At 73.9% G+C, this 113,137-nt stretch carries 105 protein-coding genes, 1 pseudogene and 1 riboswitch (1 of these 107 only partly in view); of the genes and pseudogenes, 32 read left to right on the plus strand and 74 right to left on the minus strand.

Annotated elements, in window-relative coordinates:
- Nucleotides 1-303: 303 nt before the first annotated feature.
- Nucleotides 304-1,593 (minus strand): tyrosine--tRNA ligase, encoded by a 1,290-nt coding sequence (gene tyrS, locus GA0070609_RS17185; protein WP_088997794.1) that lies wholly within the window; start codon nt 1,591-1,593, stop codon nt 304-306.
- A 78-nt stretch (nt 1,594-1,671) separates the two neighbouring features.
- Here tyrS and GA0070609_RS17190 point away from each other — a divergent pair, with 78 nt between their 5' ends.
- The gene (locus tag GA0070609_RS17190; RefSeq protein ID WP_088994711.1) at nt 1,672-2,079 is read left to right on the plus strand and encodes a PaaI family thioesterase; all 408 of its coding nucleotides are present in this window, start codon (nt 1,672-1,674) and stop codon (nt 2,077-2,079) included.
- A 129-nt stretch (nt 2,080-2,208) separates the two neighbouring features.
- Here the strand turns inward: GA0070609_RS17190 and GA0070609_RS17195 are convergent, their stop codons facing one another.
- From GA0070609_RS17195 to GA0070609_RS17205, 3 genes are all read right to left on the minus strand, one after another.
- The gene (locus tag GA0070609_RS17195) at nt 2,209-3,537 is read right to left on the minus strand and encodes a hemolysin family protein (protein WP_088994712.1); all 1,329 of its coding nucleotides are present in this window, start codon (nt 3,535-3,537) and stop codon (nt 2,209-2,211) included.
- A 126-nt stretch (nt 3,538-3,663) separates the two neighbouring features.
- Nucleotides 3,664-4,308 (minus strand): hypothetical protein, encoded by a 645-nt coding sequence (locus GA0070609_RS17200; RefSeq protein ID WP_088994713.1) that lies wholly within the window; start codon nt 4,306-4,308, stop codon nt 3,664-3,666.
- A 172-nt stretch (nt 4,309-4,480) separates the two neighbouring features.
- Nucleotides 4,481-4,960, minus strand: coding sequence for a GNAT family N-acetyltransferase (locus GA0070609_RS17205; RefSeq protein ID WP_088994714.1), 480 nt, complete (start codon nt 4,958-4,960; stop codon nt 4,481-4,483).
- A 139-nt stretch (nt 4,961-5,099) separates the two neighbouring features.
- On the opposite strand from GA0070609_RS17205, the gene ppdK reads away from it, so the two are divergent.
- On the plus strand, nt 5,100-7,760 hold the full coding sequence (gene ppdK, locus GA0070609_RS17210) for a pyruvate, phosphate dikinase (RefSeq protein WP_088997795.1): 2,661 nt from the start codon (nt 5,100-5,102) through the stop codon (nt 7,758-7,760).
- 12 nt (nt 7,761-7,772) lie between these two features.
- Nucleotides 7,773-8,225, plus strand: a complete 453-nt coding sequence (locus GA0070609_RS17215; RefSeq protein WP_088994715.1) for a hypothetical protein — start codon at nt 7,773-7,775, stop codon at nt 8,223-8,225.
- A gap of 251 nt (nt 8,226-8,476) precedes the next feature.
- Here the strand turns inward: GA0070609_RS17215 and GA0070609_RS17220 are convergent, their stop codons facing one another.
- The gene (locus GA0070609_RS17220) at nt 8,477-9,283 is read right to left on the minus strand and encodes a class I SAM-dependent methyltransferase (RefSeq protein WP_331716875.1); all 807 of its coding nucleotides are present in this window, start codon (nt 9,281-9,283) and stop codon (nt 8,477-8,479) included.
- A gap of 137 nt (nt 9,284-9,420) precedes the next feature.
- Here GA0070609_RS17220 and GA0070609_RS17225 point away from each other — a divergent pair.
- Nucleotides 9,421-9,813, plus strand: a pseudogene (locus GA0070609_RS17225) (nucleotidyltransferase family protein); the annotation flags it as partial.
- Between the two features lie 215 nt (nt 9,814-10,028).
- Here GA0070609_RS17225 and GA0070609_RS17230 read toward each other — a convergent pair.
- Entirely contained in the window at nt 10,029-11,279 is a 1,251-nt protein-coding gene (locus GA0070609_RS17230) for an MFS transporter (RefSeq protein WP_197700164.1), read from the minus strand.
- A 72-nt stretch (nt 11,280-11,351) separates the two neighbouring features.
- On the opposite strand from GA0070609_RS17230, the gene GA0070609_RS17235 reads away from it, so the two are divergent.
- Both GA0070609_RS17235 and GA0070609_RS17240 read left to right on the plus strand, forming a co-directional pair.
- Entirely contained in the window at nt 11,352-12,194 is an 843-nt protein-coding gene (locus tag GA0070609_RS17235; RefSeq protein ID WP_088994716.1) for a LysR family transcriptional regulator, read from the plus strand.
- A gap of 80 nt (nt 12,195-12,274) precedes the next feature.
- On the plus strand, nt 12,275-12,583 hold the full coding sequence (locus tag GA0070609_RS17240; protein WP_088994717.1) for a hypothetical protein: 309 nt from the start codon (nt 12,275-12,277) through the stop codon (nt 12,581-12,583).
- A gap of 21 nt (nt 12,584-12,604) precedes the next feature.
- On the opposite strand, the gene GA0070609_RS17245 is transcribed toward GA0070609_RS17240, so the two are convergent.
- Nucleotides 12,605-12,964, minus strand: a complete 360-nt coding sequence (locus GA0070609_RS17245; protein ID WP_088994718.1) for a hypothetical protein — start codon at nt 12,962-12,964, stop codon at nt 12,605-12,607.
- A 49-nt stretch (nt 12,965-13,013) separates the two neighbouring features.
- Nucleotides 13,014-13,490 carry a cyclic nucleotide-binding domain-containing protein gene (locus GA0070609_RS17250; protein ID WP_088994719.1) on the minus strand — a complete coding sequence of 159 codons (477 nt, stop codon included), beginning with the start codon at nt 13,488-13,490 and terminating at the stop codon, nt 13,014-13,016.
- Nucleotides 13,491-13,682: 192 nt separating this feature from the next.
- On the opposite strand from GA0070609_RS17250, the gene GA0070609_RS17255 reads away from it, so the two are divergent.
- Complete coding sequence (locus GA0070609_RS17255; RefSeq protein ID WP_231928321.1) at nt 13,683-16,331, plus strand: cation-translocating P-type ATPase; 2,649 nt, start codon at nt 13,683-13,685, stop codon at nt 16,329-16,331.
- Nucleotides 16,332-16,352: 21 nt separating this feature from the next.
- Here the strand turns inward: GA0070609_RS17255 and GA0070609_RS17260 are convergent, their stop codons facing one another.
- On the minus strand, nt 16,353-16,985 hold the full coding sequence (locus tag GA0070609_RS17260) for an acyltransferase (protein WP_088994721.1): 633 nt from the start codon (nt 16,983-16,985) through the stop codon (nt 16,353-16,355).
- Between the two features lie 274 nt (nt 16,986-17,259).
- Here GA0070609_RS17260 and GA0070609_RS17265 point away from each other — a divergent pair, with 274 nt between their 5' ends.
- The 7 genes from GA0070609_RS17265 to GA0070609_RS17295 all read left to right on the plus strand — a co-directional run bounded on the left by GA0070609_RS17265 (nt 17,260) and on the right by GA0070609_RS17295 (nt 24,666).
- A complete protein-coding gene (locus GA0070609_RS17265; protein WP_088994722.1) occupies nt 17,260-18,333 on the plus strand; it encodes a Gfo/Idh/MocA family protein in 1,074 nt (357 codons plus the stop codon).
- Nucleotides 18,334-18,394: 61 nt separating this feature from the next.
- Complete coding sequence (locus GA0070609_RS17270) at nt 18,395-19,360, plus strand: NAD-dependent epimerase/dehydratase family protein (RefSeq protein ID WP_172899354.1); 966 nt, start codon at nt 18,395-18,397, stop codon at nt 19,358-19,360.
- Between the two features lie 56 nt (nt 19,361-19,416).
- A complete protein-coding gene (locus GA0070609_RS17275; RefSeq protein WP_231928322.1) occupies nt 19,417-20,553 on the plus strand; it encodes a DegT/DnrJ/EryC1/StrS family aminotransferase in 1,137 nt (378 codons plus the stop codon).
- Nucleotides 20,553-21,287 carry an acetyltransferase gene (locus GA0070609_RS17280; protein ID WP_088994724.1) on the plus strand — a complete coding sequence of 245 codons (735 nt, stop codon included), beginning with the start codon at nt 20,553-20,555 and terminating at the stop codon, nt 21,285-21,287. The genes GA0070609_RS17275 and GA0070609_RS17280 overlap by 1 nt, the downstream gene beginning before the upstream one ends.
- A gap of 1 nt (nt 21,288) precedes the next feature.
- Nucleotides 21,289-22,407, plus strand: coding sequence for a DegT/DnrJ/EryC1/StrS family aminotransferase (locus GA0070609_RS17285; protein ID WP_088994725.1), 1,119 nt, complete (start codon nt 21,289-21,291; stop codon nt 22,405-22,407).
- Nucleotides 22,408-22,414: 7 nt separating this feature from the next.
- Nucleotides 22,415-23,653: an MFS transporter gene (locus GA0070609_RS17290; protein ID WP_088994726.1), complete on the plus strand. Its 1,239-nt coding sequence runs from the start codon at nt 22,415-22,417 to the stop codon at nt 23,651-23,653.
- Nucleotides 23,650-24,666 carry a TolB family protein gene (locus GA0070609_RS17295; RefSeq protein ID WP_088994727.1) on the plus strand — a complete coding sequence of 339 codons (1,017 nt, stop codon included), beginning with the start codon at nt 23,650-23,652 and terminating at the stop codon, nt 24,664-24,666. Before GA0070609_RS17290 ends, GA0070609_RS17295 begins: the two co-directional genes overlap by 4 nt.
- A gap of 92 nt (nt 24,667-24,758) precedes the next feature.
- Here GA0070609_RS17295 and GA0070609_RS17300 read toward each other — a convergent pair whose 3' ends face one another.
- From GA0070609_RS17300 to GA0070609_RS17330, 7 genes are all read right to left on the minus strand, one after another.
- The gene (locus GA0070609_RS17300) at nt 24,759-25,556 is read right to left on the minus strand and encodes a glycosyltransferase (protein ID WP_157748229.1); all 798 of its coding nucleotides are present in this window, start codon (nt 25,554-25,556) and stop codon (nt 24,759-24,761) included.
- 340 nt (nt 25,557-25,896) lie between these two features.
- A complete protein-coding gene (locus GA0070609_RS17305; RefSeq protein WP_157748230.1) occupies nt 25,897-26,727 on the minus strand; it encodes an ABC transporter permease in 831 nt (276 codons plus the stop codon).
- Complete coding sequence (locus tag GA0070609_RS17310) at nt 26,724-27,710, minus strand: ABC transporter ATP-binding protein (protein ID WP_157748231.1); 987 nt, start codon at nt 27,708-27,710, stop codon at nt 26,724-26,726. The genes GA0070609_RS17305 and GA0070609_RS17310 overlap by 4 nt, the downstream gene beginning before the upstream one ends.
- Before the next feature lie 32 nt (nt 27,711-27,742).
- A complete protein-coding gene (locus GA0070609_RS17315) occupies nt 27,743-28,798 on the minus strand; it encodes a glycosyltransferase (RefSeq protein WP_157748232.1) in 1,056 nt (351 codons plus the stop codon).
- A 199-nt stretch (nt 28,799-28,997) separates the two neighbouring features.
- Nucleotides 28,998-32,663: a DUF4082 domain-containing protein gene (locus GA0070609_RS17320; protein WP_088994732.1), complete on the minus strand. Its 3,666-nt coding sequence runs from the start codon at nt 32,661-32,663 to the stop codon at nt 28,998-29,000.
- 304 nt (nt 32,664-32,967) lie between these two features.
- Nucleotides 32,968-34,350, minus strand: coding sequence for an O-antigen ligase family protein (locus GA0070609_RS17325; RefSeq protein ID WP_088994733.1), 1,383 nt, complete (start codon nt 34,348-34,350; stop codon nt 32,968-32,970).
- Nucleotides 34,347-35,264, minus strand: coding sequence for a hypothetical protein (locus tag GA0070609_RS17330; protein ID WP_157748233.1), 918 nt, complete (start codon nt 35,262-35,264; stop codon nt 34,347-34,349). The genes GA0070609_RS17325 and GA0070609_RS17330 overlap by 4 nt, the downstream gene beginning before the upstream one ends.
- A 568-nt stretch (nt 35,265-35,832) precedes the next feature.
- Here GA0070609_RS17330 and GA0070609_RS17335 point away from each other — a divergent pair.
- On the plus strand, nt 35,833-37,128 hold the full coding sequence (locus GA0070609_RS17335; protein WP_088994735.1) for a glycosyltransferase family 4 protein: 1,296 nt from the start codon (nt 35,833-35,835) through the stop codon (nt 37,126-37,128).
- The gene (locus GA0070609_RS17340; RefSeq protein WP_088994736.1) at nt 37,125-38,057 is read left to right on the plus strand and encodes a glycosyltransferase; all 933 of its coding nucleotides are present in this window, start codon (nt 37,125-37,127) and stop codon (nt 38,055-38,057) included. Before GA0070609_RS17335 ends, GA0070609_RS17340 begins: the two co-directional genes overlap by 4 nt.
- On the opposite strand, the gene GA0070609_RS17345 is transcribed toward GA0070609_RS17340, so the two are convergent.
- On the minus strand, nt 38,041-38,997 hold the full coding sequence (locus tag GA0070609_RS17345; protein ID WP_088994737.1) for a glycosyltransferase family 2 protein: 957 nt from the start codon (nt 38,995-38,997) through the stop codon (nt 38,041-38,043). The two genes, GA0070609_RS17340 and GA0070609_RS17345, sit on opposite strands and share 17 nt — an antisense overlap.
- A 273-nt stretch (nt 38,998-39,270) precedes the next feature.
- Between GA0070609_RS17345 and GA0070609_RS17350 the strand changes: the two genes are divergently transcribed.
- From GA0070609_RS17350 to GA0070609_RS17365, 4 genes are read left to right on the plus strand one after another with little or no spacing between them, the layout of a single operon-like run.
- Nucleotides 39,271-40,137 (plus strand): hypothetical protein, encoded by an 867-nt coding sequence (locus GA0070609_RS17350; protein ID WP_172899355.1) that lies wholly within the window; start codon nt 39,271-39,273, stop codon nt 40,135-40,137.
- 44 nt (nt 40,138-40,181) lie between these two features.
- A complete protein-coding gene (locus tag GA0070609_RS17355; protein WP_088994738.1) occupies nt 40,182-41,801 on the plus strand; it encodes an acyl-CoA ligase (AMP-forming), exosortase A system-associated in 1,620 nt (539 codons plus the stop codon).
- Nucleotides 41,798-43,021, plus strand: a complete 1,224-nt coding sequence (locus GA0070609_RS17360; RefSeq protein WP_088994739.1) for a pyridoxal-dependent decarboxylase, exosortase A system-associated — start codon at nt 41,798-41,800, stop codon at nt 43,019-43,021. The genes GA0070609_RS17355 and GA0070609_RS17360 overlap by 4 nt, the downstream gene beginning before the upstream one ends.
- A gap of 14 nt (nt 43,022-43,035) precedes the next feature.
- The gene (locus GA0070609_RS17365; RefSeq protein ID WP_088994740.1) at nt 43,036-43,299 is read left to right on the plus strand and encodes an acyl carrier protein; all 264 of its coding nucleotides are present in this window, start codon (nt 43,036-43,038) and stop codon (nt 43,297-43,299) included.
- 15 nt (nt 43,300-43,314) lie between these two features.
- Here the strand turns inward: GA0070609_RS17365 and GA0070609_RS17370 are convergent, their stop codons facing one another.
- Nucleotides 43,315-44,322 carry a hypothetical protein gene (locus GA0070609_RS17370; RefSeq protein WP_088994741.1) on the minus strand — a complete coding sequence of 336 codons (1,008 nt, stop codon included), beginning with the start codon at nt 44,320-44,322 and terminating at the stop codon, nt 43,315-43,317.
- 690 nt (nt 44,323-45,012) lie between these two features.
- Between GA0070609_RS17370 and GA0070609_RS17375 the strand changes: the two genes are divergently transcribed.
- Nucleotides 45,013-45,552 (plus strand): class I SAM-dependent methyltransferase, encoded by a 540-nt coding sequence (locus GA0070609_RS17375; RefSeq protein WP_231928888.1) that lies wholly within the window; start codon nt 45,013-45,015, stop codon nt 45,550-45,552.
- A gap of 120 nt (nt 45,553-45,672) precedes the next feature.
- Here GA0070609_RS17375 and GA0070609_RS17380 read toward each other — a convergent pair whose 3' ends face one another.
- Nucleotides 45,673-46,338 (minus strand): polysaccharide deacetylase family protein, encoded by a 666-nt coding sequence (locus tag GA0070609_RS17380; RefSeq protein WP_088994742.1) that lies wholly within the window; start codon nt 46,336-46,338, stop codon nt 45,673-45,675.
- 104 nt (nt 46,339-46,442) lie between these two features.
- Nucleotides 46,443-47,945, minus strand: coding sequence for a sugar transferase (locus GA0070609_RS17385; protein WP_088994743.1), 1,503 nt, complete (start codon nt 47,943-47,945; stop codon nt 46,443-46,445).
- Between the two features lie 482 nt (nt 47,946-48,427).
- On the opposite strand from GA0070609_RS17385, the gene GA0070609_RS17390 reads away from it, so the two are divergent.
- Nucleotides 48,428-49,324, plus strand: a complete 897-nt coding sequence (locus GA0070609_RS17390; protein ID WP_088994744.1) for a universal stress protein — start codon at nt 48,428-48,430, stop codon at nt 49,322-49,324.
- Nucleotides 49,325-49,452: 128 nt separating this feature from the next.
- Nucleotides 49,453-50,298 carry a universal stress protein gene (locus tag GA0070609_RS17395; protein WP_088994745.1) on the plus strand — a complete coding sequence of 282 codons (846 nt, stop codon included), beginning with the start codon at nt 49,453-49,455 and terminating at the stop codon, nt 50,296-50,298.
- Between the two features lie 68 nt (nt 50,299-50,366).
- Here GA0070609_RS17395 and GA0070609_RS17400 read toward each other — a convergent pair whose 3' ends face one another.
- Nucleotides 50,367-50,987 carry an FMN reductase gene (locus tag GA0070609_RS17400; protein ID WP_088994746.1) on the minus strand — a complete coding sequence of 207 codons (621 nt, stop codon included), beginning with the start codon at nt 50,985-50,987 and terminating at the stop codon, nt 50,367-50,369.
- A complete protein-coding gene (locus GA0070609_RS17405) occupies nt 50,984-52,123 on the minus strand; it encodes an LLM class flavin-dependent oxidoreductase (protein ID WP_088994747.1) in 1,140 nt (379 codons plus the stop codon). The genes GA0070609_RS17400 and GA0070609_RS17405 overlap by 4 nt, the downstream gene beginning before the upstream one ends.
- 202 nt (nt 52,124-52,325) lie before the next feature.
- On the opposite strand from GA0070609_RS17405, the gene GA0070609_RS17410 reads away from it, so the two are divergent.
- The gene (locus tag GA0070609_RS17410; RefSeq protein ID WP_197700165.1) at nt 52,326-52,727 is read left to right on the plus strand and encodes a DUF3224 domain-containing protein; all 402 of its coding nucleotides are present in this window, start codon (nt 52,326-52,328) and stop codon (nt 52,725-52,727) included.
- A 39-nt stretch (nt 52,728-52,766) separates the two neighbouring features.
- On the opposite strand, the gene GA0070609_RS17415 is transcribed toward GA0070609_RS17410, so the two are convergent.
- The 3 genes from GA0070609_RS17415 to GA0070609_RS17425 form a co-directional block, all read right to left on the minus strand.
- A complete protein-coding gene (locus GA0070609_RS17415; RefSeq protein ID WP_088994749.1) occupies nt 52,767-53,042 on the minus strand; it encodes a MoaD/ThiS family protein in 276 nt (91 codons plus the stop codon).
- Nucleotide 53,043: 1 nt separating this feature from the next.
- A complete protein-coding gene (locus tag GA0070609_RS17420) occupies nt 53,044-54,129 on the minus strand; it encodes a WD40/YVTN/BNR-like repeat-containing protein (protein ID WP_088994750.1) in 1,086 nt (361 codons plus the stop codon).
- Between the two features lie 100 nt (nt 54,130-54,229).
- A complete protein-coding gene (locus GA0070609_RS17425; RefSeq protein WP_231928889.1) occupies nt 54,230-54,814 on the minus strand; it encodes a DNA-3-methyladenine glycosylase in 585 nt (194 codons plus the stop codon).
- A gap of 221 nt (nt 54,815-55,035) precedes the next feature.
- Between GA0070609_RS17425 and GA0070609_RS17430 the strand changes: the two genes are divergently transcribed.
- Together GA0070609_RS17430 and GA0070609_RS17435 are read left to right on the plus strand one after the other, a co-directional pair.
- On the plus strand, nt 55,036-55,455 hold the full coding sequence (locus GA0070609_RS17430; RefSeq protein ID WP_088994751.1) for a DNA-binding protein: 420 nt from the start codon (nt 55,036-55,038) through the stop codon (nt 55,453-55,455).
- A 191-nt stretch (nt 55,456-55,646) separates the two neighbouring features.
- A complete protein-coding gene (locus tag GA0070609_RS17435; protein ID WP_088994752.1) occupies nt 55,647-56,000 on the plus strand; it encodes an MmcQ/YjbR family DNA-binding protein in 354 nt (117 codons plus the stop codon).
- A gap of 109 nt (nt 56,001-56,109) precedes the next feature.
- Here GA0070609_RS17435 and argH read toward each other — a convergent pair whose 3' ends face one another.
- Genes argH through argC form a run of 8 tightly spaced genes read right to left on the minus strand, consistent with a single transcriptional unit; the run spans nt 56,110 to nt 64,777 of the window.
- Nucleotides 56,110-57,573, minus strand: coding sequence for an argininosuccinate lyase (gene argH / locus GA0070609_RS17440; RefSeq protein ID WP_088994753.1), 1,464 nt, complete (start codon nt 57,571-57,573; stop codon nt 56,110-56,112).
- A gap of 14 nt (nt 57,574-57,587) precedes the next feature.
- On the minus strand, nt 57,588-58,793 hold the full coding sequence (locus GA0070609_RS17445) for an argininosuccinate synthase (protein WP_088994754.1): 1,206 nt from the start codon (nt 58,791-58,793) through the stop codon (nt 57,588-57,590).
- Nucleotides 58,790-59,305: an arginine repressor gene (locus GA0070609_RS17450; RefSeq protein ID WP_088994755.1), complete on the minus strand. Its 516-nt coding sequence runs from the start codon at nt 59,303-59,305 to the stop codon at nt 58,790-58,792. Before GA0070609_RS17450 ends, GA0070609_RS17445 begins: the two co-directional genes overlap by 4 nt.
- A complete protein-coding gene (argF, locus tag GA0070609_RS17455) occupies nt 59,302-60,282 on the minus strand; it encodes an ornithine carbamoyltransferase (protein ID WP_088994756.1) in 981 nt (326 codons plus the stop codon). The genes GA0070609_RS17450 and argF overlap by 4 nt, the downstream gene beginning before the upstream one ends.
- Nucleotides 60,279-61,604 (minus strand): acetylornithine transaminase, encoded by a 1,326-nt coding sequence (locus tag GA0070609_RS17460; RefSeq protein WP_088994757.1) that lies wholly within the window; start codon nt 61,602-61,604, stop codon nt 60,279-60,281. Before GA0070609_RS17460 ends, argF begins: the two co-directional genes overlap by 4 nt.
- Nucleotides 61,601-62,551: an acetylglutamate kinase gene (argB, locus tag GA0070609_RS17465; RefSeq protein ID WP_088994758.1), complete on the minus strand. Its 951-nt coding sequence runs from the start codon at nt 62,549-62,551 to the stop codon at nt 61,601-61,603. The genes GA0070609_RS17460 and argB overlap by 4 nt, the downstream gene beginning before the upstream one ends.
- Nucleotides 62,548-63,720, minus strand: a complete 1,173-nt coding sequence (gene argJ, locus GA0070609_RS17470; RefSeq protein WP_088994759.1) for a bifunctional glutamate N-acetyltransferase/amino-acid acetyltransferase ArgJ — start codon at nt 63,718-63,720, stop codon at nt 62,548-62,550. Before argJ ends, argB begins: the two co-directional genes overlap by 4 nt.
- Nucleotides 63,721-63,775: 55 nt before the next feature.
- Nucleotides 63,776-64,777 (minus strand): N-acetyl-gamma-glutamyl-phosphate reductase, encoded by a 1,002-nt coding sequence (gene argC, locus GA0070609_RS17475; protein ID WP_088994760.1) that lies wholly within the window; start codon nt 64,775-64,777, stop codon nt 63,776-63,778.
- A 268-nt stretch (nt 64,778-65,045) separates the two neighbouring features.
- Here argC and GA0070609_RS17480 point away from each other — a divergent pair, with 268 nt between their 5' ends.
- Nucleotides 65,046-66,848, plus strand: coding sequence for a DivIVA domain-containing protein (locus GA0070609_RS17480; RefSeq protein ID WP_088994761.1), 1,803 nt, complete (start codon nt 65,046-65,048; stop codon nt 66,846-66,848).
- Nucleotides 66,849-66,875: 27 nt separating this feature from the next.
- Here the strand turns inward: GA0070609_RS17480 and GA0070609_RS17485 are convergent, their stop codons facing one another.
- The 3 genes from GA0070609_RS17485 to GA0070609_RS17495 are packed head-to-tail and all read right to left on the minus strand — an operon-like array spanning nt 66,876 to nt 69,903.
- Nucleotides 66,876-67,901, minus strand: a complete 1,026-nt coding sequence (locus GA0070609_RS17485) for an NAD-dependent epimerase/dehydratase family protein (RefSeq protein ID WP_088994762.1) — start codon at nt 67,899-67,901, stop codon at nt 66,876-66,878.
- An 8-nt stretch (nt 67,902-67,909) separates the two neighbouring features.
- On the minus strand, nt 67,910-68,701 hold the full coding sequence (locus GA0070609_RS17490; protein ID WP_231928323.1) for a glycosyltransferase family 2 protein: 792 nt from the start codon (nt 68,699-68,701) through the stop codon (nt 67,910-67,912).
- Nucleotides 68,698-69,903, minus strand: a complete 1,206-nt coding sequence (locus tag GA0070609_RS17495; protein WP_088994763.1) for a nucleotide sugar dehydrogenase — start codon at nt 69,901-69,903, stop codon at nt 68,698-68,700. The genes GA0070609_RS17490 and GA0070609_RS17495 overlap by 4 nt, the downstream gene beginning before the upstream one ends.
- A 232-nt stretch (nt 69,904-70,135) precedes the next feature.
- Here GA0070609_RS17495 and GA0070609_RS17500 point away from each other — a divergent pair, with 232 nt between their 5' ends.
- Entirely contained in the window at nt 70,136-72,022 is a 1,887-nt protein-coding gene (locus tag GA0070609_RS17500) for an AfsR/SARP family transcriptional regulator (RefSeq protein WP_172899356.1), read from the plus strand.
- Between the two features lie 77 nt (nt 72,023-72,099).
- On the opposite strand, the gene GA0070609_RS17505 is transcribed toward GA0070609_RS17500, so the two are convergent.
- From GA0070609_RS17505 to GA0070609_RS17515, 3 genes are read right to left on the minus strand one after another with little or no spacing between them, the layout of a single operon-like run.
- Nucleotides 72,100-73,944 carry an ABC transporter ATP-binding protein gene (locus GA0070609_RS17505; protein WP_088994765.1) on the minus strand — a complete coding sequence of 615 codons (1,845 nt, stop codon included), beginning with the start codon at nt 73,942-73,944 and terminating at the stop codon, nt 72,100-72,102.
- Nucleotides 73,941-74,480 (minus strand): TlpA family protein disulfide reductase, encoded by a 540-nt coding sequence (locus GA0070609_RS17510; RefSeq protein WP_088994766.1) that lies wholly within the window; start codon nt 74,478-74,480, stop codon nt 73,941-73,943. Before GA0070609_RS17510 ends, GA0070609_RS17505 begins: the two co-directional genes overlap by 4 nt.
- A gap of 41 nt (nt 74,481-74,521) precedes the next feature.
- Nucleotides 74,522-75,094 carry a MauE/DoxX family redox-associated membrane protein gene (locus GA0070609_RS17515; protein WP_088994767.1) on the minus strand — a complete coding sequence of 191 codons (573 nt, stop codon included), beginning with the start codon at nt 75,092-75,094 and terminating at the stop codon, nt 74,522-74,524.
- A gap of 158 nt (nt 75,095-75,252) precedes the next feature.
- On the opposite strand from GA0070609_RS17515, the gene GA0070609_RS17520 reads away from it, so the two are divergent.
- Nucleotides 75,253-75,468, plus strand: a complete 216-nt coding sequence (locus GA0070609_RS17520; protein WP_088994768.1) for a hypothetical protein — start codon at nt 75,253-75,255, stop codon at nt 75,466-75,468.
- A gap of 34 nt (nt 75,469-75,502) precedes the next feature.
- Here the strand turns inward: GA0070609_RS17520 and GA0070609_RS17525 are convergent, their stop codons facing one another.
- The 18 genes from GA0070609_RS17525 to rpe all read right to left on the minus strand — a co-directional run bounded on the left by GA0070609_RS17525 (nt 75,503) and on the right by rpe (nt 91,866).
- Nucleotides 75,503-75,985, minus strand: a complete 483-nt coding sequence (locus tag GA0070609_RS17525; protein WP_231928324.1) for a S26 family signal peptidase — start codon at nt 75,983-75,985, stop codon at nt 75,503-75,505.
- 4 nt (nt 75,986-75,989) lie between these two features.
- Nucleotides 75,990-78,536 (minus strand): phenylalanine--tRNA ligase subunit beta, encoded by a 2,547-nt coding sequence (pheT, locus tag GA0070609_RS17530; RefSeq protein ID WP_088994769.1) that lies wholly within the window; start codon nt 78,534-78,536, stop codon nt 75,990-75,992.
- A 40-nt stretch (nt 78,537-78,576) separates the two neighbouring features.
- Complete coding sequence (gene pheS / locus GA0070609_RS17535; RefSeq protein WP_088994770.1) at nt 78,577-79,662, minus strand: phenylalanine--tRNA ligase subunit alpha; 1,086 nt, start codon at nt 79,660-79,662, stop codon at nt 78,577-78,579.
- 167 nt (nt 79,663-79,829) lie between these two features.
- The gene (locus tag GA0070609_RS17540) at nt 79,830-80,693 is read right to left on the minus strand and encodes a TrmH family RNA methyltransferase (protein WP_231928325.1); all 864 of its coding nucleotides are present in this window, start codon (nt 80,691-80,693) and stop codon (nt 79,830-79,832) included.
- Between the two features lie 54 nt (nt 80,694-80,747).
- Nucleotides 80,748-81,140: a 50S ribosomal protein L20 gene (gene rplT / locus GA0070609_RS17545; protein ID WP_088994772.1), complete on the minus strand. Its 393-nt coding sequence runs from the start codon at nt 81,138-81,140 to the stop codon at nt 80,748-80,750.
- Between the two features lie 31 nt (nt 81,141-81,171).
- The gene (gene rpmI, locus GA0070609_RS17550) at nt 81,172-81,366 is read right to left on the minus strand and encodes a 50S ribosomal protein L35 (RefSeq protein WP_088994773.1); all 195 of its coding nucleotides are present in this window, start codon (nt 81,364-81,366) and stop codon (nt 81,172-81,174) included.
- A 20-nt stretch (nt 81,367-81,386) separates the two neighbouring features.
- Nucleotides 81,387-81,998: a translation initiation factor IF-3 gene (gene infC, locus GA0070609_RS17555; protein WP_088994774.1), complete on the minus strand. Its 612-nt coding sequence runs from the start codon at nt 81,996-81,998 to the stop codon at nt 81,387-81,389.
- A gap of 436 nt (nt 81,999-82,434) precedes the next feature.
- The gene (locus tag GA0070609_RS17560; RefSeq protein ID WP_172899357.1) at nt 82,435-82,908 is read right to left on the minus strand and encodes a PH domain-containing protein; all 474 of its coding nucleotides are present in this window, start codon (nt 82,906-82,908) and stop codon (nt 82,435-82,437) included.
- A gap of 272 nt (nt 82,909-83,180) precedes the next feature.
- Nucleotides 83,181-84,113: a DMT family transporter gene (locus GA0070609_RS17565; RefSeq protein ID WP_088997803.1), complete on the minus strand. Its 933-nt coding sequence runs from the start codon at nt 84,111-84,113 to the stop codon at nt 83,181-83,183.
- A 245-nt stretch (nt 84,114-84,358) separates the two neighbouring features.
- Nucleotides 84,359-85,204, minus strand: coding sequence for an ATP phosphoribosyltransferase (gene hisG / locus GA0070609_RS17570; protein ID WP_088994775.1), 846 nt, complete (start codon nt 85,202-85,204; stop codon nt 84,359-84,361).
- A 46-nt stretch (nt 85,205-85,250) separates the two neighbouring features.
- Complete coding sequence (locus GA0070609_RS17575; RefSeq protein WP_088994776.1) at nt 85,251-85,514, minus strand: phosphoribosyl-ATP diphosphatase; 264 nt, start codon at nt 85,512-85,514, stop codon at nt 85,251-85,253.
- An 82-nt stretch (nt 85,515-85,596) separates the two neighbouring features.
- Nucleotides 85,597-86,097 carry a 6,7-dimethyl-8-ribityllumazine synthase gene (gene ribH / locus GA0070609_RS17580; RefSeq protein ID WP_088994777.1) on the minus strand — a complete coding sequence of 167 codons (501 nt, stop codon included), beginning with the start codon at nt 86,095-86,097 and terminating at the stop codon, nt 85,597-85,599.
- Nucleotides 86,098-86,099: 2 nt separating this feature from the next.
- The gene (locus tag GA0070609_RS17585; RefSeq protein ID WP_088994778.1) at nt 86,100-87,368 is read right to left on the minus strand and encodes a bifunctional 3,4-dihydroxy-2-butanone-4-phosphate synthase/GTP cyclohydrolase II; all 1,269 of its coding nucleotides are present in this window, start codon (nt 87,366-87,368) and stop codon (nt 86,100-86,102) included.
- Nucleotides 87,365-88,063 (minus strand): nicotinamide riboside transporter PnuC, encoded by a 699-nt coding sequence (gene pnuC, locus GA0070609_RS17590; RefSeq protein WP_088994779.1) that lies wholly within the window; start codon nt 88,061-88,063, stop codon nt 87,365-87,367. The genes GA0070609_RS17585 and pnuC overlap by 4 nt, the downstream gene beginning before the upstream one ends.
- Nucleotides 88,063-88,749, minus strand: a complete 687-nt coding sequence (locus GA0070609_RS17595) for a riboflavin synthase (RefSeq protein ID WP_088994780.1) — start codon at nt 88,747-88,749, stop codon at nt 88,063-88,065. The genes pnuC and GA0070609_RS17595 overlap by 1 nt, the downstream gene beginning before the upstream one ends.
- 1 nt (nt 88,750) lies before the next feature.
- On the minus strand, nt 88,751-89,812 hold the full coding sequence (gene ribD, locus GA0070609_RS17600; protein ID WP_088994781.1) for a bifunctional diaminohydroxyphosphoribosylaminopyrimidine deaminase/5-amino-6-(5-phosphoribosylamino)uracil reductase RibD: 1,062 nt from the start codon (nt 89,810-89,812) through the stop codon (nt 88,751-88,753).
- Between the two features lie 167 nt (nt 89,813-89,979).
- Nucleotides 89,980-90,150, minus strand: a riboswitch (FMN riboswitch).
- Nucleotides 90,151-90,206: 56 nt separating this feature from the next.
- Nucleotides 90,207-91,292 (minus strand): GGDEF domain-containing response regulator, encoded by a 1,086-nt coding sequence (locus tag GA0070609_RS17605; RefSeq protein ID WP_172899358.1) that lies wholly within the window; start codon nt 91,290-91,292, stop codon nt 90,207-90,209.
- Nucleotides 91,186-91,866 (minus strand): ribulose-phosphate 3-epimerase, encoded by a 681-nt coding sequence (rpe, locus tag GA0070609_RS17610; protein ID WP_088994783.1) that lies wholly within the window; start codon nt 91,864-91,866, stop codon nt 91,186-91,188. The genes GA0070609_RS17605 and rpe overlap by 107 nt, the downstream gene beginning before the upstream one ends.
- 249 nt (nt 91,867-92,115) lie before the next feature.
- Here rpe and GA0070609_RS17615 point away from each other — a divergent pair, with 249 nt between their 5' ends.
- The gene (locus GA0070609_RS17615; protein ID WP_088994784.1) at nt 92,116-93,003 is read left to right on the plus strand and encodes a septum formation family protein; all 888 of its coding nucleotides are present in this window, start codon (nt 92,116-92,118) and stop codon (nt 93,001-93,003) included.
- 212 nt (nt 93,004-93,215) lie between these two features.
- Nucleotides 93,216-94,106 carry a septum formation family protein gene (locus GA0070609_RS17620; RefSeq protein WP_088994785.1) on the plus strand — a complete coding sequence of 297 codons (891 nt, stop codon included), beginning with the start codon at nt 93,216-93,218 and terminating at the stop codon, nt 94,104-94,106.
- 88 nt (nt 94,107-94,194) lie between these two features.
- On the opposite strand, the gene GA0070609_RS17625 is transcribed toward GA0070609_RS17620, so the two are convergent.
- The 6 genes from GA0070609_RS17625 to GA0070609_RS17650 form a co-directional block, all read right to left on the minus strand.
- Nucleotides 94,195-95,052, minus strand: coding sequence for a helix-turn-helix domain-containing protein (locus GA0070609_RS17625; RefSeq protein WP_157748234.1), 858 nt, complete (start codon nt 95,050-95,052; stop codon nt 94,195-94,197).
- Nucleotides 95,053-95,176: 124 nt separating this feature from the next.
- Nucleotides 95,177-96,688 carry an RsmB/NOP family class I SAM-dependent RNA methyltransferase gene (locus GA0070609_RS17630; RefSeq protein WP_088994787.1) on the minus strand — a complete coding sequence of 504 codons (1,512 nt, stop codon included), beginning with the start codon at nt 96,686-96,688 and terminating at the stop codon, nt 95,177-95,179.
- Nucleotides 96,685-97,611 (minus strand): methionyl-tRNA formyltransferase, encoded by a 927-nt coding sequence (gene fmt / locus GA0070609_RS17635; RefSeq protein ID WP_088994788.1) that lies wholly within the window; start codon nt 97,609-97,611, stop codon nt 96,685-96,687. The genes GA0070609_RS17630 and fmt overlap by 4 nt, the downstream gene beginning before the upstream one ends.
- Nucleotides 97,612-97,618: 7 nt before the next feature.
- On the minus strand, nt 97,619-98,185 hold the full coding sequence (gene def, locus GA0070609_RS17640) for a peptide deformylase (protein WP_088994789.1): 567 nt from the start codon (nt 98,183-98,185) through the stop codon (nt 97,619-97,621).
- Between the two features lie 45 nt (nt 98,186-98,230).
- The gene (locus GA0070609_RS17645) at nt 98,231-99,502 is read right to left on the minus strand and encodes a cytochrome P450 (protein WP_088994790.1); all 1,272 of its coding nucleotides are present in this window, start codon (nt 99,500-99,502) and stop codon (nt 98,231-98,233) included.
- 28 nt (nt 99,503-99,530) lie between these two features.
- Nucleotides 99,531-100,385, minus strand: a complete 855-nt coding sequence (locus GA0070609_RS17650; RefSeq protein ID WP_197700166.1) for a LysR family transcriptional regulator — start codon at nt 100,383-100,385, stop codon at nt 99,531-99,533.
- A 78-nt stretch (nt 100,386-100,463) separates the two neighbouring features.
- Between GA0070609_RS17650 and GA0070609_RS17655 the strand changes: the two genes are divergently transcribed.
- Nucleotides 100,464-101,186: a CTP synthase C-terminal region-related (seleno)protein gene (locus GA0070609_RS17655; protein ID WP_197700167.1), complete on the plus strand. Its 723-nt coding sequence runs from the start codon at nt 100,464-100,466 to the stop codon at nt 101,184-101,186.
- Between the two features lie 115 nt (nt 101,187-101,301).
- On the opposite strand, the gene GA0070609_RS17660 is transcribed toward GA0070609_RS17655, so the two are convergent.
- From GA0070609_RS17660 to carB, 11 genes are all read right to left on the minus strand, one after another.
- Entirely contained in the window at nt 101,302-102,285 is a 984-nt protein-coding gene (locus tag GA0070609_RS17660) for an AAA family ATPase (RefSeq protein ID WP_088994792.1), read from the minus strand.
- Nucleotides 102,286-102,551: 266 nt separating this feature from the next.
- Nucleotides 102,552-104,648, minus strand: coding sequence for a primosomal protein N' (locus GA0070609_RS17665; RefSeq protein ID WP_088994793.1), 2,097 nt, complete (start codon nt 104,646-104,648; stop codon nt 102,552-102,554).
- A 59-nt stretch (nt 104,649-104,707) separates the two neighbouring features.
- Entirely contained in the window at nt 104,708-105,901 is a 1,194-nt protein-coding gene (gene metK / locus GA0070609_RS17670) for a methionine adenosyltransferase (protein WP_088994794.1), read from the minus strand.
- A 90-nt stretch (nt 105,902-105,991) separates the two neighbouring features.
- Nucleotides 105,992-107,200: a bifunctional phosphopantothenoylcysteine decarboxylase/phosphopantothenate--cysteine ligase CoaBC gene (gene coaBC, locus GA0070609_RS17675; protein WP_088994795.1), complete on the minus strand. Its 1,209-nt coding sequence runs from the start codon at nt 107,198-107,200 to the stop codon at nt 105,992-105,994.
- Between the two features lie 14 nt (nt 107,201-107,214).
- On the minus strand, nt 107,215-107,481 hold the full coding sequence (rpoZ, locus tag GA0070609_RS17680; RefSeq protein WP_013285517.1) for a DNA-directed RNA polymerase subunit omega: 267 nt from the start codon (nt 107,479-107,481) through the stop codon (nt 107,215-107,217).
- 38 nt (nt 107,482-107,519) lie between these two features.
- Nucleotides 107,520-108,062: a nucleoside/nucleotide kinase family protein gene (locus GA0070609_RS17685; protein ID WP_088994796.1), complete on the minus strand. Its 543-nt coding sequence runs from the start codon at nt 108,060-108,062 to the stop codon at nt 107,520-107,522.
- Between the two features lie 25 nt (nt 108,063-108,087).
- A complete protein-coding gene (gene mihF, locus GA0070609_RS17690; RefSeq protein WP_088994797.1) occupies nt 108,088-108,405 on the minus strand; it encodes an integration host factor, actinobacterial type in 318 nt (105 codons plus the stop codon).
- Nucleotides 108,406-108,583: 178 nt separating this feature from the next.
- On the minus strand, nt 108,584-109,420 hold the full coding sequence (pyrF, locus tag GA0070609_RS17695) for an orotidine-5'-phosphate decarboxylase (protein ID WP_088994798.1): 837 nt from the start codon (nt 109,418-109,420) through the stop codon (nt 108,584-108,586).
- A gap of 76 nt (nt 109,421-109,496) precedes the next feature.
- Nucleotides 109,497-110,771, minus strand: a complete 1,275-nt coding sequence (locus GA0070609_RS17700) for an adenosylmethionine--8-amino-7-oxononanoate transaminase (RefSeq protein WP_088994799.1) — start codon at nt 110,769-110,771, stop codon at nt 109,497-109,499.
- A gap of 139 nt (nt 110,772-110,910) precedes the next feature.
- Nucleotides 110,911-111,954, minus strand: a complete 1,044-nt coding sequence (locus tag GA0070609_RS17705) for a quinone-dependent dihydroorotate dehydrogenase (RefSeq protein ID WP_088994800.1) — start codon at nt 111,952-111,954, stop codon at nt 110,911-110,913.
- Nucleotides 111,951-113,137, minus strand: partial view of a carbamoyl-phosphate synthase large subunit gene (carB, locus tag GA0070609_RS17710; RefSeq protein ID WP_088994801.1) — the end only. It continues 2,194 nt past the right edge of the window; only the last 1,187 of its 3,381 coding nucleotides appear in the window; its start codon lies beyond the right edge, outside the window; the stop codon is at nt 111,951-111,953. The genes GA0070609_RS17705 and carB overlap by 4 nt, the downstream gene beginning before the upstream one ends.

Raw genomic sequence — 113,137 nt, forward strand, 5'->3', positions numbered from 1 at the left:
TTCGTGGAATTCAGCAGGCCGGCCGCCGCGGTTTCCCGCAAGCTCGCCCGGTGCCCTGCCGGTCGTCAACCATACCCGGTCGGTTCCGCCTCACCAAATCCGCCCCTCGGCGAATCCGGGGCACCACCCGGACCAGGCTCCGACGAGGTCAACCCGTCGAACCCTGAGGTTGTTCCCGCGCTCCGGCCTCTAGGACTTTCGCCCTTTTCGTCCGTTCCGCGCTGGCAGAGAGAAAGTTACGCGCCCGGCGGATTGATCGTCAAATCCACCGGGCGCGTCCCGCGTCACACCGTCGACGTACGGCTATCTCTCCACCTCGACACCGGCGAAGGACCGCTTGCCGCGGCGCAGCACCAGGTACCGGCCGTGCAGCAGGTCCTCCGGAGAGACCCGCGCGTCGACGTCGGTCACCCGGTTGTTGTTCACGTAGGCGCCGCCCTCCGCGATCACCCGTCGCGCCTCCTTGTGGCTCGGCACCAGCCCGGACTCACGCAGCAGCGCGGCCACGTCGGGCAGTTCGCCGCCGACGTGGACCAGGCCCGCCTCGGTCAGCGCGGCCCGCAGCGTCGCCGGGGTGAGGTCGGTCAGCGAGCCCCGGCCGAAGAGCGCTTGGCTGGCGGCGACCGCCTGGGCCATCTCCCGCTCGCCGTGCACCAGCGCGGTGAGTTCCTCGGCGAGCGCCCGCTGGGCCAGCCGCGCCGCCGGGCGCTCCGCGGTCTCCTTCTCCAGCGCCTCCAGCTCCTCGCGGGAGCGGAAGCTGAAGAAGCGCAGGTAGCGGTTCACGTCCCGGTCCTCGACGTTGACCCAGAACTGGTAGAAGGCGTACGGGCTGGTCATCTCGGGGTCGAGCCAGACCGCGCCACCCTCGGTCTTGCCGAACTTCGTCCCGTCCGACCTGGTGACCAGCGGGGTGGTGAACGCCTGAACCGGCCCGGCGCCCCGCCGGCGGACGTAGTCGACCCCGGCGGTGATGTTGCCCCACTGGTCGGAGCCGCCGAACTGGAGTTGGCAGCCGTGCCGGCGGTGCAGCTCGAAGAAGTCGTTCGCCTGCAGCAGCTGGTAGCTGAACTCGGTGAAGCTGATGCCGCTCTCCAGCCGAGCCTTGACCACCTCCCGGGCGAGCATCTTGTTGACCGGGAAGTGCTTGCCGACGTCGCGGAGGAACTCGACCACCGACATCTCGCCGGTCCAGTCCAGGTTGTTGACCAGTTGCGCGGCGTTCTCCCCGGTGTACGAGACGAACGGGGCGAGCTGGTCGCGGATCCGGGCCACCCAGCCGGCGACCACCTCCGGCGGGTTGAGCGTGCGCTCCGCGCTCTCCTTCGGATCACCGATCTGCCCGGTCGCCCCGCCCACCAGCAGCAGCGGGCGGTGCCCGGCGAGCTGGAGCCGGCGGGCCGTGGCGACCTGCACGAGGTGGCCGACGTGCAGGCTGGGCGCGGTCGGGTCGAAGCCCACATAGAAGGCCGCCCTGGGGCCGTCGAGCAGCGCGCGCAGCTCGTCGATGCCGGTGGAGTCCTGGATCAGGCCACGCCACAGCAGGTCTTCGGTGAGGGAGTCCCGCCCGGGCGGCGGAAGGCTGATGTCGGTCACGGTCACCGATTCTCCCCCATCCGAGGCGGTGACCCGTACCGGGTTTGCCGAGCCGACGCCGGATACGCTGGCGATTCCATGATCGAGGAGGGCTGCGTGGAGACGACGGAGATGGCGGGCGGCTTCGTGGCCCTGCTCGGCCTGAAGTTCGACGAGGTGAGCGGCGACCGGGTCGTCATCCGCTGGCAGGTCCGCCCGGACCTGCACCAGCCGTACGGCATCCAGCACGGCGGGGTGTACTGCGCGGTGGTGGAGACGGCGGCCAGCGTGGGCGGCGCCCTCTGGTTGGGCGACCGCGGCCAGGTCGTCGGCGTGTCCAACCAGACCGACTTCCTGCGCGCGGTCCGCGACGGGGAGCTGACCGCGGTCGGCACCCCGGTGCACCGGGGCCGCAGCCAGCAGCTCTGGCAGGTGGAGATCACCGACGCGGACGCCCGGCTGGTGGCCCGCGGCCAGGTCCGGCTGCAGAACCTCACCCCCGCCTGACCGTCCCCCACACCAGCACAGGCGGGATGGACGCGGGGCCGCGCGGCGCGGGATGTCCGGCTCCGGCGGCGATCCCGGGGGCGTTGATCCGGACGCGGGCGGGTCGGGTGCGGGGTGCGGGCAGCGGTGTCAGTTGCCTGCCCGGTCCAGCATCGGCTCGGCGTCCGGATCCGGGGCGTCATCGCTGGGTGCGGACCGGCACAGCCGCACCTCGGCGATCGCGCGGTGCGCGATCCGGGTGACCACCAGGTCCCAGCCGTCGACGGTGACGCTCTCGCCGGCCACCGTGGGGATGTGGCCGAGGCAGGCGAGCACCAGCCCGGCGACAGTGGTGTAGTCGCCCTCGGGGCGGCCGGGCAGTTCGACGCCGAGGTCCGGCAGGTCGTGCACCGGGAAGGTGCCGGGCAGCAGCAGCGCACCGTCCGGCTCGGTGCGCACCGCGCCCAGGTCCCGGTCGGTCTCGTCGTAGATCTCGCCGACGATCTCCTCGAGGATGTCCTCCAGGGTGACGATCCCGTCGACGGCGCCCCGCTCGTCCACCACCAGGGCGATGTGCTGACGTTCCGCCTTGAACTGGCGCAGCGCGTCGACCACCGGCAGCGAGTCCGGTAGCAGCATCGGCGGTCGGACGCAGTCGTCGATCGGCCGGTCGTCCGGCACGCCGACCAGGTCGCGCAGGTGGATCACGCCGACCGCGTCGTCGAGGCCGCCGTGGCGTACCACGGGCGCGCGGGAGTGCCCGGACGCGGCGAGCACCAGCCGGGCGGCCTCGGCGGTGGTCCCGCTGTCCAGCGTGAAGACCTGCAGCCGGGGCACCAGCACCGCCCGCAGCTGCCGGTCGGCGATCTCGACCGCGCCGGCGATGATGGTCTGTTGCTCCTTGGTGAAGCCGTGGTTGCCGGCGACGATGTCGCGCAGCTCGTCGGGGCTGATCTCGTCGCGTTTCGGCTGCGGGTTGAGCCCGACCAGGCGGACAACCAGGTCGCTGGTGGCGCCGAGCGCCCAGACGGCCGGCCGGGTGAGGGTGGCGAGCAGGTCCAGCGGGCGGGCGACGAGCAGCGCCCAGCGCTCGGGCACCTGCATGGCGATCCGCTTCGGGGCCAGTTCGCCGAAGACCAGGGTGACGAACGTCAGCACCAGGGTGACCGCCACGATCGCGACCGGCTCGGCGGTGCCGCCGAGCGCGCCCAGCAGCGGTACCAGCGGCCGGGCCAGGGAGACCGCGGCGGCGGCCGAGGCCAGGAACCCGGCGAGCGTGATGCCGATCTGGATGGTGGCCAGGAAGCGGTTCGGGTCGGTGGCGAGGCGGGCCAGCACGCGGCCGGCCCGGCTGGTGCGTTCCAGCCGCTGGACCTGGCTGTCCCGCAACGAGACCAGCGCCATCTCGCTGCCAGCGAACAGGGCGTTCAGGACGATCAGGACACCGACCAGGGCCAGTTGGCTCCCGTAGCTCTGCACGCCCGGTTCTCCCTCGCACGGACCGCGCCGACCGGCGCCGCCGGGCGGAGGCCCCGCCGGCGTACGCGCATCTGTGCCCCGCGGACCGGGCGGTGAATCCTGCTTCCGCCGTCCGGGTGACCCGCGCTACGCCCGCCCGCCGACCGATGGGGCCGGCAGGTCCAGCACGTACGCGTCGCCCTCCGGGCGGAAGCCGAGCCGGTGGTAGTAGGGGGCGACCATGCCGGGCGGGCTGACCACCCGGCGGAAGCCCCGGTCGGTGAAGAGCCGGCTGCGCCGGTAGACGAACTCGCCCGGGGTGAAGTCGCGGAACCGCTGGGTCACGTAGTCGAGGTCGATCTGGGCCACGCCGCCGGGCTCGGCGTGCGAGAGCACCACCCCGACCACCTCGTCGGCGCGGACCACCAGGAACGCCGAACGCTCGGCGGCGGTGCCGGGCGGCCAGCGGAAGCCGGGGTTGAACCGGGCGATGTCGGCGCCGTGCACCCGCAGGGTGTGGGCGAGGAACTGGTCGTCGACGCCGACCTCGACCACCTGGTAGGTCGCCTCGTCGTGCCGGGTGGCCAGCATCTTCCGCAGGTACCAGATGTTGATCACGGCCAGCACCACGTTCAGCCCGACCATGGGCCAGACCGCCAGGGCGGCGTTGTAGCCGATCAGCACCAGGCAGCCGACCAGGTTGAGGGCGCGCAGTCGCAGGATGCGCGCCTGCAACAGCGACCAGACCAGCAGCGCGGAGCCGGCCCAGCCGATCAGATCCAGCCAGTTCACCCGGCGAGGGTAGTTCCCGCGCCGATCGACGCCGCCGCCGGGGAGCACCGGCGACCCGGGGTGGGGCCGGCCCAGCCCAGCGTGGGGGTCGGCCAGCCCAACCCAGGGCGGGGTCAGGCCGCCCAGGGTGGGGCCACGCCCGGGCGGGGCGGGGTCGGTGGGGCCGGCCGGCTCAGCCGGCGAGCTCCAGCACGTACTCCTCGACGTCGTGGCCGCGGCCGGCGGCGTAGCCGCGGTCCTCGCCGCAGATGACGAAGCCGCACTTGCGCAGCACCGCGAGCGAGGCGACGTTGTCCTTGGCGGCGCGGGCGTGCAGCGGGCGCTGGGGCACCTCGCGCAGCAGCGCGGCCAGGGCGCGGGTGGCGTAGCCGAGGCCCCAGTGTCGCCGGTCGATCCAGTAGCTGACCTCGGTGCGCTCGCCGACGGGGAAGGCGTGCACATGCCCGACCACCTGGCCGTCGACGGTCACCGTGCGGGTCACGATCGCCGGATCGGTGCGCACCCGCTTCCAGTGGGCGGCGAAGCCCTCCCGGTCGGCCGGGTCGTCGGCGGTGAAGGCGGCCATCCGGATCGCCTCCGGATCCAGCTGGTGCCGGTAGAACTCCGGCAGGTCGTCGTCGTGCACGGGGCGCAGCTGCAGGTCGGCGGTCACGCGCCCGAGGATAGGGCGGGGCTGTGACATCCGGGACCTCCGGCCCGTCAGGTACCCCGTTCGGCCCTGTCCCGGCCGTCGCCGGCATTGCTACCAACGAATGGGACGACGTTCCCGCGGCGGCGGAGTGGAGGCCGGCATGTCGACTTACGTCTACGACTTCATCGAGGGCGACCGGAGCCGGGCCGACCTGCTCGGCGGCAAGGGCGCCAACCTGGCGGAGATGACCCGGCTCGGGCTGCCGGTGCCGCCCGGGTTCACCGTCAGCACCGAGGCGTGCCGGGCGTACCTGGCCGACGGGCGGCCGCCGGCCGGCCTGTTCGACGAGGTGAACGGCCACCTGCGGGAGATCGAGATCCGGCTCGGCCGGCGCTTCGGCGACCCGCACGACCCGCTGCTGCTGGCCGTCCGCTCGGGCGGGCGGTACTCCATGCCCGGCATGATGGAGACGATCCTGGACATCGGGCTCAACGACGCCACGGTGGCCGGGCTGGCCGCGCAGAGCGGCGACGAGCGCTTCGCCTGGGACTCCTACCGGCGGTTGATCCAGATGTTCGGCCGGACCGTGTACGGCGTACCGGCCGACGAGTTCGAGCGGGAGCTGGCCGCCCTGCGCGCCACGACCGGGCCGGCCGGGCCGGACGCCGAACAGCTGCGCGGGCTGGTCGGGACGTACAAGAAGGTGTTCGCCGCGCAGGTCGGGCACGACTTCCCGCAGGCCCCGCACGAGCAGCTCTACCTGGCGATCCGCGCGGTGTTCGAGTCCTGGAACGCCGAGCGGGCGGTGCTCTACCGGCGCCGGGAGCACATCCCGGACGACCTCGGCACCGCTGTCAACGTGATGGCGATGGTCTTCGGCAACCTCGGCCCGGACTCCGGCACCGGGGTCGCGTTCACCCGTGACCCGGCCACCGGCGCCCCCGGCGTGTACGGCGACTACCTGCCCGACGCCCAGGGTGAGGACGTGGTGGCCGGCATCCGCAACACGGTCGGCCTGGCCGAGCTGGAGCGGATCGACCCGGCCAGCTTCCGGCAGCTGACCGAGATCATGGCGACGTTGGAGCGGCACTACCGGGACCTGTGCGACGTCGAGTTCACCATCGAGCGCGGCAAGCTGTGGATGTTGCAGACGCGGGTCGGCAAGCGCACCCCCGCGGCGGCGTTCGTGATCGCCGCCCAGCTGGTCGACGAGGGCCTGATCGGCCTCGACGAGGCGCTGCACCGGGTGACCGCCGGGCAGCTGGCGCAGCTGATGTTCCCCGCCTTCGACCTCGCCGCCGCGCCCGAGCCGCTCGCCACCGCGGTGGGCGCCTCGCCGGGCGCGGCCGTGGGCCGGGTGGTGTTCGACTCGGCCGCCGCGGCCGCCGCCACCGAACCGGTCATCCTGGTGCGCCGGGAGACCAATCCGGACGACCTGCCCGGCATGATCGCCGCACGCGGGGTGCTGACCTCGCGGGGCGGCAAGACCTCGCACGCCGCCGTGGTGGCCCGGGGCATGGGCCGTACCTGCGTCTGCGGCGCCGAGGCGCTGCGGATCGACCCCGAGCGCGGCGAGTTCACCGTCGGCGACCGGGTGGTCCGCGCCGGGGAGCTGATCTCGATCGACGGCACCACCGGCCGGGTCTTCCCGGGCGAGGTGCCGGTGCAGCCCTCCCCCGTGGCCCGCTACCTCGCCGGCGAGCTGAAGCCGGAGGCAGACCGGCTGGTCGCCGCGGTGCACCGGCTGCTCTCGCACGCCGACGCGGTGCGCCGGCTCGGCGTCCGGGCCAACGCGGACACCCCGGCCGACGCCGAGCGGGCCCGCCGGTTCGGGGCGTCCGGGATCGGGCTGTGCCGCACCGAGCACATGTTCCTCGGTGACCGCCGGGAGCTGGTGGAACGGCTGATCCTGGCCGACGACCCGGACCGGCTGGCCGAGGCGCTGGCCGCGCTGCTGCCCCTGCAGCGGGCCGACATCGAGGGGATCCTCGCCGCGATGGACGGGCTGCCGGTGACGATCCGGCTGATCGACCCTCCGCTGCACGAGTTCCTGCCCCCGCTGGCCGAGCTGACCGCCCGGGTGGCCCGGGCGGAGGCGCTCGGCGAGGACCCGGGACGCGACGGCCTCCTGCTGACCGCGGTACGCCGGATGCACGAGGCCAACCCGATGCTCGGGCTGCGCGGCGTACGGCTGGGGCTGGTGGTGCCCGGCCTCTTCGGGATGCAGGTGCGGGCGATCGCCGAGGCGACGGCGCAGCGGGTCGCCGCCGGCGGCGACCCGCGGCCGGAGATCATGGTGCCGCTGGTCGCCGACGTGCGGGAGCTGGCCGCGGTGCGGGCCGAGGTGGAGGCCGTGCTGGCCACCGTGCCGGGGGCGCCGCCGATCCCGGTGGGCACCATGGTGGAGACGCCGCGGGCCGCGCTGACCGCCGGCGACATCGCCGCCGAGGCCCACTTCTTCTCCTTCGGCACCAACGACCTGACCCAGACCACCTGGGCGTTCTCCCGGGACGACGTGGAGGGCTCGTTCTTCAGCGGCTACCTGGAGCGGGGCATCTTCGCGGTCTCACCGTTCGAGACGATCGACGCGACCGGGGTGGGCCGGCTGATCCGGCTGGCCGTGGCCGAGGGCCGGGCCACCCGCCCGGAGCTGACCGTGGGTGTCTGCGGGGAGCACGGCGGCGACCCGGACTCGGTGGCCTTCTTCGCCGACGCCGGCCTGGACTACGTCTCCTGCTCGCCGTACCGGGTGCCGGTCGCCCGGCTGGCCGCCGGCCGGGCCGCGGTGCGGCTGACCGGTCCCGGATCCGACTCCCGCTAGGAGGTACCCGCGATGACCGCGATCTTCAACCCCACCGGACCCGCCCCGCTGGTCCCGCCGGTCCGGCCGGTGCCCGACCAGGCCGGGCAGCCGGCAGTACGCGGGCCGGTCGGCCCGGTGCTGGAGCTGCCCGGCACGCCCGGCGCCGCGCTGGTGCCGGTGACCCACCAGGGCCGCCCGGTCGGCGCGTTCGTCCTGTCCGGTGGGCGGGTGCGCTACCGGCCGGTGCTGGACCCGGACCGGTTGCTCACCGCCAGCGCCGGCGTGATCGCCGCCGGCCTGCTCGCCGCCGGGGTGGTCGCGGTCGGCCGGCGGCGCCCGCCGGCGATCGGCGCGGTGACCATGGGCCCGGGTGGCTGGGTGAGCCTGAAGGGCCTGTCCGCGCCTGGCCCGCGCGCCGCCCGGCCGCCGCGCCCCTGGTGGGCCCGGCTGCTGCGGGCGCACCGGCTGGTCGTCCAGCGCTGACCTGGTCGAGGTCGGCGGTTCGCCGGCCCCGACCCGCACCGGCCCCGGCGACTGGCGGGGCCCCGCCGTCCCGGACCGGACGCGCCGCCCACCCCCCGGTGGCGCTCCGGCCCGGGACGGCCCGTCTCCCGGCCCGGTCTGCCCGGACGCCATTCGAGGCGTTCTCGGCCGGCCCGGAGGCGGCCCATGTACCCGGACAGCGGCTACCTCCGGATTCCTGTCGGCAGGACAGCGCCCTCGTGACCGACGTGTTACCGCTCGCGCGCCAGCGCGCGAGATGCGAGATGGACGGTGATGTCGGCGGCGATCTCGACTGTCTTCGGCAGGACCCGTCTGATCCGGCTGAACACCCGCTCTTGCTGCGCGGCCGGCAGTTCGAGGTAGGCCGAGATGGTCGCGAGATGGCCGACGTAGTCGTCAGCGCTCACCGTCAGGCGGCGCTCGATCACGGACTGCTGAACGTCGACGAACCATTCGGACCGTTGGAGCTCCGTACCCGGCCATTGCATGTCGTGTTCCGGAGGCGTCCCGTCGGGCGACGGGATCTCGTCGCTTTCCAAGTACGGTGTCCGGGCCACCCGAACCGCTTCCCGCACAGCCGGGTCGGCCAGCTGGATCGGCCCACCGAACGAGGCGAACACGCCGCCCGGCTTCAATAACGCGGCCATGCGCGACCACCGCCGCTCCGCGCTAGTCCAATGCAGCGCCGCTGCCGCATAAACCAGGTCGTAGCGTTCGCCCGGTCGTATGTCCTCGAACGAGGCTTGCACGGCTTTGACGTTTGCTGGCACGTGCTTACGCAGCTCGGCGAGCATGGCCCCGTCCGGCTCGGTCGCGGTGACCGCGATCCCCTGTCGAGCGAACAGACGAGTTGCTTTGCCTGTCCCAGAGCCGATCTCGAGGGCAGCCCGAACCGGCCTGCCCGCATACGTCATCACCAGGTCGACAAGTTCCACGGGATATCCCGGCCGGAACCGTTCATATGCTTCCGCCACCCGTCCGAAGCTCATGGCGCGACCAGACATGCCGAACATCCTGGCACTGCCTACGCCGGCCATGCGGAATGAGCAGATGTCCGCGGTGGACCCTCGGTCCACGCCTCGCAGGCGGTGCGTATGTCCGCTGGTCTAGGGTCGCTGGGGTGGTCATGAGCGCGCAGGACGTTGTGGGCGTGATCGAGTCAGACCCGGTAGCGATGAGAGTCCTTCGGGCCACGGCCGACCTTGGATTACCGGACTGGTGGATCGGTGCCGGCTTCGTTCGCAACCGCGTCTGGGACGCGATCAGCGACCTCCCGGTCTCGCCGGAGCGCGACGTGGATGTCGCCTACTTCGACCCGGAGAAGCTGGACCCGAGCGAGGAGGCACGCGTCGAAGCCCGAGCCATGGCGTCCCTACCCGGGGTGCCGTGGGAGATTCGTAATCAGGCACGGATGCATCTGCACAATGGCGATGAGCCCTACACGTCCACCTCGGACGCGATTTCGCGCTGGCCCGAAACGGCACCGTGCGTCGCGGTTACTCTGCGGGGTGACTCTGTTCGCCTGGTGTCCTGCCATGGGCTGGCTGACCTTGTGGGAATGGTCGTCCGCCCCTCGCCGCTTTCGCCAGCGCAGCGGGCCGCGCGACGGTACAGCGCCGCGTGGAGGTCAAGGGATGGCTCGACCGATGGGCCGGACTGCGGTTGGCACTCTAACGCTCACCCCAAGCGAAGGAAGCCCAGCCCCGAGAGGACGTCCTCGTCCCGGTCATGGCCGCGCCGATCGCGAGCACTCGAGCCCGACGTTGGATCAAGTAGGCGGACTCAGCCGCGCTCCCCGCCTTCGCTGGGCGTCGGCCCGATGTGGCTCAAGGTCCGGTGCCCCGGCACGAGTGGGGTCGCTGAGCGGAGACCGCGGTCGGGCGAGCGATGGGAGAGCAGGCGTCCGATCAGCGCGGCGGCGATGGCGGCCAGCCCGGCCGCCGCGAAGCCGCCCGCTGGCACGGAGACGTCGATCGCCACCCCGACGATCGGGGATCCGAACGCGAAACCCGCGCTCTGCGCCGAGGATTGCAGACCTGTCGCCTCACCCCGCACACCGGCCGGCGCCAGCCGGCTGACCGCGTCGGCCACCGCGGAGAGGGTCGGCGCGGTGAGAAGCCCGGTGCCGACAACGGCCACGCACAACCAGGGCCAGTCGTGGGCAAGCCCGACGGGAGTCGTCACGAGCCCGAGCAGGCCGAGCAGCAGCCATGTGGGCAGCGGCCGGGGCAGCGCGCCATAGATCAGCCCGCCGGCGACCGAGGCCATGCCGAACACGGCTACGACCACGGCGGCCCAGGAGACCTGGCCTGCTTCCTCGAGCATGGCGACGATGGCGAGGTCGACGCCGCTGAGCAGCATCGTGGCACCGAACGCCATCGTCAGTACGGCGATCATGCCGGCACCCAGCCACTCCCGGCGCGGGGGCCGTCCGGCCGCGCCGGGATCCGCCTCGCCCTCGGCGCACAGCGGCGGGTTGAGCAGGGCAATCCCGGCTCCGCCAGCCACGATCACGGCACCGACCCCCCACACGACGGCACTGGGGGAAAGCTTCGCCGCACACAGAATCACCACCGCCGGGCCCACGATGTACGACAGTTCGCCCTGCACCGCTTCTAGCGCGAAGGCGGCCCGGCGCTGTCCCGCCGTCGTCATCGCGGCAATCGCCTGCCTGGTCACCTGCTGAACCGGCACCATCAGCAGACCAAACGCGAAGGCGGCGCCCAGCAGGATCCCGTACGGCAGGATCGGCACGCTCAGCCAGAACACGACCTGCGGTACGACAGTTGCCAGCAGCACGGTCCGCAGGCCCCGCCGGTCGATCACGCGGCCAAGCAGCGGCCCGCCCAGCGCCACGCCGGCGGTCAGAGCTGCCGCGACGCCGCCCGCTGCCGCGTAGCTCATGTCCAGGCCCAGCACGACGTACAACGTCAGCGCCATCACGTCAGCCGTGATCGCGGCACGGGCGAGCAGCGAGACGCCGAGCAGCGGCGCCATCCCTGGCACGGCGAGCACCTGCCGGTATCTGATCACCTGCGGGACGCTAGGTCACCCGTCAGCTCATAGGAAGTGGTTAACTCGTTGGACCTGACATAATGAATACTTATGGCACGGGATCTTGAGACCGCGTTGCTGCGGTCGTTCGTCACCGCCGTGCGGGCGGGCAGCATCAGCCGCGCCGCGACCACGCTCGGGCACACCCAACCCGCGCTCAGCCAGCAGTTACGCAAGCTCGAGAGCACCGTCGGCCGTCCGCTGCTCTACCGGTCGCCCTCCGGCGTCTCGCCGACCCGGGCGGGTGAGCAGCTTCTGCCGTACGCCGAACGCATTCTCTCGCTCTCGACTCAAGCACTCACCGAAGCCGGACGCGCGCTCACCGGCCACTGCGGCATCGGGTTGCTCGAAGACCTCGCCGCGTCCCAGCTTCCGCAGGCCCTCGCCGACCTCGCCCGGCTGCACCCCGGCGCGACGCTGGAGGTCCTCAGCGTCTCCAGAGCCGCGATGCGCGAGGCCTACGACGCGGGCCGGGTCGACCTCGTGCTCGACGAGGTGCCGGACGTTCCCGGGCCGCCGCGCTGGACGGTACGCCGCCCGCTGGTCTGGGCGATCGGCCAGGGCGTGGACGTGGCTGCCGACCCGCTGCCGGTGGTGCTGTTCTCGAACCCGTGCTCCTGGCGCACGTCCGTGCTGGAAACGCTGGACCGTGCCGATCGGCGCTGGCGGGTGGCGTTCGAGAGCAACAGCCTGGTCGGTGTGCTCGCCGCGCTGCGGGCCGGGCTCGGCGTCGCCGCGCTCATGCCCGCGAACCTCGAACCGGTCATGGCCTGCCACGACGCGGACGCCCTGCCCACCCTGCCGGACGTCGAACTCGGTCTCGCACGACACCCACGGACCGACGGTGACCCCCTGATCGATGCCGTCGAGACCGCGCTACGGCGCACGATCTGAATTCCGCGGAAGGACGTCCCGGAGGATGCCGTCGCGATAGACGGCGTACCGGGCGGCCATGGCGGGCGGACAATGGCCGGATGACGAGGCTGGTACGTGGCGGAAGCCGGAACGGTGTACGTGGGACGCGGGCGGTCGGCGCAACGGCGACCGGGGCGTCGGCCGTCGGCGCGCGGGCCGGAGGGGCGGCGTCCATCGGCGCGCTGGCGATCGGTGCGCTGGCCACCGGGGCAGGTGCCGTGGCGGTGCTGGCCATCGGGCGGCTCGCGATCCGCCGGGCGGTCATCCGGGAACTGCGCATCGGGCGGCTGGAGGTCGACGAGCTGGTCGTCCGGCACCGGGTCGACGTCCCAAGCGACGAGCAGGGACGACCGCCCGCTTTCGGGTGATCTCAGGCCGCACGCCCGCGACTACCGCAGCCAGCGCAGTGCGGCGTCGGCGGTGTCCTCGGGGCTGCTGTTGAAGGCGATGGCCGCGCCGGGAGCGTGCTGGCGGACCAGGTTGACCACCTTCTCGAAGAACTCGAGCAACGGCTCGTGCTTGCGGATGCCGCCGCCGACCACGACGCAGGCGTAGTCCTGCCGGGTCAGCGCTTCGACGATCACGGCCTCGGCATCTTCGTCGGGCACGACCAGGCATAGGTCGGCGTCGATGCCGTGCTCGCCGAAACGGGCCTGACCGCGCGCTATCGCCGCCACCACCGGTTCAGGGTCCCAGCCCGGGATCCGGACGGGATCGAGACCGACCACCAGCACCCGCCCCACTGCCATGCATCCTCCTGCTTCCGGTCGAACGGTGGCCCAGCACCCGACGCGCGGGTCAGCCGGCGGTCGGCTCCGGCGTCGGGTAGCCGTACAGCTCCATCAGCCGGCCCCGGGCGGCGTGCAGGCGGTCCACCACTACGCTCATCAACCGGGTGGTGAGCTGCCGGCCGAGCGCGTCGTCGGACTCCATCAGCCGGCGCAGGCCGGCGGCGTTGAACTCCACCGCGGTGCTGCGCCGCACCGCCACCGCGCCGAACTGCCAGCGGTACGGCGGGAAGAGCCAGGACCAGCCGAGCACCCCGCCCGGCCCGATCACCTCGATCTCCACGTCGCCCCGGCCGGGCACCGCGAAGTCGAGCGCCACCTGCCCGTCGCGGACCAACCAGCACCGCTGCGCCGGCTGGCCGGCGCGGAACAGCCGGTGCCCGGGGTGCCAGACCACGGGGCGGGCGTACCCGGCCAGCCGGGGCAGCCAGGGCTCGGGGAGCCCGGCGAGGAAGGGGTGCGCGCGGAGCACGTCGAGAGTGGTCATCGCGTACGCCTCTCTGGTGGGTGTGCCAGACCGGCCGGTCGCCCCATTCGACCGCATCCGGGGCGGCCGGCGGCAGGGCCGTTGGTCCCGCCGCGCGCGGGCGCAACGCCCCTGCCGGCGCCGCGCCGCCGGCGCGATGGTGGAGGCGGAGCGGTGTGCCGGCGGGGCACGCCCACAGCGGCGGAGGGCGATGTGACGACCGGGGTGGACGTGGACGTGGCAGTGGACACCCCGGTCGAGCCGGCCGGCGGGCTCAGCTCGGCGCAGGCGGCCGAGCGGCTGCGCGCGGACGGGCCGAACGCGGCGGCGCCACCGCCCCGCCGGCACCTCGCGAGCCGGATCCTGCACCAGCTCACCGACCCGCTGGTGGCCCTGCTGCTGGCCGCCGCGGTGGTCACCACCGTGCTGCGCGACTATCCGGACACCGCGGTGATCGTGCTGGTCGTGCTGGTCAACACCGCGATCGGGGTGGTCCAGGAGGTCCGCGCCGACCGGGCCATCGCCGCGCTCGACCAGCTCGCCGCGCCCACCGCCCGGGTGTTGCGCGACGGCCGGGACGTGGTGCTGCCCGCCGCCGAGCTGGTCCGCGGCGACGTGGTGCGGGTGGAGGCGGGCGACGTGGTCCCCGCCGATCTGCGGTTGACCGAGGCCAGCCGGCTGCACCTGGACGAGTCGGCGCTGACCGGCGAGTCGGTGCCGGTCGGCCGGGACGCCGGCGAGGAGGCCAGCGCCGGCACGGTGGTCACCACCGGCCGAGCCACCGGCACCGTGGTGCGCACCGGGCCGGCCAGCGCGCTGGGCCGGATCAGCGCCCTGGTGGCGGCCACCCGGCCGGCCGCGACGCCGTTGCAGCGCCGGCTGGCCGCGCTGGGCCGCGTCCTCGGCCTGGCCGCGGTGCTGCTCTCCGGTCTGGTCTTCGTCATCGGCGTGGTCGGCGGGCGGCCGGTGGTCGACATGGCGGTGACCGCGGTCAGCCTGGTGGTGGCGGCGGTGCCCGAGTCGCTGCCGGCGGTGGTCACCCTCGCCCTCGCCCTGGGCGCCCGCCGGATGGCCGGTGCCCGGGCCATCCCGCGCCGGCTGCACGCCGTGGAGACGCTCGGCTCGGTCACGGTGATCGCCTCCGACAAGACCGGGACGCTCACCGAGGGGCGGATGGCGGTGCAGCACGCGGTCACCACCGACGGCTCCCGGTACGCGGTCACCGGCCGCGGCTACGCCCCGCACGGCGCGGTGCACCACCGGGGCGAGCCGGTGGCCGTGCCGGAGGAACTGCGCCGGCTGGCCCGGGCCGGGCTGCTCTGCAACGACGCGACGCTGGCGCCGCCGACCGAGGAGCGGCCGGAGTGGACCGCCGTCGGCGACCCGCTGGAGGCGGCGCTGGTCGCCTTCGCCGCCCGGTGCGGCCTCGATCCGTCGGCCACCCGGTCGGCCTGGCCACGGGTCGCCGAGCACCCGTTCGACCAGGAGCTGCGCCGGATGACCACGGTGCACCGCTCCTGCGACGGCCGGTACCTGGTGGTGTGCAAGGGCGCGCCGGAGAACGTGCTGACCACGTCCCTGCTGGACGCCACCGCCGAGGAGATCGCCGAGCTGACCGGCACCGCGCACCGGCTGGCCGCCGAGGGGCTGCGGGTGCTGGCGGTCGCGTCCGCCCTGCTGGGGGCGCCGCCGGCCGACCCGGCCCGGCCGACCGGGCTGCGGCCGGTGGGGCTGGTCGCCGTCGGCGACCCGCTGCGGGCCGGCGCGGCGGACATCGCCGGCAGCTTCGACACCGCCGGCGTCCGGCTGGTGCTGGTCACCGGGGACCACCCGGCGACCGCCGCGGCGATCGGCGGGCAGCTCGGGCTGTGGCGGGAGGGCGACCCGCTGGTCCGCGGCGACGACGAGGACCCGGCCCGCGCGCATCCGGAGACCCGGGTGTACGCCCGCACCCAGCCCGAGCAGAAACTCGACATCATCGCCGGGTTGCAGTCCCGGGGGCACGTGGTGGCGATGACCGGCGACGGCGTCAACGACGCCCCGGCGCTGCGCCGCGCCGACATCGGGGTGGCCATGGGCGGCGGCACCGAGGTGGCCCGGCAGGCGGCCGACCTGGTGCTGGTCGACGACGACCTGTCCACCGTGGCCGCCGCCATCGGCGAGGGCCGGCGGATCTACGACAACATCCGCCGGTTCCTGCGCTACGCCCTCTCCGGCGGGGTGGCCGAGATCGCGGTGATGCTGCTGGGCCCGCTGTTCGGGCTGGCCGTACCGCTGCTGCCGGCGCAGATCCTCTGGGTGAACCTGCTCACCCACGGGGTGCCGGGGGTGGCACTCGGCGCGGAGCCGGCGGAGCCGGGCACGCTGCGGCGGACCCCACGCTCCCCGCAGGAGTCGGTGCTCGGCGCCGGGCTCGGCCGGGACGTGCTGGTCACCGGGGCGCTGATCGCGGCCGTGGTGCTCGGCGCCGGGGTGCTCGCCCGGCACTGGGACCGGCCCTGGCAGTCGGTGGTCTTCGTGGTCCTCGGCCTGGCCCAGCTCGGGGTGGCGCTGGCGGTCCGCGCGCCCCGCCCGCGTGGCGCCCGGCGCGGCAACCGCGCCCTGCCGGTCGCGGTGGCGGTGTCGGCGCTGCTCCAGGTGGCCGGGGTGCTGCTGCCGCCGCTGCGCGACCTGCTCGGCACCGCGCCGCTCGGCGCGCCGGAGCTGCTCGCCTGCGCCGCGGTGAGCGTGCTGCCCGGGCTGGTGCTGTGGCTGGCCCGCCGGCCGTGGGCCGCGGCGCCCGGCGCGCCGGGCGGCGGTGACCCGGTCCTCGACGGTGACCCGGTGGTCGAGGGCGAACCCGTGCCGGCCCGGTCGCGCTGATCGGCGGCCGGCCGGTGGGGTTCACCCGGCCGGAGGCGGCAGCTCGGTCAGCCGGCCCGCCTGCTCGTGGTACTCGGTTGCGGTGCGGGGGCAGACGTACCGGCCGTCGCCCTTGGCGGCCAGCGGTTCGCCCGCCCGCCCCACCCAGCCCACCCGGCGGGCCGGGACGCCGACCATCAGCGCGAAGTCGGGCACGTCCCGGGTGACCACGGCGCCGGCCGCGATCAGTGCCCACCGGCCGATCGCGACCGGCGCCACGCAGACGGCGCGGGCGCCGATCGCGGCGCCCTCGCCGACCACCACCCCGACCGCTGTCCAGTCCGCGCCGCCCTTGAGCCGCCCCTCCGGGGTCACCGCGCGCGGGTACTCGTCGTTGGTGAGCACCGCCGCCGGCCCGACGAAAACGCCGTCGGCCAGCTCCGCCGGCTCGTACACCAGGGCGTGGTTCTGCAGCTTGACGTTGTCGCCGAGCCGGACGCCCGGCCCCACGTACGCGCCCCGACCGATCACGCAGTCGCGGCCGACCGAGGCGTCCTCGCGGATCTGGGCGAGATGCCAGACCCGGGTGCCGGAACGGATGGTGGCCCGTTCGTCCACGTCGGCCGTCGCGGCGATCCGCACCCCGTCGGGCTGCGCCCCGTGGGCATCCGTCATGTCCGCTTCCTTCCGCCGCGGTGATCCTATGCGGGCTGGGAACGGTAGACGCTCGGCGACAAAGCCGATGTCAGCAAGCCGACGCACGATCGGGAACGAACCGTCCGAGGACGGCGGACAACCCGAACGGACCTGTTGACCCCGGCGGCACCGCCGGATTTCCGGCAGCGCTATGGCGTACCCGGCGACGGTGTGGCTAGCTTGCCGAACGGACGTCGCCCACGATTCCCCCTCCGCGAACGCGCCCTGTCCTGCCTAGCGAAACGGATGCTTCGTGAATTCATCGCACCCTGCCGTCGACGACCCGATCGGCGTGGCCGTCGTCGGCGCCGGCTACTGGGGGCCGAACCTCGTCCGCAACTTCCAGGCATCCACCGAGTTCCGGCTGCGCTGGCTCTGCGACCTCGACGTCAGCCGGGCGGAGCGGGTGCTCGGCGGCTACTCGACCGTCCGGGCCACCGACGACCTCGCCGCGGTGCTCGCCGACGACTCGGTACGGGCGGTCGCCATCGCCACCCCGGCCGGCACCCACCTGGAGGTGGCGACGGCGGCGCTGCGCGCCGGCAAGCACGTGCTCGTGGAGAAGCCGCTGGCCGCGAGTTTCGCGCAGGGGCAGACGCTGGTGGCGGAGGCGGAACGGCGTGGGCTGTCGCTGATGTGCGACCACACCTACTGCTACACGCCGGCGGTGCTGCGCATCCGCGATCTGCTGCGCTCCGGTGACCTGGGCGAACTGCAGTACCTCGACTCGGTGCGGATCAACCTCGGGCTGGTGCAGCGCGACATCGACGTGATGTGGGACCTCGCCCCGCACGATCTGTCGATCCTGGACTTCATCCTGCCGGCCGGCGTGGCCCCGGTGGCGGTGGCCGCGCACGGCGCAGACCGGATCGGGGCGGGCCGCGCCTGCGTGGCGTACCTGACGCTGCACCTGAACACCGGGGCGATCGCCCACATCCACGTCAACTGGCTCTCCCCGGTGAAGATCCGGACCACCATCATCGGCGGCTCGAAGCGCACCCTGGTCTGGGACGACCTCAACCCCGGCCAGCGACTGTCCATCTTCGACCGAGGCGTCGACGTGGCCTCGGCGGAGGAACTCGGCGACGAACAGCGCCGGGACATGCTGGTGTCGTACCGCTCCGGGGACATGGTCGCGCCGGCGCTGACCGAACGGGAGGCGCTGCGCACCATGGTCGAGGAGTACGCCCGCTCGATCCGCAGCGGCACGCCGGCCCTGACCGACGGGCGGGCCGGACTGCGGGTGATCGCCATCCTGGAGGCCGCCTCGCGCAGCCTCGCCGACGGCGGAAGATTGGTCAACCTCACCGAGTGGACCGACGCGTGAACCAGCGCGGCGGGTCACTCGCGCTGCCCCGGCGGGGCACGGACGGAAGCGGAGTGTCGGCATGAGTGCCGTGGAGATCACCGGGGCGCGCGCCCTGGTCACCGGTGGAGCGGGCACCATCGGCTCGCATGTCGTCGATCAGTTGGTCGCCGGGGGCGCGGCCGAGGTGGTGGTGCTGGACAACTTCGTCCGGGGCCGGCGGGCGAACCTGGCCCGCGCCCTGCCGCACGGCAGCGTCCGCCTAATCGAGGGGGACATCCGCGACGCCGCGCTGGTGCACGAGCTGGCCCGCGACAAGGACCTGGTCTTCCACCTCGCCGCCATCCGCATCACGCAGTGCGCGGAGGAACCCCGGCTCGCCAACGAGGTGCTGGTCGACGGCACCTTCAACGTGCTGGAGGCGGCGGCGGCCGCGAAGGTGCGCAAGGTGGTCCTCTCCTCGTCCGCCTCGGTGTACGGGCTCGCCGACGAGTTCCCGACCACCGAGCGGCACCACCCCTGGCACAACGACACGTTCTACGGCGCCGCCAAGGCGTTCAACGAGGGCATGCTGCGCAGCTTCCACAGCATGTACGGCCTGGACTACGTCGCCCTGCGGTACTTCAACGTCTACGGGCCGAGGATGGACATCCACGGGCTCTACACCGAGGTGCTGATCCGCTGGATGGAGCGGATCGAGGCCGGTACTCCCCCGCTGATCCTCGGCGACGGCCGGCAGACGATGGACTTCGTGCACGTCGCGGACATCGCCCGGGCCAACATCCTGGCCGCCCGCGCGGACGTGACCGACGAGGTGTTCAACATCGCCAGCGGCACCGAGACCAGCCTGGTCGAGCTGGCCCGGGCGCTCAGCGAGGTGATGAAGTCCGACCTGCCGCCGGAGCACGGCCCGGCCCGCGCGGTCAACGGGGTCACCCGCCGGCTCGCCGACACCACCGCCGCCGAGCGGCGGCTGGGCTTCCGCGCCGAGATCGGCCTGCACGAGGGGCTCCAGGGGCTGGTCGACTGGTGGCGGGCCGAGAAGTGAGCGCGCGGAGTGAGCCGGGCCCGCGAGCCCCGCAGTCGCGAACGGACGCCGGCCCGGTGAGCGGACCGCGCATTCCGGTGATGATCCCGCGGCTCGGCGAGGAGGAGGCGCAGGCCGCCGCCGAGGCGGTCCGCTCGGGCTGGGTGGCCCAGGGACCGCGGGTGGCCCGGTTCGAGCGGGAGTTCGCCGGGCGGGTGGGCGCCGGCCACGGGGTCGCGGTCAGTTCCTGCACCACGGCGCTGCACCTGGCGCTGGTGCTGCTGGAGGTCGGCCCGGGCGACGAGGTGATCGTGCCGTCGTTCTCCTTCATCGCCACGGCCAACGCGGTGCGCTACGTCCGGGCGACGCCGGTCTTCGCCGACGTGGACCTCGCCACCGGGAACCTGACCGTGGCGACGATCGACGCCGTACGCACGCCGCGGACGCGGGCGGTGATCGCGGTCCACCAGGGCGGCGTGCCGTTCGACGTCGTCGCGCTGCGGGAGGCGGCCGCCCGCTGGGGGCTAAAACTGGTGGAGGACGCTGCCTGCGCCGCCGGCGCCACGGCGTACGGGCGGCCGGTCGGCGCCGGCGCCACCGTCGCGGCCTGGTCGTTCCACCCGAGGAAGCTGTTGACCACCGGCGAGGGCGGGATGGTCACGGTGGACGATCCGGAGTGGGCCGCCCGGCTGCGCCGGCTGCGCGAGCACGGGATGAACGTCTCCGCCGCCGACCGGCACGCCAGCGCGCAACCGGTGCTGGAGGCGTACCTGGAGACCGCCTTCAACTACCGGATGACCGACATCCAGGCGGCGATCGGGCTGGTCCAGCTCGGCCGGCTCACCGAGCTGGTGGCGCAGCGGCGCACGCTGGCCGCGCGCTACCACGAGCTGCTCGCCGACATCGACGGCCTGGTGCCGGTCCGCGACCCGGCCTACGGCGAGACGAACTACCAGTCGTTCTGGGTGCTCATCGACCCGGCGTACGGCGTGGGCCGCGACGAGGTCCTCGCCGAGCTGGCCACGGCCGGCGTGTCGGCCCGGCGCGGCATCATGGCCGCCCACCTGGAGCCGGCGTACGCCGACGTGACGCCGGCGCCGCTGCCGGTGACCGAGCGGCTGACCCGCGACTCGCTGATCCTGCCGTTGCACCACGCGCTGACCGAGGCCGACCAGGACCACGTGGTCGGCGTGCTGCGCAAGCTGGCCGGCTGATGCGTGACCTGGTCATCGTCGGCGCGGGCGGGTTCGCCCGGGAGACCGCCGCGGCGGTGAGTGCCGTCAACGACGCCCGCCCGACCTGGCGGCTGCGCGGCTTCCTGGACGACGACCCCGCGCTGCACGGCACCGTCCGCGCCGGAGCGCCGATCCTCGGCGGCACCGACCGGCTGGCCGACCTGCCGGAGGCGGCGGTCGTGGTCTGCGTCGGCAGCCCGCGCGACTACCGGGCGCGGCAGCGGATCGTCCGGCGGCTCGGCCTGCCGGCGGGGCGCTACGCCACGATCGTGCACCCGAGCGCCGAGGTCGGCGCCGGCAGCGTCCTCGGCCCCGGCACGGTGCTGCTGGCCGGTGTGGTGCTCACCGCGGACGTCACCGTCGGCGCCCACGTCGCGGTCATGCCGCACGCCGTGCTGACCCACGACGACCGGGTGCACGACCACGTGACCATCGCCTCCGGGGTCCGCCTGGGCGGCGGCGCGGTGCTGCGCCTCGGCGCGTACGTCGGCGCCGGCGCCCTGCTGCGTGAGGGCGTCACGGTCGGCGAGTGGTCGCTGGTCGGGATGGGTTCCGTGCTGCTGCGTGACGTGCCGCCCGGCGAGGTCTGGGCCGGCAATCCGGCCCGCCGGCTGCGCCCCGTCCAAGCGCCGGCGGAGCCGGACGCCGAGGGTGTGCCGACGCCGGCGGCGTCGATCGAGGAACTGGCCGTGCCGAGGGTTGTGGGGAGCTGACATGCCGGGAATTCCGCTCGTCGATCTCGCCGCCGCGCATGCGGAGGTGGCGGAGGAGGTGGAGGCCGGCTTCAAGCGGGTCATCGCCGACACCGCCTTCATCGGCGGCGCCGAGGTCGCCGCGTTCGAGCAGGAGTACGCCGCGTTCAGCGGCGTGCCGCACTGCGTCGGGGTGGCCAACGGCACCGACGCGCTCGAACTGGCGCTGCGCGCCGTCGGGGTCGGGCCCGGCGCCGAGGTGATCCTGCCGACGAACACCTTCATCGCCACCGCCGAGGCGGTCGCCCGCGCCGGTGCCCGACCGGTGCTGGTCGACTGCGACCCGGAGACGTACCTGATCGACGTCGAGGCGGCGCTGGCCGCGGTCACCCCGGCCACCCGGGCGGTCGTCCCGGTGCACCTCTACGGCCAGCTGGCGCCGGTGGAGCGGCTGCGGGAGGGCCTGGCCGGCCGCGACGTCGCCGTGGTCGAGGACGCCGCGCAGTGCCAGGGCGCCACCCGGCACGGGCGCGGGGCCGGCGCCGACGGGATCGCCGCGACCAGCTTCTACCCGGGCAAGAACCTGGGGGCGTACGGCGACGCGGGCGCGGTGGTGACCGCCGATGCCGAACTCGCCCGCACGGTCCGCACGCTCGGCAGCCACGGCGGCCTGACCAAGTACGCGCACGACATCGTCGGGGTGAACAGCCGGCTGGACGGGCTCCAGGCGGTGGTGCTCCGCGCCAAGCTCGCCCGGCTGGCGGCCTGGAACGAGGCGCGGCGGGCCGCCGCCGCCCGGTACGACGCGCTGCTGGCGGGCGTGGACGTGACCCGCCCGGTGACCCTGCCGGGCAACGAGCACGTCTGGCACATCTACTGCGTCCGGATCCCCGGCGACGGAACCCCGGCCCGGCGGGACCGGGTGCTGGCGCGGCTCAACGCGGCCGGCGTCGGTGCGGGCATCCACTACCCGGTGCCGGTGCACCGCACGCCCGCGTTCGCCGACCTCGGGCACCCGGTGGGGGCGTTCCCGCGGGCCGAGCGGATCGCGTCCGAGCTGCTCTCGCTGCCGATCTATCCGCAGCTCACGGCGGACCAGCAGGAGGCCGTGGTGGCGGCCCTCATCTCAGCCCTGCACTGACCACACGGTGTACGTCTCGATCCGGGACCGCCCGGCCGGCACCCGCGACGGAGGGGCCGGCCGGCAGTACCGGCGGGTGGCGACGACGGTGGTGCTCCTCGGCGTCGTCAGTCTCCTCACCGATGTCTCCTCCGAGATGGTCAGCGCGGTTCTCCCGCTGTACCTGACCGCGGAGCTGGGCCTCGGGCTCATCGCTTTCGGCTTCGTCGACGGCATCTATCAGGGCGTCAGCGCCTTCGTCCGGATCCTCGGCGGACTGGCCGGCGACCGGGGACGTCGGCCCAAGTGGGTCGCGGTGATCGGCTACGGCGTCTCCGCGGTGAGCCGCGTCCTGATGCTCGCCGCCACTGGGATCGCCACCGTCACCGCCGTCGTGACGGCCGACCGGCTCGGCAAGGGACTGCGGACCGCGCCACGGGACGCGCTGATCGCCGACGCGTCGGAACCCGCCGACCTGGGACGGTCCTTCGGCGTGCACCGCGCCCTCGACACGCTTGGCGCGGCGATCGGGCCGATCGCGGCGTTCGCTCTGCTGGCAGCGCTCCCCCGGGCGTACGACGCCGTCTTCGTGGTCTCCTTCGCCGTGGCGCTGGTCGGTCTCGCCGTCCTCGTGCTCTTCGTACCCGACCGACGGGTCGGCGCCGGCCAGGCCCGCCCGCCCGTACGGGAGGTACTGCGCGCCGCGACCGGGCCGCGGCTGCGCCGAACCCTGCTCGCCGCCGGCCTGCTCGGGGTGCTGACCGTCGGCGACGGCTTCCTGTACCTGTCGCTGCAGCACCGCGACGATTTCGCGGCACTGCTGTTCCCGCTGCTCTACGTCGGCACGAACGTCGCGTACCTGGCGCTGGCCGTGCCGCTGGGCCGGCTCGCCGACCGCGTCGGCCGTGCCCGCACGCTGGTGGCCGGGCACGGCGCGCTGCTCCTCGCGTACCTCTGCGCGGCGGGCTCGTCCGGCGGACCGCTGTGGACGGTTCTCACCCTGGTCCTGCTCGGCGCCTTCTACGCCGCGTCGGACGGGGTGCTCGCCGCGCTGGTGAGCCGGCTGGTCCCCGCCCCGGTGACGGGCACGGGGATCGCGGCCGCACAGACCGTCGTGGTGCTGGCCCGGTTCGCGTCGTCGGTGGCCTTCGGCGCACTGTGGGTCGCCGCGGGCCGGCAGCCGGCGCTGCTGGGTTTCGCGGTCGCGCTCGCCGTCGCGATCCCGGCCGCTGGCTGGTTGCTGCGTGGTGTGGAGGAGGAACGATGACCGGCCTTCGGCTGCGGATCGGCGTCTTCGCCGGCGTCGTGTTGCTGGCCTTCGCCGGCGTGTTCGTCTACCTGCGGCAGGTCACGCCCAACGGGGCGGACGCGACCCCGGCCGCCGGAGTGCCGGTCCGGGCCGACGTCGCGCCGGTGGTCGCCGGCCCGCACGTGGTCTTCCGCAACTCCGCGCCAGGCGACGGGTACGGCCGGGTGGCGGTGGTGCCGCTGGAGGCAGCTGGTGGTCCCCGCGCGGTCACGCCGGCCTCCTGCGACCGGGTCTACGCCACCCGCGGCAGCGCTGTGTGCCTGGTGGCGCTGCGCGGCCTGGCCACGACGTACCAGGTGAAGATTCTCGGGCCGCAGTGGACGGCGGTCTCCGAGCGGCCGGTGCCGGGCCTGCCCAGCCGGGCGAGGATGTCGGCGGACGGCGCGTTGACGTCCACCACGACGTTCGTCTACGGCGACTCGTACGCCAGCCCCGGGCAGTTCTCCACCCGCACGCTCGTCGGCCCGACCGGAGGTGGTGATCCAGTCGACATCGAGCAGTTCGAACTGCGAGTCGAGGGCAGGACGGTCACCGCGGCCGACAAGAACGTCTGGGGTGTGACGTTCGCCGACGACGACCGCTTCTACGCCACGGCGGCCTCAGGCGGGAGGACCTGGCTGGTCGAGGGATCACTGTCCGGGCGGCGCCTGACCGCGGTGCGGGCGGACGTCGAATGCCCCTCGCTCTCGCCCGACGGCACCCGCATCGCCTTCAAGAAGCATGGCGACCTGCCGGCGGGCAGATGGCGACTCACCGTCCTGGACCTGGCCAGCGGGCGGGAGACGCCGCTCGCGGAAGCCCGCAGCGTCGACGACCAGGCGGAGTGGCTCGACGACGACACCGTCCTGTACGGACTGCCGCGCAACACGGACGGCTCGGCGTCGAACGACGTGTGGTCCGTTCCCGCCGACGGCACCGGCGAACCCCGGGTCCTGATTCCCGACGCCTGGTCCCCCGCCGTCGTCCGGTAGCCGGCGGGCGGAAGATCGCTCATCCGCGCCGGGTACCCGGCGCGGCGGTACCAGACGGCGTGGACCGACGGTTGGGGCGCGGGCGGAACGGGTCAGCCCACTCCCCGGAGCAGCGGTGTGTAGAAGGCCAGCAGCTCGGCCCGGAGCGCGTCGACGGAGTACCGCGCGAGGATCCGCTCCGAGGCCGCCAAACCGGACTTCCGGAACGTCTCCGGGTCGTCGTCGTGCGCCGCGCAGGCGGCCTCGACGGCGCGGGCGAACGCGAGCAGGTCACCGTCGGGGACGGGCGCGCACTCCGGCGGCTCGAAGTACTCCCGGCCACCGAGGCCCGGATATCCGACGACGAAGCAACCGCTCGCCATGGCCTCGGCGGGCGGCAGCCCGAAACCCTCCCGGTGGCTGAAGCTCAAGAAGATCGCACTGCCCCGCATGATCGCCGCGGTCTCCGACTCGGACCGGCCCACGATCGGCGCCTCCTGCCACCGCTCGAACAGACCGCGGGCGCGCAGCATGTGCCGGAGCTGCTCCCGCTCCTCGCGCCGGCGATGGGTCAGGTGGGCGATCCGACGCGCCGGCGGCTCGGTGGACGGGTGGAAGAGCGCCGGGTCGATGACCGGTCGGGCGATGCCGACCGGCAGATCCGGGAACGTGTACCGCAGTAGGGCCGCGTTGTCCTGCGACACCGCCAGCAGGCCAACCAGGCCCGGCAGGCCGGCGTACGGTGCGCCGGCCCGGGTCGTCTCGAACGGCACGTGATCGAACGTGATGTACGCCCCCTGGTTGAAGATGACCACTCGCGCCCCGTCCGGCACGGCGCCGAGCCCGGGGCCGTAGCACTCCGGGATCACCAGCAGGTCCTCCGGGGTGAGGATCACCTCCGCGGCGCTCATGACCCGCGTGTCGTTGACGAACCAGGAGCACCGGTGCCCCGGTCTGGGATGGACCACGGCGGCGGAGATCCCCACCGCGTTGAGGTTGTCCACGTGCCGGTACAGATTGCGGATCCCACCGAAGATGCCCGTCGTGACCGGCGCGAGGTAGTACACCGTCGGCCGGCCGGTTGACCGGCGACTGACGGTGAAGCGCGGGAGCTGGCGCCATCTCAGGTCCGCCGCTCGGCCGTACCGCCGGGCGGCCCCCCGCGCCAACCCGGTTGCCCACCGGATCATCGGACCCGACCACCGGGGCCGGGGCTTGGCACAGTCATCGTGGTTCCTTCGGACGACGCGGTCAGATACTGAGGATCCCCAGCCGGCGGGCCAGCCGGAGGGCGCGGTCGAAGACGAACAGTCCCGCGGCGAAGGACACGACCGCGAAGGCCGCCAGGACACCGACGGAGACGCCGACCGACAGTCCGTCCGGGGGGACGTCCTCGATGAGAAGCTGCCGGACGGCGCTGATCACGTACGTGTGCGGGATCAGGTAGCTGGCCCAGCGGATCCCTTCCGGCAGGACGTTGATCGGGAACAGCGCGCCGCCGAGCACCGCGGTAGCCAGGCTGAACAGCATGACCACCGGCTCGCCACGTTTGAACAGCACGATGAACGCGGCCGCGAACGTGCCGAGCGCGTTGCAGGCGATGATCCCCAGGAAGAGCACCAGCAGGGCCCCCGGCACGCCCGAGCCCTGGATGGGAGCACCCAGTAGCCAACCGGCTGCGACCATGAAGCAGGCCAGCAGGGCTCCCGTACAGCTCCGCCACACGTTCATCGCCACCGGGATCAGCGCCCACGGCACCGGTTCGACCAGGTAGGTCTCCAGCGTGCCGCGCTCCATGGCGAAGTTCAGCCGGCTGGTGAGAGCGAGGAGGGCGTCCTGAAGCCCGGCGACCACGGCCGTGCCGACGACCATCACGACGAACATCTCGCCGGAAATGGCCAGGAAGCTGCCCTGAAAGTAGTAGAGCAGCACCGGGAAGACGGCCGCGATGTAGCGCATGATGCTGGTGGCGGGGAACATGCGTTCCTCGACGAGGTCGATGCGGACGTACGCCTCTACGGTGTTGAGGACCTTGCGGCCGAACGAGCGCTTCCCGACGACCGACGGGTAGGCGAGGCTCATCGGACGGCTCCCTCGGGGTCGGCGCCTCGCGCATACACCTGCGCGATCAGGTCGCGCAGCGGCATGGGGATCTCCCGGAGGTGCCGGATGCTGCTCGTGAGTGGACCCAACCCGGTGAGAAGGGCGCCGACGCCGCCCGGCCCTGTCGGCTGGCAGCGGACAGTGCCGCCGTCGACGCGGGCCTCGACGCCTTGGACGTGAAGGCCGTCGGCGATCGCCAGGGCGTCCTGGTGTGTCGCCATCACCAGCTCCAGCTCCGGCCTCTCCCATTCCCGACGCAACCGGTCCAGGTCACCGGAGTATCTGACCTTGCCACCGTCGAGGAGCAGTGCCTGCGACTGCAGTGCCTCGATCTCCTCAAGGCGGTGCGAGGAGATCAGCACGGCGAGCCGCTCCTGCTTGGCCAAATCCATGATCAGTGTCAGCAGCCCGTACGCCGCGATCGGGTCGACCGGCCCAGTCGGCTCGTCGAGGATCAGCGCCCGTGGGCCGGGCAGCAACGCCCGGGCCAGGCGCAACCGGGCCCGCATCCCCGCCGACATTCCCGCCACCACAGTGTCGGCCTGCGGCATCAGGTTGACCGTCTCGAGCACGTGCTCGATGCGCTTCGTCAGCCCCTTGCGCGACATTCCCTGCAGCCGACCGTGGAGTTGGAGATTCTCCCGTGACGTCGCCCTCATGAGCAGGCTGCGGTCCTCCGCCGGCATCCAGCCGACCGCCTGTCGAACCTGCTCGGAGTCGCGTTCGACGTCGAGCCCGAGCACGCTGCCGCGCCCCTCCGTGGCCGTCGTCAGACCCACGATGATCCGGAACATGGTGGTCTTCCCGGCGCCGTTCGGTCCCACCACGGCGCAGATCTCGCCGGCGCGGACGACGAGGTCGACGCCGTCGAGCGCGCGAACCGTCTCGCGCAGGTGCGACCGGGCGAAGACGCGCATCCACCGCGGCGTCGGCTCGTAGAGCTTGGTCAGCCCGGAGAGCACGATGATGTCGTCCGGGTCCCGTTCCGTGTCGATCACAGCCACCCCAGAGCGCCGTCGATGCCGGACCGCCGGAACCGTCGCCAGCGGAGATGGTCGATACCGCGGTCGCGCAGCTCCGCCAGCCGGCGCGGCAGCAGCGGGCCCTTGCCCCGGTCGGCGCGGGCCACCTGCGCGTCGTAGGAACGCCGCAGCCGGCTGCCGCGCGAGGGCGGCCAGATCTGCTCCGCCAGTTCCACGAGACGGGCCAGCACCTCGGCCTCCTCGTCGCTCGGACGACCGCGCCGGTACGCCCGGCAGGCCACGACCAGCGCCTCCCGTGCCACCCCGCGATCGGCCGCCTCTCGCAGCGCCGCCGCGTCCGGCAGGTGCGCGCCGTCCTCCTCGAAGAGGATGTCGAACGCCCGCTTGCGCTCGGTGAGGTCGCGCAGCGCCCCCGGGTACCGCTCCATGTGCATGTTCGCGCCGTGCACCCGGTAGTAGGCCAGGTCCACCCCGTTGACCCGCCCGATCGCGGCGCGGTTGGCGGTCCGCAGCCAGAGGAGGAAGTCGGCGGCGTGCGGCAGCCGGGCGTCGTAGCCGACGAGGTCCCGCATCGTCGTGGCGCGCATCACCACCTCGGGGGTGGAGATCGGGTTGCTCGCCCGCAGACACAGCAGCCGCAGCCACTCCTCGCCCGACCAGACGGACCAGGAGCGGGGGGTGGTACGCGCCGGCGGCGGCTCCGTGGAGAACGACCGGGTGAACCCGTAGACCAGGCCCACGTCCGGTTGGGCGTCGAGCAGCGCGGTCGCGTTGGCCAGGCTGCGCGGAGCGAGCAGGTCGTCGGCGGAGAGCAGCACGACGTACTCGCCGTGCACAGCGGCCAGGCCCTCGTTGTACGTCGCGATGTGTCCCCGGTTGACCTCGTGCACCATCACCCGTACCCGGGCATCCTCGTCGGCCAACCGACGAGCGACCGCCGCGCTGTCGTCGGGCGACGCGTCGTCGATGATCAGGACGTCCACGTCCACGCCCTCCTGACCCAGGATGCTCCGCACGCAGGCCGGCAGGAAGTGCCCGTACCGGTAGCAGGGAACGACGACCGACACCCTCGGCCTGGAACCCGACGGCTTCGACGACACCCGCCTCATCGCGGCTCACCCGGGGTGGTCGTTCTCACCACACTGCCTCCCTCTCCACCGCCCGACGCGCGCGGTCGCACCGGACAGCTCCCCACGGCCCGCGCAGGGCCATCGCCCGCCAGGCAGGCGCTCCGTCCACAGCGGCGGTCATCGGTAACCGCCGATCCTAGTTTTCTGGCAGGAACACGACGTCCACCCAATAGTTGTGGTTGGACGACGTTGACGGGAACGCGGTCGAGCCGTACCGATAGACGGCACCACCCGTCGGTACCTGCAGTGGCCCCTGGTTCCTGCCACCGGCGAACCCGTTCACTGTCACCGAGTAGCGTCCGACGTCCGTGTGATAGGAGACGGTGTACGTCTGGCCCGGCGTGATCGTCACCGGCTCGGCAAACAGCATCGTCTGCCACCCGCTGCCGCTTTCCGCGACAAACGGGCCACTGGCCATCGGCTGGCCGTCCGGCGACCACAGCGTCGCGGTGTGCGCACCGCTGTTCTGGCTGCCCTTGTAGAACCGGACCCCGGCCACCCGCCCGGGTACGTCGCTCGAGAACCGCACGCCCAGCTCGATCGACGAATTGTCCGGGTCGGCCAGCACATCCGGCGTGTCGGCGTTCTCGAAGAGTGTCACCGATCCAGCGGGCGGTACCGGTTGGGTGGGCGGACCAGGTGGTGGCTCATCGGTCAGGAACAGCGGGTCGACCCAGTAGTTCGCGCTGTTGTAGCTGTTGGTCGGAAACCCGTCGGAGCCGTACCGGTAGAGGCCGTTGCTGCCTGCCGGTGCCACGAGGGCCAGATCCGGGCTCGTGTGTGCCGACGAGAAGAAGCCGGTGTCGTACGCGTACCGGCCGGTGGCCGTGAAGTAGGTCGCCACGTACGTGACGCCGGCCGTCACGGTCGCCGGACTGTCGAAGTAGATGCTCTTCCACCCGGTGCCGCTACTCGTCGAGCGGCCCTCGCCCAGCGGTGTTCCCGTCTCGGAGTAGAGGCGCACGGTGTGCTCCCCCTCGTTGCCGGGGCCCTGGTAGTACCGCACGCCCACGATCTTTCCGCTGACCTGCGGGACGATCTTGACGCCGAGCGTCAGGGCTTCCGAGTCCGCCGAGGCGGCGACCGCCGGCGTGGCGTCGACCGGGAACAACGTCGACAGCTGGTCGTACGCGGTCGTCGTGAACGTCCACGTGGTGGCCTCGTCCATCGCCCGTCCGCCGGTGTCGCGGGCGAACACCCGGGCGGTGTAGGTCTGCGCAGTGGCCAACGGGGACGTCGGCGTGAATCTCGCGGTCCGGCCGGCCGCGTCGTATGAGACCTGTCCGGCGACCGGGCCGTTCGCGGCGTCGGTCAGCGAGAACTCGATCGAGGCCGGGTCGATGTCCTTCGAGAAGTTGACGGTCGGCCGCTCCACGAGGTCGACGTGGGACTGCCCTGGTGTGGGCGACACCGACAGGGTGACCGGTAGGGCGGAGTCGCCGTCGTAGAAGAGCACGTCCACGTAGTAGTTGGCGTCGCTGTACGAGGTGACCGGGAAGCCTGGCCCGGACCGGTAGACACCATTACCCCCCGACCCGTACGACCGGGGCGCCACCAGCGGCACCGCCCGGTGGTCACCCGCGGAGAAGTAGGTCGGGTCGGCCGCGTAGTGCCCGCTTGGCGCGTAGTAGGACGCGACGTAGGTGACGTCGCCCTCGACCTGCACCGGTCTTGAGAACACGAGCGTCTGCCAGCCCGTCGCGGTCTCGTTCGAGAACGTGCCCGAGGCGAGGCGCTCTCCGTCGGCGGTCCACAACGTGCCGGTGTGCGTGCCGGTGTTGCCCGTGCCCTTGTAGAAGCGGATTCCGGTGATCGTGCCGTCGCTCTGCGGGACCACCTTGACGCCCAGTTCGACGCCCGCCGTGTCGCTCACCGCCGGGTTGGCGGGCACCCGGGTGCCGAAGAGCGTGCTGGGGCCGGTGAGTTTGAGCGTGACCGACGCCGGCACCTGCTGGACGTTGTTGCTGTCGTCGACCGCCCGGGCCTTGACGACCTGGGTGCCGACGCCGTTGCTGTGGAAGCGGTAACTCCACGAGGTCGTACCGGTGGCCGGATGCCAGGTCTCCCCACCGTCGGTCGACACCTCGACGCCGGCGACGCGCCCACCGGTGTCGGTGGCCGTGCCGCTCACGGTCACCTCGGACCCGTTGGCCACGGAGGTCGCCGGAGCCGGTGCGGTGATGGCCACGCTCGGCGCGGTCAGGTCGGTCGATGCCGTCGCCGGCGCCAGGCCGCTCATCAGCGTGGCCGGCTGCACACCCATGTCGGCGAAGAGGTTGACGGTCGCCTGCTGCATACGCGGGTCCGCCGGTTCCTGGGGGCCGTCGTGCTCGGAATCCAGGCCCCACGCCCACTGGATGGTGCCGGCGCCGAACACCAGCGCCCCGCTCGCCGCGCGGTAGAGGGTCAGGTGGTGCGTGGTGGTGCCGGGCGAGGTCGTGCTGCCGAAGTCGCGAAGGTATTCGGGAGCCGGCCCGGTCGTGGTGGACAGGCGGATCAGGCCCGCTGGCCGGAAGCCGTTGTCGAGGTCCTCGTCCGACTCGTAGCCCACCGTGTGCGGCGCCAGGGTGGCGATCTGTCCGGCCGCCAGGGTGGCGACCGTCGTGTTTCGCCAGAAGCGGTTGCGGCCCTGCTCGGCCGGCACCTGGATGGCCAGGTCCGTGTTGTTCGACATGTACATCGTGCCGGTGAGCCCGTTCTCCGGCCTTCCCCCGTCCGACGGCGGGCTGAACCGGGGATCCCGCCAGGTGCCGGTCCACTCGGACGAGGGGTCGATCTTGCTGTTCGCCCAGGTCTCCTTGTAGCAGACGAGGGTGCGGTACGGGGTTCCGGAGCCGTCGACACTGGACTCCCACCGGGTTTTCCAGTAGACCTCGTTGCCGCTGAAGAAGGCCAGGTGCACTCCGGCATCGCGGGCGGCCTCGACGTTCGCCCGCTCGGCGCCTGACCAGTACTCGTCGTGGCCCACGGAGAGGAAGACCTTGTGGTTCCGCAGCAGGTTGCCACGGCGGTCGGCGTCAACGTCCGTGGTGTAGCTGACGTCGTAGCCGTTCCGCTCGAGGAAGCGGATCATCGCGTACTCGTTGCTGAACAGGTAGTCGCGCCCGCTCTCCAGGCCCCGCGTGGCGAACGGCCGGTTGTAGCTCAGTTTGAAGGCCCGACCGTTGGGACCGCCCCAGTAGAAGCTCGAGCCGCCGTACGTGTTGTACGCCTGCCACGTGGCGTCCGAGGTCTTGAAGATGATGTCGGAGTGGCGCGCGTCGTCGCGGACGACGAACGGGATGTGGCTCGTACCGGCGGTGCCGTCCGTGCGCACCGGCTTGGCCACGTAAACGCCGGAGACCGCGTCGGCCGGAACCGCCCAGGACGCCGACACCGCCCAGACGCCACAGTCGTAGATCTCCGTGGCGGCGTTCGTCACGCAGTCCGGCTGGTGCTGTGGCAGGGCGGCGGACGGGTAGATCGTCTTGACCTTCCGCGCTCCCCTGCCGCCGTAGTAGCCGAGCCGGTAGATGTCGACGCGGTAGCTGGTGGCCGGCGTGGAGATCTTGAATGAGATGGTCTGCCCGGCGTTGACGCTCATGTCGGTGGCGAAGCCCTGGATCTGCCAGTCGCCCGCCCCGTACATGTCGTCCCACTCGGTCGGCAGGTTGCCGATCTCACTGTTCTCGCAGACGATCGGGTTCGCCGAGCAGGCGTCCTCGGCCGCCATGGCTGGCCGGCCCACCACCGTGCCCACCAGGACAAGGCCCGCGAGTGCCGCCGCCGCCTTGGCCTTCCGTACCCGGCGTCGGAGGGCCACCGAGTCGCCCGGCCACGATGCCACCGCCCTCGCTACGCGCCGCGCGCTGCCCACACGACCCTTGCGATCGCCACCCACAGCGTGTCCCCTCCTGACGTAGCAGCGAAGCGGAGCGCCCCAGCGACCCAAGGTGACCGTAGTTCCTCCTGGGAGCCCCAACAATTGCTCATCGTGTCGTCCCGGCCTCCGGGTCGGACGGGTCGGACGACACGTTCTGACCCCCGTCCTGGCCGCATGGATGACCGACCTCATCCGGTCGGCCGCGTTGGTTGCCGGAGGTGAGACACACCGGCTGACCGCGGAGTCAGTCAGCCAGCCACCGCACGGTGGAGGTGCGGATCCTCCGTTGTGGATGGGTCAGACGCCAGGCGGCACCGGAGAGGCCACATGTCAGCGCGAGGGTGAAGGAGAACGTGGTGAACGACAGCGAGTCGAACGTGCCGGACACCAGCATCGACGTGACCTGGGCCGCGATGAGTGCGGCGCACAGGTCACGCTCCTCGGGACGTCGGGCCCGCCGCATCCCGATCGACGCCAGCGTGATGCCCGTGATGTGCAGGCCGGCGAACGCCGCTACGCCCACGATCCCCCCGGTGACCAGCGTGCCGAGCCACTGGTTGTCGAGGATCAGGTAGAGATCGGGAATCAGCGTGCCCGGCCCGCGGCCGAGCCAGGGACGCTGGGCGAACCAGTACGCCACATACTCGTAGTCCTGGGTGCGGCCCTGGATGCTCGGATCATCCGCCGCCGACGCGAACAGCGACCCCAGCGTGCCGAGCAGACCCGGTTTCACCAGCATGAGCCCAGCGACGGTGGCGACGCCGAAGACCAGGATGTGGTAGCGCGTGCGCCAGCTCCAGGCGAGCACGAACACCACCGCGATCGTCACGGCGAGCGCCAGCACGCCGGTCCGCGACACGGTCAGAGGGATGACCGAGGTGATGAGCAGCGCGAGAACCGCACTGGTGATGCGACCGCCCCGCGACGGCGCAAACCGTGCGAAGTGGATAGCGAAGGGCACGGCGAGCGCCATGACGGTGCTGAACTCGATGTAGTGCGCGGTCGTGCTCGCTACGCGGAACAGACCGCCGTCGCCCCGGGCCGCGAAGTCCGCCGCCTCGCCGTGGAAGCCTAGGCCCGGCAGCACCATGTACCGGGTGATGTCGAACGCCGTCACCGACTGGACCAACCCGACCACGGCGGCGAACCCGGCGGACCAGACAAGCACCTTCAGAACGCCTGCGAAGCGCTGCCAGTTCGGCACCCCGTCGGCGGCGATGAGGACCACGCCAAGGAACTCGATCATGACAATCATGGCGAAGTCCTGCCCGTTCGCCTCCACCTGCGGCAGCCCTCGGATCGTCCCGGCTAGATACGACAGCACGAAGGAGAGCAGGTAGGCGAACGCCGCCCAGCGCATCGGCTGGGCCCCAGACATCACCAGCCGCGGGTGCAGGCGGGTCAACGACCACCAGCAGATGAGCGCGAACGCCACCAGGAGGGCAGGTCGCCCGGCGAACGTCAACTCCGGCACGATGAGGGTGGCCGGCAGGCAGTACAGCAGGGCCACCATGAAGCTGAGCAGCGCTGCCGCGTCGATGTGCGCCCGCCGCCGCCGGCTGGCGTACGTGCGGACCTCCAGCAACGACGGTTCAAGGTCCGCCGGGTGCAGAAGGGTGGCGCTCACCGCCCACCGTTTCGACCCTCATGGCCCGACCGCTGGCTGCGGGCCGGCGGCAGGATCACCGTCCTGTCCGCCGACGTCGTGGCCGGCGGCGTACGCGGCGCGGTGTACTCGACGCCGTGGGGGTGCCGGACCGGCTTCGGCTCGACGGAGACCCGCCGCTCGGCACCCACGCCGGGCTGCTCCCGCGGCCGGTACGCGCCGGACGGCTCCGGTCCGAGGTGGGCTCGCCGGACCGCCTCGATGTCGGGAACGGGGACAGCCGACGGCGAGACGTCGACCAGACGCTGGCCCGGTTCCCGGTTCGCGGTGTCGGGCCGGAGTGCCTCGTCCGCCTCGTCGACATCCGCCTGGCCGCGGCGCCGCTGCCGACGTCGCAGCAGCACGTCGACCGCTATCGTGCCGGCCGCGGTGATCAGCAGACCCAGTCCGACGATCACGACCAGCACCCGCTTGACCTTCGAGGTGACGGCCTCGACGTCGGCGCCGTCGGTCAACGTGAGCGTCGTGATGGTGTCCTGCGGCAGTACGCCGAAGCCCTTCTGCTGCTCCGCGACCTCGGCCGCGAGCAACTTGATGACCTGCTGGACCGTCGCCGTGGCCTGCTCCGGCGAGTTGCCGACCGCCTCCACGTAGAGGATCGGCGTCCGGGGCGTCACCTGCACGGTGATGCTGTCCGAGAAGCCGGCGTCGGCCAGGCCCTTCAACGTCCTCTGGTCGAGCACCTTCAGAATCGCCGCATTGCCGAGTGCCTCCAGGCCGAGATCCGCCCACGGGTTCTTCGGCCGTTCCTCCGTCCGCTGTTTCGGGTCGGCCGGCTCGGCCGGCCCGGGCGCGGGGATCAACACGAGATTGCCGGTGGCCCGGTAGTCGGGCTTGATCGACTGGCCGACGAGGGCCGCGGTGAGTACTGACACCAGCAGAATCGGAAGCGCGATGTACCACCGCCGGAACAAGAGGCGGGTCAGGTCCCAGAGGTCCATTTTGATCCTTTGGCGTCAGTTGGCCAACAAGTCAGCGCACAGCTGACGAGGCGGACCCGAAGGCCGTTCGCGCAAGTATCCGATCGCCGCTCAAGTATTGGCAAGGCACCTCGACGCCCGCCGGCCGGCCACCGGTGAGCCATCTACGCCGGACGTCTGATCGGTCGGCGCAGCCGGTCTTTTCGGCGACAAAGTCGGTCCACCCGTCGTGGATGGACATCTGGCGCGCCACCGAAACTCTCCACTCGTCCGGCGGGTGCATCGGCCATCGGAACTGTTCGCCGCACTTTCGCCAATTCCGGGTTGCGTTCATGCCAGGGCCACGAACGCAAGGACCGGTCAGCTACGTCCACATCGGGGATCCATGCCGATCATCCGCCGGAACGGCGATACGAGAGCGCCCTTGCGGCCAGTTGTCCGAAGACCTTTCCATCCGGAATCGTTCTCGGAAATGCACGGGAGGCATGCCGCACGGCCCGACGCCGAGGTCGAAGAAGGTGACATGAGAAGTTCCCGCCCGCACATCGCCATCCTTGTCGCCAACCTTCCTGCCGAGCGTGACCGGCGGGTGATTCGGGAATCCCTCGCCTTGGAGGCCAACGGATACGACGTCACGATCATCGCGCCGCGGGGAGACCGGAACCTGAAGATCCTGCCCGGGAGCCGTGGCGCCCGGCTACGCCCGTATCCGGTGTTCGTCTACGGGTCCGGGGTGCTCTCCTTCGCGGTGGAGTTCGCCTGGTCGTTCCTGTGTATCGCGGTACGACTGATCGGCGAGATCCTGCGCGGCAGGGCGCACGCCGTGCAGGTCTGCAACCCACCCGACGTCTACTGGCCGCTCGCACTCCTCGTGCGGGCCCTCGGGCGCCCGTGGGTGTTCGACCACCACGATCTCTGCCCCGAGATCTACGCGACACGGTCCGGTGGCTCCCCCAACCGCCTGGTGTTCCGACTGCTCACGATGATGGAGTGGCTCACCCTCCGGAGCGCGAGCGCGGTCTTCGCCACCAACGAGTCGTTCCGCGAGATCGCGGTACGCCGTGGCGTCCCGCCGGAGAAGGTGACGGTGGTACGCAACGGGCCGGCCGCTGGCGAGATTCGTCCGTCCGACCCGACGCCGACCAGCGGCGAGCACCGGATCGTCTACCTCGGGGTGCTCGGTCCGCAGGACAACGTGGAGGGCGCGGTTCTCGCCGCCGACGAGCTGACCCGGCGGCGCTCGCGGCGGGACTGGCGGCTGTTGATCGCCGGTGACGGTGAGAGCATGCCGGTGCTGCGGAAACTGGTCGCCGATCTCGGCCTGGGGGATGTCGTCGAGTTCACCGGCTGGCTCGAGAGCCGCGCAGTGGACGAGCTGCTGCGGACAGCCACCGTGGCGATCCAGCCCGACGAGCCCACCAGGATGAACGAGCTGTCGACGATGGCCAAGACCGTGGAGTACCTCGCGCGCGGTGTCCCGGTGGTCGCCGTGGACCTGATCGAGACCCGGCGCTCGGCGGGGGACGCCGCGGTCTACGTGTCCCACGGGACCCCGGAGGAGTTCGCGGACGCGATCGGGGATCTGCTCGACGACGCACCGCGCCGCGCCCGGATGGCCGAGATCGGCCGCAGCCGCTTCGCGGACCAGCTCGCCTGGGAGCACCAGACCGTGGCGTACATCGACGTTTGGCACCGCCTGTTGGCAGGTCACCCGCGCCCCACCACCGACGAGTCGCGGATCGGGCAGCCGCCGGCCGTCACCGGCGGGTCCCCGTCCCGGGTGGCGCCAGGGACAAGTGTGCCGGAGCCCCGCCGGTGACCAGCGTCGTCATCGCCGCGTACAACGAGGAGGCGGTGATCGGCCGCTGCCTCGACGCGCTGCTCGCCGACGCCCCGCCCGACCCGCTCGACATCACCGTCGTGGCCAACGGCTGCACCGACGCCACCGCGGCCGTGGCGCGCGAGCGCGCCGGCGTACGGGTGCTCGACCTACCCGGGGCGGGAAAGGCGGCCGCCCTCAACGCCGGCGACGCGACGGCCGTGGGCTTCCCCCGCGTCTACCTGGACGCTGACGTGGTCCTCTCCCCCGGCGCCCTGCGGGCGTTCGGCGCGGCGCTCGACCGCCCCGTCGACGGCCGCGGCGGCGATCCACCGCTCGCGGTGGTGCCGGGACGTTCGCTCGACCTGACCGGCCGTCCGACACCCGTCCGCGCCTACTACGCGATCAACTCCAGGCTTCCCGCCTTCCGGCACAGCCTCTTCGGCCGGGGCGCCATCGCCTTGTCCGCGGCGGGCCGGGCCCGCTTCGACACCTTCCCGGCGATGACGGCCGACGATCTCTTCCTCGACGGGCTGTTCGCTCCGTACGAGAAGCGGGAGCTCGACGGCGTACTCGCGCGCCTCGCCACCCCACGTCGCACCGGTGACCTGGTCCGACGCCTGGTACGGGTGCGGGCCGGCAACGCCGAGCTGCGGGCCGCGGCGGCGCGGGGCGCGGTGGCCACCGTGGCCGTGCGCCGCACGGCCCGCTCGTCCTGGTTACGCGATGTCGTGTTGCCGCGTCCCTGGCTGGCTCCCGCCGCCGCCTGCTACGTCGGAATCACGCTCGTGGCGGCGTTGCGGGCGCGGCGGGAACTGCGGGCCGGCGGTGGTGGTTGGGGGCGCGACGGGTCGAGCCGGGAGCCGGCCCTGGCGGACGCGGAGAGCGATGGTCAGCCGCCGTCGGGCCTGGTCAAGCACTCACGTTGATCGCACCGGCGGCGGACGGATGCACGCTCGCGGGGCCGGGCGCCTCGCGCAGCCTGCGTCCGCTGACCAGGGACTTCACCGCCAAGCGGCTGCAGCGGTTGCCGACCAGGGCGCGGCTGACCTCCCGCAACAGGACGAGCGCCCAGTAAACGACAGCGCTGGGCAGACGGTGCCGCCGCCGGTAGAGGCGGACTCGGTTGAGCGTGAGCAGCGCCCACAGGCGGGGCGACGTGGCCGAGTCGCCCTCGAGGTGACGGGCCTCGGCGCGCGGCGCGAGGATCATGGCGAAGCCCCGGTCACGGGCGCGCAATGCGAACTCCGTCTCCTCGGAGTAGAGGAAGAACGACTCGTCCCACCGGCCGCACGCCGCCCAGCAGGCCCGGTCGATGAGCATGATGGACCCTTCGGCCCAGTCGACCGTGGTTTCCCGGGCGTACCACCGCCGGTCGGTGATCACCTCGCCCAGCCGGCCGATCCGGCCGACCCGGTCGGCACCCAGCACCGCGTCGCCGAGGGCCCGCAGGATCGTCGGCTCCCTGCGCAGGCTGGGGCTGAAGTCACCGTTGGCGCGCACGATCCGGGGCACGGTGATGCCCGCGTTCCGCCGCCGCAGCACCGCGAGCAGCTCCGGCACGCAGTTCGGCGCCAGGCGGACGTCGGGGTTCAGCACCAGCACGGCGTCGTGCGGCCCGGCCACGGCGACCGCTGCGTTGATGCCGGCGGCGTAACCACCGTTGCGTCCGGTCTCGACGATCCGCGCCCAGGGCGCCTCCCGTCGCAGCACCTCGACGGTGTCGTCGGACGACGCGTTGTCCGCGACCGTGAGGTGCCAGTGCAACCCGACCAGGCCGGGCGCCAGTGACGCGATGAGATCCGGCAGGAGCCGCGCGCTGTTGTACGTGACCACCACGACCGCGATCGTTTCCGGGCTACCGCGCACCTTCTGCTCCTGAGTCGCCAGCGTCAATCCGACCGGACCGACCCGGTGTCCATTCTGCGGGCGGACGCCGCCGTGCGGAACCGTCCCGCCACGACGCTGTGCCGTCGGTCGACGGCAATCAGCCGCCGCGTCGGATGCTCTCGGCGGAACTGTTCGCTGCCACGTCGAACGGGCGGCCCGGTCGGCCCGAACGTCCGCCTGTGATCCGTTCTGGTGCCTGATACGTTGCCCAGCAACGGTTTTCGCGCGTGAGATGGGGAGACAGCAGCCGCGATGGCAGTCCGGGTCGCCCCGATCATGAAATCTGATCTGCGCCGCGTGGCGGAGTTCCTCCACGCCCACTTGAACAGCCGGGTGTCCGTTGCCGCGTGGGAGCGATCAGTCGACGTGCGGTGGACCGTCGACGCCCCCAATCACGGATTCATGCTGGTCGACACCGAACGCGACGACGCCCTTGCCGGCGTTTACCTCGCCTTCTATTCCGAACGGATGCTCGACGGTCGGCTTGAACGGTTCTGCAATCTCGGCGCGTGGTGCGTCCTGCCCGATCACCGCATGCACGGCGTGCGACTGTTGAAGGCGCTCCTCGATCAGCCTGATCTGCACTTCACCGACCTGTCGCCGAGCGGCAACGTGATTCCGATCAACACCCGGCTGAAGTTCCGGTTCCTGGACACCACGACCGCGCTCATGCCCAATCTGCCCTGGCCGTCCCGGCCGGGCAGATATCGGGTCAGCACCGACCCCCGGGTCGTCGAGAGCACCCTTACCGGCCGGGAGTTGCAGCTGTACCGGGACCACGCCGACACGGCCGCCGCACGTCACCTCGTGCTGCTCAGCGGCGACGAGTGGTGTTACGTGGTCTTCCGTCGGGATCGCCGCAGAGGGCTCCCGCTGTTCGCGTCGATCCTGCACGTGAGTGATCCCGAGCTGTTCCGTCGGATGGCCCGGCCGCTGGCCCGGCACCTCCTGCTGCGCCACCGGATTCCGGTGAGCCTCCTGGAGACACGGGTGACCGGCCACCGGCCATGGCCATCGGTGCTCCTGCGCTCCCCGCGCCGGAAGATGTTCCGAAGCGCGCGGTTGCGGCCGGACCAGATCGACTACCTGTACAGCGAGCTCGTGTGCGTGGCCTGGTGAGCACCGGACGACCGGACACCGGGCCGGTGGGAGGAGCAGCAGGAATGCGCAGGCACGTACACGACCTGATAGCGGAGATGGCGCACCGGCAGGGCGACGCACCGGCGGTGACGGTCCGGGACACGACTCTGACCTACGCGCAGCTGTGGCGGGAGGTCACGGCCGTGGCCGCTGGCCTGCGCCGTCTCGGTGTGCGCCGCGGCGATCGGGTGGCCGTCCACCTCGACAAGCGGACCGAGACCGTGGCCGCGCTGTTCGGCGCGTCGGCGGCCGGGGGCGTGTTCGTGCCGGTCAATCCGCTCCTGCGGGCTCGCCAGGTGGCCTACATCGTGGCCGACTGCGACGTCCGCGTGCTGGTCACCACGAGTGAGCTGCTGCCCCTGCTCCGCGATGACCTCGACGAGTGCAAGTCGCTCGCGCACGTCGTCGTCGTCGGCGCGGCACCCGTCGTCGCCAGCGGCACCCACTACGCGGTCAGTCGCTGGGCTGACGTGATGACCGGCGACGACGGGGACCCGGCGGCCACCGGGGTCGACATCGACATGGCGGCCATCCTCTACACCTCGGGCAGCACCGGGAAACCCAAGGGCGTCGTGCTGTCGCACCGCAACCTCGTCGCGGGCGCCGAGAGTGTCAGCCACTACCTGGGCAACACGTCCGACGACGTCATCGCCGCGGTGCTACCGCTGAGCTTCGACGCGGGCTTCAGCCAGCTCACCACCGGCTTCTCGGCGGGCGCGCACGTCGTGCTGGTGAATTACCTGACGCCGAACGACGTCGTCAAGGCGTGCGCGAAGCACGGTGTGACCGGGCTGACCTGCGTGCCACCACTGTGGATCCAATTGGTCGACAAGGCGTGGCCACCGGCGGCGGCCCGGACGATCCGCTATGTCGCCAACACCGGGGGCCGGATGCCGACGACGACATTGGAGAAGCTGCGGCGGCTGTTCCCGGACGCCCGGCCCTACCTGATGTACGGACTCACCGAGGCGTTCCGGTCGACCTACCTCGACCCGGCCGAGGCCGACCGCCGGCCCGACTCGATCGGCAAGGCCATCCCCAACGCGGAGATCCTCGTGGTGCGGCCGGACGGATCCGAGTGCGACCCGGGTGAGCCCGGCGAGTTGGTGCACCGCGGTCCGCTCGTCGCGCTGGGCTACTGGAACGATCCCGAACGGACCGCCGAGCGCTTCCGGCCGGCCCCAGGCCGCCCCGCCGGGCTCTGCACCCCCGAGATCGCGGTCTGGTCGGGTGACATCGTGGTCCGCGACGAGGACGGCTTCCTGTACTTCGTCGGCCGCCAGGACGACATGATCAAGACCTCCGGGTACCGGGTGAGCCCGACGGAGGTCGAAGAGGTCGTGTACGACACGGGTCTGGTCCGGGACGCGGTGGCGGTCGGGGTGGACGACCCCCGCCTCGGCCAACGCATCGTCCTGGTCGTGAGCCCCGCCGGCAGCGCCGACCTGGACCCGGCCGGGCTGCTCGCCGACGTGCGCCGGCGCCTGCCGCTCTACATGGTGCCGAAGGAGGTCGTCGTGCGCGCGGAGATCCCCCGCTCACCGAACGGCAAGTTCGATCGCAACCTGCTGCGCCGGGAGTTGGCCCCGGCACCACCGGGTCTGCCCGCCGATCCCGCCGCGCGTTCCGGGGAGTCGTCGTGACCAGCCCGACGATCGCTGCGTTCGGTCGGACGTCGAGCCGCCTCACCGTCGGCGGCGTCCCGGTGGACCGTCTCGCGGAGCGGGTGGGCGGAACGCCGTTCTTCGCCTACGACCGGCGGTTGCTGACCGAACGGGTCGCGCTCGTCCGCTCGACGCTGCCGGCGGGGGTCGAACTCGGGTACGCCGTCAAGGCCAACCCCATGCCGGCGGTTGTCCAGCACCTGAGCGGGCTGGTCGACGCGCTCGACGTGGCCTCGGCCCTGGAGATGCGTACCGCGCTCGACACACCGCTGCCAGCCGACCGGATCAGTTTCGCCGGGCCGGGTAAGACTGCCGCCGAGCTCACCCAGGCGGTCGCGGCCGGCGTGACGATCGAGCTGGAGTCGGAGACCGAAGCGGCCCGGCTGGTCGCCGTCGGGGACCGGCTCGGCATCCGGCCTCAGGTCGCTGTCCGGGTCAATCCCGACTTCTCGATCAAGGGATCCGGCATGCGGATGGGCGGCGGCCCCCAGCAGTTCGGCGTCGACGCCGAGCGGGTGCCGGCGCTCCTCAAGGAACTCGCCCACGTCGACGTGGACGTCCTGGGCTTCCACATCTTCGCGGGATCGCAGAACCTGCGGGCCGACATCCTCTGCGCGGCACAACGCAACACGGTCGACCTCGCGCTGCGGCTGGCCGCGTACGCCCCGGCGCCCGTCCGCTACCTCAACATCGGCGGCGGCTTCGGGATCCCCTACTTCGAGCGGGACGTACCGCTGGATCTGGCTCCGATCGGCGAAAACCTGGCCGCGTTGCTCACCGACTCGGTCCGACCGAACCTGCCCGATGCCCGGGTGGTCGTCGAGCTGGGCCGCTTCCTCGTCGGCGAGTGCGGCGTGTACGTGACCCGCGTCGTGGACCGGAAGGAGTCCCGTGGCAGGGTCTTCCTCGTGGTCGACGGCGGCCTGCACCACCAGCTCGCCGCGTCCGGCAACTTCGGTCAGGTCATCCGCCGCAACTACCCGATCGCCATCGGGAACCGGATCGACGAGGAGCCCACCGAGACGGCAACCGTCGTGGGCTGCCTGTGCACCCCGCTCGACCTGCTCGGCGACAACGTGTCACTGCCGGCCGCGGAAGTCGACGACCTCGTCGTCGTCTTCCAGGCCGGCGCCTACGGGCTCACCGCGAGCCCCACCGCCTTCCTGAGCCACCCGGTGCCCGCCGAGGTCCTGGTCTGACGAGAGGAACCGCCATGGAGCTGACCAACAATTCCCTGGTCGACGACGTCAGGTCGGTCGTCGTCACCACGCTCGGTGTCGAGGACCGCGCCGAGTCCCTCGTGCCGTCGACGCCGCTGCTGGACAGCCTGCCCGAGCTGGACTCGCTGGCCGTGGTGGAGTTGATCGCCGCGCTGCAGGAGCGGTTCGGCATCGAGTTCGACGACGAGGACGTCACCGCCGAGGTTTTCGAGACGCTGGGCAGCCTCGCGGCGCTCGTCGAGAGCAAGCTGCGGTGAGCCGTCCGGGCCTGATCAACCTGTGTTGCAGGGCAGCTGTCGCACCGTTCGGATCGGCTGGTAGTCCGGCCCGACGGTGACGACGGTCGCGTCCCACGCGGTCACCAGGGAGCAGTCCACGTCGATCGGGCCGTACTCCCACGACCGGTCCACGACGCGCAGGTTACGGACGGACCCCGGCATGGCGAGCCGGAACGGGTAACCGCCGCCCTTGACCAGGACGCCGTCGACGTCCACCGACGTGTTGCCCTGGCCGGCCGGATAGAAGAACGGAGCGGTGCCGCCGCAGGATGACCTCTGCACCAGTTCCAGCGTGACGGTGCGGACCACCAGCGGCGGCCCGTCGTACCCCTGGATGCCGTCGCCGTGCCAGTCCCCGCAGACATCGGGAGAGACGACCCTGGCGAAGCTGCTCTCGATGGTGACGCGGCCGCAGTTCAAGCTCTTGCCGGCGACGCGGAAGCCCTCCGGGCGACCGTCGATCTTGACCCGGCGGGCGGTGTAACCGCCGGCCTGGATGGCGGGCAGGTCCTCGTTACGGGTCAGCCGCCCCGGGGCGCGGGTCAGGGTGACGTTCTCCACCACCAGGCCGTTGCCGCACGACGACGTGGAGTCGTTGATGATGCTGCCGCCCTGCAACTCCACCCGCTGCACCTTGACGTTCCTGGCGGCGACGATGAGATCCGCGTTGACGAGCCGGATGTCCTTCACGACGGCCCCGGCGCGGGTGATCTTCAGATCCGTGGTGCGCGTCTCCTTCGGACGCCAGCCCGCCGGGACGCCGGTGGTGGCGGGGCTCGGCCACACCACGTCCGTCCCTCCGCCCGGCTGGCCGCCGGGGCCGGCGGACGGGGTGGCGGGGGTCCGCGCGGATGTGCTGGGGCTCGCAGAACCGCTGGGCCGGGCGGAGGCGCCGGAACCGGACGGGGCAGCACCGGGCTGCTCGGCGACGACCGGCGTGTCGCCGGCCCCCGCGGCCGGTGCGGCGCCGTCGTCGCGCAGGAACAGCACCGACCCGGTCACCGCCAGCAGGAGAGCGCCTCCGGCTACCAGGAGGCGCTTTCCGCTGATTCTGATCTGCCTACGAGTCTGGGACATCGAGCGGAAACCAATCTGGTCGACGGGTACGCGGACGGGTGCCGCACGGTAGGTCCAACGAGGATTCCTGCCGGCCGGCGTGCCCGTGCCCCGGGTTCCGGGCGGCGCCGTCGGTACGCCCCAAGCTTGGATGACGACGCTCAGCGTACGGACCGGGAGCACCAGGTTCATGGCCGAAGACGCGGTTCTCGACATACGACCGATCCCGGTGGTCGGACCGACGTCCGACCGGCGACCGGACCGCGTCACCCGCTGGTCCGTACAGGGGCCCCCGACAACCGTTCGACCCGACCGACACCGACGTTCGGGGCGCCAGAAACGGTTGGTCATCGGCCCCGGTCCACGCCCTGCGGCCGGTAACCTCCCGCCATGCGCGGAAACCCCTCACCGCAGCGGCCCCCGGACCCGGCCGCGGCCACCGGCCCGTCCGACGACGCGGCGGCTTCCACCGATCGCCCACCCGGCGACCACCTGCCGGCCCGGTCCACCAATGGGCTGCGCCGGGTGTCCGCCGGGGTCCGCAACCGCCTCGTGGACGGCGAACAGTCCTGGGGCGCCCGACGGCGCCGCGCTCGGGCGGCCTGGCTGTCCGACACCTTCCCGGACCTCCCGAGCATGTCCGTCATCGACCTGGGCGGTCGCGTGGAGACCTGGACCAGAGCGCTGGTTCGCCCCGCGCACGTGCACGTGGTCAATCTGGAAGGCCCGACCTCCGACGTGCCGGACTGGGCCGAGGTGGACCACGGGGATGCGTGCCACCTCCCCGCCCACATCGCGGCCCGCCGCTACGATCTCGTCTTCTCCAACTCCGTGCTGGAGCATGTCGGCGGGCACGAACGTCGGCTCCGCTTCGCCGAGTTCGTGCACACTCTCGCCGATCGGCACTGGGTGCAGACCCCGTACCGTTACTTCCCGATCGAGCCGCACTGGCTGGCGCCAGGCATGCAGTTCCTGCCCCTGCGGGCCCGGGTCGCGCTGGCCCGTCGGTGGCCACTGCAGCACACCGTCGCCAGCCGCCGCGAGGACGCGGTGGCTGAGGTGTTGTGGACGGAGCTGCTGGACTACACCCAGATGCGGCACTTGTTTCCGGCCTCGCGCATCAGGACGGAGCGCTTGGCGGGGCTACCCAAGTCACTGATCGCCATCGCGGTCTGACGGTCCCTGCCGTCGGGGCGCTCGGTGGCCACCGTGGTGAGGCCGCCCGGCGACCGGGGGCGCGGTCGACGCCACGACCTGAGTCGACGTGCCGGCGCGATGGGTCGTGCCGACCCGGCCCTAACGCCAGCGCTTGACCAGCCCGGCCGCGCTGGCGCGGGCCCGGCCGAGCAGCCCCTGCCCGAAGACGATGTCGCGCAGGCTCTCGGGCGTGTCCTCGGCCCGGACGCTGTAGCGCGGTTGCAGCCACGCGCCGGCGCGGGCCGGCCGCCGGTCGCTGGTGAACACCCGGTCGTAGCCGGCCGCCCGCAGCCGGGACAGCACGGTCCGGTCGTACCGGCCGAGGGGGCAGGCGGCCTGGTCGACCGGCTCACCGGTGAGCTCGGCGAGCCGGTCCCGGGCGGTGTGGAACTCCTCGGTCGCCTGCCGCGGGGTGAGACCGCGCCACGGCCGGTGCCACATGCCGTGGCTGCCCACCGGCATCCCGTACCGCCGCAGTTCCTGGACGCCGTCGGCACCCACGCTGCCCGGCTCGCCCAGCCGCCCGGCGATGAGGAAGAAGGTGGCGCTCGCCTGCCGTTCGAGCAGGGCGGGCAGCCCCACCTCCAGGTCCGAGGCGTTGCCGTCGTCGAAGCTGAGTCGCACCCGCGGCCACGAGACGACCTCGTCGAGGATCGCGTGGAACCGGTCGACGGTCACCCAGTAGCGGTCCTCCCCCGGCTCCAGCTCCCGGCGCGGCGTACCGATCCCGTGGAACAGGATGTTGATCACGCGGTGGTCGGTCATGGCGCTCCTGTGCCGGGTACGACGGGGATCGAGGATCATTCAACCGGCCTCGCTGACCGGGGGCAGTCGGCCGACCGTCCGCATTCCGGCCGCCGCCTGACCGGTCAGTACGCGCCGGAGCTGCGGATGACGGCGCTCAGCGTGCGGACCAGGATCGCCAGGTCCATCGTCAACGACCAGTTTTCCACGTAGGACAGGTCCAGCCGGATGGACTCCTCCCAGGACAGGTCGGACCGGCCGGACACCTGCCACAGCCCGGTCAGGCCGGGCTTGACCACCAGCCGCCGCCGCATGTCCGGCGGGTAGTTGGCCACCTCCCGGGGCAGCGGCGGCCGCGGCCCGACCAGCGACATGTCCCCGCGGACCACGTTGACCAGCTGCGGCAGTTCGTCCAGTGACAGCCTGCGCAGCCAACGCCCGACCGGGGTCACCCGCGGGTCGTCGCGCATCTTGAACAGCTCGCCGTCGGTCTCGTTGCGGTGCAACAGGTCCGCCAGCCGATCCTCGGCGTCCAGGTACATCGTCCGGAACTTGTAGATGACGAACAGGCGGCCGTTGCGGCCCACCCGCTCCTGACGGAAGATCGCCGGTCCACCGGCGTCCGGGCTCAACCGGATCAACAGGGCGATCGCGATCAGCAGCGGCGCGGCGAGCACCAGCAACAGCAGCGCCGAGACCCGGTCGGTGACCGCCTTGACGAACCGCGGGCCACCCTTGAGCCGCGGGTGCTCGACGTGCAGCATCGGCAGTCCGTCGACCGGACGGATGGTGGTGCGGTCCCCGGTCACGTCGACCAGGCTGCTGGCCACGATGAGGGCGACCTCGTCGCGTTCCAGCTGCCAGCCCAGCCGGCGCAGGGCGGCTCCGGCCATCTCGGGGCAGGACAGCACCACGACGGTGTCCGCTCCGGACCGGGCGACGGCGGTCGCCACGTCCTCGAACGTGCCGAGCACCGGCAGCAGCGGGCCGGCCGCCCGCGGCGGCAGCGGATCGGCGACTCCGTACGGCAGGCAGGCGCCGACCACCCCCAGCCCGTGGTAGCGCTCGCGGCGCAGCCGCCTGGCCATCTCGGCGACCGCGGCCTCGTGCCCGACCAGGATCACCCGGTGCAGCCGTTCGCCCCGCGCCCACGAGCGGTGCAGGCGCTGCCGGAGGAGGTACCGCATCGCGACTCCGGCGACGGTGGTCAACGGCATCGCGACCAGCACGTAGCCGCGGGCGAGCCGGAAATCGAACGCGAGCGAAACGACGGCCAGCGTGGCAATCAGCGCGAGACCGGAGCGGAACACCCGTGCGTACTCATCATTCCCGACGAATAGATAACGTGTTTCGTACGCTCGGTTGAGGGTCAGGACGAGTATCCATGCGAATGGCAGAGTAATGGTGAGCCAGAGATGGCCGCGGTTAACCGGCTCGGCCGTTTCCTGGCCGAACCGACCGACCATGGCCGCCGCCGCCGAAAGCAGTCCCACCGCCAGGTCGACCAGACACAGAGTGGCGACGTAACGGGACTGCCAGCCACCGCGACCCGATCGGACCGGAGCCGGCGAGATCGGCGCCAGGGCGGCGGCGGAGTCGACGACCGGGGCAACCTCCACCGAGTTCACGCAGCCTCCATCGCTCGTCGACCAGCCGTCCGCCGTGCGTCCCTCGTCGGCTTGAAATGGTGCGGTACGCGCAATGAAGCGCAGCCGGAAATGGTCGGTCCGGGAAGCGCCTGTGCGATACCGGCCAACCTGAGGATGGGTGATCCGGGCGCACTTCGCCAGAACAGTTTCGCTTTTACCGGCGCAAAGTCCAGTTGCCGACAACAGAAACCGTGCGGATCGTTGCGTGGGGCACCGACCCGGCTGGCGGCAATGGTCCGTCCAGGTGTCGGAGATCACCCGTCGGGGCGCGACCGGGCCGCACTTGGATGGCCGGAAAGGATGGCGGCACGGCCGCCGGATGTCGGCGCCTGATCGCTTGGCCGACCCCGGATCGACCGGCTGCCGAACTCGCCGGGACCAACGGCCCGGTGGACGGGACCACCGGCACTGACCCGGCGCCGCGGGTACGGGCAGACTGGAGCCGAACGAAGGAGGACGGCATGACCATCGAATCCGGTGCCCCCGTCGTGGTGGGTGTGGACGGTTCCGCCGCCGCACTGGACGCGGTGCGGGTGGCCGCGCGGGAGGCGGAGTACCGGCAGCGTCCGCTGCGGATCGTGCACGCGTTCATCTGGCCGCTGATGAACACCCCGCTGGGACCGGTGCCGGGTGGACCGGCCGACGGCGGGCTGCGTAACCAGGCCGAGCGCTACGTCGACGAGGCGATGGCCGAGGCCGCCAAGGTCGCCCCGGAGGTACGGGTCACCGGCGCCGTGGTCGACGGCGCGGCCACCCCGGTGCTGCTGGACGAGTCCCGCGACGCCGCCCTGGTGGTGCTCGGGCACCGCGGGCTCGGCGGTTTCGCCGGTCTGCTGATCGGGTCGGTCACCGTGCAGGTCTCCGCCCGGGCGCAGAGCCCGGTGCTGGTGGTCCGGGGCGAGCCGCGGGCCGACGGCCCGGTGGTGGTGGGTGTGGACGGTTCCGACCTGTCCACCGAGGCGGTCGGGTTCGCGTTCGAGGAGGCGTCCCGGCGGGGTGCCCCGCTGGTCGCGGTGCACGCCTGGCTCTACCCGACGCCGGTCGGTCCGGGTGAGATCCTGCCGCTGGTCTACGACGTCGAGGCGTTCGGCGACGAGGAGGAGCGCGTGCTGGCCGAGTCGCTGGCCGGCTGGTCCGAGCGCTACCCGGACGTGCCGGTGCAGCGCCGGCTGGTGCGGGGTTCACCGGCCCGGGCGCTGGTCGAGGAGTCGAAGACCGCGCAACTGGTGGTCGTCGGGGCGTACGGCCGGGGTGCGCTGACCGGGTTGCTGCTCGGTTCGGTCAGCCACGCGGTGTTGCACCACGCGCACTCGCCGCTGGCGATCGTGCGGCGGCGACGTACCGCCGACGGGTCCTGATCCCCCGCACGTCCGCACCGGCCGGTCCCCGGCCGGCGCGGCGGCGCGCCCGGCGGTGGGTACGGGGAAACCTCGGCCGGCCGCGGGCCGCGCCCGGACAATGACCTGATCGAGGACCTGGAGGGCAGATGAACCGTCCTGTCGTGGTGGGAGTGGACGGCTCCCCGTCGAGCCTGGTCGCGGCGGAGCACGCCGCGCAGGCGGCGGTGGGCCGGGACCGGCCGCTGCACCTGGTGCACGGCTACCTGCACCCGCTCGGATACGGCGTGCCGCTCAACCCGTACGACGTGGGCATCCCGGCGCCGACCGAGGAGGCGCAGAAGATGTTGACGCAGACCGCTACCGATCTGGTCGGGCGCTGGCCGGGGCTGACCGTCGAGGCACGCCAGGTCGCCGGCGGACCGGGGGCCACACTGATCGAGGAGTCGAAGCGGGCGGAACTGGTGGTGGTGGGCAGCCGCGGCCACGGCGGTTTCGCCGGGCTGCTGCTCGGCTCGGTCGGCAGCCAGGTCGCCGCGCACGCGCACTGCCCGGTGCTGGTGGTCCGGCCCGCTGAGCAGCCGGTGCCGACCACCGGGCCGGTGCTGGTCGGGGTGGACGGATCCGAGTCGGCGGAGCTGGCCGTCGGGTACGCCGCCGACGAGGCGGCCCGCCGGCAGGCGGGCCTGGTGCTGGTGCACATCGCGCCGGACGGGGACCCCACCGCGCCGCCGGAGCTGGGTGACCTGCTGGCCACCGCCGCCGCGGCGGTACGCGGCAGCCATCCCGGAGTGGCCGTCGAGGAACGCGTGCTGCGCGCGGCCGGCCCTGGGCAGGCCCTGGTCGACGCGAGCCGGGACGCCGCCCTGGTGGTGGTCGGCTCGCGGGGCCGCGGCGGGTTCACCGGGATGCTGCTCGGGTCGGTCAGCCAGGCCGTGGTGCAGCACGCGCACTGCCCGGTGCTGGTCGCCCACCCCTACGGCCACGCCCGCTGACCCAGGCACGGGACCCCCGGGGCCACGCCGCCCCTGACGGCGTGGGCTCGGGGGTCCGTGGTCGTCGGTCAGCCGTCGGCGCGGCCGAGCAGGTCCTCGAAGCTGGTGGTGAGGGCGAACGGGTCGGCCGGGCCGGTGGAGACCGGCCGCCGGTGGATCTGCTCGGCCAGTTCGGCGGCGGCCCGGTCGATCCGGCGCCGCAGCGCCCCGTCGGCCGTGCCACCGGACCAGTCCTCCGGCGCGGCGAAGACCGCCGTCGGCACCACCACCGCGTGCAGGTACGCGAACAGCGGCCGGAGCGCGTGCTCCAGGGCGAGCGAGTGCCGGGCCGTGCCACCGGTCGCGGCGACCAGCACCGGCCGGTCGGCCAGGGCCTCGGCGTCGACCAGGTCGAAGAACGACTTGAACAGCCCGTTGTACGACGCGTTGAAGATCGGCGTGACCGCGATGATGCCGTCGGCGCCGGTGACCGTGTCCAGCGTCGCCCGCAGCGACTCCGACGGGAAGCCGGTGAGCAGGTGGTTCACCACGTCGTGGGCGTGCTCGCGCAGGTCGACCGGGTGCACGTCGACCAGCTCGCCCCGCCCGGCCAGCCCGTCGCGGGTGGCCGCGGCGAGCTGGTCGGCGAGGAGCCGGGTCGACGACGGCTGGCTGAGGCCGGCCGAGACGACGGCGAGGGTGCGGCTCATCGGGCGGCCCCGGGCGCCTTGCCGGTGACGTCGTCGACGGCGTGCACGGTGCTGTCCTTGGCGCCGCCCGCCGCGGCGACCAGCGAGGCGTGCGTGGGCGCCTCGGGCACGTGCGCCGGGCGCAGCGTGTCGAACTCCTTGCGCAGCACCGGGACCACCTCCTCGCCGAGGAGGTCGAGCTGCTCCAGCACCGTCTTCAGCGGCAGGCCGGCGTGGTCGATCAGGAACAGCTGCCGCTGGTAGTCCCCGACGTAGTCGCGGAAGCCGAGGGTCCGGTCGATGACCTGCTGCGGGCTGCCCACGGTCAGCGGGGTCTGCGCGGTGAACTCCTCCAGCGACGGGCCGTGCCCGTAGACCGGCGCGTTGTCGAAGTACGGCCGGAACTCGCGGACCGCGTCCTGGGAGTTGCGGCGCATGAACACCTGCCCGCCGAGCCCGACGATGGCCTGGTCGGCGGAGCCGTGGCCGTAGTGCTCGAAGCGCTGCCGGTAGAGCCCGACCATCCGCTGGGTGTGCTCCTTGGGCCAGAAGATGTGGTTGGCGAAGAAGCCGTCCCCGTAGTAGGCGGCCTGCTCGGCGATCTCCGGGCTGCGGATCGAGCCGTGCCAGACGAACGGCGGCACCCCGTCGAGCGGGCGCGGCGTCGCGGTGAACGACTGCAACGGGGTGCGGAACCGACCCTTCCAGTCCACCACGTCCTCGCGCCAGAGCCGGCGCAGCAGGTCGTAGTTCTCGATCGCGAGCGGGATGCCGTTGCGGATGTCCTGCCCGAACCACGGGTAGACCGGGCCCGTGTTGCCCCGACCCATCATCAGGTCCACCCGGCCGTCGGCCAGGTGCTGCAGCATCGCGTAGTCCTCGGCGATCTTCACCGGGTCGTTGGTGGTGATCAGGGTGGTGGCGGTGGAAAGCAGCAGCCGGGACGTCCGAGCCGCGATGTAGCCCATCATGGTGGTGGGCGACGAGGGCACGAACGGCGGGTTGTGGTGCTCGCCGGTGGCGAAGACGTCGAGGCCGACCTCCTCGGCCTTGAGCGCGATGGTCACCATCGCCTTGATCCGCTCATGCTCGGTCGGCTCGCGACCGTTGGTCGGGTCGACCGTGACGTCGCCGACGGTGAAGACTCCGAACTGCATGACCAGCTCCTCGCGTTGTCCGCCGGGGCCGGCGCGGCACCCGGACGCACCCCACAACATATTTGACGAGTCAACTATTCCGCTGGCGGTGGCGCCGACGGTGTCGGGCGTCACGCCGACATCCCATGCGGAGCACGACCGGCAGCAGCCACCGCCAGGTACCTGACGGAAGATGTCAGCCTTTCCGGGCACGATGACCCGCATGAGCGAACGCGCCACGGGCGGCTTCACGCTGGACAGCTGGGACGAGGAACCGTACGACGAGGGCGGCGGCGGCACGCTCGCCGAGGCCCGGATCACCAAGTCGTTCACCGGCGACCTGGTCGGCACGAGCGTCACTCGGATACTGATGTGCCGCACGCCGGTCGAGTCCTCCGCCGCGTACGTGGGGTTTGAGCGGTTCACCGGCACTCTGGCCGGGCGCCGGGGCAGCTTCGTGCTGCACCACACCGCGGGCAGCGACACCGAAACCGGGTCGCGGCTGTCCTGGACGGTGGTGCCCGACTCGGCCACCGACGAGCTGCGCGGCCTGCGCGGCGGCGGGCAGATCGTGGTCGGCCCGGACGGCGGCCACACCTACCAGCTGGACTACCGGCTCGACTGACACCCACCGGTCCGGAGCGGTGGCTGACCGCCCCGGCGGTCAGCCACCGGCGACCGAGGGCAGCACCTGCACCTCGGCCGCCTCGGGCACCGGGGCGTCCAGCCCGCCGAGGTGCCGGCAGTCCTCCCCGTCGACGTAGACGTTGACGTAGCGGCGCAGCTCGCCCCGCTCGTCGCGGATCCGCCGGGCCAACCGGGGCCAGGAGCCGGCCAGGTCGTCGAGAACGGCCCGCAGGGTGCCCGAGGCGGCCACGGTCAGCCGGCTCGCGCCCCCGGCCTCGCCGCGCAGCGGGCCGGGCACCAGCACGGTGACCACGTCACACCTCCGCGGCCCGGACGCAGAGCACGTCGGGCAGGTGCGCGGCCACCCGGGACCAGGAGTCGCCCTCGTCGCGGCTGGCGTAGACCTCGCCGGAGCGGGTGCCGAAGTAGACGCCGCCGGGGGTGGCGTCGTCGGCGCACATGGCGTCGCGCAGCACCGCCGGGTAGAACGGCCCCTCCGGCAGGCCGGTGCTCGCCGGCTGCCAGGTGGCGCCGGCGTCGGACGAGCGGAAGACCCGGCAGCGCCGGTCGACCGGGAAGCGCTCGCTGTCGGCGGCGAGCGGGAAGGTGAAGACCGAGTCGGGGCGGCCCGGCAGGCTCACGATCGGGAAGCCGAAGTCGCTGGGCAGGCCGTCGGCGATCGACGACCAGGTGCGCCCGTCGTCGTCGGAGCGGTAGACGCCGTGGTGGTTCTGCGCGTAGAGCCGGTCGGGGCTGCCGGTGTCCCGGGCGACCTTGTGCACGCACTGCCCGAACTCGGGCCACTCGTCGGGCAGGAAATAGGCCCGGATGCCCGTGTTGCCCGGCGCCCAGCTGGCACCGCCGTCGGTCGACCGGTAGACACCGCCGGTGGACATCGCTACCAGGAGCCGGTCGGCGTCGGCGGGATGCGGCAGCACGGTGTGCACCGCCTGGCCGCCGAAGCCCGCGCCCCACTGCTCCCGGTGCGGGTGCTCCCAGAGCGCGCGGACCAGCTGGTAGGTGATCCCGCCGTCGTCGGAGCGGAACAGCGCGGACGGCTCGGTGCCGGCCCAGACGACGTCGGGCTGGTCGGCGCCGGCCGGGGTGAGCTGCCAGACCCGGCCCAGGGTGGCTCCGGTGTCGGCCGGGAAGGCCACCGGTGCCTCGTCCGGCTCCAGCCAGGAGGCACCGAAGTCGTCGCTGGTGGCGACGCTGGGGCCGAAGTGCGAGCTGGTGGTGCCGGCCAGCAGCCGGGGCGTGGCCCGCCGGGTGTCGATGGCGACCGCGTAGACGCCGGTCATCGGAAAGTGCGGGCCGCTCACCTCCCAGCTGCGCCGGTCGTCCGTGCTGGTGGCGAGGAACAGCCCCTTCGCCGTCCCGATCGCGAGCAGTGTGGCCATCGCCCCTGTCCTCCGTCTCTCGGCGAGCGTGTGCGGCGTGATTATCACCACACCCACCGACAGAATTGCCAGAGCGCGCCGCGGCCGGGCTTCGCGGAGTTCAGCGGCGGGTGCGCGGCACGTGCCGGCGGTAGGCGCTCACGGTCGGGTCGCCGGCGATCCAGAACCGCCACGGCACGTCGTGCGCGCCGGTGACTCCGACCCGGGGCCCCGCGGCCACCGCGTCGGCCGACACCGGAGCGTCGCCCGGGCGCAGCCGGACCGGCCCGTCGCCGAGCAGGTGGGTGCCGTAGGCCGAGCGGTCGATACCGAGCGCCGCGCAGAGCCGGGCCGGCCCCCGGGCCAGGTCGACGTCCCGGCGTACGGCGGGGCGCCGGGCCCGGGCCACCGCCAGCCCGTCGACCACCTCGCCGGCGCGCAGCAGCACGGCGGCCGCCTCTCCCGCCGGCCCGGTGACCACGTTCACGCACCAGTGCATGCCGTAGGTGAAGTAGACGTAGGCGTGCCCGGCCGGGCCGAACATGACCGCGTTGCGCGGGGTTCGCCCGCGATGGGCGTGCGAGGCGGGATCGCCGGCGGTCCCCGCGTACGCCTCGACCTCGGTGATCCGAACGGTCACCCCGCCGGCGGTCAGTCGACAGCCGAGCAGCCCGCGGGCCGCCGGCAGCACCGGGCCGGCGAGCAGGTCGGCGAGGTCGGCGAGCCCGGCCGGCTCGGCCCGGCCGGCCGGCTCGGCGAGGTCCGCCGGCCGTCGGTCGGAGTGCGCCACCACGGGTCCGACCCTATCCGGCCGTCCCGCCGGCCGCCGGGGCCGCTGCCTGGCCCCGGCTCGCCCTGGGACGCTGTCCACCCCGGCGGTTTAAATAAGATGTTGAAAACGTATCGTTGATGTGATGGGGTCGGGGCATGACCGAGGATCTCTTCACCGCACCCGACGCCGGCCGCGCCCGCGCGGAGCGCACCTACGCCGCTCTGCACCGGATCGCCGAGCGGCACGCCGACACCGAGGCTCGCCGCCGGCGGCACACCAACCCGTACCTGCCGGACCCGTACGAGGCGATCGCGCTGGTGACCACGTTGGCGGCCGGCGGCGCCGAGCCGGAGCCCGGCGAGGAGCCGGTCGACGACGACGACCTCACCGCGGCGCTCACCCTGCTCCCGCACCTGCGCGCCGAGGTCGACGCGCTGGAGGCCGGTCTGCTGACCCTGGCCCGCGGCCGTGGCCTGACCTGGCAGGCGATCGCCTACGGCCTCGGCCTCGGCAGCGCCCAGGCGGCGAAACAACGCTTCGAACGCCTCTCCGCCCGCACCGCCCCGGCCGACTGATCGATCGTCTGTCGCACAGCAGGGGCCGGCGGTGCTTCCGGCCCTGCTGGGCAGCATCCGATCGGCGGGGGCAGCCGGGTGACCCGCCAGCTGCGGACCGGGTGGCGGCTGTCGCCGGCGGGTACGGCGGTGCGCCGGTGGTTCGGGGAGACTGGGGCAGACTGTGCCGGGGTCGATCGGCGGGAGGGGCGATGGAGCGGGCGGAGATGCTGGCGTACTGCCTGGCGAAGCCGGGTGCCTGGCTGGACCAGCCGTGGGAGGGCGACGAGGTGGTCAAGGTCGGCAGCCGGATCTTCGCGTTCCTCGGCTCGCCGGCCAACCCGCCGACGATCGGGGTGAAGTGCGGCCCGAGCCGGGAGGTGGCCGACGAGTGGCTGCACCGGCACCCCGACGACGCCCGGGTGATGCCCTACATCGGCCGGTCCGGCTGGAACACGCTGCGGCTGGACGGCCGGATCGACGACGAGGAGCTGATCGAGGCGGTCGACGCGTCGTACGACGCGGTGGTGGCCAAGCTCCCGAAGCGGGAGCGGCCGACGGCCTGACCCGGGTCGGCGCCGTGCCGGGCCACGCCGAGCCGGGCCTTGCCGCCCACGTCGGAGGAACTGCCACCCGGCGAGTCAGCACCGAGGCGGCAGTTCCCCCGACGTGGAGTCAGCGAGGGACGACGCTCTCGGCGGCCCACTCCCGCCAGCCGGCCAGCTTGTCCGCGGCGGCGGCGAGCTGGTCGGCGACCGGCCCGGGGCCGGTGGAGCCGGGCGTGGTCCGGGCCGCGAGCGCGGAGCGGACCGAGAGCACGTCGCGCACCGACGGGTCGAGGTGCTCGCTCACCGCGGCCAGGTCGGCGTCGGAGACCTCGTCGAGCGCGCAGTCCCGGGCCACGCAGAGCGCCACCAGCCTGCCGGTGATCTCGTGCGCGTCGCGGAACGGCACGCCCCGGCGCACCAGCCAGTCGGCCACCTCGGTGGCCAGCGAGAAGCCGACCGGCGCGGAGGCGACCAGCCGGTCCACCCGGACCGTCATCGTGGCGATCATGCCGGCGAGCGCCGGGAGCAGCAGTTCGAGGGTGTCGACCGCGTCGAAGGCCGGCTCCTTGTCCTCCTGCATGTCCCGGTCGTAGGTCATCGGCAGGCCCTTGAGCATGGTGAGCACGCTCATCAGCCCGCCGACCAGCCGGCCGGACTTGCCCCGGGCCAGCTCGGCGATGTCCGCGTTCTTCTTCTGCGGCATGATCGACGAGCCGGTGGCAAAGGCGTCGTCCAGCTCGACCCAGCCGAACTCCTGCGAGGTCCAGAGCACCACCTCCTCGCCGAGGCGGGACAGGTGCACCCCGATCATCGCGGTGACGAAGAGGAACTCGGCGACGAAGTCCCGGTCGGCCACGGCGTCCATCGAGTTGGCGAAGGACGTGCGGAACCCCAGCTCCTTGGCGACGGCGACCGGGTCCAGCGGCAGGCCCGAGCCGGCCAGCGCACCCGCGCCGAGCGGGCTGACCGCCGTGCGGTGGTCCCAGTCGCGCAGCCGTTGCAGATCCCGCAGCAGCGGCTGGACGTGCGCGAGCAGCCAGTGCCCGAAGGTGACCGGCTGGGCGTGCTGCAGGTGGGTCATGCCGGGGGCGGCGGTGTCGGTGTGCCGCTCGGCCTGCTCGACCAGCGCCTCGGCCAGTTCGACCAGCCGGGCGGCCACGCCCCGGGCGTGGTCACGCAGGTAGAGCCGCAGGTCGGTGGCGACCTGGTCGTTGCGGGACCGGCCGGCGCGCAGCTTGCCGCCGAGGCTGCCGAGCCGCTCCAGCAGGCCGCGCTCCAGCGCGGTGTGCACGTCCTCGTCGTCGACCGTGGGGCGGAACTCCCCGGAGGCGCAGGCCGCCTCCAGGTCGTCCAGGGCGGCCAGGATCCGGCCCAGTTCCTCCGGGTCGAGCAGGCCGGCGCCGGCCAGGACCCGGGCGTGCGCCCGGGAGCCGGCGATGTCGTACGGCGCCAGCCGCCAGTCGAACTGCACGCTCACCGACAGCCGGGCCAGGGCCTCGCTGGGGCCACCGGCGAACCGGCCGCCCCAGAGGCTGGTGCGGTTGGTGGCGGCACTGTTCTCGGTCAGGCTCTTGTCGTCCACCCCACCCATTGTGGTGCTCACGATCAGGCGCCACCCAGCCGGGCGTCCCGGGCCGCCGCCATCTTGCTCGGCAGGCCCCACAGCTGCACGAAGCCCTTGGCCAGGGACTGGTCGAAGGTGTCGCCGGTGTCGTAGGTGGCCAGGCCGAAGTCGTAGAGGCTGGCCTCGGAGCGCCGGCCGGTCACGGTGGCCCGGCCGCCGTGCAGGGTCAGCCGCACCTCGCCGGAGACGTGCTGCTGGGCGTCGTCGATGAACGCGTCCAGCGACCGCTTCAGCGGCGAGAACCACAGGCCGTCGTAGACCAGCTCGCCCCAGCGCTGGTCCACGCCGCGCTTGAACCGGGCCAGGTCGCGCTCGACGGTGACCGCCTCCAACTCCTGGTGGGCGGTGATCAGCGCGATGGCGCCCGGCGCCTCGTACACCTCGCGGCTCTTGATGCCGACCAGCCGGTCCTCGACCATGTCGAGCCGGCCGACGCCCTGGGCGCCGGCGCGCCGGTTGAGCTCCAGGATCGCCTGGTACGGGGTCACCGTCTCGCCGTCCACGGCGACCGGCACGCCGGCGTCGAAGGTGATCACGACCTGGTCGGGGTCGCGCTCCTGGGCCGGGTCCGAGGTGTACGAGTAGAGGTCCTCGATGGGGCCGTTCCAGATGTCCTCGAGGAAGCCGGTCTCCACCGCGCGGCCCCACAGGTTCTGGTCGATCGAGTACGGCGACTTCGCCGACACGTCGATCGGCAGGCCCTTCTCCTCGGCGAAGGCGATCGCCTTGTCCCGGGTCCAGGCGAAGTCCCGGGCCGGCGCGATGATCTTCAGGTCGGGCGCGAGCGCGCTCAGACCGACCTCGAAGCGGACCTGGTCGTTGCCCTTGCCGGTGCAGCCGTGCGACACGATCGTGCCGCCGTACTTCTTCGCGGCCGTGACCAGGTGCTTGACGATCAGCGGCCGGGACAGCGCGGAGACCAGCGGGTAGCGGTCCATGTAGAGGGCGTTGGCCCGGATCGCCGGCAGGCAGTACTCGGCGGCGAACTCGTCGCGCGCGTCGACCACCTCGGACTCCACGGCGCCGCAGTCCAGCGCGCGCTGCCGGATGACGTCGAGGTCCTCGCCGCCCTGCCCGACGTCGACCGCCACCGCGATCACCTCGGCGCCGGTCTGCTCGGCCAGGTACGGAATGGCGACGGAGGTGTCCAGCCCTCCGGAGTACGCCAGGACGACCCGCTCGGTCATGGTGTGGTGCTCCCTTCAACGTTCTCTTCCCGGCGGGCCCAGCCGGCGAGCTTCTCGCCGAGCGCGGCCCCGCCGACGGCCTCGCGGGCCACGACGAGGATGGTGTCGTCGCCGGCGATGGTGCCGACGACCTCGGGCAGGCCCGCTCGGTCCAACGCGCTGGCCAGGTAGTGCGCCGCGCCCGGCGGGGTGCGCAGCACGGCGATGTTGCCGCTGGAGTCGACCCCGTTGAGCAGCTCGCGCAGCAGCCGCACCAGCCGGGCCGGAGCGGCCTCGGCCTCGCGCAGCGGCCGCTGGCCGTCCTCGGGGATCAGGTAGACGGCCCGTCCGTCGCCGCCGCGGACCGTGACCGCCCCCAGTTCCTTCAGGTCCCGGGAGAGGGTGGCCTGGGTGACCTGGATGCCGTCGCCGGCGAGCAGGTCGGCCAGTTCGGTCTGCGAGTGGATCGCCTTGTCGCGGATCAACTCGACGATGCGGGCGTGCCGGGCGGCGCGGGTCAGCGGGGCGGTCATCGGTTCTCCCTGGTCGCGGTGGCGCCCGGCGCCGCCGCGTCGGGTGCCGCGGTCGCGGCCTCGAGGAGGAACGTGAGCAGCGCCTTCTGGGCGTGCAGCCGATTCTCCGCCTGGTCGAAGACAGCGCTGCACGGGCCGTCGAGCACCTCGTCGGTGATCTCCTCGCCCCGGTGCGCGGGCAGGCAGTGCAGCACGATCGCGTCCGGCGCGGCCTGGCCGAGCAGGTCGGCGTTGACCTGGTACGGCCGGAACGGCGTGATCCGGTCCAGCCCGTCGTCCTCTTGGCCCATCGAGGTCCAGGTGTCGGTGGCCACCACGTCGGCGCCCTTGACCGCCTCGGCCGGGTCGGTCAGCACGTTCACCGAACCGCCGGTGCCGGCGGCGATCTCGGCGGCCCGGCCCACCACCGCGGGGTCGGGGGCGAAGCCGGCCGGGCCGGCCACCCGTACGTGCATCCCGGCGGTCGCCCCGGCCAGCAGGTACGAGTGGGCCATGTTGTTGGCCCCGTCGCCCAGGTACGCCAGGGTGCGCCCGGCGGTGCCGCCGCACCGCTCCCGGACGGTGAGCAGGTCGGCCAGGAGCTGGCAGGGGTGGAAGCCGTCGGTGAGCGCGTTGACCACCGGCACGCTCGCCCCGGCGGCCACCTCGGCGATCCGGTCGTCGCCGTGGGTGCGCAGCACGATCGCCGCGACGTAGCGGGACAGCACCCGCCCGGCGTCGGCCAGGGTCTCGCCCCGGCCGAAGTGGGTGACCTGGGTGTCCACCACCAGCGGGTGGCCGCCCAGCTCGGCGATGCCGGCGTCGAACGAGATCCGGGTGCGCAGGCTCTGCTTGTCGAAGAGCACCGCCACCGACCGTGGCCCGGCCAGCGGCCGGTGGGCGAACCGGTCCGCCTTCATCCGCGCGGCCAGGTCCAGCACCGCCGACTGCTCGGCGGGGGTCAGGTCGTCGTCGCGCAGGAAGTGCCGGGGGCTCATGGGGTCGTCTCCGGGGTGGTCGGGGTGGGTGCGGCGGTCGGGCCGCCGGCCGTCGGAGCGATCGCCGTCGGGGCGCCCGCGCTGGCGACGGGAGCGGCCGGGGCGGTCGCCGTCGGAGGAGCGGGAGCGGTCGGGGCGGTCGCGCCGGCGGCGGCGGGCGTCGTGGCGGCCAGGGCGGCGGGCAGCGCGGCCAGGAACGCGTCGACCTGGGCGGCGGTGAGGATCAGCGGCGGGGCGAGCCGGACCACGCCGGGTTGCACCGGGTTGACCAGGAAGCCGGTCTCCCGCAGCGCCTCGGCCAGCACCGCCGAGACCGGGGCGGTGAGCACCACGCCGAGCAGCAGGCCGGCGCCGCGCACCTCGCCCACCAGCGGGTGGCCGAGCGCCTCGATGCCCCGACGCAGCCGCTCGCCGACCCGCTTGACGTGGTCGAGCAGCCCGTCGCCGGCGATCGTGCTCACCACCGCGAGCGCGGCCGCGCAGCTGACCGGGTTGCCGCCGAAGGTGGTGCCGTGCGAGCCGGGGCGGAGCAGCTCGGCGGCCCGCCCGAAGGCCAGGCAGGCGCCCAGCGGCAGCCCGCCGCCGAGCCCCTTGGCCAGGGTGACCACGTCGGGGTCGACGCCCTCGGCCTGGTGGGCGAACCAGTGCCCGGTGCGCCCGATGCCGGTCTGCACCTCGTCGAGGACCAGCAGCGCGCCGTGCCGGGCGGTGATCCGCCGGGCGGCGGCCAGGTAGCCGGCCGGGGGGACGACCACGCCGTTCTCGCCCTGGATCGGCTCCAGGATCACCATCGCGGTGGCGTCGGTGACGGCCGCCTCCAGCGCGGCGACGTCGCCGTAGTCGACGTGGGTGACCTCGCCGGGCAGCGGTCGGAACGGGTCGGCCTTGGCCGGCTGGCCGGTGAGCGCCAGCGCGCCCATGGTGCGGCCGTGGAAACCGCCCCGGGTGGCGACCACGTGGGTGCGGCCGGTCAGCCGGGAAAGCTTGAACGCCGCCTCGTTGGCCTCCGCCCCGGAGTTGGCGAAGAAGACCCGACCGGGGCGGCCGGCGAGCGCCAGCAGCAGCTCCGCGAGGGCCACCGGCGGCTCGGCGACGTAGAGGTTGGAGACGTGCCCGAGCGTCGCGACCTGCTTGGACACGGCGGCCACCACGGCCGGGTGGGCGTGGCCGAGGGCGTTCACCGCGATCCCGCCGACCAGGTCGACGTACTCCCGGCCGGCCTCGTCGACCACGACCGCGCCGGAGCCGGCGACCAGGGCCAGCGGCGGCGTGCCGTAGTTGTCCATCATGGCCTGCGACCAGCGCTCGACGAGGGTGCTCATGACGGCACGGAACCTTCCTTGTTGGCGACTGCGGGGCCTGGCCGCTCCGCTTCCGCACCCTGCGCGCTCACGACCATGGTGCCGAACCCCTCCGAGGTGAAGACCTCGAGCAGAGTGGAGTGGGCGACCCGGCCGTCGACGACGTGCGCGGCGGGCACACCCTGGCGCACCGCGCGCAGGCAGGCTTCCATCTTGGGGACCATCCCCGATTCCAGGCGCGGCAGCAGCTTCGCCAGGTCGTCGGTGCTGATCTCGGAGACCAGGCTGTCGGTGTCCGGCCAGTCGGCGTAGAGGCCGGGCACGTCGGTGAGCACGACCAGCTTGCGCGCGGCCAGGGCGACCGCGAGCGCGGCGGCGGCGGTGTCGGCGTTGAGGTTGTGCAGCACCCCATCGGCGTCCGGGGCGACGGTCGAGATCACCGGGATCCGGCCGGCCGCGATCAGGTCGGTGACCGCCGAGACGTCGACCGACTCCACGTCGCCGACCTGCCCGACGTCGACCGGCTGGCCGTCGACGTACGCGGGCCGGCGCACCGCGGTGAACAGCCCGGCGTCCTCGCCGGAGAGGCCGACCGCGAACGGGCCGTGCGCGTTGATCAGCCCGACCAGTTCCCGGCCGACCTGGCCGACCAGCACCATCCGGACGACGTCCATCGCCTCCGGGGTGGTGACCCGCAGGCCGCCGCGGAACTCGCTGTCGATGCCGAGCCGGCCGAGCATGGCGGAGATCTGCGGCCCGCCGCCGTGCACCACGACCGGCTTCAGGCCGGCGTAGCGGAGGAAGACCATGTCCGCGGCGAAGGCGCGTTGCAGCTCGGGGTCGACCATGGCGTTGCCGCCGTACTTGACCACGACGGTGGAGCCGGAGAAGCGGGCCAGCCAGGGCAGCGCCTCGATCAGCGTGGCGGCCTTGGCCTGGGCGCGGGTGAGGTCGGTGGTGAGGCTCATGTCGAGTAGGCCGAGTTCTCGTGCACGTACGCGTGGGAGAGGTCGTTGGTCCAGATGGTGGCCGCGGCGTCGCCGGCGTGCAGGTCGATCCGGATGGTGACGTCCCGTCCGCTGAGGTCGACCTTCGAGCGGTCCTCGGCGGCGGCGCCGGAGCGGCACACCCAGACCTCGTTGACCGCGACGTCGATCCCGTCCGGCTCGAAGGCGGCGTCGGTGGTGCCGACGGCGGCGAGGATCCGGCCCCAGTTCGGGTCGTTGCCGAACAGCGCGGTCTTGACCAGGTTGTTGCGGGCCACCGCCCGGCCGACCTCGACCGCGTCGTCCTCGCTGGCCGCGCCGACCACCTCGACCGCGATCTGCTTGGTGGCGCCCTCGGCGTCGGCGACGAGCTGCTGGGCCAGGTCGTGGGCGGCCGCGGTGACCGCCGCGGTCAGCTCGGCCACGCCGGGCGTGATGCCGCTGGCACCGCTGGCCAGCAGCAGCACGGTGTCGTTGGTGGACATGCAGCCGTCGGAGTCGACCCGGTCGAAGGTGACCCGGCACGCCTCGCGCAGCGCGGCGTCGAGCACCTCCGGCCCGGCCACCGCGTCGGTTGTCAGCACGCAGAGCATGGTGGCCAGCCCGGGGGCCAGCATGCCGGCGCCCTTGGCCATCCCGCCGACGGTCCAGCCGCTGCCCTGGGCCACCGCGGTCTTCGGCCGGGTGTCGGTGGTCATGATGGCCTCGGCGGCGGGGGCGCCACCGTCGCGGGACAGCCCGCGCACCGCCTTGTTGACGCCGGAGAGCAGCGCGGCCATGGGCAGCCGCTCGCCGATCAGGCCGGTGGAGCAGACCGCCACCTCGCCGGCGCCCAGCATCAGCCGGGCGTTGGCGGCGCTGAGCGCGCCGGCGGTGTGTTCGGCGGTGGCGTGGGTGTCCTGGAAGCCGGCGGGGCCGGTGCAGGCGTTGGCGCCGCCGGAGTTGAGCACCACGGCGCGGACCACCCCGCCCCGGACCACCTGCTGGGTCCAGAGCACCGGTGCCGCCTTGACCCGGTTGGCGGTGAACACCCCGGCCACACCGGCGTCCGGGCCGTCGTTGACCACCAGCGCCACGTCACTGGCGCCGCTGGCCTTCAGCCCGGCCGCGACGCCGGCGGCCCGGAATCCACGGGGAACGGTGACGGTCACGGCGCCATCCCTTCGTTCGTGACTGCGGGGCTCTGCTGCGCCGCACTCCGCGCGCTCACGGCGCGACCCCCCAGACGGACAGGCCGGTGCTCTCGGGCAGGCCGAGCATCAGGTTGGCGCACTGCACGGCCTGGCCGGCCGCACCCTTGCCGAGGTTGTCCAGCGCGCTGACCACGACCGTCCGGCGGGAGTCGACGTCGACGGTGGCCTGCAGGTGGCAGGAGTTGGAGCCGAGGGTGGCCGCGGTGTGCGGCCACTGCCCCTCTTGCAGCACGTGCACGAACGGCGCGTCCGCGTACGCCTCGGCGAGCACCGCCTGCGGGTCGACGCCGCGGGCCGGCACGGCGGTGACCGTGGCCAGGATGCCGCGCGGCATCGGCGCGAGGACCGGGGTGAAGGAGAGGCTGGTGGCGCCGGTGGCCTGCTTGATCTCCGGCACGTGCTGGTGGGTGCCGACGCGGTAGGGCGACAGGTCGCCCATCACCTCGCTGCCGAGCAGGTGCGGCTTGGCCGCCTTCCCGGCGCCCGAGGTGCCGGAGGCGGCCACCACGACCACGTCGGCCGGCTCGGCGGCGCCGGCGGCGATCAGCGGGGCCAGGGCGAGGGTGATGGCCGCCGCGTAGCAGCCGGTGTTGGCGACCCGGGTGGAGCCGGCGATCGCGGCCCGCTGCCCGGGCAGCTCCGGCAGGCCGTAGGTCCACCGGCCGGCGTGGGTGCCGCCGTAGTACTGCGCCCAGTCGTACGGGTCGGCCAGCCGGTGGTCGGCGCCGAGGTCGACCACCCGCACCTCGTCCGGAAGCTGGCTGGCCAGGGCCGCCGACTCGCCGTGCGGCAGGGCCAGGAAGACCAGGTCCGCGTCGGCCAGCGTCGCCGGGTCGGTCTCGGCGAGCACCAGGTCGAGCCCGGCGAGCTGCGGGTGGACGGCGTCGACCCGGTGCCCGGCCTGGCTGTGCGCGGTGGCCGCGACCAGCTCGAACTCCGGGTGCCCGGCGACCAGGCGGAGCAGCTCGCCGCCGGCGTAGCCGCTGGCCCCCGCGACCGCGACTCGGATACCCATACTCACCTCCGCATGACTATGCATCAACGCTAGCAATGATGATCGCTCGCTGCAAGTTCATGCAGCCCAATGCATGAGAATGGGACGTGACGCCGGTCACAGTCAGTCGCCCCGACCTCACTCGGTCGACACCCACGCAACCGGCGCGAAGAGGTGGGTGGGGTGGGACCGCGGGCCGTACCGGGCGGCGGTAGCGTTGCGCCACATTCGTCGCCGGTGGGCGGTCAGCCGTCGGCGGAACCGCTCGGGATCGTACGGAGGATGGCGCATGTCCCACGGCGAAGAGCCGCACCCGGTGCGCGATGAGCCGGCCGGGCGGCCGGGGTTCGAGACCGCCCTGCGCGGCTACGACAAGCGGCAGGTCGATCGCTACGTCGAGCAGGTCGACGGCCGGCTCGCGGCGCTGACCGCCGAGCGGGAACAGGCCACCGCCGAGATCCGGGCGCTCGATGCGCAGCTGCAGCGGCTCCGCGCCGAGCTGACCGAGGTGCGCCAGCGCCCGGCACAGCCGGAGCGGGCCTCCTTCAGCGACCTCGGGCCGATGGTCGAGCAGATCCTCGGGCTGGCCGAGAAGCAGGCCGAGGCGATCACCGGCGCTGCCGAGCAACGCGCCGGGGAGCTGCGGGCGGAGGCCGAGTCGGTGCTGGCGGCGGCCCGGGAGCGGGTCGCCGAGGCGCTGCGGACCCTGGAGGAGGAGACCGCCGCCCGCCGCGCCGAGCAGGAACAGGCGTACGCGGAACGGCAGGCGGCGGCCGAGGCGGAGCTGGCCGAGACCCGTGCGGCCGCCGAGCAGGCCCGGGCCGAGGGCGAGGCCGCCCACCAGCACGCGATGCAGGAGGCGCAGCGGCTCAACGAGCAGAGCGCGCAGCAGGTCGAGCAGGCCCGCAACGCCGCCGAGGCGCTGACCAAGGCCGCCCGTACCCAGATCCAGCAGGAGGTCCAGGCGGCCCGCGCCCGCGGCCAGCAGGAGCTGACCCAGTGGCGGGCCGGCGTGGAGCGGGAACTCACCGAGCGCCGGGCCGCGGTCGAGCAGGAGCTGGCCGACCAGCGCGCGGCCGTCGAGGAGGAGCTGACGTCGCTGATCGCCGAGTCCCAGCAGTACGCCACCGAGCTGCGCGAGCACGCCGACGAGCAGGACGCCGCGCACGCCGAACAGCTCGCCGCCGTCCAGCGGGAGATCACCGAGCGGCGGGAGGCGCTGGCTCAGCTCCGCGCCGAGCTGGAGACCGCCCAGCAGCAGCTCGCCCGGGCCCGCCAGGACTGCGCGGGCGCGGAGCGGGAGCTGGTGCAGCTGCAGCGGCGGCTCAGCGAGGTGCAGCGGGAACTGGCCGACGAGGCGGCCCGGCTGGACGCGGCCCGGCAGGCCGCGGAGGCCGCCGAGCAGCACGCCCGGGAGGTCCGCGCCCGGGTGCGCCGCGAGGCCAAGCGGGTGGCCGACCTGGCAGCGGCTGCGGTGATGGCGGCGGCCGCGGGCGGCACCGAGACCGCGGAGTTCCCGGTGGTGGCGCCCCGCCGCGGCGACGCCGCCGCCCGGCCGGCCGGCGTGGACTCGACCGCACCGGAGCCGGCCGCCCCGGACCCGATCGCGGCGGAGCCGACCGAATCGGAGGATGAAGGGACGGCGGTCACCGCGGTGATGCCGGAGGCCGAGCGGCCGACCTCGGCGACCAGCGCGGTGGACGACGAGCCGGCCCACCGGGCCACCGTGGCGGCTGGCCGGACGGGTGCCGGCGACGCCGAGCCGGCCGCGGCGCAGGCGGACGCCGAGCCGGCCGCGGCCCAAGCCGGCGCCACGCCGGACGCCGGGCAGAGGGGCGCCGCAGCGGCCGGCGTGGCCGCCCCGGACGCCGGGTGGGGACTCACCGCCGTGGCGGGGCGGACCGGCGCCGGAGGGTGGGGGGCCGGCGACGACCGGCAGCCCGCCGACCACGGCGGCCGGGCCGACGGCGACGGGGGGTCGCCCGTGGAGTGGTTCCCCCGGCCCGCGGGCCCGGTGGCCGAGGGCCACGACCGGCGCCCGGACGACGGTGCCGACCAGCGGCGCGACGGCGAGCCGGTGGTCACCGCCTGAGCGCCGGCCGGCGGGGTGGCGCCTCGGTCAGAGGCGCCCCTCCTCGACCGCGCGGGTCACCCAGGGGATGACCTCGTCCAGCATCTCGTCCAGCGAGGTGGTGGCGGTGAAGCCGAGCACCTCCCGGGACTTCGTCACGTCCGGCACCCGCTTCTGCACGTCGTACCGGTAAGGCTCGTCGGAGACGTACCGGAACGGCACGTCCGGACCCTTGATCTTGTGCCAGATCAGCTCGGCCAGTTCGAGGACGCTGGTCGACTCCGGGGTGGAGAGGTTGAAGTCCTCGTTGCGGGCCGCCGGGTGCTCGATCGCGGTGGCGATGCCGCGGGCCAGGTCACCGCCGTAGGTGTAGTGCCGCACCTGGTTGCCCTCGCCGAGGATGTGCAGCGGGTCCTGCCCCTTGACGATCTTCTGCACCAGATCGGGCACCACGTGCGACATGGCCAGCTTGACGTTGCCGGAGAGCACCTCGGCCTGGCCGAGCGCCCGCCCCTCCCCCACGCCGACGCAGTTGAACGGCCGGACGATGGTGTAGGGCAGCTGGTACTGCTCCCAGGCGGCCCGCGCGTAGTACTCCACGGCCAGCTTCTGGAAGCCGTACGACGACAGCGGCGGCGGGATGCGCCGCTCGTCCCCCTCGCGGCTGGGCCAGTGCTCGGTGGACTCGAACACCATCGAGGACGACAGGTAGGTGACCTTGGCCAGCCGGCCCTCCCGGTGTGCCCGGATCGCCGCGTCGCAGGTGGCCGCCATGATCCGCTCGTTGGTGGCGAGCAGGTCGTAGGCGTACGCGTGGAAGTAGGAGATGCCGCCGATCATCGCCGCGCCGGCCACCAGGTGGTCGCACCCGTCGAGCAGCTCGGTGAGCAGGTCGACGTCGCGGGCGTCGCCCTCGACGAAGCGGAACCGTGGGTGGTCGTCGTAGCTGTGGGTGACCGGGCCGTACTTGGAGAAGTTGTCGATCCCGACCACCTCGTGGCCGCGCCCGAGCAGTTCCTCCACCAGGTAGCCGCCGATGAAACCGGCCGAACCAGTCACCAGGACCTTCGCCACGTGCGCTCCTATCCAGTCTTCTCGTACTCGGTGCTGCCCCGGGGGTCCGGCTGGCGCGGCACGGCGACGGCGCCCGTCCGCGCGGCCAGCTTCTCCCGGCTCAGCCGTCGACCGTAGGCGAAGAAGTACCACCGCAGGTAACCGGGGAGGAAGCGGCCCAGGTCGAAGTGGGACTCCCCGAGCGGACGGTCCAGCCAGATGGTCGGGATCTCGGCCACCGGCAGCCGCAACCGGTTGGCCTTGGCGGTCAGCTCCAGGCCGATCTCGAAGCCGGTGCGGGACTCGATCCCCACCTCCCGGACGAAGGCCGCGTCGTACGCCTTGAAGCTGTTGGTGGCGTCGCGGGTGCCGACCCGGGCGAACGTGTAGAGGGTGCGGCCGGCCCAGCGCGACAGCAGCCGCTTCAGCCGGGGGCCGCCGACCTGCTGCCCGCCGGGCATGTAACGGGACGCCGCCGCGACCACCACCCCCCGGTCGACCAGCCGGGCCAGCTCGTCGATTTGGCGCGGGTCGTCGCAGCCGTCGGCCATGGTCACCACCACCACCGGGGCCCGGGCGGCGTCGATGCCGAACCGGATCGCGTTCGCCGGCCCGCGGCCGTACGTGTTGAGCACGGTGCGCACCCGCGGGTCGGTGCGAGCCACCTCCTCGGCGTACGGGACGGTGGTGTCGTCGGGCATGTCGTGCACGATGAGCACCTCGGCGGGGAGCAGCACCTCCCGCAGCATCCGCTCCAGGCAGCGCAGGATCGCCGCGCCCTCGTTGTAGACCGGGACGATCACCGAGACGCGCGGCTTCACACCCGCACCCCCTGCCCGGTCAGCCCCCACATGTCGATCACCGGTTTGTCGGTCTCCAGCCGGGCGTACTGCTCGTGCGGTGCGGCGATGACCAGCAGGTCGGCGCGGCGCAGCACCTCGTCGAGGTCGACCAGCCGCTCGTCGGCCACGTACGGGTCGGTGCAGAGCGTCTCGCGGGTCTTCAGCGCCAGGATCTTGCGCAGCTTGTACGCCAGGCTCTCCCGCGGGTCGTCGCTGCCGCCCTTGAACGCCATGCCGAGGATGCCCACGGTCAGCTCGGACAGGTCGAACCGGTCCTCCAGCCGGGACACCAGGTAGAGCGGCAGCCCTTCGTTGATCAGCATCGCCGAGTGGCCGAGCACGAAGTTGTTCCGGTTGAACGCGGCCAGCTGCATGGTGTCCTTGAACAGGCACGGCCCGGCGGCGAAGCCGGGCATCGGCAGGTCCGCCGCGCGCGGGTAGTCGAACGCCACCGCGTGCCGGATCCGGGCGAAGTCCAGCCCGAAGTCGTTGGCCATCATCCAGAACTGGTTGGCGGTGGCGAACTTGATGTACCGCCAGGTGTTGGTGAACAGCTTCGCCAGCTCGGCCTCCTCCGGCTCGAGCGGCACGATCTGCTCGGTCAGGTGCCGGAACAGCTTCTCCGCCCGGGCCAGCGCCGCCGGCGTACGCGCCGCGACGATCTGCGGCAGCGCGAAGAGCTCGGTCATCGCCCGACCCTCGGCGATCCGCTCCGGGCAGAACGCCACGTCCACCCGGATGCCCTTGCCGGCCAGCAGCTTCTCGGTCAGCGCGGTGACGCCCGGGTAGACGGTGCTGCGCAGCACCACGAGCTGGCCGTCGCGCAGGTGCTCGGCGCAGCGATCCAGCGCCCGTGGCACGGCGGAGAGGTCCGGGTTGAGGTGCTCGTCGACCGGGGTGCCGACGACCACGACGAGGTGCTCGGAGACGCCGACGCTGGCCGGGTCGGTGGTCGCCCGCAGCCGGCCGGAGGCCACCGCCTCGGCCAGCGGCTCGGCCGCCCCCGGCTCGGCGAAGGGCAGCCTCGCCGCGTTCACCGTGGCGACCGCGTCGGCGTTGATGTCGTACAGCACCACCGAGAGCCCGCGCGCGGCGAACGCGATGCCCAGCGGCAGGCCGACCCGGCCACAGCCGCCCACGATGCAGACATCGACCGTGCTGACCGGCGGATCCTCGGACATGTTCTCGACTCCCGTGGGGGTGGCGGGGGTGTGGTTCCGGCGTCAGCCGGAATCCAAGCAGGTTATCCGCTGGAATGTGACTCGTGGGTAACCGAACATGCCGTCGCCGCTGACCTTTCGGCCGATGCGCGCGCTCACGAGGGGAGCCGCGAGCCATACATCGACTGGCATAATTACCTCGGCGGTGGTGTGGGGCCGACGACGGCCCGCGGGGGCACACAGCGGAGGTCGCATGGGGCTGTCGTTCCAGATCCTCGGCCCGGTCCGGGTCCTCCGCGACGGCCGCCCGCTGCGGTTGCCGGCCGGCCGGCCGACCGCGCTGCTGGTCACCCTGCTGCTGCACGCCGGCGTGGCGGTCCCGGTGGAGCGGCTGCGCCAGGAGCTGTGGGGCGGGCAGGCCCCCGCCTCCGCGGTGGCGAACCTGCGCAGCCACGCCAGCCAGCTCCGACACCTGCTCAGCGGTCCCGGCGAACCGGTGCGGCTGCACGCCGAGGGCGGCGGCTACCGGCTCCGGGTGGCGCCGGGTGAGCTGGACGCCACCGAGTTCGAGCGGCTGGTCACCGAGGGCCAGGCGGCCCGCGCCCGCGGCGAGCCGGCCGTCGCGGCCAACCTGCTGGAGCGGGCGCTGGCGCTCTGGTCGGAGACCGAGCCGCCGCCGGCGTACGGGGCGGTGACGGCGGCCGCGTTCGACCGGCTGCGCGAGCGCCGGGCCGGCGCCCGGGAGGCGTACGCCGGGTGCCGGCTGGAACTGGGCGACCCCGGCAGCCCCGCGCTGCTGGCCCTGCTCCGCGCCCACCTGACCGAGTACCCGTTGCGGGAGCCGGCCTGGGCGCTGCTGATGACCGCCCAGTGTCGGGCCGGCGACCAGGCTGCGGCGGTGCAGACGTACCGGAGCGCGTGCCGGGCGCTCGCCGGGGAGCTGGGCGTCTCCCCCGGCCCCGAGCTGGCCGAGCTGTACCGCTCGGTACGCCGGCACGACCCGCGGCTGCTGCCGGCCGGCAGCCGCGCCCGCCCGCGCGCCCGCGGCCGGCCCACCGGCCCCGGCCCGGCGGCGGTGCCGCACGAGCTGCCCTGCGCCACCGCGCCCTTCGTCGGCCGGCACGCCGAACTGGCCCGCCTCGGTGCCGCGCTGGCCGGCGCCGGCGAGCGTCCGGTCACGGTGTCGGTCTACGGCATGGCCGGCACCGGCAAGTCGGCCCTCGCGCTGCGGGCTGCGGCCGCGGCGCTGGACGCCTTCCCCGACGGCCAGCTCCACCTCGACCTGGGCGGCTCGGTCGCGGACGCCCTGCTGCCGCCGATCCAGGTGGCCAACCGGGTGCTCCGGTCGCTCTGCCCGACCTGCCGGCCGGAGCCGCCCAGCCTCGCCGAGGCCCGGGCCCGGATCCGGTCCCTGCTGTTCAACCGGCGGGTGCTGCTGGTGCTCGACAACGCCGCCGACGCCGCCCAGGTCGACGGTCTGCTGCCGGTACGCGGCGGCTGCGCGCTGCTGGTGACCAGCCGCACCCCGGTGCTCGACGGGGCGGACCGGCCGCTGCGGCTGGATCCGCTTCCCCCGGCGGACGGGCTCGCCCTGCTCCGGGCGGCGGCCGGCAACCGCCGGGTGAACGAGGAGCCGGAGGCCGCCGGCGCGGTGGTGGCGCTCTGCGAGGGGCTGCCGCTGGCGCTGCGTACCGCCGCCCGCCGGCTCGCCGAGGGGCCGCACTGGTCGCTGGGCCGGCTGGCCCGGTTGCTGCGCGACGAGCGCTACCGGCTCGCGGAGACCGGGCTGCGGCCCCGGCTGACCGCCAGCTACCGCCGGCTCGGGTCGGCCGCTCCGGTGTTCCGGCGGTTGGGCCGGGCCCGGCCGGGGCCGGTCACCGCCGAGCTGGCCGCCGCGCTGACCGGCCAGCCGCCCGAGGAGGCCGCGCGGGCCCTGGACCGGCTGGTGGCCGCGCAGCTCGCCGAGCCGGCCGGGCCGGGCCGGTTCCGCATCGGCGACCTGGTCCGGCTCTTCGCCGCCGAACTCGCCGCCGCTGAGCAGCCCGACCCCGGTCCCGACGCGGAGCGGCCCGGCCCGGACGACGGGCGGGCCGGACCGACCGTGCCAGGCCAGCGGCGCGCCACCGACCTGAGCGGCTGACGCGCCGAGACGCGCGCGGCCCGACGACGGGCGGACCGCCGGCGGTGTCCCGCGCGGAACCCCGGCGGGCGACCCGCTCAGGCCGGGGTGGCGCTCTGCTCGCGGTAGCCGCGCGCCTGGAGGGTGAACAACCGGGCGTAGCCCCCGCCGGCGGCGAGCAGCTCGTCGTGGCCGCCGTGCTCGGCGATCCGGCCGTCGGCCAGCACCACTATGCTGTCGGCGTCGCGCACCGCGTTCAGCCGGTGCGAGATGAGCAGGCTGGTCCGGCCGGCGCGCAGCCGGCGCAGCCGGGCGTGCAGGTCGTGCTCGGCCTCCGCGTCCAGGCCGGAGCTGGGCTCGTCGAGCACGAGCAGGTCGCGGTCGGCCCGCAGGAAGCCGCGGGCCAGCGCGATCCGCTGCCACTGGCCGCCGGAGAGGACCACGCCGGCCCGCGGGTCGTCCCGGTCCGGCCCGTCGAAGAAGATCCGGGTGAGCAGGGTGTCGTAGCCGCGGGGCAGGGCGGTGAGGGCGTCGTCGATGCCGGCGTGCCGGGCGGCGGCGCGCAGCCGGGCCCGGTCGTCCCGGGCGGCCAGGTCGCCGACCGCGATGTTCTCCCCGGCACTGAGGTCGTACGGCATGAAGTCCTGGAACACCGCGCCCAGCCGCTCCCGCAGCGCCGCCGGGTCGAACTCGCGCAGGTCCACCCCGTCCCAGCTGATCGAGCCGCGCTGCGGGTCGTAGAACCGGCAGAGCAGCTTCACCAGGGTGCTCTTGCCGGCGCCGTTGAGCCCGACCAGCGCGGTGGTCGACCCGGCGGGCAGGACCAGATCCACCCCGCGCAGCACCCACGGGTGCTCCGGCGAGTACCGGAACCACACGTCGCGCAGCTCGATCCCGCGCCGCAGCGGCGGCACCGGGCGGGGCGCGGCCGGCACCGGCAGGTCCGGCTCGGCGCGGATCACCTCGTCGTAGTGGTCGAACAGCAGCAGCGCCTGGTGGATCGCGCCGAGCTGCCCGACCAGGCTGCCCAGCGCACCCTGCACCCCCGGCACGGCGGCCAGGTAGACCGCGACGTCGCCGGGGGTCAGCCCGCCGGCGGCGGCGCGGGTGACCACGTAGACCACGCCGGCCCCGGCCACCCCGGCGCCGAGCAGGCCGAGCAGCGCCTGCGCGCGGACCTCCCGGCGGTCCAGTCGCTGCTCCACCCGGTGCATGCCGCGCAGCTCGTCGAGCATCCGGTCGCCGAAGAACCGGCCGAGGCCGAACAGCCGCACCTCCTTGGCGGCGGGCAGCCCCACCAGCAACTGGGCGAAGAACAGGTCGCGCCGCTGGAAGTGTTCCAGGTGCAGGATCATCGCCGCGCGGGCCCGGTTGAGCCGTAGCTGCATCCAGAGCGTGGGCAGCGCCGCCACCAGCACCAGCAGCCCCACCACCGGGCTGAGCACCAGCAGCACGCCGAGGAAGCCGACGGCCACGATCACGCTCTGCACCCCGGCCAGCGCGCTGCCGGTCAGCTGGACGGGGCCGAGGTGCCCGGTCTGCTGGGCGGCCTGCAACCGGTCCTGGAACGCCGGGTCCTCCAACCGGGCGAGCCCGCCGAGGCGCTGCACGGCCGCGTACAGGTGGGCCCGGACCAGTCGGCTCACCGCCCGGGTCCGCTCGGCCTCCACGTACCGGCGCAGGTGCGGCAGGAGCACGCTGGTGGCGGCCACCACCGCCAGCCCGACCCCGAGCACGGCCAGCGGCACGGCCGGCCCCCGGCCGGTGGTCAGCTTGTCCAGCACCAGCTTGGTCAGCGCCGCGACGAGCACCGGCGCCAGGCCGCCGACCACCGCGAGCAGCAGGTCCGCGAACGTGCCCCCGGGCGCCGCCCGCCAGGTCAGGCCGACGGCCTGCCGGGCGTGCCGGGCGGCGCGCCGGGGCGAGAGCCGGGGACCGGTCACCGCGCCACCGGCAGGTCCAACCGGGCGATGCCGAACGAGTTGGCGGCCACCACGCCGTGCTCGTCGAGCAGACCGAACGCCGGGAAGCCCTTGACCCCGAAGGCGAGCGGCAGCGGGCCGGTGCCCGGCTCGACGAAGACGGTGGCCACGTCGGCGAAGCGGGCCGCGTACGGCTCGGTCTCCGGGCCCTTGCCGACCACCACCACCCAGACGTGCTCCGCCCCGCCCGGCATCTCCCGGGCCCGGTCCAGCAGGTCCGGGATCTGCGCCTCGCACAGGTCGCAGGCCGGCGAGAGGAACGCCACCAGGGTCATCGGCGGCAGGTCGGCGCGGGTGTGGGTGCGCCCGCGCAGGTCGGTGGCGACGAACTCGCCGGGCACCGAGCCGGGCTCCAGCATGGACTCCGGCAGGGTGGACTGCTTGTCGCCGAGCAGCTCGGTGTGCTCGCGCAGCCGGCGGATCACGCCGAGCGTCAGCACCAGGTTCAACAGGCCGAGGACGATGGCGACGACGACGGCGGCGGACAGGTACCACATGGCGCACTCCTAGGTCGACGGACGGCGGGACGCGGGACGGCTCATCCCCGGCGGCGACCGGCGACGGGCGCGGCCGGCGACCGGCGGGACGGGGTGGGGGCGAACAGGGCGGCGAGGTCGTCGAAGCGGATCACCAGGGCGGCGACCGGCACCGCCGCGGCCAGGCCGAGCAGCAGCCCGGCGGGGCGCAGCGGCTCCGGCGGGGCCAGCGCGAGCACCGCCCAGCCGAACCCGGCGACCGCCAGCAGCACCGCGTTGCGCAGCACGTGCCGGGCGCCGAGCGGGGCACCGCCGGCGCCGAAGCAGCGGCACGCGGGACGGCGACCCCGGCGGACGGCCGCGACGATCGCCGCGCTGAGCACGCCGAGCAGGCCGGTCGCCACGGCGTAGCCGGCGCGCACCGTCGCCGGCACCGCGAGCAGCCCGACGACCGCCGCCTCCGCCGCCACGGCGAGGTACGCGGCCGCCGTGGCCCACGCCCGGGGCAGCAGGCCGAACTGGTCGACGGAGCGGGCGAACTCGGCGAACGCCGCCCGGCCGCGCACCTTGCCGACGACCGCCGCCAGGAACACCAGCGCCAGCGTCAGCCGGCCGGCGACCTCGACGTACCGCATCGGCGCCTCCCTGCGCTCGGATCGGGCAGGGCACACGGTAGGGGCCGGTGATACAGCCACGGATACATCCGCGACCGGCGTCGGGCGGCACGATGTATCCCGCTGTAACCGCCCGTCGTACGGTCCGTCGCATCCGACGCGGCGAGGGAGGTGATCAGATGTTTCGTCGGCTGGAAAACCTGGGCGAGCGCATGCTCGGCCTGTTCGTGCCGAAGGTGACCGCGGCTGCGGGCTGCCCGCCGGACCCGTGGTGCGCGCTGTGCGGGATGTGCCACTTCAAGCGGTGCAGCTACACCCCGTCGTGCGGCACGACCTGCGGCTCGTGCGGCTACTACTGCTCCGCGGGCGCCACCACGATGACCTCGCTGTGCTGAGTGGGGTCGGGCGCGCCGCGGGGCCGGACTCCGGTCACGCGGCGCGCCGCTGCCGCGGCAGCCGGGGCCGCACCACCACGCCGAGCAGGTCGGCCGCCGGGATGTACCCGCACTCGCGCGAGTCGTAGCTGTACGGCGGGTTGTCGCCGAGCACCACCAGGCGCCCCGGCGGCACCACCGGGTCGGCGCCCCCGCGCAGCAGCGGCACCCGGTCGATCGGGACCGGGTCGCCGGGCACCGCGTACGCCCGCTTGATCAGCAGCCCCGGGCCGGCGTCGCCGGGCCGGCCGGGATGCCCGGCGGTCATCGCCGCCGGGGCGGCCACCACGACCACGTCGCCGGGGCGGACCCGCTCCACCGGCACCCGCCGGGCCAGCACCCGGTCGCCGGCCCGCAACGTGGGCTCCATGCTGCGCCCCACCACCGACACCAGCAACAGGTGCCGGCGCGCCCACCACAGCCCGGCGGTGGCCGACGCGAGCGCGCCGGCCACCGCGAGCCAGCCGAGCAGCGGCACCGGCTCAGGCGCCGCGCAGGACGGCGCCGAACCGCTCCGCGGCGCGGGCCACCGCCGCGTCCCGGGCGGCCACCGCCTCCTCCACGGTCAGCGTCCGGTCCGGAGCCCGGAAGGTGAGCTTGTACGCCAGCGACTTGCGGCCCGCGCCGAGCTGCTCGGAGGCGTACACGTCGAACAACCGCACCCCCTCCAGCAGCTCGCCGGCGCCCTCGACCAGGGCCCGCTGCACCTGAGCGGCGGGCACCGACTCGTCGACCACCAGCGCCACGTCGATCAGCGCCGGCGGGAAGCCGGAGACCGTCGGCGCGGGCGCCACCGGGGCCGGCGGCAGCGCGTCGAGGTCCAGCTCCATCGCGCTGGTGCGCCGGGGCAGATCCAGCGCCGCCACCACCGCCGGGTGCAGCTCACCGGCGTGCCCGACCACCTCACCGTCGACCAGCAGCTCGGCGCAGCGGCCCGGGTGCCACGGGGCGTACTCGGCGGCCCGCACCTCGATCCGGTGCTCCGGGATGTCGGCGGCGGCGAGCACATCCCGGCCGGCCTGGACCGCGTCCGCCCAGCCGGCCGCCCGCCCGGCGCCCCACCAGCCGGCCGGCTCGACGTCACCGGTGAGCACCACCGCGACGTGCCGGGGCTGGTGCGGCAGCACCGCGTCGGCGGCGGCGAACTCGGCCTCGGTGGGCCGGTGCTCCACCCCCATCGCGGGTGGGCGGCCGGCGCCCGGACGCGGCTGGAAGACCGTGCCGATCTCGTAGAGCGCCAGGTCGCGCTGGCCCCGGCCGAGGTTGCGCTTGACGATGCCGAGCAGCGGCCCGAGCAGTGTGGTGCGCAGCAGCGGCTCCTCCTCCGACAGCGGGTTGGCCAGCCGCACCGCCCGCCGCCGCGGGTCGTCGGCCGGCAGGCCGAGCAGGTCGGGCAGCTCGGGGGCGACGAACGGGTGCGCGAGCACCTCGACGTACCCGCGCTCGGCCAGCGACCGGGAGACCGCCCGGCGGCGCCGCTGCTGCCAGGTCAGCCCGCGGCCGGCGGGCGCCAGCGGCAGCACCGACGGCACCCGGTCGTACCCGTCGAGCCGGACCACCTCCTCGACCAGGTCGGCCGGGTGCAGCAGGTCCGGCCGCCAGCTCGGCGGGGTGACGGTCAGCGCCGCCGGACCGCCGGCCGGTACGCCGACCTCGCCCGGGTCCTCGGCCAGCCGGTCGGTGCCCTGCAGCACGGTGCAGCCGACCTGCTCCAGCAGGGCGACCACCCGCGCCGGCGGGTACGTCACGCCGACCCGCCGGCTGGGCAGGTCGACCGGCAGCACCACCGGGCGGGGCGGCTGGACGTGGTCGATGTCCAGGATCTCCGCGCCGGCGGTCCCGCCACCGAGCTCGGTGAGCAGCCGGACCGCCCGCTCCAGGGCGACCAGCGGCAGCGCCGGGTCGACGCCCCGCTCCCAGCGCTTCGCGGCCTCGCTGAACAGCTTGTGCCGGCGGGCGGTGCGACCGACCATCACCGGGTCCCAGTGGGCGGCCTCGAGGAGCACGTTGGTGGTGCTCGCCACCACCTCGCTGGTCTCGCCGCCCATCACCGCGGCGAGCGAGACGGGACCGGTGTCGTCGCAGATGACCATGTCCTCGGCGGTGAGGACCCGGTTCACGCCGTCCAGCGTGGTCAGCTTCTCGCCCGGCTCGGCGCGGCGCACCACCAGCGGACCGGTGATCCGGTCGGCGTCGAAGGCGTGCATCGGCTGGCCCAGTTCGAGCATCACGTAGTTGGTGATGTCGACGGCCAGCGAGATGGCGCGCACGCCGGCCTGGGTGAGCCGGCGCTGCATCCACTCCGGGCTCTGCGCGGTCGGGTCGACGCCGCGCACCATCCGGGCGGCGAACCGGTCGCAGCCGACCGTGTCGCGCACCTGGACCGGGTACGCCGGCGCCTCGGTGCCGCCGGGCGCGGGCGCCAGACCCGGGTCGCGGAACGGCACGCCGAGCGCGTGCGACAGCTCCCGCGCCAGGCCGCGCACGCTCAGCGCGTACCCCCGGTCCGGGGTGATCTCCACCTCGACCACGACGTCGTCGAGCCCCACCACGGGCCGCGCGTCGTCACCCGGCTTGGCCGGGCTGTCCGGCGGCAGCACCAGGATGCCCGAGTGGTCGTCGCCGAGCCCCAGCTCCCGGGCCGAGCAGATCATGCCGTTGGAGTTGCGGCCGTAGGTCTTGCGGGCGCCGATGGCGAAGCCGCCGGGCAGCACGCCGCCGGGAAGGATCACCACGACCCGGTCGCCAGGGGCGAAGTTGGTCGCCCCGCAGACGATCTCCTGTGGCTCCCCGGTGCCGTTGGCGTCCCCGACGTCGACCCGGCAGAACCGGATCGGCTTCTTGAAGCCGGTCAGCTCCTCAATCTCGCGGACCTCACCGACCACCAGCGGGCCGGTGACGGTCTCCCGCAGGTCCACCACGGACTCGACCTCGATGCCGAGGTCGACCAGGGCCTGCTCCAGGTCGCCGGTGGGCAGGTCGGCGGGGAGGTCGACGTACTCCCGCAGCCAACTGACAGAAACTCGCATGACTCAGACCACCGTCTCCGTAACTCGTACCCGCATCGCCCTACGCCTCGACCCCGTACGCGCGGGTGAACCGCACGTCGCCCTCGGCCAGGTCCCGCATGTCGCTGACCCCGTGCCGGAACATCACCGTCCGGTCGATGCCCATGCCGAACGCGAATCCGGAGTAGACCTCCGGGTCGATGCCGCAGGCGCGCAGCACCCGCGGGTTGACCATGCCGCAGCCGCCCCACTCGACCCACTGCGGCCCGTCCCGGTGCTCCGGGAACCAGACGTCGAACTCGGCCGACGGCTCGGTGAACGGGAAGTAGTGCGGCCGCCAGCGGGTCTTCGCGCCCTCGCCGAACATGGCCCGGGCGAAGTGGTCCAACGTGCCGCGCAGGTGCGCCATCGTGATGCCCTTGTCCACCACCAGGCCCTCCACCTGGTGGAAGACCGGCGCGTGGGTGGCGTCCAGCTCGTCGGTGCGGTAGACCCGGCCGGGCACCACCACGTAGATCGGCGGCTGCCGGGTCAGCATGGTGCGCGCCTGCACCGGCGAGGTGTGCGTACGCAGCACCAGGCCGGAGCCCGCCGCGTCACCGGAGGCGGCGGGTGCGATGTGGAAGGTGTCCATCAGACCGCGGGCCGGGTGGTCGGCCGGGATGTTCAGCGCGTCGAAGTTGGTCCACTCCAACTCGACCTCGGGGCCCTCGGCCAACTCGTAGCCCATCCCGATGAACAGGTCGCTGATCTGCTCCATCAGCGTGCTGATCGGGTGCCGGGCGCCGCGGGGACGCCGGTCGTAGGGCAGCGTGACGTCGACGCGCTCCTCCACCAGCACCCGCTGCGCCTGCTCCCGCTCCAGGATCTCCTGGCGGGCGGCGTACGCAGTCTCGATGGCGCGGCGGGCCTCGTTGACCCGCTTGCCGGCGTCGGCCTTCGCGGCCGGCGGCAACGCGCCGATCTCCCGGCGCGCCAGCGACACCGGGGCCCGGTCACCGAGGTGCGCCGGGCGCAGCGCGGTGAGCGCGTCCGGGTCACCGGCCGCGGCGAACGCCTTCTCGGCGGCGGCCACGGCCTCGGCCAGGACGGCCGGGTCGAGCAGGGCGACCTGCTTCGGGTCGTACGGATCGTTGCGGTAGCTCATGGCGTACGGGCACTCCCTCACGGCGGCGCCAGCCCTCACGGGCCGGCGAAGCGAGTCTACGGACGCGCGGCTGCGCCGCAGCCCGCCGGTGGGAGTTGCGCGGAAAGCAGGTCAGGCCCGCCGCCCGCCGACACCGGCGGGCTGGCTAAACGAACGCCGTGGCGCGTTCATGGGCGGACGCTCTCCCCTGCGGTCTGTGCCTCGGGCGGCCGTCCCGGCCGCCGCTGTGCTCTCGCTGAAGCGTACAGGCAGACGGCCGCGGCCGCAGCCAGGTTGAGGCTCTCCGCGCGCCCGTGCAGCGGCACCCGTACCCGGGCGTCGGCGGCGGCGGTGAGCGCCTCGGGCAGCCCGTGCGCCTCGGAGCCGAAGAGCCAGGCGGTGGGCGCGGCGAGCCGGCCGGCGTCGGCGAGGTCGTCCAGGTCGTCCTCGCCGTAGCCGGTGGTGGCGAGGACGGTGAGCCCGGCGTCGCGCAGCGCCGCGACCACCGCCGACGGGTCGGCCGCGCGGACCACGTCGACGTGGAACAGGCTGCCGGCGGAGGCCCGCACACACTTGCCGTTGTACGGGTCGACGGCGTCGCCGGCGAAGACCACCGCGCCGGCCCCGGCGGCGTCGGCGGTGCGCAGCACGGTGCCGGCGTTACCCGGGTCGCGGATCTCGGCGAGCACGGCGACCAGCCGGGGCGCGGCGGCCAGCGCCCGGTCCAGCGACACGTCGAGGTGTCGGCAGACCGCCACCAGGCCCTGCGGGGCGACGGTCTCGGCGAGCGCGGTGAGCGCGTCCTCGGTCACCGGGGAGACCGGCACGCCGCCGCCGGTGGCCAGGGCGACCAGGTCGGCGTGCCGGTCCAGCGTGGTCGGGGTGCCGAACAGCTCGGTGACCACGCCGGGCCGGGCCAGGGCCTCGCGGACCGCCTGCGGCCCCTCGGCCAGGAACCGGCCGGTGGCCTCGCGGTCCCGGCGGCGGTGCAACCGGCGGGCGGCCACCACCCGGGGCGTACGCGGGGTGAAGAGCATGATGTCCTCAGGCATCGACGAGGCGCCCCCGTCTCGTCGACAGGGGCGCCTCGCTCAGCTGCCGGTGGATCAGGCGGCCTGGGCCGCCGCGCCGCCGGTGCCCTCGGCCGCGACCGCGGCCCGGGCGACCTCGACGATCCCCGCGAACGCGGCGGCGTCGTTGACGGCCAGGTCGGCGAGGATCTTGCGGTCGACCTCGACGCCGGCCAGCTTCAGACCCTGGATCAGGCGGTTGTAGGTCATCCCGTTGGCCCGGGCGCCCGCGTTGATCCGCTGGATCCACAGCTGCCGGAAGTCGCCCTTGCGGTCGCGACGGTCCCGGTAGGCGTACTGCATCGAGTGCAGCACCTGCTCCTTGGCCTTGCGGTACAGGCGGGAGCGCTGACCGCGGTAGCCGCTCGCGGTCTCCAGCAGGGTACGGCGCTTCTTCTGGGCGTTCACAGCCCGCTTGACGCGTGCCATCTCAACTCCTTCTTACGTCAGGTGGCGCGCGTCAGCGGCCGAGCAGCTTCTTGATGCGCTTCACGTCGGCCTTGGCCAGCTCGACGGTGCCGGTCAGCCGGCGGGTCCGGGTGGAGGGCTTCTTCTCCAGGTTGTGCCGGAGGCCGGCCTGCTGGGCAACGACCTTGCCCTTGCCGGTCAGCCGGACCCGCTTGCCCATCCCCGTGTGGCTCTTCATCTTCGGCATGTGGAACGTCTTCTCCCCTGTTACTCGCCGGTGGTCCCGGCGGGCCCGGCCTCGGCCGGCGGCGCCGCCTCGGGGGCGCCGGATTCCCGCTCGCCCCGCGGAAGCGCGCTACCGCGGGCCGCCGTCGCGGCGGCCTTGGTGGCGCGGTGCGGTGCGAGCACCATGATCATGTTTCGGCCGTCCTGCTTCGGCGCGGCCTCGACGTACCCCAGCTCCGAGATCTCCGACTCGAGCCGACGCAGGAGCCGGTAGCCCAGCTCCGGGCGGCTCTGCTCGCGACCGCGGAACATGATCGTCACCTTGACCTTGTCGCCGGCCTTGAGGAACCGCACCACGTGACCCTTCTTGGTCTCGTAGTCGTGCGGGTCGATCTTCGGCCGGAGCTTCATCTCCTTGATGACGGTCTGCTGCTGGTTACGCCGCGCTTCGCGCGCCTTCAGTGCGCTCTCGTACTTGAACTTGCCGAAGTCCATGAGCTTGCACACCGGCGGGCGCGCCATCGGCGCAACCTCGACCAGGTCCAGGTCGACGTCCGCGGCCAGCTGAAGGGCGCGCTCCAGCGGGACGATGCCCACCTGCTCACCCTCAGGGCCGACCAGTCGGACCTCACGTGCCCGGATCTGCTCGTTCACGCGTGGTTCGACGCTGATGGGGCCTCCTCGAGTCGAGAATCTGCTGCTGCCGACCCCGCGGCTCCCGGGTGGGAACCGACCCGGAAAGCAGAAGGCCCCGGCGCATGCCAGGGCCTGCTCGACCGGTCGGCACGATCACATGATCGCGCATCCGGAACCGGGACGTGCCCGGAACCGGTGACCGGACCCGGCCACCGTCGCGGCGACTCGGGTGGGAGCAGGCGCTCCACTTTCATGGCCACCCGCGCACACGCGGACAGCCTGGTCGACTCGACAACACTACACCCTGCGCCGACCCGCCCCCAAACCGGACGCCCCACCCCTCCCGGGAGGCGGTCCGCTCGTTCGGAGAACGAGTCGCCATCCGGGGCGGAACAGGCGCTCTTTCAGCGAACGAGCGCGGATCTCGGGGGCGAGGTCCGGGCTGCCGGGCGGGTCAGGAGCCGGCGGTGCGCTCGGCGAGGCGGGCCTGGTGCGCCTGGTGCAGCCGGCGCAGGGCGCGCACCCCCTCGACGGCCAGTTCCTTGTCCGCGGCCTGCAGGGCCACCATCGGGACCAGGTCGTCGTCGTGCAGCTCCAGGCTGGCCCAGGGGGCGCCCCGGTCGAACCGGACGCCCCGGACGACCTCCCACGGCAGGTCGTACGAGCCGAGGACGTTGCGCACCCGCACCCCGCGCGCGTCGGCCTCCACCCGGGGCCGGGTGAAGAGCAGGAAGCCGAGCGCGCCGAACACGCCGAGACCGATCATGGCGACCTGGTCGCCCCGCTGGAACGTGCCGTAGCCGTCGCCGGTCGGGCCGCTCAGCGAGGTGGCCACCAGGCTGAAGACGATCAGCAGCAGGGCCGCCGACGTCCAGCAGACCAGCCGGATGCGGCGGGGCCGGAGACGGATCAGCTCAGTGTCGCTCACCCCACCAGTCTGCCACCCGCCCCGGGCGGGTGCTCCGCCGCCGCACGCGGCGCGGATCGCCGACCCCCGGTCACCCCGCGAGCGCGGCTCGCCGCCCCAGCCCGGGGCCAGGTCGCGGCACCGCCGCGCTGGCCATGGCCGCTCAGCCCACGCGGCGACCCTGGCCGGTCAGCCCACGCGGCGACCGTGGCCGCTCAGCCCACGCGGCGACCGTGGCCGGTCAGCCCACGCGGCGGCCCTGGCCGCTCAGCCCGCGCGGCGGCCCTGGCCGCTCAGCCCACGGGGCGGCCGTGGTGCCGGGCGGACCGGCGGGGTGCGCGGCCGGCCACCACGACCGCGAGCAGGGTCAGCGCCGCGCCGGCCAGCACCGCCGGCCGGGCACCGGGACCGCCCGGCAGCAGGGCGTCCAGCAGCAGCGCCCCGCCGAGCTGCCCGGCGACCAGGGCCAACCCGGTACGCAGCACCCCCGCCGCCCGGACCCCGACCACCAGCCCGGCGACGATGGCCACCCCGAGCAGCCCACCGGTGTAGAGGTACCAGGCGGTGGGCCAGCCGGAGTCCGGCCCGGCGAGAGCGCCGGCGAGGGCGGCGACCAGCAGCACGGCCGGGGTGGCGACCGCGAAGTTGACCGCCACGCCGGCGGCGGCCGAGCTGGCGGCGGAGATCCGGCCGTTGAGCGCGGTCTGCAGCGCCACGGCCACCCCGCCGGCGACGGCGAGCAGGACCAGGCCGACGGCCAGTTCGCCGACCGGCTGGCCGAGCTGGGCCAGCGCCACCGCCGCCACGCCGATGAGCCCGCCGGCGATCCGGGGACCGGTGAGCGCGAGCCGGCCGACCGGGGCCAGCCCGGCCCGGTCCACCGCCAGCCCGCCGAGGCTCCCCCCGGCGACCTGCGCGATGGTGAACACCGCGACCCCGAGCGCCGGCACCAGGTACGCGCCGAGCACCACGATCGCCGCCCCGCCGAGCCCACCCAGGTAGGACCACCAGGGCAGCCGCTGGCGCCGCAGCGCGGCCAGCCCGGTCCGCATGGACGGCAGGACGGCCAGCCCGAGGACGACCAGCAGGGTGCCGCCGAGGTTGTTGACCACCGCGGCCAGCGTGGCGTGCCCGACCCGGGTGCCCAACTCCCCGTTGGCCGCCCCCTGCGCCGCCGAGGCGACCCCGGCCAGGGTGACCAGGGCGAGCGCCAGCCACGGCGGCATCGGTCGGCGCACCGCCCCCGGGGGTGCCGGCCGCGGCGTACCGCGTTGCGGGGGAACGGCCGCGCCCGCGGCCCGGTCGGACGAGACCGGCCCTGACGATCCGGCGGCCACCGGCGGCCCGGACCCGGCCGGCGCGGACGACCCGTCGGCCGGCGCGCCGGACGGGGCCGGCGCCGACGGCGTGGCGGCCGTCGGCTCGCCGGCGGGGTGGGCGGGACGGTTACCGGGCGGCGGGGCCGGCCGGGTCACAGCCGGCAGGCGTGGATGTTGGTGACCAGGATGGCGCGGGCGCCGAGCTCGTACAGCTCGTCCATGATCCGGTGCACGTCGTCGCGGAGCACCATCGCCTGCACCGCGACCCAGCCCTCCCGGTGCAGCGGGGAGACGGTCGGCGACTCGATGCCCGGGGTCAGCGAGCTGGCCCGGTCGAGCAGCCCGGCCGGCACGTCGTACGCCAGCATCACGTAGCGGCGGGCGACCAGCACCCCGTGCAGCCGGCGCAGCAGCTGCTCGGCCTGCGGGTGGGCGGCGGCGCCGGCGCGGCGGACCAGCACCGCCGAGGAGCGCAGCAGCGGCTCACCGAAGACCACCAGCCCGGCCTGGCGCAGCGTGGCGCCGGTCTCCACCACATCGGCCACCACGTCGGCGACGCCGAGCCGGACGGCGTTCTCCACCGCACCGTCCAGGCGGATCACGTCCGCCTTGACGCCCAGGTCGCCGAGGTGCCGCTCGACCAGACCGGGGTACGCGGTGGCGATCCGATGCCCACCCAACTCCTGCACCGAGTCGATGTCGTCGGGGCGGGCGGCGAACCGGAAGGTGGCCCGGCCGAAGGCCAGGTCGACCACCTCCTCGGCCGGTGCCCCGGAGTCGATCAGCAGGTCCCGGCCGGTGATGCCGAGGTCGAGGTCACCGGAGCCGACGTAGGTGGCGATGTCCTTCGGGCGCAGGTAGAAGAATTCGAGATCGTTGGGCTCGTCCCGGCAGACCAGGTCCTTCGGGTCGGTGCGCTGGCGGTAGCCCGCCTCGCGCAGCATCTGGGCGGCCGGCTCGGCCAGGGTGCCCTTGTTGGGTACGGCGACACGCAGCATGACGGAGTGCTCCTAGCAGTCGATTCGGATCAACGACGGGGCGCACTCACAGATGTCGGTAGACGTCCTTGAGGTCGAGACCGGTGGCGAGCATCAGCACCTGGGTCTGGTAGAGCAGCTGGGAGATCTCCTCGGCGGCCCGCTCCCGGCCCTCGTGCTCGGCGGCCATCCACGACTCGGCCGCCTCCTCGACGACCTTCTTGCCGATGAAGTGCACCCCCCGCTCGAGCGCGGCGACCGTGCCCGAGCCCGGGGTGCCGGCGGCGGCCTTGGCCTGCAGCTCGGCGAACAACTCCTCGAACGTCTTCACGCCGCGATTCTTCCAGCCGCCCCACCAGGGCACGTGCGCCGGGTCAGCCTCCGCTCACCGAACGGGACCGTCCGGGGCCGGGTCAGCCGCCGAAGCCGACCCGGTGCCCGGTGCCGGCGACCAGGCCGCGGATGGCCAGCGCCGCGTCGAGCGCGGCGACGGTGGCCGCCCAGCCCTTGTCCTCGGCCGAGCCGGGCAGCCCGGCCCGGTCCCGGGCCTGCTCGATGGTGTCCACGGTGAGCACCCCGTGCGCGACCGGCTTCCCCTCGTCCAGCGCCACCCGGGTCAGCCCGTCGGTGACCGAGCGGCAGACGTAGTCGAAGTGCGCGGTGGCGCCGCGTACCACCACGCCGAGCGCGACCACCACGTCGCACCGGCGGGCGAGGGCCTGGGCCACCACCGGCAGCTCCACCGAGCCGGCCACCCGGGCCACCACGGCCCGCGCCCCGCACGCCTCGGCGGCGGCCACCGCCCGGTCGAGCATGTGGTCGGTCAGCTCGCCGTGCCACCGCGCGGCGACCACGCCCACGGTCATCCCGGCCGCGTCCACCACGCCCACCCCGGGCTCGCCGAATCCCGCCATCGCTACGCTCCGATCTCGTCGCCCGAGGCCAGCCGGCTCGCCGGCGCCTCGGTCACCTCGTCCAACTCGTCGAGCAGGTGCCCCATCCGGTCCCGCTTGGTCCGCAGGTAGCGCACGTTCTCCGGGTGCGGCCGGATGGGCAGGCCCTCGCGCCCGGTGATGGTCAGCCCGTAGCCCTCCAGCCCGGCGCGCTTGGCCGGGTTGTTGGTGAGTAGCCGCATCGACCGCACGCCCAGGTCGTAGAGGATCTGCGCGCCGGTGCCGTAGTCCCGGGCGTCGGCGGGCAGGCCGAGGTCGAGGTTGGCGTCGACGGTGTCCCGCCCCAGGTCCTGCAGCTGGTACGCCTGCAGCTTGTGCAGCAGGCCGATGCCCCGCCCCTCGTGCCCGCGCACGTAGAGCACCACGCCCCGGCCCTCCGCGGCCACCCGGGCCAGCGCGGCGTTCAACTGCGGACCGCAGTCACAGCGCAGCGAGCCGAACACGTCCCCGGTGAGGCACTCGGAGTGCACCCGCACCAGCACGTCCTGCCCGTCGCCGAGGTCGCCGTAGACCATCGCGACGTGCTCGGCCGGGTCGTGTTCGCTGCGGTAGCCGAGCGCCCGGAACACCCCGTGCTCGGTGGGCATCCGGGCCTCGGCGACCAGCTCCACCTGCTTCTCGGTGCGTCGCCGGTAGGCGATCAGGTCGGCGATGGTGATCAGGGTCAGCGAGTGCTCGGCGCAGAACTTCTCCAGGTCCGGCACGCGCATCATGGTGCCGTCGTCGTTGACCAGCTCGCAGAGCACGCCGGCCGGGCGCAGGCCGGCCAGCCGGGTCAGGTCGACCGCGGCCTCGGTGTGCCCGGGCCGGCGCAGCACGCCGCCCTCGCGGGCGCGCAGCGGCACCACGTGCCCCGGTCGGGCCAGGTCGGTCGGGCCGGTGCCGGCATCGGCGAGCAGCCGGATGGTGTGCGCCCGGTCGGCCGCCGAGATGCCGGTGCTCACCCCCTCCCGGGCGTCCACGGTCACCGTGTAGGCGGTGCCGCGCCGGTCCTGGTTGGTGTGGTGCATCGGCGGTAGGTCCAGCCGGTCGCACTCGCTCTCGGTCAGCGGCACGCAGATGTAGCCGGAGGTGTACCGGACCATGAACGCGACCAGCTCGGTGGTGGCCAGTTCGGCGGCGAAGATCAGGTCGCCCTCGTTCTCCCGGTCGGCGTCGTCGACCACGACGACGGGCCGCCCGGCGGCGATGTCCGCCACCGCCTGCTCGATGCTGGCGAAGGTGGTGGTCATGCGACGGCCTCCGAGTAGTTCGACGGGATCGGGGCGGCGGCCGGCCGGAGCGCCCGCGAGGTGCGCCACCAGCTGACCAGGCCCCAGGCGCAGAACGCGCCGTAGACGAGATACATGGCCGCCGACGGGTAGAAGCCGCCGCGCAGCAGCAGCGGCACGCCGACCGCGTCGACGGCGATCCAGATCAGCCAGAAGTCCACCCAGCCACGGGCCATGCCGTAGGTGGCGAGCAGGCTGCCGGTGAGGATCCAGGCGTCCGGCAGCGGCCCCCAGGAGCCGAGCGCGGCGAGCACCGGGTAGGCGGCGGCGGTGCCGAGCACGGCGGCGGCCAGCAGGCCGGCCCGTTCCCGGGCGGTGGCCCAGCGCGGGGCGACCGCTGTGCGGTCGGGCGCGGCGCCCAGCCGGCGGGTTCGCGACCAGCGCCACCAGCCGTACAGGCTGACCGCGAAGAAGAAGACCTGCCGGCCGGCCTGCCCGTACAGGTCGTGTGCCTGCGGGGTGGCGAACGCCCCGCCGAGGAAGACGGTGAACAGCAGCGCGTTGCCGATCATGCCGACCGGCCAGGCCCAGACCAGCCGGCGCAGCCCGAACAGCGCCGAGGCGAGTCCGAAGCCGTTGCCGACGATCTCCCGGACCAGCACCGGCGACCCGGCGATGCTCACCTGCGCGTCCAGCAGCCAGTGCAGCGCGTCCATCAGGCCACCCCGCCCGCCGTCGCGGCGCCGGCGGTCCCGTCCACCGGTGCGGTCCCGGCGGTCCCGGGCCCGCTCGGCAGGCCGGTACCCGGCAGCCGGTCGCCGAGCAGCCGCTCGACGTACTTGGCCAACACGTCCACCTCGAGGTTGACCGGTTCGCCGACGCCCCGGGCGCCGAGCGTGGTCAGCTTCAGCGTGGTCGGGATGAGCCCGACGGCGAACCAGTCCGGGCCGGCGTCGGCGACGGTCAGCGAGACCCCGTCGACGGTGATCGAGCCCTTCTCCACCACGTACCGGGCGAGCGCGGGCGGCAGGGCGAAGCGGACGGTCTCCCACTGCGGCGCCGGTTCCCGGGAGAGCACCTCGCCGACGCCGTCGACGTGGCCCTGCACCAGGTGCCCGCCGAGCCGGCTGCCGAGTGCGGCGGCCCGCTCCAGGTTGACCGGGTCGCCGGGGCGCAGCGCGCCGAGCGCGGAGCGGCGCAGCGTCTCCCCCATCACGTCGGCGGTGAAGATCCCGTCGGAGACGTCGACCACGGTCAGGCAGACGCCGTTGACCGCGATGGAGTCGCCGTGCCGGGCGTCGGAGGTGACCAGCGGGCCGCGGACCGCGACCAGCGCGGAGTCGCCCGCCGTCTCGGTCACCCGGACGACCTCGCCCAACTCCTCGACGATGCCGGTGAACATGTCAGCCCTCCCTCTTTCGGGGCAGCGCGGTGATCCGCAGATCGGGACCGATCTGGGTAACGTCGGTGAGCTCCAGGTCGATGGCCTCGGCGATGGTCGTCACACCGGCGTCGACCAGCGCGGCCGGGCCGGCGCCGAGCAGCCGGGGCGCGACGTAGCCGACGATCTTGTCGACCAGGCCGGCGGCGAGGAACGCCCCGGCCAGTTGAGGGCCGCCCTCCAGCAGCACCGCTCGGATCCCGCGGCTGTGCAACGCGGCGAGCAGCGCGGGCAGGTCGACCCGGCCGTCCGGGCCGGCCCCGACCTCGTCGGCGGTGGCGATCCAAGTCCGGGCGGCGCCGTCGCGGACCCGGGCGTCGGCCGGGGTACGCCCGGCGCTGTCCACCACCACCCGCAGCGGCTGCCGGATGGCCAGGGTGCCGTCGCGCAGGTTGCGGGCGGTGAGCCGGGGGTCGTCGGCGAGCACGGTGCCCACCCCGACCAGCACCGCGTCCACGGTGCCGCGCAGCGCGTGCACGTCCATCCGGGCCGCCTCGGAGGTGATCCACATGCTGGTGCCGTCGGCCGCGGCGGAGCGGCCGTCCAGGGTCGCGGCGTACTTCCAGATCACGTACGGCCAGCCGCGGCGCATCGAGGTGAGCCAGGCCACGTTGCCGGCCTCCGCCTCGGCGGCCCGTACGCCCAGGTCGACCTGGATGCCGGCGGCGCGCAGGGTGGCGGCGCCGCCGGAGGCGACCGGGTTCGGGTCGGGCACCGCGATCACCACCCGGGCCACGCCGGCCTGGATCAGCGCGGTGCTGCAGGGGCCGGTGCGACCGGTGTGGTCGCAGGGTTCCAGGGTGACCACCGCGGTGCCGCCGCGGGCCCGCTCCCCCGCCTGGGCGAGCGCGACGATCTCGGCGTGCGGCCCGCCGGCGTACGCGTGGAAGCCCTCCCCGACGACCGCGCCGGCGGCGTCGAGCAGCACGCAGCCGACCACCGGGTTGGGACTGGTCGTGCCGAGCCCGCGCGCGGCGAGTTCGATCGCGCGACGCATCGCCTCGTCGACGGAGACGCCCGTCATCGCCCCTGCCCTGCCCTCTCACTCGCCGGTCCGCGCGCGGGCGGTTCGGGAGGCATCGGCCGGGTGGCCGCAGGCAGGCGGCGGCGGAGATCCGGGTACGGCGCAGCCGACCCGGGGGGCGGGCACGGCACGCCGAAGTCGGCGGCCGGGCACGGCCCATCCGTCCCGCGCGCTGTCTCCCATCCGGACTGTCTGGGAGCGGGCGTGCCCGCACCCAACCGTCGGCCCCGGATTCTCACCAGGTCCACCGGGCGGCAGAGCCGTCCGGGTCGCGGGCTTACCACGGAAAGCCGTGGATCACCGCCGGTTCGGAATTACACCGAGTCCCGCCAGCGCGTGGTGGGTACCTCCGCAGTCTTACACGCTGGGCGGGGCCTGTCGCCACCGAGGCGAGCTACTTCACATGACGGTGGGGGTCGCTCACCCCACGGCGCCGGTCGACCGCCACGTACGACCCCGGTTGGCTCTTCGCCACCGACTTCATCTCCGAGGCGACCGCGATCGCCTCCAACGGGCTGGTGAAGCGCTTGCCGGCGTCCGAGACGCAGACGCCGATGGAGAGGGTGACCAGGGCGGCCCGCCGGATGTTGCCCCGGCGGTCCTTCAGCTCGACGTAGCCCCGGGCGGCGTCGTCCGGGTCGTAGAGCGCGTCGGCGGCCCGCTCGAAGTCGGTGGAGACCTTCGAGGTCAGCGGCAGGACCTGCTCGGGGGTGCAGACGATGACGAAGTCGTCGCCGCCGACGTGGCCGAGGAAGGCAGGCGGCAGGCCGACCGAGACCACTGCCCGGTGCAGGCAGCGGGCCAGCGCCGAGATGAAGTCGTCGCCGCGGACGAAGCCGTACCGGTCGTTGACGCTCTTGAACCGGTCGATGTCGATGTAGCCGACGGCGTAGTCGGCCCCGCTGCGTACCCGGTCGGCGATCTCCCGGCGGATCCGGCTGTTGCCGGGCAGCCCGGTCAGCGGCGAGACCTCGCGGAACTCCTTGTTGCGCCGCAGCGTGGAGCTGACCCGGGCGACCAGCTCGGCGGTGTCGAACGGTTTGACCAGGTAGTCGTCGGCGCCGGCGCTGAGGCCGTTGACCTTGTCCGAGGTCATCCCCTTGGCGGTCAGCATGATCACCGGCAGGGCCGAGGTCATCGGGTCGGCGCGCAGCCGGCGGGTCAGCTCCAGGCCGTCGACCCGGGGCATCATCAGGTCCACCACCGCCAGGTCGGGCCGCTGCCGCTCGATCACCTCGAGCGCCTCCTGGCCGTCGCTGGCATGCAGCACCTCGAAGCCGTGCAGGCGGAGGTTGAACTCGACGAAGCGCGCGATGTCCTCGTCGTCGTCGACGACGAGGATGACGTCCGGTCGCTCCTCCGCCGGGTCCACGTCAGGCCTCGGGGGCGGCGCGTTCCGCGAGGGCCCGCAGCTGGCGTACCGCCTCGGCGGGGTCGGCCGCGCCGTAGACGGCGGTGCCGGCGACGAAGGCGTCGGCACCGGCGGCGGCGGCCTGCTCGATGGTGTCGGCGGCGATCCCGCCGTCGACCTCGATCCGCAGCTCCAGGTGGCCGGCGGCCACGTGCCGGCGCGCGGCGCGGACCTTGTCCAGCAGCTGCGGGATGAACCGCTGACCGCCGAAGCCCGCCTTGATCGTCATGATCAGCAGGGTGTCGAAGCTCGGCAGCAGGTCCAGGTACGGCTCGATCGGGGTGTCCCGGTCGATGGCCAGCCCGGCCTTGGCGCCGGCCGCGCGCAGGTCCTTGGCCAGCGCCACCGGGTCGTCGCACGCCTCGGCGTGGAAGGTGACGTTGTACGCACCGGCGTCGGCGTAGCCCGGGGCCCACCGCCGCGGATCCTCGATCATCAGGTGCACGTCGAACGGCAGCTCGGTGGCGGCCCGCAGGCTCTGCACCACGGGCAGGCCGATGGTCAGGTTCGGCACGAAGTGGTTGTCCATCACGTCGACGTGCAACCAGTCCGCGGCGTTCTCCACGGCGCGGACCTCTTCGGCGAGGCGGGCGAAATCGGCGGCCAGGATGCTCGGCGCGACGATCGGCGGCGGTACGGTCACGGGGCCAGTGTACGAACGCGGCCATCAGCCGCCCGCAGCGCGGCACCATGCGGGACACCCCGTGACCCGGCGGTGACCAATGGTGCAGAATTGGCCACCCCGGTCCGGGAAACCGGACGAAGAGCCATTCGCGACTGGCCGAACGACGGAAACGCGGCAAGACTCCATCAGGGACGGTGACGCGAGCCGCCCGTCCCCCGGCACGGCGCCGGCGCACGGGCGGCCGTCAGCTCCCGGAAAGGGCGGACGATGCGACGGTGGCTGCTGGCACTGACGCTGGCCGGCACGGCGGTGGCGCTGCTGGCCGGTTGCGTTCGGCCGGGCGGGTCGGACGGCGACCTCACCGACGACTGGCCGGCGCTGCGGCCGCCGCAGACGTTCGTCCCGGCCAGCGGCGCGTGCCTGCCCCGGATCACCGCGATCGTGCAGGCGAGCACCTACGAGACGGTGGACTGCTCGCGCAACCACCTGGCCGAGGCGATCCACGTCGGCACCTTCACCGGATCGGCCGCCGAGGGTGACCGGCCGGAGCCGGGCTCGCCGGCGCTGGGCACCGCCCGCCAGGAGTGTGACGAGCGGGTCCGCGAGGTGCTCGGCGGCGACTGGCACGCCGCCCGGCTGACGCTGAACATCGCGCTGCCCTCCGTCCCCGCCTGGCGCGGCGGCGCCCGCTGGTTCCGCTGCGATCTCAGCGAGACCGACAGCATCGACAACACCCGGCCGGTCAACCGCACCGGGAGCCTGCGCGGCGCGATGATCGGCGACTCCCCGCTGGTGCACCGCTGCTTCGACCCGAAGCTGATCGGCGAGAACCTCAACTACATGGCGCCGGTGCTGTGCACCGAGCCGCACCGGGCCGAGTTCGTCGGGGTCTACGTCGAGCGGGACATGTCCTGGGCGGAGTTCACCCGGAACGCCCCGCAGGCGCACCGGCGCTGCATGGCGCTGATCGCCGCCTTCGCCGACGTGCCCAACAACAGCGACCTGCCGTACCGCGCGGGATCGATCTTCTACCCGCCGTCGCAGCGCGAGTGGGAGGAGGGCGACCGGGGCGTGCGCTGCTTCCTGTGGAGCGACGACCGGAAGCTGACCCGGTCCATGCGGGGCGTCGGCCCGAAGGGCCTACCGGCGATCTGAGCGCACCGGCCACCAGCCTCCGCCGATCAGGCCGCCGCTGCACCGCGCCCGTGGGCCGCCGGCAGCTCCCCGCCCGCCGAGTCCGCCGGCTGCTTCGCGCCCGTCGGCCGAAGGGAGCGCCCGCGACCCGGGCGCGTGGCGTATGCTGCCGCACCGTGGCGCACCGGCCGGTCGGCGAGCCGGTGGCGGACCACGATCGGGGGAGGTCGGCGATGCGACGGTGGTGGACGGCGGTCGCGCTGGGCGCGGTGACGGCCCTGGCGCTGACCGGGTGCGGCGCACCGGCCGGAGTGGACGGAAACCTCACCGACGACTGGCCGGCCCCGGCCGCGCCGCAGGCGTTCGTCCCGGCCGCCGACGCCTGCCACGCCGCCTTCCAGGCGGTCGGCTACCTCAGCGGCTACAACCCGGTGGACTGCGGCGCGTCGCACCGGGTGGAGACGCTGCACGTGGGCACCCTGTCCGGCCCCGACGCCGAGCGCAGCACGCCGCCGAAGGCCGGCTCGGTGGGCATGCGGACGGCCCACGCCGAGTGCGGCAAGGCGGTCAACGAGGCGATCGGCGGCGACTGGCGATCCGGCCGGCTCGGCCTCACCGTGGTGTTCCCGTCGCCACCGGCCTGGACCGGCGGGGCACGCTGGTTCCGCTGCGACGTCAGCGAGATCCAGAGCCTCGACGACACCTCCGTCGACGCCCGCACGGGCAGCCTGCGCGGCGCGCTGCGCGGTGACTCCGCGCTGGCCTACCGGTGCTTCTCCCCCAAGCTGGAGAAGGACCAGATCACGGAGATGCGGCCGGTGTCCTGCACCAGCAAGCACCGCGCCGAGTTCGTCGGCGTCTGGCACGCCCCCGACATCAGCTACGCCGAGTTCCGGCGCACCAGCAAGCGGGCGCACCGGGCCTGCCGCACGCTGATCGCCAAGTACGCGAAGGTGCCGGACGACGGCAACCTGCAGTACCGGGCCGGGACGATCTTCTACCACCCGTTCGAGCGGGACTGGCAGAACGGCAACCGCGGCGTGCAGTGCTTCCTCTGGGTCAGCGACCGCACCCTCACCCGGTCGGTGAAGGGCACCGGCAACAAGGGCCTGCCGATCACCTGACCGGGTGGCCGGCACAAACTGGCACATCCACGAGCGCCGCGAGCCGGGCTACCCCGGGGCACCGGCACCGGCCGCCGCCGTCAGCCGGTCAGCGCGCCCGGGCGTACCGCAGCGACGAGGCGCCGTCGCGGTCGAGGCGGGTCAGCGTGCAGAAGTCGCTGTAGAGGGTGGCCTGGGCGACCGGGTCGGCGGAGACGCCCGCCCAGCGCAGGCCGTGGCCGAACCAGGCCATGCCCACCGCGTTCTGCCCCCGCTGCATCCGCAGCCGCCCGGCGAGCTGGGCGTATCCGGCGGCGAGCCGCAACAGGCTCTGCGGCGGCCGGCCCGCCGCGTGCACCGCCTCCGCCCAACTCGTGACCAGGTGCAGGATGCGTTCGATGGATCCCACGATGTCGGTCGAGACCTGCTCCATGGTGGCCTGCGTGTAGCCCGGCAGCAGCGCGGCCAACCCGTGCACGAGGTCGGTGACCGGTTCGGTGGGCAACTCCGCCGGACCGCGCCGGACCAGCCGCGCGATGGTGGTCAGCACGTCGCCCGGGGCGGGGACCGCGCAACCGACGTCGCCGTGCAGCGGGCAGGCGATGCCGGCGTACGGCAGCCGGGTGGGCCAGACCGGGACGCCCGGCGGGGTCACGCCGTCCGCGGTGAGGACGCCGGGGGCGGCGAACAACGTCGGGTCGCCCGCCGGTGCGGCGGCGTCACGCAGCCCCCGGCCGGCCCCGAGTGCGGCCAGCGCGCCGTTGGTGGCCAGCACGTCGTCGAGCCGGCGGGCCAGCCCGGCCGGCGCCTCGCGCAGCCCGCTCTCCACCCGGCTGATCACGCTGTGGTGGTAGCCCACCCGCTGGCCGAGCTGCGACTGGGTGAGGCCGGCGGCCCGCCGCCACCACCGCAGCTCCCGCCCGAACTCCACCCACGACCGCGCCGCTCCGGCCCCCTCGGCGTCCATCAGCCCCTCCCGTGCCCGTCCCGGACCGCCCCCCCGGTTCTGGTGGTGCAGCACTATAGGAGCGGGAACGGCCCTGGTCAACGCGGTCCGACGCGGTCCGCACCGGACGGTCCACCCGGGACGGTCAACCCCGGCGGAGCACCGCGAGGAACATCGCGTCGGTGCCGTGCCGGTGCGGCCACAGCTGCACCGTCGGCCCGTCGCCGAGCCCGGGCATCCCCGCCGGCAGCAGTGGACGGGCGTCGACGAAGTCGACCGGCACCCCGGCGCGCCGCGCCGACTCGGTGACCGTCACGTGCGTCTCGACGGTGTGCGGCGAGCACGTCACGTACGCGACCACGCCGCCCGGGCGGACCGCGCGCAGCGCCGCGGCGAGCAGCTCACGCTGCAACCGGGTCAGCGGCGGCAGATCGGACGGCTGCCGCCGCCAGCGCGACTCCGGCCGGCGGCGCAGCGCGCCCAGCCCGGTGCACGGCGCGTCGACCAGCACCCGGTCGAAGTGGTCCACCGGCAGCTTCGGGTGGTCGCCGACCGCGCGCCCGTCGGTGTTCAGCACGGTCACCGGCAGATCGCGGGTCGCCTGGGCCACCAGCCGGGCGCGGTGCTCGGCCACCTCGACCGCGGTGAGTCGACCGCCGCGCTCCGCGACCAGCGCGCCGAGCAGCCCGGACTTGCCGCCCGGCCCGGCGCACAGGTCGAGCCAGCGCCCGTCCGGGCCGTCCAGCGGGGCCTCCGCCAGCGCGTTGGCCACCAGCTGGGAGCCCTCGTCCTGCACGTGCGCCCGCCCCTGCGCCAGCGCCGGCAGGTCGCCGGGCGCCCCGCCCGAGAGGTAGACGGCGTACGGCGAGAAGGCGCCCGGGGCGCCGCCGACCTCGTCGGCCAGCTCCACCGGGTCGGCCAGCCCGGGCCGGGCGCACAGGTGCACCGGCGGGCGCTCATTGTCCTCGATCAGCAGCCGGGTGGTCTCGCCCAGGTCACCGCCGAGCGCCTCGGCGAAGGCCCGCACGATCCACTGCGGGTGGCTGTACGCCAGCGCGAGGTGCCCGATCGGGTCGCTCTCCATCGGTGGGGCGAGCTGCCGCACCCAGGCGTCGGCGTCCTTGCCCGCCACCTCGCGCAGCACCGCGTTGGCGAACCCGGTGGCGCCCGGCCCGACCGCGCGGACCAGGTCGACCGTCGAGGAGACCGCCGCGTGCGCGGGCACCCGGGTGTACAGCAGCTGGTACGCGCCGAGCCGCAGCGCGTCGCGTACCGGCGGGTCGATCCGCTGCACGTCGCGCCCGGCGGCGGCGGTGAGGATTGCGTCCAGGGTGCCGAGGTGGCGCAGCGTGCCGTAGGTCAGCTCGGTGGCGAACGCCGCGTCCCGGCCGGTCAGCCCGGCGTCACGCAGGATGGTCGGCAGCACCAGGTTGGCGTACGCGTCGTCGCGGTGCACCGCCGCGACGGCCTCGTACGCCGCGTACCGCGGCAGGTCCACCGCTGACCGCGGCGACCGGCCGCCGCCGCCGCGCGTGGGTCGGTCGGTGCGCCGGCCGGCCGGAGGCCGCGGACCGCGCTCGCCGCCGCCGGCCCGACCCGCGCCGGATCGCTCCTCGCGTCGCCCCTCCGTCGCGGGTCGCTCGGCCGGCCCCGTCACGCCAGCACCTCGCCGGCGGCGACCCGGGCGCCGCGCGCCCAGTCGCTCGCCGGCATGGCCCGCTTGCCCGCCGCGCGCACCTCGCCGAGCGCCACCGGCACGGTGGCCGTGCCGGCGAGCACCCGGGACTTCTCCACCAGCAGCTCGCCGGGCTTCAGCTCGGGTCCGTTGGCCACCGGGGTGACCGGGCCGAGCTTGACCCGCTCACCGCGGAAGGTGGTCCACGGGCCGGGCGCCGGGGTGCAGGCCCGCACCCGGCGGTCCACCGCGAACGCCGGCTCCGACCAGCGCACCCGGGCGTCCTCCACGGTGAGCTTCGGCGCCAGCGACACCCCGTCGGCGGGCTGCGGCTCGGCCCGGGCGGTGCCGTCGTCGATGGCGTCCAGCACCGCCACCAGCAGGCCCGCGCCGGAGTGGGCGAGCCGCTCCAGCAGGTCGCCGGAGGTGTCGGTGGGGCGGATCTCGTCGGTCAGCGTGCCGTAGACCGGGCCGGTGTCCAGCCCCTCCTCCAACTGGAAGACGCTGGCCCCGGTGAGCTCGTCGCCGTGCAGCACGGCGTGCTGAACGGGCGCCGCGCCGCGCCAGGCGGGCAGCAACGAGAAGTGCAGGTTGACCCAGCCGTGCCGGGGGATCTCCAGCGCGGCCGGCGGCACCAGCGCGCCGTAGGCCACCACGGGTACGCAGTCCGGCGCCAGCTCGCGCAGCCGGTCGAGGAACTCCGGCTCGCGCGGCCGGGCCGGAGTGAGCACCGGCACGCCCTGCTCGTCCGCCCACGCGCCGACCGGGGACCGGACCAGGCCCCGGCCCCGGCCGGCGGGCGCGTCCGGCCGGGTGACCACGGCCACCAGTTCGTGGCGGGACGCGGCCACCGCGGCCAGGGCCGGGACGGCGACGGCCGGCGTGCCAGCGAAGATCACCCGCACCGGCCGCTCACCGACCCAGGCCGAAGGGGCTGCTGCTGCCGGCGGCGTGCGGGCTGAGCTTGACCGTCGGCGGCGCGGCCGGGTCGTACCACTCGGCCTGGCGGATCGCCTTCATCGCCTCCTTGCGCCCGGCCTGGTCGAGCCGGTCGACGAAGAGCACCCCGTCGAGGTGGTCGGTCTCGTGCTGCACGCAGCGGGCCATCAGGCCGGTGCCGACGATCTGCAACGGGTCGCCGTAGCCGTTGAACCCCTTGGCGATCACGTTCTGCCGGCGCTTGGTGTCGAAGTAGAGCCCGGGGATGGACAGGCAGCCCTCCGGGCCGTCCTGTTCCTCCTCGTCGGGGAACTCCAGGACCGGGTTGACCAGGTGGCCGAGCACATCGTCCACGTCGAAGGTGAACACCCGCAGCCCCACGCCGAGCTGCGGCGCGGCGAGGCCGGCGCCGTTCTGCTCGCGCATGGTGTCGGTCAGGTCGGCGATGAGCTTGCGCAGCTCGGCGTCGAAGTCGACCACCGGATCGGCCGGCGTGCGCAGCACCGGGTCGCCGAACAGACGGATGGGCTGGACGGTCACGCGGGGTGGCTCCTTCACGGGTGGGACGAACTGGGCCGTACCAGTCTACGGAGTGCCGGGACGGCGCCCGGCCGGCGTACCGCGATCGGTGCCCGGCGCCACCGCCCCGACCCGCACCGGCAGGGTGTCGTAGCCGCGCAGGGTCAGCCGGGTGCGGTGCCGCGGCTCGCCGGCCAGGGCCAGGTCGGGCAGCCGGCGCAGCAGCAGCGGGAAGGCGACCTGGGCCTCCAGCCGGGCCAGCCCGGCGCCGAGGCAGTAGTGCGGGCCGGCCCCGAACGACAGCGGCTGCTGCTGCGCCCGCCACGGGTCGAAACGGGCCGGCTCCGGGTAGCGCCGGGGATCCCGGTTGGCCGCGCCGAGCAGCAGCAGCGCCCAGCTGCCGGCCGGCAGCTCGACCCCGCCGACGGTCGCCGGCGCGGTGCCCAGCCGGCTGGTGAGCTGCACCGGCGAGTCGTAGCGCAGCACCTCCTCGACATAGCCGGGCGCGAGGTCGGGCCGGGCGCGCAGGGCGTCGGCCTGGCCCGGGTGGCGCAGCAGCACCACCAGGCCGTTGCCGAGCAGGTTGGTGGTGGTCTCGAAGCCGGCGACCAGCAGCACCACCAGGTTGGCCAGCAGCTCGTCGCCGGAGAGCCGGGCGCCGTCGGCGTCGTGCGCCTGCACCAGCGCGGTGGTCAGGTCGTCGGCCGGGACCCGGCGGCGGGCCGTTACCAGCTCCGCGAAGTACGCGCTGAGCTCGCCCGCGCCCCGGTCGGCGACGGCCAGCTCGGCCGGGGTGATCTCCGGCTCCAGCACCCCGGTCAGGTCCGCCGCCCAGCGGCGGAACAGCGGCCGGTCGGCGGCCGGCACGCCGAGCAGCGCGCAGATCACCCCGACCGGCAGCGGGTAGGCGAACTCGGTCATGAAGTCGACGGGCTCACCGGCGCGGCCCCGCTCGCACATCGCGTCGACCAGCTCGCCGGCCTGCGCGGCGACCACCTCACGCAGCGCGGCGACCCGGCGCGGGGTGAACGCGCCGGAGGCGAGCCGGCGCATCCGGCTGTGGTCCGGCGGGTTGGTCCGCAGCATCGACCGGGAGATCGAGGTCACCGCCGGGCTCTCCCGCCAGCCGGGCCAGAACTGGTCGCGCAGCGCGTCGTCGAGCACCCCGAACCGCGGGTCGCGGAGGATCTCGTCGGCCTCGGCGTAGCCGGTCACCACGTAGTACGCCGGGGCCGCCTCGATCACCGGACCGTACCCGCGCAGCCGCTCGTAGGTCGGGTACGGGTCGACGCGCCCCCGCGGTGACATCAGCAGCGTCAGCGCCTCGGCAGCGTCCATGGCCGGCCTCCCCGATCGACGGACCTCATCATCCTCCCGATCCGCCCGGCGGACCATCCGCCGGCGCCGGGCGGAGCAGCTCGACCCGGTGCACCAGCCGTGGCTCCGCCAGCGCCACCCCGACCAGGTCGGCGTGGGCCCGCACCACCCCGGCCGGGAGCACGGCCAGCCCGTGCCCGGCGGCCACCACCGCCAGCAGGCCCGCGACGTCCGCGCCGAGGTAGCGCACGGCGGCGCGGAACCCGTCCGCGCCGGTGACCGCGCGCAGTTGCGTCAGCGGGGCGGCGACCTCCGGCGCGTCGACCCAGCGGGCGAGGGCCAGGTCCGCGAGCCCGAGGGCGCGGCGGGCGGCCAGCGGATGGGTTCGGGGCAGCGCCACCACCACCGGCTCCACGCCCTGCACCTCGACCCGGATCGGTCCGAGGTCGGCGCCGGGCAGCGGATCGTTGGGGGCGGCGAACCCGTCGCGCAGCCCGAGGTCGAGCTCGTCCGTCGCGACCCGGCGCGGCAGGTCGGCGCGGGTGGTGACGTGCAGCGTCAGCGCGCCGTCCCGCCCGCCTTCGGCGAGCCGGGCCGCCGCGGCCACCACCAGCGGGGTGGCGCCGACCCGCAGCGGCCCCGGTCGCGGGGCGGCCAGCCGGGTCAGGTCGGCCCGCGCCGCGGCGAGCCGGAGGAGGATCGGCTCGGCGTACCCGAGCAGCCGGATCCCGGCGGCCGTCGGCGCCACCGGCCGGCGGTCCAGCAGGCGTACGCCGAGATCGGCCTCCAGGGCGGCGATGTGCTGGCTGACCGCCGACTGGGTGTAGCCGAGTTCCGCGGCGGCCGCCGAGAAGGACCGGAGGCGGGCGACCACGGTGAAGGTGCGCAGCAGGTGCGGGTCCACGGCGGATAAGTGTTCCTGATCGGGCCAGTACGGATCATCGTTGGACGTGATCAGCCGGGGACGGCCACCATGGGCGGCATGACCGCCGCCGTTGCCCGGCTCGCCCTCGTCGGCGACCGCTCCCCCGCCGTCCGCTCGCACGTCCGGGTGCCCGCCCTGCTGACCGCCCTGCGCGACCGGCACGGCATCGACCTGGAGGCGTACTGGGTCCCCACCGAGGAGGCGGCGGCGAGCCGGCTCGCCGACTTCGACGGGATCTGGCTGCTGCCGGGCAGCCCCTACCGCAGCGAGGCGGGGGCGCTGCACGCCGTGCGCCGCGCCCGCATCGGCGGCATCCCGCTGCTGGCGACCTGCGGCGGGTTCCAGCACACCCTGCTGGAGTACGCCCGCGCGGTCTGCGGCCTGACCGACGTCGCCCACGGCGAGAACGCGCCGGACGCCGGGGAGCTGCTGATCGAGCCGCTGGCCTGCGCGCTGCACGGCCACGAGGGCCCGGTGGTCTTCACCGCCGGTTCGCTGGCGCAGCGCAGCACGGGCGTCGACCGCAGCACCGAGCGCTACCAGTGCGGCTACGGGCTGAACCCGCGCTACCTGGCCACCCTGGTCGAGCACGGCATCCGGTTCACCGGGCACGACCCGCAGGGGCAGGTACGCGTCGCCGAGCTGCCCGGCCACCCGTTCTTCCTGGCCACCCTCTTCCAGCCGGAGCTGGCCGGCGACGGCGACGAGCCGCACCCGATGGTGCGGGCCTTCGCGACCGCGGTGGCAGCCCGGCGGTCACCGACGGTCACCCCGGCCTGAGCCCGGCTCGCCGGTCGGCCGGACGACCCGACCGACCGGTCGCCGGTCGGTCCCGGACCGTCGATCGGCGGGATCGCCGCCGGCCCGCCCGTCGGTCGGGTCACGCCGGTGGGGCTCAGGCGCCCGCGCCCGGCTCCCCGGCCAGCACCGCGTCGCCGGCGTGCCGGGCGTGCTCCGGCAGCGGCAGCTCGATCTTGTGGGCGGCCTCCCAGTCGTAGACCACACCGGGCCGGACCTGGGCGGTGAAGTAGTCCACCGCGCTCATCCCGCCGACCACCGGCTCGTCGACCTCGGCGACCAGCTGCGCCGGCACCAGGTGGAAGCCGTTCTGCAGGGCGGCGCTGAGCCGGCGGTGCCCGTCGACGACGAAGAAGTACTCGCCGGTGTAGCCGATCTTCAGCGGCTCCAGCGCCTCGTCCCCGGCCGAGGCGACGTCCCCGACGAACTCGGAGTCCCAGAGGCCGCGCAGGGTGGCGATGTCCTCGGTCGGGTAGACCCGGGCCGGGTCGAGCAGCAGCAGCGGCGGCGCGTCGCGCAGCACGTCCGCGCCGAGCCGGCCCTCGTACGCGTCGATGATGTGCTCGACCACCTCGGCGGCGGACGCCCGGGTGGTGTCGCAGATCAGGTCGTAGTTGCGCAGCCGGGCCTTGTCCACCCCGTAGCGGACCAGGAACCGGCTCCGCTCGCTCTCGCTGCGCTCCTTCAGCTTGGCCCGGGCCTCCTCCAGCGAGGTGTAGCTCTCCGCCGGGCCGGACGGGCGGGCCAGCACCCGGCGGGCCGCCTCGGTCGGCTCGGTGATCATGTGCACCTTGACCGCGTCGGTGAAGAAGTGCCAGGCCAGCCGGGAGTCCATGACCAGGCGCTCGCCCGACGCCGCGATGTCCCGCTGGAGCTGGTCGACGTAGCCGTCGACCGCCTGGTCGAGCTCGGCGTGCAGGTTGAGCTGCAGCGCGGTCATCTGCCGCTGCTGCGCCATCTCGCGGTAGAGGTCGCCGACGCTGACCCGGCGCAGCCCCAACCGCTTGGCGATCTCCACCGACACCGTGCTCTTGCCGCTGCCGAGGTCACCGTTGAAGACGATCGACTGACGAACGGTCACGACTGGTCCACCCCTGATCACCGGCTGTTAGAGATCCCGACACCGCGCCGACCGACGCTTCGGCGCCACCGTCGCGCCGTCCTGCGGCAGGTCCAGCTCGGCGCGCCTGACGCCGCGCCGCGACCTGGAGCCGTCGTACGCCCGGGCATGACGGGCGATGCTATCACCTCATGGCCAGCGGTTTCCCGGACACCGGGTGCGACGGAAGCCCGGTGGCGCCCCGGATCCGCGGCCCGGCCGCCGGCGGCACGCCCGGGTCGGGGCACTCAGAACAGGGCCAGCGGGTCGACCTGGAGGCGGACCGGATCGGCGGCCTTGCGCGCGGTCCGCACCCCGGCGGCGGAGTGCAGCGCCTCGGCCAGCGCGGCGGCCCGGGCCCGGGGCACCCGGACCAGCATCCGCTCCCGCTCTGCGTCCGCCGGCACCGGCCCGAGCAGCTCGGCCTCGGCGGGCAGCCGCGCCTCGGCCAGCAGGTCGGCCACCGCCGCCGGCTGGCCGGTCACGCTGGCCATCCGCACCGCCGGCGGGAAGCCCAGTTCACGCCGCTCGGCCAGCTCCCGTTCGGCGAACCAGGCCGCGTCCCAGCGCAGCAGCGCCTGCACCGGGGCGAGCGCGCCGTCGGCGACGACCACCACCCGGCCGCCGGCCGGCCCCGGGCGGGCCAGCGCGGCGGCGGCCAGCCAGCGGCGCAGCGCCTCCTCCCCGGCCCGCAGGTCGGCCCGGGTGAGCAGGGCCCAGGAGTCGAGCAGCAGCACGGCGCCGTAGCCGCCGTCGGCGACCGGTTCGGCGCCCGGGGTGGCGATCACCAGTCCGGCGCCGCCGGGCACTGCGGCGAGCACCTCCTCCCGCCCCGAGGTGCGCACCGGCACGCCCGGGAACGCCCGCCCCAGCTCCTCGGCGGTACGCCGGGCGCCGGTGACCGAGGCGCGCAGCCGCCGTCCGCCGCAGTGCGGGCAGGCGTACGCGGCGGCGACCCGGCCGCACCAGCGGCAGGCGGGCGTGCCGGCGGCCGACGGCAGGGCGAGCGGGCCGGCGCAGTGCGGGCAGCGCGCCGGGCTCCGGCAGTCGGCGCAGGCCACCGCGGGCAGGTAGCCGCGCCGGGGCACCTGGACCAGCACCGGCCGGTCCGCCCGCAGCGCGTCCCGCGCGGTGGTCCAGGCCAGGCTGGGCAGCCGGGCGGTGGCGGCCTGCGGGTCACGCGCCAACTGAGGATCGTCGCCGGTCGGCGCTATCGCCGGCATCCGCGCCCGCACGGTGGCCCGGTCGGCCACCACCTCGCGGGCCCAGCCCGTCTCCACCAGCAGCTGCGCCTCGGCGGTGCGGGCGTACCCGCCGACCAGGGCGGCCGCCGCACCGAGCTGGGCGCGGGTGAGCAGCACCTCCCGGGCGTGCGGGTAGGGCGCCCGGGGCTCGGCGTGCAGGTCGTCGCCGTCGTCCCAGATGGCGACCAGGCCGAGCCGGTCGACCGGGGCGAACATCGCCGCCCTCGTGCCGATCACCACCGGCACGTCGCCGCGCCGGGCGGCGAGGAACGCCCGGTAGCGCCGGGCGGGACCGAGGGCGGCGGAGAGGCAGACGTGCCGGCCGGCGCCCAGGGTGGCGGTCAGCGCGGCGTCGAGGCGGTCCAGGTCGCGGTTGTCGGCGACCACCACCAGCGCGCCCCGGCCGCCGGCCACGGTCGCGGCGACCGCCTCGGCGTAGCGGGCGGGCCAGTCCTCCCCCGGCAGCGCCGACCAGACCGCCCGCGGCGCCCGGCCCTCGGTCAACGCCCGGAGCAGGGCCGGCCCGGCCGGGTAGTCCCGCCAGCCGTGCGGGTCGGGCGGGGCCACCGGGCCGGCGCTCTCTCCCCCGGCGCCGGGACCGGCCGGCTCCGCCTCGGCGACCGAGGCAGCCGATGCCGCCACGGCAGCCGAGGCGGCCGGTGGCGTGACCTCCGGACCGGCCGGGTCCGATGCCGCGTCCGGGCCGCTGCCGGGCGTCGGCGGAGCGGCCGGGCCGTCGCCGCCCGCCCCGGCGGCCCCGGCCTCAGCGGCGCGGGCGCGGACGTCCTTCTCCACCCGGGCGTGCCGGGGCGGCACGGCCAGCCGGAGCACGTCGGCGAGGCTGCCGGCGTACCGGTCGGCGACCGCGCGGGCCAACCGGGCCACCTCGGGCGCCAGCACCGGCTCCGGCGAAACCACCTTCTCCAGGTACGCCAGCCGCCCGGTGTGCCCGGAGTCGTCGCCCCGGGACAGCAGCCAGCCGTCCACCAGTTGGCCGGCGAAGCGGACCTTCACCCGCACCCCGGGCGTCGCGTCCGCGTTCAGCTCGGCCGGCACCAGGTAGTCGAAGGGCCGGTCCAGGTGGGCCAGCGGCACGTCCACACAGACGCGAGCGACCGGCGACCCGTCCGCGGGCCGCCGGTCGCTACGCCTGGTGCCGGTCAGGCTCCCGCGGCCGACTTGAGGTCGGCGGCCCGGTCGGTGCTCTCCCAGGTCAGGTCGGGCAGTTCCCGGCCGAAGTGGCCGTACGCCGCGGTCTGCCGGTAGATCGGGCGGAGCAGGTTGAGGTCCCGGATGATGGCGGCCGGGCGGAGGTCGAACACCTCGGTCACCGCCTTCTCGATCGAGGTGACCGGCACCGTCTCGGTGCCGAACGTCTCGATGAAGAGGCTGACCGGGTGCGCCTTGCCGATCGCGTACGCGACCTGCGCCTCGCAGCGCTCGGCCAGGCCGGCGGCCACCACGTTCTTGGCCACCCAGCGCATCGCGTACGCCGCCGAGCGGTCCACCTTCGACGGGTCCTTGCCGGAGAACGCGCCGCCGCCGTGCCGGGCGTAGCCGCCGTAGGTGTCGACGATGATCTTGCGGCCGGTCAGACCGGCGTCACCCATCGGGCCACCGATCTCGAACCGGCCGGTCGGGTTGACCAGCAGCCGGTAGCCCTCGGTGTCCAGCCCGAGGCTCTCCAGCTCCGGGGCGATGACGTGCTCGCGCACGTCCGGGGTGAGCAGCGACTCCAGCGAGATGTCCGCGGCGTGCTGGCTGGACACGACCACCGTGTTGAGCCGCACCGGGCGCAGCCCGTCGTACTCGATGGTGACCTGGGTCTTGCCGTCCGGCCGCAGGTAGGGGATGGTGCCGTCCTTGCGTACGGCGGCGAGGCGGCGGGCCAGCCGGTGCGCGAGCGCGATCGGCAGCGGCATCAGTTCCGGCGTCTCCGAGCAGGCGAAGCCGAACATCATGCCCTGGTCACCGGCGCCCTGCGCGTCCAGGGCGCTCTCCGAGGCGCCGGTGCGCAGCTCGAAGGCGTTGTCGACGCCCTGGGCGATGTCCGGGGACTGGTTGCCGATGGAGACGCTCACGCCGCACGAGGCCCCGTCGAAGCCCTTCTTCGACGAGTCGTAGCCGATCCCGAGGATGGTCTCCCGGACGATGGTCGGGATGTCGGCGTACGCCTTGGTGGTGACCTCGCCGGCCACGTGCACCTGGCCGGTGGTGATGAGGGTCTCCACCGCGACCCGGCTGTGCGGGTCCTGGCTGAGCAGCGCGTCCAGGATCCCGTCGCTGATCTGGTCGGCGATCTTGTCCGGGTGGCCTTCCGTGACCGATTCGGACGTGAAGAGGCGGCGTGTCACGGCACTCCTAAGTTATGGAAAAGTCGTTCCGCGGCAGTGTAGTCACCACCGTCCGCGCAGCGCGCGCTGGTCAGTGTTCGGTACCACCCGTCAGGAGGGACCGGCCAGCCGGGTCACCACGAGGTCCCAGACGCCGTCGGCCAGGTCCTCCTTCGACTGCTCGGGCATCCGGCTGACCGAGCCGTCCGCGCCGATGACGGTCGCCGCGTTGGTCTCGGCGCCGAAGACCTTGTCCGGCCCGACCTCGTTGATCACGATGAGGTCGGCTCGCTTGCGGGCGAGCTTGGCCCGGCCGTTGGCCTCGGCGTCGCCGGTCTCGGCGGCGAACACCACCAGCACCTGCTCCGGCCGACGGCGCTGGCCCAGCTCGGCGGCGATGTCCGGGTTGGTGACCAGCTCGATGGTGGGCGCGCTGCCGTCGTCCGGCTTCTTGATTTTGCCAGTCGCGTAGGTCGCCGGCCGGAAATCGGCCGGAGCGGCCGCCATCACCACCGCGTCGGCCGCCTCGGCCGCGGCGAGGGTGGCCTGGCGCAGCTCCTCGGTGGTGCCGACCCGGACCAGGTCCACGCCGGCCGGATCCGGTAACGCCACGTTGGCCGAGATCAGGGTGACCTGGGCGCCCCGGGCGACGGCGGTGCGGGCGAACGCGTAGCCCTGCTTGCCGGAGGACCGGTTGCCCAGGAAGCGGACCGGGTCCAGCGGCTCCCGGGTGCCGCCGGCGGTGACCACCACCCGGCGGCCGGCCAGGTCGGCCGGGGCGGCGACGCCACGGGTGAGGGCCCGGCGGGCGACCGCGAAGATCTCCGCCGGGTCGGGCAGCCGGCCCTTGCCGGTGTCCGCGCCGGTGAGCCGGCCGACGGCGGGTTCGATCACCCGCACACCGCGCCCGCGCAGCGTGGCCACGTTGGCGACGGTCGCCGGGTGCTCCCACATCTCGGTGTGCATGGCGGGCGCCAGCACCACCGGGCAGCGGGCGGTGAGCAGGGTGTTGGTGAGCAGGTCGTCGGCGAGGCCGTGGGCGGCCTTGGCGAGCAGGTCGGCGGTGGCCGGCGCGACCACCACCAGGTCGGCCTGCTGGCCGAGGCGCACGTGCGGCACCTCGTGCACGTCGGACCAGACCTCGTCGGCGACCGGCTGGCCGGAGAGCGCCGCCCAGGTCGGCGCCCCGACGAAGCGGAGCGCCGACGCGGTCGGCACGACCCGGACCCGATGGCCGGACTCGGTGAACAGCCGCAGCAGCTCGCACGCCTTGTAGGCGGCGATGCCGCCACCGACCCCGAGGACGATCCGGGCGGACATCGGCGCGGGGCGGGTTACGGCTGGTCGGTCGGCTCGGCGGTGAGCAGGCCCGCGTTGATCTCGCGCATGGCGATGGAGAGCGGCTTCTCCTGCGGGGTGGTCTCGACCAGCGGGCCGACGTACTCCAGCAGGCCCTCGCCGAGCTGGCTGTAGTAGGCGTTGACCTGCCGCGCGCGCTTGGCGGCGAAGATGACCAGGGCGTACTTCGACGTCGTCTTCTCGAGGAGCTCGTCGATCGGCGGGTTGGTGATGCCCTCGGGGTTGGTGGCGATGGATCCCACGAATTAACCTCTGCGTCTGGAGAACCGCTCGGACGCGGCTACGTCGCCCGACCGCTCAGCGGCGACCGGGCCGGAGCCGGTAATGAAGAACCGAGCAAGCCTACCAGCTCGGTGACCGCCCGCTCGGTCAGGTCGTGCACCACGACGGCGTCGGTCTCCGCCAGGGTGGCCGGCGCCGGCTGGAATCCGGGCGGCACGAGCAGGACCAGGCGGGCGTCGGGAAGCACTGCCCGGACGCCGATCGCGCCGGGCAGGTCGAGCGGGAGCAGCACCGGCTGCCCGGCGGCCAGCCGGGCGCGTACCTGCGCCGCGGGCGTGCCGCGCGCGTACGGGCCGATCCGGCTCCACTCCAGCAGCTCGCCGGCGGCGGCCATCCGGTCGAACTCGACCGGGTCGCAGAAGAGCCGGTCGGTGCCGGGCCGTTCGCCCGCGCGGGGTGGGCGGGTGGTGGCCGGCACCGGCGTCCACACGGCGGGAGAACGCGCCCGGACCAGCTCGACGACACTCTCCCGGCCGGTGCCCGAAGGTCCGGCCAGGACAGTGAGCCGAGCCGCCGGGCGCGCCTCACCTTCCGTGCTCACTGCTTGTTTCTACACGCCGCCACGCTCAGTTGGCGGAGAACTCTCCAAGCAGTGCCTTGCGCTGCTGCTCGCCGAGACCGCGCAGGCGACGGCTGTCGGCGATCTTGAGCTTCTCCATGATCTGGGTGGCCCGGATCTTGCCGATACCCGGCATCGCCTGCAGGACGGCGGACACCTTGAGCTTGCCGACGACGTCGTCGGACTCGGCCCGCTCAAGGACGGCTCCGAGGGTGGTCTTGCCCTGCTTGAGCTGCTCCTTCAGCTCAGCGCGGGCCTTGCGGATCTCCGCAGCCTTCTCGAGCGCGGCTGCGCGCTGCTCGGGGGTCAGTGACGGGAGCGGCACCAGTTCTCCTCAGGTCCCTATCGCGACGGGCGGGACGCACCGCCGCATCTGTGAAACGTGGTGTCGCTGTGAACCAAGGGGTCCGTGGTTCCCAGCGCGGGGAAAACTAGCGGTCAACGGAGCTTTCGGCAACGTGGGCGCGCCATGATCACCACAAAGTGACCGACCCGTCAGTCAGTCAACGGGCAGCCAGGGCGGCCCGGCAGTCGGCCAGCGCCCGGTCCGCGGCGGCCCGCAGCGCGTCGACGTCGGGGCCCGCGCCCAGCACCTCCCGGGAGTACGAGGGCAGCACCGTGGGCAGGCTGGAGCCGAAGACCAGGCGCAGGTCGGCCGGGGTGGCGCCCTGCGCGCCGAGGCCCGGCGAGAGCAGCGGACCGTTCACCGCGGACAGGTCGTGACCGGTGTCGCCGATGGTCGCCCCGACCACCAGACCGAAGCTGCCGAGCGGCTCCGCACCCGCGTTGAGCTGGGAAATCTCGTCGATCACGGTCTGCGCCACGGTCCGCCCGTCGGCCGCGCGGGCGCGCTGCACGGCGGCCCCCTCGGGGTTGGAGGTGAGCGCCAGCACGAAGACTCCACCGCCGTGCGCGGCGGCCAGCTCGAACATCGGAGCGAGCGAACCGACGCCGAGATACGGGCTGGCGGTGACCGCGTCGACATACAAGGGGCTGGATGGGTCGAGGTACGCGGCGGCGTACGCGGCGACCGTCGAGCCGATGTCCCCGCGCTTGACGTCAAGCAGAACGAGCGAGCCGGAATCCCGTAACTGTCGGATAGTTGACTCAAGAATTTCGACCCCGCGCGCGCCGAACCGCTCGAAGAAGGCCGACTGGGGCTTGATCACCGCAACCCGGTCACCGAGCGCTTCCACGACGGTCCGGGCGAACCGGTCGAGCCCGGTGACGTCGTCGGGCAGCCCCCAGCGGGCCAGCAGCCCCGGGTGCGGGTCGATGCCCACGCAGAGCGGGCCCCGTTCGGTCACGGCCCGGTGCAGGCGGGCGCCGAAAGTCTCCACGTGTCGTCCTCTCCTCGCTCCTCGCGCGGGCCGCGTCGGCCGCCCGCGTACCCGGCCGTGGGTTCCCGGACCGGGCTCAGCCGGCCGCCACCGCCGCCGCCACGCCGGCCGCGATCCGGGCCAGGTCGGCGTCGTCGGTGACGTACGGCGGCATGGTGTAGACCAGGTCGCGGAACGGGCGCAGCCAGACGCCCCGCTCCGCCGCGGCGACGGTGGCGGCGGGCAGGTCCACCTCGTGGTCCAGTTGCACCACGCCGATCCCGCCCAGCACCCGCACGTCAACCACCCCCGGCGCGCCGCGCAGCGGCTCCAGGCCGGCCCGCAGCCCCGCCTGGAGCCTCGCCACCTGCCCCGCCCAGTCTCCGGCCCGCAGCAGCCCGATGGAAGCGTTGGCGACCGCACAGGCCAGCGGGTTGCCCATGAACGTCGGGCCGTGCGCCAGCACGCCGGCCGCCGAGATGCCCCGGGCGATCTCCGAGGTGCACAGCGCGGCGGCCAGGGTGAGGTAGCCGCCGGTGAGCGCCTTGCCCACGCACATCACGTCCGGCGCCACCCCGGCGTGCTCGGCGGCGAACATGGTGCCGGTCCGGCCGAAGCCGGTGGCGATCTCGTCGAAGACCAGCAGCACCCCGTGCTCCCGGGTCACCTCGCGCAGCACCCGCAGGTAGTGCGGGTGGTGGAAGCGCATCCCGCCGGCGCCCTGGACCACCGGCTCGACGATCACCGCGGCCAGTTCGTGGGCGTGCCGCTCGACCGCGTCGACCAGCGCCGCCTCGTAGGTCGGGTCGGGCGGGGTGTCGAACCCCCCCGGCGGCGCTGGGGCGAAGACCTGGCGGGGCAGCACGTCGCCCCAGAGGTGGTGCATGCCGCCCTCGGGGTCGCAGACGCTCATCGGGTGGAACGTGTCGCCGTGGTAGCCGCCCCGCCAGGTGCCCAGCCGGCGGCGCTCCGGCCGGCCGGTGGCCCGCTGGTACTGCAGGCACATCTTCACCGCGACCTCGACGCTCACCGAGCCCGAGTCGCAGAGGAAGACGTGTTCCAACCCGTCCGGGGCCAGCTCGACCAGGGTCTGCGCCAGCCGTACCGCCGGGGCGTGGGTGAGCCCGCCGAACATCACGTGGCTCATCCGGCCGAGCTGGTCGGTCACCGCCGCGTCCAGCACCGGGTGCCGGTAGCCGTGGATCGCCGCCCACCACGACGACATCCCGTCGACGAGTTCCCGCCCGTCCGCCAGCCGCAGCCGCACCCCCTCCGCGCCCTCGACCACGTAGGGCGGGCTGGCCGGCGGGAGCGCCGCATACGGATGCCACACGTGCGCCCGGTCCCCGGCCAGGATCTCCTCGGGTGTCACGTGCGCTCCCTCGTAGCCTCGTCGAACGCGCTGCCAGTGGTCCCGACCTCGCGCGGGTTCCGCCCGGTCGGTCCCGCCGCCCGCCGGGCCCGGCCGGCCGACTCCGCCGCGCCCGGTCGGACGCCGCCGGGACGGCGGCTCACCGGCTCGCGGTCCCGGCCGGGGCCGGGGCGGCGGCCGACGCGCGGGCGGCGGCGCGGACCAGGGCCGGGCCGCGGTAGATGAAGCCGGTGTAGAGCTGGACCAGGCTGGCGCCGGCGTCGAACATCCGGGCCGCGCCGTCCGGGTCGACGATGCCGCCGACGCCGACGATCGGCAGCCGGCCACCGGTCTCGCGGTGCACGAAGCCGACCACCTGCCGGGCCCGGTCGGCGAGCGGCCGGCCGGAGAGCCCGCCGGCCTCCGCGCCCCGCGCCCGATCCGCCGGGGCCAGCCCGTCCCGGGCCAGGGTGGTGTTGGTGGCGATCACCCCGGCGGCGCCCCGGGCCAGGCAGACCTCCAGCAACTCCGCGATGGCCGGCTCGGTCAGGTCCGGGGCGATCTTCACCAGCACCGGCTTCTCCCCCACCAGCGCCGCGAGCAGCGCGTCCAGGTGCGCCCGGTCCTGCAACGCCCGCAGGCCGGGGGTGTTCGGCGAGGAGACGTTGACAGCGAAGTAGTCACCGTGCCCGCGCAGCGCCCGGTAGGAGGCCTGGTAGTCCGCCACCGCCCCGTCCAGCGGGGTCACCTTGGACTTGCCCAGCGAGATGCCCAGCGGCACGCCCAGCGGCCGGGGCAGCGCCGCCAGCCGGGCGGCGAGGGCCTCCGCGCCGGCGTTGTTGAAGCCCATCCGGTTGACCACGGCCTCGCTGTCGCGCAGCCGGAACAGCCGGGGCCGGGGATTGCCCGGCTGCGGGTGCGCGGTGACCGTGCCGACCTCCACGAAGCCGAAGCCGAGCGCCGGCCAGGCGGACAGCGCGACGCCGTTCTTGTCCATCCCAGCGGCCAGCCCGACCGGGTTGGGGAACTCGACGCCGAACACCGTGCGCGGCGCCGCGACGGCGTACCGGGCGCGCAGCGCGGCCAGCGCCGCCGGCCGGCCGGAGAGGCCGGCCAGCCGGCGCAGCGTCCACTCGTGCGCCGCCTCGGCGTCCCCGCCCCCGATCCGGAACAGCCCCGGCCGCACCACCCGCTCGAAGATCACTGCTCGGCCCGCAGGGCGGCGTGCAGCTCCTGGAGCGGGCGGACCTGCATGTCGCCGCGGATCCGCGCCTCGATGCCCATCACCGCGGCGGCCGCGCCGGGCACCGTGGTGATGCACGGGATGTCGGCGGTGACCGCCGCGCTGCGGATCTCGTAGCCGTCCGAGCGGGCGCTGGCGCCGGAACCCTGCGGCGTATTGATCACCAGTGCCACGTCACCGCCGACGATCAGCGACACCGCGTCCTCGCCCGCGCCCGCCTCGTAGTGCTTGCGGATCTGCTCGCAGGCGATGCCGTGCCGGCGCAGCACCTCGGCGGTGCCGGTGGTGGCGACGATCTCGAAGCCCAGGTCGGCCAGGCGCTTGATCGGGAAGATCATGCCGCGCTTGTCCCGGTTGGCCACCGAGACGAAGATCTTCCCGCCGGTCGGCAGCGAGCCGTACGCGGCGGACTGGCTCTTGGCGAAGGCGTGCCCGAAGGCGGTGTCGATGCCCATCACCTCGCCGGTCGACTTCATCTCCGGGCCGAGCAGCGAGTCCACCCCCTTGCCGGTGGGGGTGCGGAACCGCTTGAACGGCAGCACCGCCTCCTTCACCGCGATCGGGGCGTCCGGCGGCATCGTTCCGCCGTCCCCGGTGGCCGGGAGCAGCCCCTCGGCGCGCAGTTCGGCGATGGTGGCACCGAGCGCGATCCGGGCCGCCGCCTTGGCCAGCGGCACCGCGGTGGCCTTCGAGACGAACGGCACCGTCCGGGACGCCCGCGGGTTCGCCTCCAGCACGTAGAGCACGTCGTCCTTGAGCGCGTACTGGACGTTGAGCAGGCCGCGTACGCCGATCCCCCGGGCGATCGCCTCGGTGTACCGGCGCACCTCGGCCAGGTGCGAGCCGGCCAGGGTGATCGGCGGCAGCGCGCAGGACGAGTCGCCGGAGTGGATGCCGGCCTCCTCGATGTGCTCCATCACCCCGCCGAGGTAGACCTCGCCGTCGGCGTCGCAGAGCGCGTCCACGTCGATCTCGATGGCGTCGTCGAGGAAGCGGTCCACCAGCACCGGATGGTCCGGCGAAATCGCGGTGGCCCGGCCGATGTAGTCGCGCAGCGTGGCGTCGTCGTAGACGATCTCCATGCCCCGGCCGCCCAGCACGTACGACGGGCGCACCAGCACCGGGTAGCCGATCTCGTCGGCGA

It is taken from the genome of Micromonospora echinaurantiaca, from assembly GCF_900090235.1.
In the GTDB taxonomy this organism is placed as follows: domain Bacteria; phylum Actinomycetota; class Actinomycetes; order Mycobacteriales; family Micromonosporaceae; genus Micromonospora; species Micromonospora echinaurantiaca.

Coding starts and splice junctions, on each gene's coding strand:
- GA0070609_RS17565 (WP_088997803.1), bottom strand. CDS start 84,113: ATGCCGCCGTGGCTGGCGCTCGCCCTGGTCACCCTGGCCGGGGTCGCC.
- GA0070609_RS17295 (WP_088994727.1), top strand. CDS start 23,650: ATGACCGGCCTTCGGCTGCGGATCGGCGTCTTCGCCGGCGTCGTGTTG.
- GA0070609_RS17260 (WP_088994721.1), bottom strand. CDS start 16,985: ATGACGGATGCCCACGGGGCGCAGCCCGACGGGGTGCGGATCGCCGCG.
- argB (WP_088994758.1), bottom strand. CDS start 62,551: ATGAGCCTCACCACCGACCTCACCCGCGCCCAGGCCAAGGCCGCCACG.
- ppdK (WP_088997795.1), top strand. CDS start 5,100: ATGTCGACTTACGTCTACGACTTCATCGAGGGCGACCGGAGCCGGGCC.
- hisG (WP_088994775.1), bottom strand. CDS start 85,204: ATGCTGCGTGTCGCCGTACCCAACAAGGGCACCCTGGCCGAGCCGGCC.
- ribD (WP_088994781.1), bottom strand. CDS start 89,812: ATGACGGGCGTCTCCGTCGACGAGGCGATGCGTCGCGCGATCGAACTC.
- GA0070609_RS17435 (WP_088994752.1), top strand. CDS start 55,647: ATGGAGCGGGCGGAGATGCTGGCGTACTGCCTGGCGAAGCCGGGTGCC.
- GA0070609_RS17595 (WP_088994780.1), bottom strand. CDS start 88,749: ATGTTCACCGGCATCGTCGAGGAGTTGGGCGAGGTCGTCCGGGTGACC.
- GA0070609_RS17510 (WP_088994766.1), bottom strand. CDS start 74,480: ATGTGGTACCTGTCCGCCGCCGTCGTCGTCGCCATCGTCCTCGGCCTG.
- GA0070609_RS17585 (WP_088994778.1), bottom strand. CDS start 87,368: ATGACCACCACCTTCGCCAGCATCGAGCAGGCGGTGGCGGACATCGCC.
- GA0070609_RS17375 (WP_231928888.1), top strand. CDS start 45,013: ATGTCCGTCATCGACCTGGGCGGTCGCGTGGAGACCTGGACCAGAGCG.
- GA0070609_RS17655 (WP_197700167.1), top strand. CDS start 100,464: ATGACCGCCGCCGTTGCCCGGCTCGCCCTCGTCGGCGACCGCTCCCCC.
- GA0070609_RS17515 (WP_088994767.1), bottom strand. CDS start 75,094: ATGCGGTACGTCGAGGTCGCCGGCCGGCTGACGCTGGCGCTGGTGTTC.
- GA0070609_RS17480 (WP_088994761.1), top strand. CDS start 65,046: ATGTCCCACGGCGAAGAGCCGCACCCGGTGCGCGATGAGCCGGCCGGG.
- GA0070609_RS17285 (WP_088994725.1), top strand. CDS start 21,289: ATGCCGGGAATTCCGCTCGTCGATCTCGCCGCCGCGCATGCGGAGGTG.
- GA0070609_RS17430 (WP_088994751.1), top strand. CDS start 55,036: ATGACCGAGGATCTCTTCACCGCACCCGACGCCGGCCGCGCCCGCGCG.
- argC (WP_088994760.1), bottom strand. CDS start 64,777: ATGGGTATCCGAGTCGCGGTCGCGGGGGCCAGCGGCTACGCCGGCGGC.
- pheS (WP_088994770.1), bottom strand. CDS start 79,662: ATGAGCTACCGCAACGATCCGTACGACCCGAAGCAGGTCGCCCTGCTC.
- GA0070609_RS17305 (WP_157748230.1), bottom strand. CDS start 26,727: ATGAGCCTCGCCTACCCGTCGGTCGTCGGGAAGCGCTCGTTCGGCCGC.
- GA0070609_RS17540 (WP_231928325.1), bottom strand. CDS start 80,693: ATGCCTGAGGACATCATGCTCTTCACCCCGCGTACGCCCCGGGTGGTG.
- GA0070609_RS17245 (WP_088994718.1), bottom strand. CDS start 12,964: ATGGCAGTGGGGCGGGTGCTGGTGGTCGGTCTCGATCCCGTCCGGATC.
- pheT (WP_088994769.1), bottom strand. CDS start 78,536: ATGCGAGTTTCTGTCAGTTGGCTGCGGGAGTACGTCGACCTCCCCGCC.
- GA0070609_RS17445 (WP_088994754.1), bottom strand. CDS start 58,793: ATGACCGAGCGGGTCGTCCTGGCGTACTCCGGAGGGCTGGACACCTCC.
- GA0070609_RS17300 (WP_157748229.1), bottom strand. CDS start 25,556: ATGAGCGCCGCGGAGGTGATCCTCACCCCGGAGGACCTGCTGGTGATC.
- GA0070609_RS17280 (WP_088994724.1), top strand. CDS start 20,553: ATGCGTGACCTGGTCATCGTCGGCGCGGGCGGGTTCGCCCGGGAGACC.
- argH (WP_088994753.1), bottom strand. CDS start 57,573: ATGGGTGGGGTGGACGACAAGAGCCTGACCGAGAACAGTGCCGCCACC.
- GA0070609_RS17380 (WP_088994742.1), bottom strand. CDS start 46,338: ATGACCGACCACCGCGTGATCAACATCCTGTTCCACGGGATCGGTACG.
- GA0070609_RS17390 (WP_088994744.1), top strand. CDS start 48,428: ATGACCATCGAATCCGGTGCCCCCGTCGTGGTGGGTGTGGACGGTTCC.
- GA0070609_RS17460 (WP_088994757.1), bottom strand. CDS start 61,604: ATGAGCACCCTCGTCGAGCGCTGGTCGCAGGCCATGATGGACAACTAC.
- coaBC (WP_088994795.1), bottom strand. CDS start 107,200: ATGTCCGCCCGGATCGTCCTCGGGGTCGGTGGCGGCATCGCCGCCTAC.
- GA0070609_RS17395 (WP_088994745.1), top strand. CDS start 49,453: ATGAACCGTCCTGTCGTGGTGGGAGTGGACGGCTCCCCGTCGAGCCTG.
- GA0070609_RS17400 (WP_088994746.1), bottom strand. CDS start 50,987: ATGAGCCGCACCCTCGCCGTCGTCTCGGCCGGCCTCAGCCAGCCGTCG.
- argF (WP_088994756.1), bottom strand. CDS start 60,282: ATGAGCCCCCGGCACTTCCTGCGCGACGACGACCTGACCCCCGCCGAG.
- GA0070609_RS17410 (WP_197700165.1), top strand. CDS start 52,326: ATGAGCGAACGCGCCACGGGCGGCTTCACGCTGGACAGCTGGGACGAG.
- GA0070609_RS17450 (WP_088994755.1), bottom strand. CDS start 59,305: ATGACCGCCCCGCTGACCCGCGCCGCCCGGCACGCCCGCATCGTCGAG.
- GA0070609_RS17355 (WP_088994738.1), top strand. CDS start 40,182: ATGCGCAGGCACGTACACGACCTGATAGCGGAGATGGCGCACCGGCAG.
- GA0070609_RS17365 (WP_088994740.1), top strand. CDS start 43,036: ATGGAGCTGACCAACAATTCCCTGGTCGACGACGTCAGGTCGGTCGTC.
- GA0070609_RS17615 (WP_088994784.1), top strand. CDS start 92,116: ATGCGACGGTGGCTGCTGGCACTGACGCTGGCCGGCACGGCGGTGGCG.
- rpmI (WP_088994773.1), bottom strand. CDS start 81,366: ATGCCGAAGATGAAGAGCCACACGGGGATGGGCAAGCGGGTCCGGCTG.
- GA0070609_RS17520 (WP_088994768.1), top strand. CDS start 75,253: ATGTTTCGTCGGCTGGAAAACCTGGGCGAGCGCATGCTCGGCCTGTTC.
- GA0070609_RS17240 (WP_088994717.1), top strand. CDS start 12,275: ATGACGAGGCTGGTACGTGGCGGAAGCCGGAACGGTGTACGTGGGACG.
- GA0070609_RS17250 (WP_088994719.1), bottom strand. CDS start 13,490: ATGACCACTCTCGACGTGCTCCGCGCGCACCCCTTCCTCGCCGGGCTC.
- ribH (WP_088994777.1), bottom strand. CDS start 86,097: ATGGCGGGATTCGGCGAGCCCGGGGTGGGCGTGGTGGACGCGGCCGGG.
- GA0070609_RS17350 (WP_172899355.1), top strand. CDS start 39,271: ATGGCAGTCCGGGTCGCCCCGATCATGAAATCTGATCTGCGCCGCGTG.
- rplT (WP_088994772.1), bottom strand. CDS start 81,140: ATGGCACGCGTCAAGCGGGCTGTGAACGCCCAGAAGAAGCGCCGTACC.
- GA0070609_RS17645 (WP_088994790.1), bottom strand. CDS start 99,502: ATGGACGCTGCCGAGGCGCTGACGCTGCTGATGTCACCGCGGGGGCGC.
- GA0070609_RS17420 (WP_088994750.1), bottom strand. CDS start 54,129: ATGGCCACACTGCTCGCGATCGGGACGGCGAAGGGGCTGTTCCTCGCC.
- pnuC (WP_088994779.1), bottom strand. CDS start 88,063: ATGGACGCGCTGCACTGGCTGCTGGACGCGCAGGTGAGCATCGCCGGG.
- GA0070609_RS17215 (WP_088994715.1), top strand. CDS start 7,773: ATGACCGCGATCTTCAACCCCACCGGACCCGCCCCGCTGGTCCCGCCG.
- GA0070609_RS17235 (WP_088994716.1), top strand. CDS start 11,352: ATGGCACGGGATCTTGAGACCGCGTTGCTGCGGTCGTTCGTCACCGCC.
- GA0070609_RS17620 (WP_088994785.1), top strand. CDS start 93,216: ATGCGACGGTGGTGGACGGCGGTCGCGCTGGGCGCGGTGACGGCCCTG.
- GA0070609_RS17190 (WP_088994711.1), top strand. CDS start 1,672: ATGATCGAGGAGGGCTGCGTGGAGACGACGGAGATGGCGGGCGGCTTC.
- GA0070609_RS17625 (WP_157748234.1), bottom strand. CDS start 95,052: ATGGACGCCGAGGGGGCCGGAGCGGCGCGGTCGTGGGTGGAGTTCGGG.
- GA0070609_RS17335 (WP_088994735.1), top strand. CDS start 35,833: ATGAGAAGTTCCCGCCCGCACATCGCCATCCTTGTCGCCAACCTTCCT.
- GA0070609_RS17270 (WP_172899354.1), top strand. CDS start 18,395: ATGAGTGCCGTGGAGATCACCGGGGCGCGCGCCCTGGTCACCGGTGGA.
- GA0070609_RS17495 (WP_088994763.1), bottom strand. CDS start 69,903: ATGTCCGAGGATCCGCCGGTCAGCACGGTCGATGTCTGCATCGTGGGC.
- GA0070609_RS17405 (WP_088994747.1), bottom strand. CDS start 52,123: ATGCAGTTCGGAGTCTTCACCGTCGGCGACGTCACGGTCGACCCGACC.
- GA0070609_RS17500 (WP_172899356.1), top strand. CDS start 70,136: ATGGGGCTGTCGTTCCAGATCCTCGGCCCGGTCCGGGTCCTCCGCGAC.
- GA0070609_RS17220 (WP_331716875.1), bottom strand. CDS start 9,283: ATGGCCGGCGTAGGCAGTGCCAGGATGTTCGGCATGTCTGGTCGCGCC.